This is a genomic window from Silvimonas sp. JCM 19000 (assembly GCF_054652575.1).
This window is the reverse complement of record NZ_BAAIHC010000007.1, coordinates 57500-172842: the sequence shown is the minus strand read 5'-3', so window position 1 is coordinate 172842 and position 115343 is coordinate 57500. Positions and strand designations below refer to the sequence as shown.

At 57.4% G+C, this 115343-nt stretch carries 104 protein-coding genes, 1 tRNA gene, 1 other RNA gene and 1 pseudogene (2 of these 107 running past the window's edge); 55 read left to right on the top strand and 52 right to left on the bottom strand.

Annotation, left to right across the window (positions count from 1 at the left end):
• From ACYQ1A_RS09065 to ACYQ1A_RS09005, 13 genes are all read right to left on the bottom strand, one after another.
• Window positions 1–65: the beginning of a hypothetical protein gene (locus tag ACYQ1A_RS09065; RefSeq protein WP_062225967.1), read on the bottom strand. It extends 289 nt beyond the left edge of the window; only the first 65 of its 354 coding nucleotides appear in the window; it begins with the start codon at window positions 63–65; its stop codon lies beyond the left edge, outside the window.
• Entirely contained in the window at window positions 62–1069 is a 1008-nt protein-coding gene (locus ACYQ1A_RS09060; protein ID WP_499361765.1) for a hypothetical protein, read from the bottom strand. The genes ACYQ1A_RS09065 and ACYQ1A_RS09060 overlap by 4 nt, the downstream gene beginning before the upstream one ends.
• Window positions 1066–1638, bottom strand: coding sequence for a c-type cytochrome (locus tag ACYQ1A_RS09055; RefSeq protein ID WP_499361764.1), 573 nt, complete (start codon window positions 1636–1638; stop codon window positions 1066–1068). The genes ACYQ1A_RS09060 and ACYQ1A_RS09055 overlap by 4 nt, the downstream gene beginning before the upstream one ends.
• Window positions 1635–2150 (bottom strand): DUF3341 domain-containing protein, encoded by a 516-nt coding sequence (locus ACYQ1A_RS09050; RefSeq protein ID WP_499361763.1) that lies wholly within the window; start codon window positions 2148–2150, stop codon window positions 1635–1637. The genes ACYQ1A_RS09055 and ACYQ1A_RS09050 overlap by 4 nt, the downstream gene beginning before the upstream one ends.
• Window positions 2147–3514 carry an NrfD/PsrC family molybdoenzyme membrane anchor subunit gene (gene nrfD, locus ACYQ1A_RS09045; RefSeq protein ID WP_499361762.1) on the bottom strand — a complete coding sequence of 456 codons (1368 nt, stop codon included), beginning with the start codon at window positions 3512–3514 and terminating at the stop codon, window positions 2147–2149. Before nrfD ends, ACYQ1A_RS09050 begins: the two co-directional genes overlap by 4 nt.
• Window positions 3501–6365 (bottom strand): 4Fe-4S dicluster domain-containing protein, encoded by a 2865-nt coding sequence (locus ACYQ1A_RS09040; RefSeq protein WP_499361761.1) that lies wholly within the window; start codon window positions 6363–6365, stop codon window positions 3501–3503. The genes nrfD and ACYQ1A_RS09040 overlap by 14 nt, the downstream gene beginning before the upstream one ends.
• A 4-nt stretch (window positions 6366–6369) precedes the next feature.
• Window positions 6370–7020 (bottom strand): cytochrome c3 family protein, encoded by a 651-nt coding sequence (locus ACYQ1A_RS09035; protein WP_499361760.1) that lies wholly within the window; start codon window positions 7018–7020, stop codon window positions 6370–6372.
• Between the two features lie 240 nt (window positions 7021–7260).
• Entirely contained in the window at window positions 7261–7701 is a 441-nt protein-coding gene (gene cyoD / locus ACYQ1A_RS09030; RefSeq protein WP_083459341.1) for a cytochrome o ubiquinol oxidase subunit IV, read from the bottom strand.
• Window positions 7701–8327 carry a cytochrome o ubiquinol oxidase subunit III gene (cyoC, locus tag ACYQ1A_RS09025; RefSeq protein WP_053939240.1) on the bottom strand — a complete coding sequence of 209 codons (627 nt, stop codon included), beginning with the start codon at window positions 8325–8327 and terminating at the stop codon, window positions 7701–7703. The genes cyoD and cyoC overlap by 1 nt, the downstream gene beginning before the upstream one ends.
• Window positions 8324–10312, bottom strand: coding sequence for a cytochrome o ubiquinol oxidase subunit I (gene cyoB, locus ACYQ1A_RS09020; protein ID WP_499361759.1), 1989 nt, complete (start codon window positions 10310–10312; stop codon window positions 8324–8326). Before cyoB ends, cyoC begins: the two co-directional genes overlap by 4 nt.
• A 3-nt stretch (window positions 10313–10315) precedes the next feature.
• Window positions 10316–11188, bottom strand: a complete 873-nt coding sequence (gene cyoA / locus ACYQ1A_RS09015) for a ubiquinol oxidase subunit II (RefSeq protein WP_499361758.1) — start codon at window positions 11186–11188, stop codon at window positions 10316–10318.
• A gap of 210 nt (window positions 11189–11398) precedes the next feature.
• Window positions 11399–11956 carry a GNAT family N-acetyltransferase gene (locus ACYQ1A_RS09010; RefSeq protein ID WP_499361757.1) on the bottom strand — a complete coding sequence of 186 codons (558 nt, stop codon included), beginning with the start codon at window positions 11954–11956 and terminating at the stop codon, window positions 11399–11401.
• Between the two features lie 5 nt (window positions 11957–11961).
• On the bottom strand, window positions 11962–12534 hold the full coding sequence (locus ACYQ1A_RS09005) for a helix-turn-helix domain-containing protein (protein WP_499361756.1): 573 nt from the start codon (window positions 12532–12534) through the stop codon (window positions 11962–11964).
• Window positions 12535–12745: 211 nt separating this feature from the next.
• Here ACYQ1A_RS09005 and ACYQ1A_RS09000 point away from each other — a divergent pair, with 211 nt between their 5' ends.
• On the top strand, window positions 12746–13780 hold the full coding sequence (locus tag ACYQ1A_RS09000; RefSeq protein WP_499361755.1) for a hypothetical protein: 1035 nt from the start codon (window positions 12746–12748) through the stop codon (window positions 13778–13780).
• Between the two features lie 163 nt (window positions 13781–13943).
• Window positions 13944–14972 carry a DUF4034 domain-containing protein gene (locus tag ACYQ1A_RS08995; RefSeq protein WP_499361754.1) on the top strand — a complete coding sequence of 343 codons (1029 nt, stop codon included), beginning with the start codon at window positions 13944–13946 and terminating at the stop codon, window positions 14970–14972.
• A 43-nt stretch (window positions 14973–15015) separates the two neighbouring features.
• Here ACYQ1A_RS08995 and ACYQ1A_RS08990 read toward each other — a convergent pair whose 3' ends face one another.
• The gene (locus ACYQ1A_RS08990) at window positions 15016–15366 is read right to left on the bottom strand and encodes a hypothetical protein (RefSeq protein WP_062221754.1); all 351 of its coding nucleotides are present in this window, start codon (window positions 15364–15366) and stop codon (window positions 15016–15018) included.
• Between the two features lie 211 nt (window positions 15367–15577).
• Here ACYQ1A_RS08990 and ACYQ1A_RS08985 point away from each other — a divergent pair, with 211 nt between their 5' ends.
• A complete protein-coding gene (locus tag ACYQ1A_RS08985) occupies window positions 15578–17788 on the top strand; it encodes an OsmC domain/YcaO domain-containing protein (protein WP_499361753.1) in 2211 nt (736 codons plus the stop codon).
• A 59-nt stretch (window positions 17789–17847) separates the two neighbouring features.
• On the opposite strand, the gene ACYQ1A_RS08980 is transcribed toward ACYQ1A_RS08985, so the two are convergent.
• The 3 genes from ACYQ1A_RS08980 to ACYQ1A_RS08970 form a co-directional block, all read right to left on the bottom strand.
• Complete coding sequence (locus tag ACYQ1A_RS08980; protein WP_499361752.1) at window positions 17848–18726, bottom strand: DUF1444 family protein; 879 nt, start codon at window positions 18724–18726, stop codon at window positions 17848–17850.
• Between the two features lie 515 nt (window positions 18727–19241).
• Window positions 19242–20603, bottom strand: coding sequence for a GPI anchored serine-threonine rich family protein (locus tag ACYQ1A_RS08975; RefSeq protein ID WP_062221760.1), 1362 nt, complete (start codon window positions 20601–20603; stop codon window positions 19242–19244).
• Window positions 20604–21873: 1270 nt separating this feature from the next.
• A complete protein-coding gene (locus ACYQ1A_RS08970; RefSeq protein WP_062221764.1) occupies window positions 21874–22116 on the bottom strand; it encodes a hypothetical protein in 243 nt (80 codons plus the stop codon).
• A gap of 1162 nt (window positions 22117–23278) precedes the next feature.
• Here ACYQ1A_RS08970 and ACYQ1A_RS08965 point away from each other — a divergent pair.
• Entirely contained in the window at window positions 23279–24241 is a 963-nt protein-coding gene (locus ACYQ1A_RS08965; protein WP_499361751.1) for a hypothetical protein, read from the top strand.
• Window positions 24238–24813 (top strand): hypothetical protein, encoded by a 576-nt coding sequence (locus tag ACYQ1A_RS08960; RefSeq protein WP_499361750.1) that lies wholly within the window; start codon window positions 24238–24240, stop codon window positions 24811–24813. The genes ACYQ1A_RS08965 and ACYQ1A_RS08960 overlap by 4 nt, the downstream gene beginning before the upstream one ends.
• Before the next feature lie 130 nt (window positions 24814–24943).
• On the opposite strand, the gene ACYQ1A_RS08955 is transcribed toward ACYQ1A_RS08960, so the two are convergent.
• The 5 genes from ACYQ1A_RS08955 to dnaA form a co-directional block, all read right to left on the bottom strand.
• Window positions 24944–25210: a DUF6953 family protein gene (locus ACYQ1A_RS08955; RefSeq protein ID WP_062221769.1), complete on the bottom strand. Its 267-nt coding sequence runs from the start codon at window positions 25208–25210 to the stop codon at window positions 24944–24946.
• Window positions 25207–25422 carry a YodC family protein gene (locus ACYQ1A_RS08950; RefSeq protein ID WP_499361749.1) on the bottom strand — a complete coding sequence of 72 codons (216 nt, stop codon included), beginning with the start codon at window positions 25420–25422 and terminating at the stop codon, window positions 25207–25209. Before ACYQ1A_RS08950 ends, ACYQ1A_RS08955 begins: the two co-directional genes overlap by 4 nt.
• 172 nt (window positions 25423–25594) lie before the next feature.
• Entirely contained in the window at window positions 25595–28021 is a 2427-nt protein-coding gene (gene gyrB, locus ACYQ1A_RS08945; RefSeq protein WP_053939261.1) for a DNA topoisomerase (ATP-hydrolyzing) subunit B, read from the bottom strand.
• An 87-nt stretch (window positions 28022–28108) separates the two neighbouring features.
• Complete coding sequence (gene dnaN / locus ACYQ1A_RS08940) at window positions 28109–29215, bottom strand: DNA polymerase III subunit beta (RefSeq protein WP_053939262.1); 1107 nt, start codon at window positions 29213–29215, stop codon at window positions 28109–28111.
• Between the two features lie 111 nt (window positions 29216–29326).
• Window positions 29327–30787: a chromosomal replication initiator protein DnaA gene (dnaA, locus tag ACYQ1A_RS08935; protein WP_499361748.1), complete on the bottom strand. Its 1461-nt coding sequence runs from the start codon at window positions 30785–30787 to the stop codon at window positions 29327–29329.
• Between the two features lie 307 nt (window positions 30788–31094).
• Here dnaA and rpmH point away from each other — a divergent pair, with 307 nt between their 5' ends.
• The 6 genes from rpmH to ACYQ1A_RS08905 all read left to right on the top strand — a co-directional run bounded on the left by rpmH (window position 31095) and on the right by ACYQ1A_RS08905 (window position 35029).
• Entirely contained in the window at window positions 31095–31229 is a 135-nt protein-coding gene (gene rpmH / locus ACYQ1A_RS08930) for a 50S ribosomal protein L34 (protein WP_053939282.1), read from the top strand.
• 20 nt (window positions 31230–31249) lie between these two features.
• Window positions 31250–31615, top strand: a complete 366-nt coding sequence (gene rnpA, locus ACYQ1A_RS08925) for a ribonuclease P protein component (RefSeq protein ID WP_053939283.1) — start codon at window positions 31250–31252, stop codon at window positions 31613–31615.
• Window positions 31603–31812: a membrane protein insertion efficiency factor YidD gene (gene yidD / locus ACYQ1A_RS08920; protein WP_053939264.1), complete on the top strand. Its 210-nt coding sequence runs from the start codon at window positions 31603–31605 to the stop codon at window positions 31810–31812. The genes rnpA and yidD overlap by 13 nt, the downstream gene beginning before the upstream one ends.
• Before the next feature lie 30 nt (window positions 31813–31842).
• On the top strand, window positions 31843–33504 hold the full coding sequence (gene yidC, locus ACYQ1A_RS08915) for a membrane protein insertase YidC (RefSeq protein ID WP_499361747.1): 1662 nt from the start codon (window positions 31843–31845) through the stop codon (window positions 33502–33504).
• 123 nt (window positions 33505–33627) lie between these two features.
• On the top strand, window positions 33628–33975 hold the full coding sequence (locus ACYQ1A_RS08910; protein ID WP_499361746.1) for a RidA family protein: 348 nt from the start codon (window positions 33628–33630) through the stop codon (window positions 33973–33975).
• Between the two features lie 289 nt (window positions 33976–34264).
• Window positions 34265–35029 (top strand): sulfite exporter TauE/SafE family protein, encoded by a 765-nt coding sequence (locus ACYQ1A_RS08905; protein ID WP_499361745.1) that lies wholly within the window; start codon window positions 34265–34267, stop codon window positions 35027–35029.
• Window positions 35030–35191: 162 nt separating this feature from the next.
• Here the strand turns inward: ACYQ1A_RS08905 and ACYQ1A_RS08900 are convergent, their stop codons facing one another.
• Complete coding sequence (locus ACYQ1A_RS08900) at window positions 35192–35662, bottom strand: EVE domain-containing protein (RefSeq protein WP_062220741.1); 471 nt, start codon at window positions 35660–35662, stop codon at window positions 35192–35194.
• A 688-nt stretch (window positions 35663–36350) separates the two neighbouring features.
• On the opposite strand from ACYQ1A_RS08900, the gene ACYQ1A_RS08895 reads away from it, so the two are divergent.
• The 13 genes from ACYQ1A_RS08895 to ACYQ1A_RS08835 are packed head-to-tail and all read left to right on the top strand — an operon-like array spanning window position 36351 to window position 50832.
• Window positions 36351–36668 (top strand): acyl carrier protein, encoded by a 318-nt coding sequence (locus ACYQ1A_RS08895; protein WP_499361744.1) that lies wholly within the window; start codon window positions 36351–36353, stop codon window positions 36666–36668.
• Entirely contained in the window at window positions 36665–37132 is a 468-nt protein-coding gene (locus ACYQ1A_RS08890; protein WP_499361743.1) for an MOSC domain-containing protein, read from the top strand. Before ACYQ1A_RS08895 ends, ACYQ1A_RS08890 begins: the two co-directional genes overlap by 4 nt.
• Window positions 37133–37156: 24 nt before the next feature.
• Window positions 37157–38587, top strand: coding sequence for a radical SAM protein (locus ACYQ1A_RS08885; protein ID WP_499361742.1), 1431 nt, complete (start codon window positions 37157–37159; stop codon window positions 38585–38587).
• Window positions 38584–40062 carry a class I adenylate-forming enzyme family protein gene (locus tag ACYQ1A_RS08880; RefSeq protein WP_499361741.1) on the top strand — a complete coding sequence of 493 codons (1479 nt, stop codon included), beginning with the start codon at window positions 38584–38586 and terminating at the stop codon, window positions 40060–40062. The genes ACYQ1A_RS08885 and ACYQ1A_RS08880 overlap by 4 nt, the downstream gene beginning before the upstream one ends.
• Before the next feature lie 16 nt (window positions 40063–40078).
• Window positions 40079–41245, top strand: coding sequence for a RidA family protein (locus tag ACYQ1A_RS08875; RefSeq protein ID WP_499361740.1), 1167 nt, complete (start codon window positions 40079–40081; stop codon window positions 41243–41245).
• Window positions 41242–42597 (top strand): hypothetical protein, encoded by a 1356-nt coding sequence (locus tag ACYQ1A_RS08870; RefSeq protein WP_499361739.1) that lies wholly within the window; start codon window positions 41242–41244, stop codon window positions 42595–42597. The genes ACYQ1A_RS08875 and ACYQ1A_RS08870 overlap by 4 nt, the downstream gene beginning before the upstream one ends.
• On the top strand, window positions 42594–43802 hold the full coding sequence (locus tag ACYQ1A_RS08865) for a pyridoxal phosphate-dependent aminotransferase (RefSeq protein WP_499361738.1): 1209 nt from the start codon (window positions 42594–42596) through the stop codon (window positions 43800–43802). The genes ACYQ1A_RS08870 and ACYQ1A_RS08865 overlap by 4 nt, the downstream gene beginning before the upstream one ends.
• Window positions 43803–43824: 22 nt before the next feature.
• On the top strand, window positions 43825–44682 hold the full coding sequence (dapF, locus tag ACYQ1A_RS08860) for a diaminopimelate epimerase (RefSeq protein WP_499361737.1): 858 nt from the start codon (window positions 43825–43827) through the stop codon (window positions 44680–44682).
• Window positions 44672–45652 (top strand): alpha/beta fold hydrolase, encoded by a 981-nt coding sequence (locus tag ACYQ1A_RS08855; protein ID WP_499361736.1) that lies wholly within the window; start codon window positions 44672–44674, stop codon window positions 45650–45652. The genes dapF and ACYQ1A_RS08855 overlap by 11 nt, the downstream gene beginning before the upstream one ends.
• A gap of 1 nt (window position 45653) precedes the next feature.
• The gene (locus tag ACYQ1A_RS08850) at window positions 45654–46907 is read left to right on the top strand and encodes an ATP-binding protein (protein WP_499361735.1); all 1254 of its coding nucleotides are present in this window, start codon (window positions 45654–45656) and stop codon (window positions 46905–46907) included.
• Window positions 46846–48279, top strand: a complete 1434-nt coding sequence (locus tag ACYQ1A_RS08845) for a hypothetical protein (protein WP_499361734.1) — start codon at window positions 46846–46848, stop codon at window positions 48277–48279. Before ACYQ1A_RS08850 ends, ACYQ1A_RS08845 begins: the two co-directional genes overlap by 62 nt.
• Before the next feature lie 44 nt (window positions 48280–48323).
• Window positions 48324–49571, top strand: coding sequence for an MFS transporter (locus ACYQ1A_RS08840; protein ID WP_499361733.1), 1248 nt, complete (start codon window positions 48324–48326; stop codon window positions 49569–49571).
• Window positions 49572–49578: 7 nt separating this feature from the next.
• A complete protein-coding gene (locus ACYQ1A_RS08835; RefSeq protein ID WP_499361732.1) occupies window positions 49579–50832 on the top strand; it encodes an ATP-grasp domain-containing protein in 1254 nt (417 codons plus the stop codon).
• Window positions 50833–50984: 152 nt separating this feature from the next.
• Here the strand turns inward: ACYQ1A_RS08835 and trhA are convergent, their stop codons facing one another.
• Entirely contained in the window at window positions 50985–51602 is a 618-nt protein-coding gene (gene trhA / locus ACYQ1A_RS08830) for a PAQR family membrane homeostasis protein TrhA (RefSeq protein ID WP_053939268.1), read from the bottom strand.
• 260 nt (window positions 51603–51862) lie between these two features.
• Here trhA and ACYQ1A_RS08825 point away from each other — a divergent pair, with 260 nt between their 5' ends.
• Window positions 51863–53443, top strand: coding sequence for an ABC transporter substrate-binding protein (locus tag ACYQ1A_RS08825; protein ID WP_499361731.1), 1581 nt, complete (start codon window positions 51863–51865; stop codon window positions 53441–53443).
• Window positions 53444–53558: 115 nt separating this feature from the next.
• The gene (locus tag ACYQ1A_RS08820; protein ID WP_499361730.1) at window positions 53559–53858 is read left to right on the top strand and encodes an STAS domain-containing protein; all 300 of its coding nucleotides are present in this window, start codon (window positions 53559–53561) and stop codon (window positions 53856–53858) included.
• 131 nt (window positions 53859–53989) lie between these two features.
• Here the strand turns inward: ACYQ1A_RS08820 and ugpQ are convergent, their stop codons facing one another.
• The gene (gene ugpQ, locus ACYQ1A_RS08815) at window positions 53990–54745 is read right to left on the bottom strand and encodes a glycerophosphodiester phosphodiesterase (RefSeq protein ID WP_062220807.1); all 756 of its coding nucleotides are present in this window, start codon (window positions 54743–54745) and stop codon (window positions 53990–53992) included.
• 220 nt (window positions 54746–54965) lie between these two features.
• Between ugpQ and ACYQ1A_RS08810 the strand changes: the two genes are divergently transcribed.
• The 3 genes from ACYQ1A_RS08810 (at window position 54966) to ACYQ1A_RS08800 (ending at window position 57899) form a co-directional block, all read left to right on the top strand.
• Window positions 54966–55238, top strand: coding sequence for an oxidative damage protection protein (locus ACYQ1A_RS08810; protein ID WP_053939272.1), 273 nt, complete (start codon window positions 54966–54968; stop codon window positions 55236–55238).
• A 97-nt stretch (window positions 55239–55335) separates the two neighbouring features.
• A complete protein-coding gene (gene ppk1 / locus ACYQ1A_RS08805) occupies window positions 55336–57414 on the top strand; it encodes a polyphosphate kinase 1 (protein WP_499361729.1) in 2079 nt (692 codons plus the stop codon).
• A complete protein-coding gene (locus tag ACYQ1A_RS08800) occupies window positions 57411–57899 on the top strand; it encodes a SixA phosphatase family protein (protein ID WP_499361728.1) in 489 nt (162 codons plus the stop codon). The genes ppk1 and ACYQ1A_RS08800 overlap by 4 nt, the downstream gene beginning before the upstream one ends.
• A gap of 14 nt (window positions 57900–57913) precedes the next feature.
• On the opposite strand, the gene ACYQ1A_RS08795 is transcribed toward ACYQ1A_RS08800, so the two are convergent.
• A complete protein-coding gene (locus ACYQ1A_RS08795) occupies window positions 57914–59989 on the bottom strand; it encodes a TonB-dependent siderophore receptor (protein WP_062220810.1) in 2076 nt (691 codons plus the stop codon).
• 289 nt (window positions 59990–60278) lie between these two features.
• Here ACYQ1A_RS08795 and ACYQ1A_RS08790 point away from each other — a divergent pair, with 289 nt between their 5' ends.
• Window positions 60279–62060: a Kelch repeat-containing protein gene (locus ACYQ1A_RS08790; protein ID WP_499361727.1), complete on the top strand. Its 1782-nt coding sequence runs from the start codon at window positions 60279–60281 to the stop codon at window positions 62058–62060.
• Window positions 62061–62727: 667 nt separating this feature from the next.
• Here the strand turns inward: ACYQ1A_RS08790 and malG are convergent.
• From malG to ACYQ1A_RS08760, 6 genes are all read right to left on the bottom strand, one after another.
• Window positions 62728–63618, bottom strand: coding sequence for a maltose ABC transporter permease MalG (gene malG / locus ACYQ1A_RS08785; RefSeq protein WP_053938561.1), 891 nt, complete (start codon window positions 63616–63618; stop codon window positions 62728–62730).
• A 2-nt stretch (window positions 63619–63620) separates the two neighbouring features.
• Window positions 63621–65165: a maltose ABC transporter permease MalF gene (malF, locus tag ACYQ1A_RS08780; RefSeq protein ID WP_499361726.1), complete on the bottom strand. Its 1545-nt coding sequence runs from the start codon at window positions 65163–65165 to the stop codon at window positions 63621–63623.
• A gap of 249 nt (window positions 65166–65414) precedes the next feature.
• A complete protein-coding gene (gene malE / locus ACYQ1A_RS08775) occupies window positions 65415–66620 on the bottom strand; it encodes a maltose/maltodextrin ABC transporter substrate-binding protein MalE (protein ID WP_499361725.1) in 1206 nt (401 codons plus the stop codon).
• A gap of 193 nt (window positions 66621–66813) precedes the next feature.
• A complete protein-coding gene (locus tag ACYQ1A_RS08770; protein WP_499361724.1) occupies window positions 66814–67917 on the bottom strand; it encodes an ABC transporter ATP-binding protein in 1104 nt (367 codons plus the stop codon).
• 83 nt (window positions 67918–68000) lie between these two features.
• Complete coding sequence (locus ACYQ1A_RS08765; protein ID WP_499361723.1) at window positions 68001–69626, bottom strand: alpha-glucosidase family protein; 1626 nt, start codon at window positions 69624–69626, stop codon at window positions 68001–68003.
• A gap of 392 nt (window positions 69627–70018) precedes the next feature.
• Entirely contained in the window at window positions 70019–70651 is a 633-nt protein-coding gene (locus ACYQ1A_RS08760; RefSeq protein ID WP_499361722.1) for a CNP1-like family protein, read from the bottom strand.
• Between the two features lie 159 nt (window positions 70652–70810).
• Here ACYQ1A_RS08760 and ACYQ1A_RS08755 point away from each other — a divergent pair, with 159 nt between their 5' ends.
• From ACYQ1A_RS08755 to rnpB, 4 genes are all read left to right on the top strand, one after another.
• Complete coding sequence (locus ACYQ1A_RS08755; RefSeq protein ID WP_499361721.1) at window positions 70811–71038, top strand: sulfurtransferase TusA family protein; 228 nt, start codon at window positions 70811–70813, stop codon at window positions 71036–71038.
• 49 nt (window positions 71039–71087) lie between these two features.
• Window positions 71088–72122, top strand: a complete 1035-nt coding sequence (gene pyrC / locus ACYQ1A_RS08750; RefSeq protein ID WP_499361720.1) for a dihydroorotase — start codon at window positions 71088–71090, stop codon at window positions 72120–72122.
• A complete protein-coding gene (locus ACYQ1A_RS08745; protein ID WP_062220820.1) occupies window positions 72119–72592 on the top strand; it encodes a hypothetical protein in 474 nt (157 codons plus the stop codon). Before pyrC ends, ACYQ1A_RS08745 begins: the two co-directional genes overlap by 4 nt.
• A 9-nt stretch (window positions 72593–72601) precedes the next feature.
• Window positions 72602–72977: RNase P RNA component class A (rnpB, locus tag ACYQ1A_RS08740), an RNA gene on the top strand.
• 296 nt (window positions 72978–73273) lie between these two features.
• On the opposite strand, the gene ACYQ1A_RS08735 is transcribed toward rnpB, so the two are convergent.
• A complete protein-coding gene (locus tag ACYQ1A_RS08735) occupies window positions 73274–73999 on the bottom strand; it encodes a pseudouridine synthase (protein WP_499361719.1) in 726 nt (241 codons plus the stop codon).
• A gap of 81 nt (window positions 74000–74080) precedes the next feature.
• On the opposite strand from ACYQ1A_RS08735, the gene rlmH reads away from it, so the two are divergent.
• A complete protein-coding gene (gene rlmH, locus ACYQ1A_RS08730; protein ID WP_053938552.1) occupies window positions 74081–74551 on the top strand; it encodes a 23S rRNA (pseudouridine(1915)-N(3))-methyltransferase RlmH in 471 nt (156 codons plus the stop codon).
• A gap of 6 nt (window positions 74552–74557) precedes the next feature.
• A complete protein-coding gene (locus ACYQ1A_RS08725) occupies window positions 74558–75157 on the top strand; it encodes a Maf family protein (protein WP_499361718.1) in 600 nt (199 codons plus the stop codon).
• 132 nt (window positions 75158–75289) lie between these two features.
• Here ACYQ1A_RS08725 and ACYQ1A_RS08720 read toward each other — a convergent pair whose 3' ends face one another.
• Window positions 75290–77221 (bottom strand): methyl-accepting chemotaxis protein, encoded by a 1932-nt coding sequence (locus ACYQ1A_RS08720; RefSeq protein WP_499361717.1) that lies wholly within the window; start codon window positions 77219–77221, stop codon window positions 75290–75292.
• A 329-nt stretch (window positions 77222–77550) separates the two neighbouring features.
• Window positions 77551–78324, bottom strand: coding sequence for a pseudouridine synthase (locus ACYQ1A_RS08715; protein WP_499361716.1), 774 nt, complete (start codon window positions 78322–78324; stop codon window positions 77551–77553).
• 224 nt (window positions 78325–78548) lie between these two features.
• Here ACYQ1A_RS08715 and nudC point away from each other — a divergent pair, with 224 nt between their 5' ends.
• From nudC to ACYQ1A_RS08700, 3 genes are all read left to right on the top strand, one after another.
• Complete coding sequence (nudC, locus tag ACYQ1A_RS08710; RefSeq protein ID WP_499361715.1) at window positions 78549–79415, top strand: NAD(+) diphosphatase; 867 nt, start codon at window positions 78549–78551, stop codon at window positions 79413–79415.
• A 33-nt stretch (window positions 79416–79448) separates the two neighbouring features.
• Window positions 79449–80588, top strand: coding sequence for a MalY/PatB family protein (locus ACYQ1A_RS08705; protein WP_499361714.1), 1140 nt, complete (start codon window positions 79449–79451; stop codon window positions 80586–80588).
• Between the two features lie 109 nt (window positions 80589–80697).
• On the top strand, window positions 80698–81288 hold the full coding sequence (locus ACYQ1A_RS08700) for a DapH/DapD/GlmU-related protein (protein ID WP_499361713.1): 591 nt from the start codon (window positions 80698–80700) through the stop codon (window positions 81286–81288).
• A gap of 102 nt (window positions 81289–81390) precedes the next feature.
• Here ACYQ1A_RS08700 and ACYQ1A_RS08695 read toward each other — a convergent pair whose 3' ends face one another.
• The gene (locus tag ACYQ1A_RS08695) at window positions 81391–81819 is read right to left on the bottom strand and encodes a hypothetical protein (protein WP_499361712.1); all 429 of its coding nucleotides are present in this window, start codon (window positions 81817–81819) and stop codon (window positions 81391–81393) included.
• A 615-nt stretch (window positions 81820–82434) separates the two neighbouring features.
• On the opposite strand from ACYQ1A_RS08695, the gene ACYQ1A_RS08690 reads away from it, so the two are divergent.
• Window positions 82435–82932, top strand: a complete 498-nt coding sequence (locus tag ACYQ1A_RS08690; protein WP_499361711.1) for a GNAT family N-acetyltransferase — start codon at window positions 82435–82437, stop codon at window positions 82930–82932.
• 449 nt (window positions 82933–83381) lie between these two features.
• Here the strand turns inward: ACYQ1A_RS08690 and ACYQ1A_RS08685 are convergent, their stop codons facing one another.
• On the bottom strand, window positions 83382–84638 hold the full coding sequence (locus ACYQ1A_RS08685) for an NHL repeat-containing protein (RefSeq protein ID WP_499361710.1): 1257 nt from the start codon (window positions 84636–84638) through the stop codon (window positions 83382–83384).
• Between the two features lie 37 nt (window positions 84639–84675).
• Window positions 84676–84795: pseudogene (locus ACYQ1A_RS08680) on the bottom strand (hemolysin secretion D, plasmid domain protein); the annotation flags it as partial.
• Between the two features lie 606 nt (window positions 84796–85401).
• Here ACYQ1A_RS08680 and ACYQ1A_RS08675 point away from each other — a divergent pair.
• The 4 genes from ACYQ1A_RS08675 to ACYQ1A_RS08660 all read left to right on the top strand — a co-directional run bounded on the left by ACYQ1A_RS08675 (window position 85402) and on the right by ACYQ1A_RS08660 (window position 89351).
• A complete protein-coding gene (locus ACYQ1A_RS08675) occupies window positions 85402–87150 on the top strand; it encodes a ribonucleoside triphosphate reductase (RefSeq protein ID WP_499361709.1) in 1749 nt (582 codons plus the stop codon).
• Between the two features lie 28 nt (window positions 87151–87178).
• Window positions 87179–87352, top strand: coding sequence for an anaerobic ribonucleoside-triphosphate reductase (gene nrdD, locus ACYQ1A_RS08670; protein WP_499361708.1), 174 nt, complete (start codon window positions 87179–87181; stop codon window positions 87350–87352).
• An 11-nt stretch (window positions 87353–87363) separates the two neighbouring features.
• Window positions 87364–88071, top strand: coding sequence for an anaerobic ribonucleoside-triphosphate reductase activating protein (locus tag ACYQ1A_RS08665; RefSeq protein WP_499361707.1), 708 nt, complete (start codon window positions 87364–87366; stop codon window positions 88069–88071).
• Window positions 88072–88187: 116 nt separating this feature from the next.
• Entirely contained in the window at window positions 88188–89351 is a 1164-nt protein-coding gene (locus ACYQ1A_RS08660) for an NAD(P)H-dependent flavin oxidoreductase (RefSeq protein WP_499361706.1), read from the top strand.
• A gap of 273 nt (window positions 89352–89624) precedes the next feature.
• Here the strand turns inward: ACYQ1A_RS08660 and ACYQ1A_RS08655 are convergent.
• Window positions 89625–89700, bottom strand: a tRNA-Thr gene (locus ACYQ1A_RS08655).
• A gap of 144 nt (window positions 89701–89844) precedes the next feature.
• Here ACYQ1A_RS08655 and ACYQ1A_RS08650 point away from each other — a divergent pair.
• The 10 genes from ACYQ1A_RS08650 (at window position 89845) to ACYQ1A_RS08605 (ending at window position 100440) form a co-directional block, all read left to right on the top strand.
• Window positions 89845–90327 carry a pilin gene (locus ACYQ1A_RS08650; protein WP_499361705.1) on the top strand — a complete coding sequence of 161 codons (483 nt, stop codon included), beginning with the start codon at window positions 89845–89847 and terminating at the stop codon, window positions 90325–90327.
• 150 nt (window positions 90328–90477) lie between these two features.
• Window positions 90478–92427: a hypothetical protein gene (locus tag ACYQ1A_RS08645; RefSeq protein WP_499361704.1), complete on the top strand. Its 1950-nt coding sequence runs from the start codon at window positions 90478–90480 to the stop codon at window positions 92425–92427.
• Complete coding sequence (locus ACYQ1A_RS08640; protein WP_499361703.1) at window positions 92424–92885, top strand: GtrA family protein; 462 nt, start codon at window positions 92424–92426, stop codon at window positions 92883–92885. The genes ACYQ1A_RS08645 and ACYQ1A_RS08640 overlap by 4 nt, the downstream gene beginning before the upstream one ends.
• Window positions 92882–94462: an NAD(P)/FAD-dependent oxidoreductase gene (locus tag ACYQ1A_RS08635; protein WP_499361702.1), complete on the top strand. Its 1581-nt coding sequence runs from the start codon at window positions 92882–92884 to the stop codon at window positions 94460–94462. The genes ACYQ1A_RS08640 and ACYQ1A_RS08635 overlap by 4 nt, the downstream gene beginning before the upstream one ends.
• Window positions 94459–95952, top strand: coding sequence for a hypothetical protein (locus ACYQ1A_RS08630; protein ID WP_499361701.1), 1494 nt, complete (start codon window positions 94459–94461; stop codon window positions 95950–95952). Before ACYQ1A_RS08635 ends, ACYQ1A_RS08630 begins: the two co-directional genes overlap by 4 nt.
• The gene (rfbF, locus tag ACYQ1A_RS08625; protein WP_499361700.1) at window positions 95949–96716 is read left to right on the top strand and encodes a glucose-1-phosphate cytidylyltransferase; all 768 of its coding nucleotides are present in this window, start codon (window positions 95949–95951) and stop codon (window positions 96714–96716) included. Before ACYQ1A_RS08630 ends, rfbF begins: the two co-directional genes overlap by 4 nt.
• A 44-nt stretch (window positions 96717–96760) precedes the next feature.
• Entirely contained in the window at window positions 96761–98104 is a 1344-nt protein-coding gene (gene rfbH, locus ACYQ1A_RS08620; protein WP_499361699.1) for a lipopolysaccharide biosynthesis protein RfbH, read from the top strand.
• Between the two features lie 2 nt (window positions 98105–98106).
• Complete coding sequence (locus ACYQ1A_RS08615; protein ID WP_062221530.1) at window positions 98107–99084, top strand: NAD-dependent epimerase/dehydratase family protein; 978 nt, start codon at window positions 98107–98109, stop codon at window positions 99082–99084.
• A complete protein-coding gene (locus ACYQ1A_RS08610) occupies window positions 99077–99481 on the top strand; it encodes a GtrA family protein (protein WP_499361698.1) in 405 nt (134 codons plus the stop codon). The genes ACYQ1A_RS08615 and ACYQ1A_RS08610 overlap by 8 nt, the downstream gene beginning before the upstream one ends.
• A gap of 14 nt (window positions 99482–99495) precedes the next feature.
• Window positions 99496–100440 (top strand): glycosyltransferase family 2 protein, encoded by a 945-nt coding sequence (locus ACYQ1A_RS08605; protein WP_499361697.1) that lies wholly within the window; start codon window positions 99496–99498, stop codon window positions 100438–100440.
• Window positions 100441–100461: 21 nt separating this feature from the next.
• On the opposite strand, the gene ACYQ1A_RS08600 is transcribed toward ACYQ1A_RS08605, so the two are convergent.
• From ACYQ1A_RS08600 to ACYQ1A_RS08540, 13 genes are all read right to left on the bottom strand, one after another.
• The gene (locus tag ACYQ1A_RS08600) at window positions 100462–101592 is read right to left on the bottom strand and encodes an FkbM family methyltransferase (RefSeq protein ID WP_499361696.1); all 1131 of its coding nucleotides are present in this window, start codon (window positions 101590–101592) and stop codon (window positions 100462–100464) included.
• A 12-nt stretch (window positions 101593–101604) separates the two neighbouring features.
• Window positions 101605–103413 (bottom strand): thiamine pyrophosphate-binding protein, encoded by a 1809-nt coding sequence (locus tag ACYQ1A_RS08595; RefSeq protein WP_499361695.1) that lies wholly within the window; start codon window positions 103411–103413, stop codon window positions 101605–101607.
• Entirely contained in the window at window positions 103413–104522 is a 1110-nt protein-coding gene (locus tag ACYQ1A_RS08590) for an N-acetylneuraminate synthase family protein (RefSeq protein ID WP_499361694.1), read from the bottom strand. Before ACYQ1A_RS08590 ends, ACYQ1A_RS08595 begins: the two co-directional genes overlap by 1 nt.
• 237 nt (window positions 104523–104759) lie before the next feature.
• Window positions 104760–106208: a sulfate adenylyltransferase subunit CysN gene (cysN, locus tag ACYQ1A_RS08585; protein ID WP_499361693.1), complete on the bottom strand. Its 1449-nt coding sequence runs from the start codon at window positions 106206–106208 to the stop codon at window positions 104760–104762.
• 69 nt (window positions 106209–106277) lie between these two features.
• On the bottom strand, window positions 106278–107204 hold the full coding sequence (gene cysD / locus ACYQ1A_RS08580; protein WP_499361692.1) for a sulfate adenylyltransferase subunit CysD: 927 nt from the start codon (window positions 107202–107204) through the stop codon (window positions 106278–106280).
• Window positions 107205–107410: 206 nt separating this feature from the next.
• A complete protein-coding gene (gene rsfS, locus ACYQ1A_RS08575; RefSeq protein WP_053938498.1) occupies window positions 107411–107782 on the bottom strand; it encodes a ribosome silencing factor in 372 nt (123 codons plus the stop codon).
• Window positions 107783–107855: 73 nt separating this feature from the next.
• Window positions 107856–108500 carry a nicotinate-nucleotide adenylyltransferase gene (gene nadD / locus ACYQ1A_RS08570; protein WP_499361691.1) on the bottom strand — a complete coding sequence of 215 codons (645 nt, stop codon included), beginning with the start codon at window positions 108498–108500 and terminating at the stop codon, window positions 107856–107858.
• Entirely contained in the window at window positions 108497–109753 is a 1257-nt protein-coding gene (locus ACYQ1A_RS08565; RefSeq protein WP_499361690.1) for a glutamate-5-semialdehyde dehydrogenase, read from the bottom strand. Before ACYQ1A_RS08565 ends, nadD begins: the two co-directional genes overlap by 4 nt.
• 63 nt (window positions 109754–109816) lie before the next feature.
• Window positions 109817–110611, bottom strand: a complete 795-nt coding sequence (locus ACYQ1A_RS08560; protein ID WP_499361689.1) for a trypsin-like serine peptidase — start codon at window positions 110609–110611, stop codon at window positions 109817–109819.
• Window positions 110612–110755: 144 nt separating this feature from the next.
• Window positions 110756–111739, bottom strand: coding sequence for a hypothetical protein (locus ACYQ1A_RS08555; RefSeq protein WP_499361688.1), 984 nt, complete (start codon window positions 111737–111739; stop codon window positions 110756–110758).
• 227 nt (window positions 111740–111966) lie between these two features.
• Entirely contained in the window at window positions 111967–113268 is a 1302-nt protein-coding gene (locus ACYQ1A_RS08550; RefSeq protein WP_499361687.1) for an ATP-binding protein, read from the bottom strand.
• A gap of 112 nt (window positions 113269–113380) precedes the next feature.
• The gene (gene rstA, locus ACYQ1A_RS08545) at window positions 113381–114103 is read right to left on the bottom strand and encodes a two-component system response regulator RstA (RefSeq protein ID WP_053938492.1); all 723 of its coding nucleotides are present in this window, start codon (window positions 114101–114103) and stop codon (window positions 113381–113383) included.
• 60 nt (window positions 114104–114163) lie between these two features.
• The gene (locus tag ACYQ1A_RS08540) at window positions 114164–114817 is read right to left on the bottom strand and encodes a HugZ family pyridoxamine 5'-phosphate oxidase (protein ID WP_499361686.1); all 654 of its coding nucleotides are present in this window, start codon (window positions 114815–114817) and stop codon (window positions 114164–114166) included.
• 182 nt (window positions 114818–114999) lie between these two features.
• On the opposite strand from ACYQ1A_RS08540, the gene def reads away from it, so the two are divergent.
• Window positions 115000–115343 carry the 5' portion of a peptide deformylase gene (gene def, locus ACYQ1A_RS08535; protein ID WP_499361685.1) on the top strand. 190 nt of this gene lie beyond the right edge of the window, so the window shows 344 of its 534 coding nt (coding positions 1–344); the start codon lies at window positions 115000–115002; its stop codon lies off the right edge, out of view.

The window sequence follows — 115343 nt, the reverse complement described above, 5'->3', positions numbered from 1 at the left end:
GTCAGGCCCACCAGATAGATCGGTTTGGCGTTGATCTGGTCGGGTTGGGTGCGCGGTTCGCTCATACGGTCACCTCGCGCGTGGGCCAGCGTCGCAGCGCCAGCGTGAGCCATAAGGTCAGCATCGGCAGCAGCAAAACCAGCGGCATCCACAGCCGTTGCCCCTGTGGTTGCGCTGACGGCCAGATCAGCCACAGCACGTCCAGCGCATGCATCAGCAACAAGCAGCCCGCCAGCGCGCGCAGCGCGGCGATGCGTTGTTTGAATGCGCGGCTTAGCAACAAGGCAAACGGCAGCGCAAAATGCCCCAGCAACAGCAGCCACGCCAGGCCCTGCCACGGCCATTGCAGGCGCGGCACATACCAGGAAATCTCGTCCGGCAGGTTTTCCGCCCAGATAATCAAGAACTGGGTGAACGCCAGATAAGCCCAGCTCATCGTGTACATCAGCAGCAAATTGCCGTGATCGCGCCCCAGCCGCGCGCTGCCGCCGCCCGCCATGGTCACCGCCCACGCCATGCCCGTCAGCATCTGGCCGATGGCCACCAGCAAGCCCAGCCCGGTGGAATACCACTGGATTTGCAGCGAGGCGATCCAGTCAAAGCTGGCGGCCGTGATGCTCAGCCCGTACAAGATCAGGATCAGCCCGGCGCGCGCGCGGCCGGTGGTGCGCCGTTGCCACTGCCCCAGCAAGCACCACAGCAGCAGATCAAACAGCAAGCGCCCGCGAAAAAACCCGACGTTAAGCCACCAATGCGCGCGCGCCAGTTCGGGCGAGCTGCCTGGGCTGGCCCACGCAAAAATATCGGGCACGGCCCACCACAGCGGCAGCCCGGCCAGTGCAATCCAGCCCAGTTGCGCCACCCCGGCCTGCCACAGCGGCCGCAGCGGCCAGCCCCAGTCGCCGCCGGTTAAATCATGCAGGCACAGATTGGCCAGGCAACCCAGCGATACGCCCAGCGCCAGCCACCACGCCACCAGCCACGCCAGCCAGAAGCCATGCGCATCCAGCGCAAACAGCAACACGGCCAGCGCCAGCAACACCGCCAAAGACCATAACGGTGACTTCATCGCGCGGCCTCCACGGTCTGGCGCAGCGCGGGCGGCAATTGCGCGACCGATGCGTGCTGGCTGAGCTGCAGCGCGCGGATATACGCCACCGTCGCCCAACGTTCTTGCGGATTCAAGCGGCTGGCAAATGGCAGCATCACGCCATACCCATCGCTGATGATGCGATACAGGCTGGCGTCGTCCAGCTGGCGCAAGCGCTCGCTATGCAGACTCTGCGGCCGGGGAAAACCGCGCCGCACCACGTAGCCGTCGCCATCCCCCACCACGCTGTGGCACGGCGCGCAGAAGATGTCGTAGCGTTGCTGGCCCTGACGTAACAAGGCTGGCGTTAGCGCGGGCTGTGCCGTATCCAGCACTGCGCTTTGCCGCCCGGATGAGCTGCCCGCGCTATCCCCAGCCGCCGCCACCACGGTATGCGCCGGGGCGGTGCGTGCCGAAGTGCCATCGGCCCACAGCGGCGACGAGGCATACGCCTTGTAGCGCGCCTGGTCGTACATATCCTGTTTGGCTTTTTCGCAGCCGCACAGCAAGGCCGCCAGGACGAGACAGAGCCACAGCAGGCGCGTCATTGTTTGACCTCGTACACCGGCTGGCCCAGCGTTTGCAGCCATGCCTCGGCTTGATCGGCGTTGGGGTCTTGCGCGCGGATGCAGATAAAAAAGCGGCGGCTGCTGGCCAGCGCAAACGCGTCAATATCAAACAACGGATGATGCAAGCGCGGCAGCCCGCTGCCCCACAAAAACGCCGCCACCGCCGCCAGCGCCGCACCCAGCACCGTGGTCTCAAACGTAATCGGAATAAACGACGGCCAGCTGTGCAGCGGCCGCCCGCCTACATTGATGGCGTAGGCCTGGGTGGCCGAATACCACTGCATCAGATAACCCGCCGCGCCGCCGACGATGCCACCGAGCAAAGTCAGCAACGGCACCCGGTTGGGCGAGGGCAACAGTTGTTCCAGTTCTTCGATGGCTTGCGGCGTAAAGGTATCGATGCGCACAAAGCCCGCCGCCTTGGCCGCCTTGACCGCCTCCACCAGGGCGTCGGCGCTGTGCAGGCCCACCAGATAGCCAAAGCCGCTCATGGCTGTTTCTCCTCTTGCACCAGCTCGCGCATTTCAGCCATCGAAATCAGTGGCAAGAAGCGGATAAACAGCATGAACAAAAACACAAACAGCGCAATCGAGCCGACATACAACATCACGTCCCAGCGTGTGGGCGTGTAACTGCCCCAACTGGAGGGCAAAAAATCGCGATGCAGGCTTTGCGTAACGATGATGAAACGCTCCAGCCACATGCCCACGTTGACCAGAATGCTGATGGTCAACAGCGCCGGAATGTGATGCCGCACGCGGCGCAGCCACAGCAATTGCGGCACGGCCACATTGCATAACAGCATCAGCCAGAACAGCGGCGCGTAAGTGCCGATGGCGCGGTCCAGCGTCATCGCGCGTTCGTATTCATTGCCGCTGTAAAACGCGGTAAAGGTTTCGGTGATGTAGCCGTAACCGACGATGCAGCCAGTGGCCAGCACCACCTTGGCGGCGTTGGCCAGATGCGTGGGCGTGATAAACGCCTGCAGTTTGAAGGCGGCGCGCAGCGGAATCGCCAGCGTAATCACCATGGCAAAGCCTGAGAACAGCGCCCCGGCCACAAAGTACGGTGGGAACAAAGTCGAGTGATAGCCGGGCGTGTTGCCGATGGCAAAATCCATCGCCACGATGGTGTGCACCGACACCACCAGCGGCGTCGCCAGCCCGGCCAGCAGCCAGTACGTACGGTTAAAGCTGACCCACTGCCGCGTTTCGCCGCGCCAGCCCAGCGCAAACAAGCCGTACCAGAATTGCTTGCGTCGGTTGTGGGTCTTGTCGCGCAAGGCCGCCAGATCCGGAATCAACCCGACGTACCAGAACAGCAAAGACACGGTCAGATAGGTGGAGATGGCAAAGAAATCCCAGATCAGCGGGCTGCGCCATTGCGGCCACAGCGTCATCTTGTTGGGGTACGGCACCAGCCAGTAAAAGAACCACGGCCGCCCCAGATGCAGGATGGGAAACAGCCCGGCAATCGAGGCGGCAAACAACGTCATGGCTTCGGCAAAGCGGTTGATTGAGGTGCGCCATTTTTGCCGCAGCAACAGCAGCACGGCCGAGATAAACGTGCCGGCATGACCAATGCCGATCCACCAGACAAAGTTGGTGAGCGCAAAGCCCCACGCCACCGGCATATCGACGCCCCAGATGCCCACGCCCACGGCAAACAAATAGGCCGTGGCTACCACAAACATCAACACGCCCAGGCTGGCTACGCCAAACACCGCAGTCCAGCGCCAGCCCAGCGGATCGTGCAGCACGATGTGCGCGATGCGGTCGGTGATCGAGCCTGCGCTATAGCCAGGCGCCAGTTCGGGCGTGCCGCGCGACACGGCGGGCTGATCAGGCAGCGCCATGGCTCGCCTCCGGCCACGCGGGGTTGGGGTTGGTCAGCCGCGCCAGATAGGTGGTGCGCGGTTGAGTGTTGAGTTCTTCCAGCAGCGTGTAATGCAAGGGCGACGCTTTGATATGGCGAATATCGCTGCCCGCATCGTTCAGATCGCCAAAGTGGATGGCTTGCGCCGGGCAGGCGGCCTGGCAGGCGGTGACCATTTCGCCGTCCCGAATGCGGCGCTGGTCTTTCTCGGCATTCAGCCGTGCGCGCGTAATGCGCTGCAAACAATATGAACACTTTTCCATCACGCCGCGGCGGCGCACGGTGACTTCCGGATTGCGCTGCGCCTTTAGCGGTTCTTGCGCCACATTGGCGTATTGCAGCCAGTTAAAGCGCCGCACTTTGTACGGGCAATTGTTGGAGCAATACCGCGTGCCGATGCAACGGTTGTACACCTGCACATTCAGGCCCTCGCTATCGTGCACGGTGGCGCCGACAGGGCAGACTTCTTCGCACGGCGCATTCTCACAATGCATACAGGTCACCGGCTGAAACCGCGTCGGCAGCGGATACGGCCCGCCTTCATACACATCCACGCGTATCCAGTGCATGGCGCGGCCTTTGGCCACTTCGCCGGGGCCGACGACGGGGATATTGTTTTCGGCCTGGCAAGCGATGGTGCAGACGCCACAGCCGATACACGCGTTCAGATCCAGCGTCATGCCCCATTTGTAGCTGTCGTAGCTGAACGGCGGATACAGGCTGGCTTGCCGCGCATGCGGGTCGGGCGGCAAGGCCGGATGCGCCTGGCCTGCGCCCACCGCCAGCATGCGCACTGGCGCGCGGCCTTCGTCATCAAAATGCGTTTGCGTAGCGGCCAGTTCGGCTTTCTCGCCCGTGGCCCAGACCCGCTCGGCCGCCAGCGTCCATCCCGGTTGCGCGCCGCGTAGCGGATAAACATTGTGGCCAACGTCCTGGCCCACGCTGCCGGTCTGGCGGCCGCCGCCGAAATACAGCACCAGCACGCCATCCGGCACGCCCGACATGCGCCGGATGGGTGCCTCGATCTGCTGGTTTTGCGCTTTGATTTGCAGCAGATCGCCATCGTCCAGCTTGAGCTGGTCCGCAGTGTGGGCGCTCAGGCCGATGGCGTTGCCCCACGTCAGCTTGCTGAGCGGTTTGGGCAGTTCCTGCAGCCAGCCATTGTTGGCATAACGGCCATCGCGCACACGCGGATCGGGGGCGAAGGCCAGGATGTACGGGCTGGACGATGCCGACGGTTTGAAGCCGGTGCTGATCGTAATGTGGCCTGGCGTTAACGGGCGCGCGGCTGGCCAGCCCGCTACCACACCGTGCTGCAGCGCCTGTTGCCAGCCGTGTTCAAAATCGGCCGCGCCCCACTGCTGCTGCCAATACGCACGCACCGTGGCGTAATCATCGGTGGCATCCGCCTGCAGCAATTGCGCCAGCAGCCAGTGCGGCGACACCCCGTCATACAGTGGCGTAATCACCGGCTGCTGTATGCACACGCTGCCATCGGCGGCATAAGCATCGCTCCAGCTCTCAAACGCATGCGCCATCGGCAGATGCCAATGCGCGCGCAAGGCGGTCTCGTCGCGATACAGCCCTAGATGAATCAGCTGCCCGGCGCGGCCCAGCGCAGCGGCTAGTTGCGGCTGATCGTAAGCCGGGTTGGCATCCAGGATGAGCAAGGTCTGCACCCGGCCTGCATTTAAATCATCAATCAGGGCCGACACGCTTTGCGGCGCGTGGCTGGCGATATCCCGCGCCGGCAGTGGCAAAACGGTGTGGCCCAGATTGCCCAGATGCTGGTTCAGCGCAATTACCAAAGCGTGTGCCTGGCTGGATAAACGCGGCCCGGCGATGATGACGCTGGCGCCCCGCGCCTTGCGCAAATCTGCGGCCAAAGCGCTGATTTGCGGCATGATGGGCGCATCGGCCGGCGCGCCCGGCAATTGCAGCGCGGCGGCCAGTTGCCACAACGCGGCCTCGACCTGCGCGGGCGTGGCCAACACGCGATGATCCGCCATCGCCCCCACCAGGCCCGGCACACATTGCCAGGCATACAAACGGCTAAGGCCGCCCGCGCGCTCAGGCTTGCGACTGTTTGCCCATTGCCGCGCATAGGCGGTGGCACCGGGCAGATCGCTGAGGAAATCACAATCAAAACTGGCAATCACCCGCGCCTGATCAAAACGATAATCCCAACTGACGGCCTGGCCGAAGGCGTCGCGGCTGGCGTTATCGAGTGCCGTATTACGCAAGGGGTGATGCACGGCCCAGCGCATGGCCGGGTAACGCCGCTGCAGCGCCTGCAATTGCGCCAGCAAGGTCGGCGAGCTGGACGGCCCCAGCAAGAGCCGTAAGCCCGCGCCGCCATTGCGTTGCCAAAGGGGCGCCTGTTGGTTGAGCTGCGCCAGCACGCTATCCAGACTGGCAGGCACCGCGCCGCGCAGTGGCGTACGTGACCGATCGGGGTCCCACAATTCGAGGATGGCCGCCTGGCTATAGATATCGCTGCCGCCCTGACTAAACCCATGGCGCGGATTGCCTTCCACCTTGCCCGGCCGCCCCATATTGGTTTGCACCAACACCGGCTGCGCCACGCCGTCGACTGGATACATCGTGGCGTAAAACTGCGGCTGCCCCGGCACCATGCCTTCGGGCATATGCACATACGGCATTATTTTTTCTTCGGGCGGACCGCTGCAGGCGGCGGTCGCCAGCGCGGCCGACGCCGCCATCCACTTCATGAAGGTGCGCCGGTCCAGCCCAGGCGCGGCCGCTACCGGGTGCAGCTTGATCACGGTATTGGTGGGGCGAAATGGCGAGTTGGACTGATCAGAAGACATGGCGTCAGCGATGGCAGGTGGAGCAATCGGTTAGCCGACGCCGGTCGGCAATCTGATATTGCTGCAGCAAATCGTCGATCTCGGACTGCGTGAGCACCGCCTGCGCGGGCATGTGATAAACCTGCTCGGGCCGGTGCAAATGCGGGCCCGGATTACGATGGCAGTCCAGACACCATTGCATTTCGAGACTGGCGTTGCGCCACGTCAGCGGCATCTGGTCCACGCGCCCATGGCATTCCATACAGGTCACGCCCTTGTTGACGTGAATACTGTGATCAAAATAGGCGAAATCGGGCAGATCATGCACCCGCGCCCACGCCATCGGCCGCCCGCTGGCCCAGCTGTCACGCACCGGCTGCAACAAGGGCGCGTCTTTAAACAGTTGCGAATGACAGGTCATGCACACTTCCGTCGCGGGCAGCCCGGCCACCCGGCCCTTGTCCACCGAGGTATGACAAAAGCGGCAATCGATCCCGTCATCGGCCACATGGTGCTTGTGGCTGAACGGCACCGGCTGCAACACCGCCGCCCCGCCGACATCTTGCGGCTGCATGCTCCACGTCACCACCCCGACCCCAGCCGCAGCCAGCGCCAGCAAAGCCAACAGAAACAGCTTGAGCCAGAGCACGTCGTGCCGGCTGAACACCTGCGCCATGAGCGGGGGCCGTTAGGGTTTACGTCGGGTTGGAAACTGGATGCTTACAAATTTGGTAACGATACTAGCGGAAAAGATTGGGGGGCCGGTGTAGGACGCGCGCTGATTCGGGGTGTGGATGGCGCGGGGAACCCGATGCCGGACTTGCACAAAGACGACCAGTAAAAGTTAAAGAAATCACAAATGATTCCGTAAACACCCAAATCGGCGTTTATGAAATCTTTTGTGATTCCTTAACATCTATCGCTGCATCTGCAGCAACTTATCCATCGGCAGCATATGGCTATTGAGATTGGCCATGATGATCATCGAGCCGAACACCACCAGCGCCACCACAAACACGCCAAATGCCAGTGCCAGGATGTTGTTGGTGTTTTCCGGGCCGCTGGAAATATGCAGAAAGAACACCAGGTGCACGCCCATTTGCGCGATGGCCAGCGCGGCCAGCAGCACGGGGATGCCGGGGCCCCATACCTGATCGGTGCCGGCCGCCCAGAACGAGGCCAGCGTCAGGATGATGGAGCCGCCCAGGCCCGCCAGATATTTGAGCACGCCCGCGCGTAGATCGGGCGTCTCGCCAGGCGGTTTGCCTTGGGCATCGTGCCCTTGGCCCTCGGCGTGGCCGTGCTGTTCCGGCGTGTTGTCCGGGATGTTGGACGAGCGATCATTTGCGTTGGCCATCAGTGCGCTCCCAGATAAACGATGGTGAATACGCCGATCCACACCACATCGAGCGCGTGCCAGAACAGACTAAAACAGCGTAAGCGGCCCACCACGCGTGGGGTAAAACCCAACGTGGCCACTTGCGCCAGCATGCCCAACAACCAGGCCAGCCCCAGCGTAACGTGCGTGCCGTGCATGCCCACCAGCGCAAAGAAAGCCGACAAGAAGGCACTGCGTTGCGGGCCATTGCCATGGGCGATCATTTCGGTGAATTCGCTCAATTCCAGCCCGATAAAGCCCAACCCGAGCGCAAACGTGATCGCGCCAAACACATAGGTATAGCGCGCACTGCGCTGGTCGATGGCCAGCGAGAACATGCCGCAAGTAAAGCTGGAGAGCAGCAAACACGCGGTCTCGATCAGCACATGGCCGCGATCAAACAGTTGGTGGCCCGAGGGCCCGCCCGCGGTCTGCCCCGACAACACCGCATACGCCGCAAACAGCGCGGCAAACAAGATGATGTCGCTGAGGATAAATAGCCAGAATCCATAACTGACCACCACGCGCGTGGGCGCGGGGCCGCGTTCGGAGATTGGAATCTCACTGCCTTCCGGCGTCATTTGCGAAATCTGGGCGTCGGTCATGGTGGCGAGGGTCCAATCAAGCGGGCGAGGTCGGTGTCTTCGGGGATGACTTCGATGTCGTGCACGGTGCGCCAGGCGTGGACCAGGCCGGTGGCGACGATGCCGACCAAGCCAATGATGGCCAGCCACCAGATATGCCAGACCAGCGCAAACCCCATCGCCACCGAGAAGAACGCGGCGACAAAACCGGTGGCGCTGCCGCGCGGCACATGTAGTTTTTCGGCGGGATCATACGGCGCCGCTTCGAGCGTTTTACGGCCCTCTTCGCGCGCCTGATGCCAGGCATCGAGGCCTTTGATTTGCGGCAGACGGGCAAAGTTATATTCCGGCGGCGGCGAGCGGGTAGACCATTCCAGCGTGCGGCCTTGCCAAGGGTCGCCACTGTGATCACGCCGCTGATCGCGCGTACGGATGCTGACCACCAATTGCGCAATCGTCAGCAAAATCCCGGCAAAGATGACCAAGGCGCCGACCAGAGCCACGATCATCATCGGTTGCCAACCGGTTTCGGGATAATGCTGCATACGTCGCGTCGCACCCATTAATCCCAATAGATAAAGCGGCATAAAGGCGAGATAAAAACCAATTAACCAGCACCAGAAACTGGCTTTGCCCAAGCGTTCATCTAGGGTAAAGCCGAAGGCTTTAGGAAACCAATAGGTGTAGCCAGCAAACGCGCCAAACACCACGCCGCCTATCACCACATTGTGGAAATGCGCCACCAGAAACAGGCTGTTATGCAAAACAAAATCGGCCGGTGGCACCGCCATTAAAACGCCCGTCATGCCGCCAATCACAAATGTGATCATAAAACCGATGGCCCACAATAAGGGCGTATTAAAACGCACCGTGCCGCCGTATAAAGTGAACAACCAGTTAAACACCTTAACGCCGGTGGGGATGGCGATAATCATGGTCATGATGCCGAAAAAGCCATTAACGTCGGCCCCCGCCCCCATCGTAAAGAAGTGATGCAGCCAGACCATAAACGACAGAATACAAATGCCCATGGTGGCAATCACCATCGAGCGATAGCCAAATAACGCTTTGCCGGAGAATGTGGCAATCACTTCGGAGAACACACCAAATGCCGGCAGGATCAGGATATAAACTTCGGGATGGCCCCAAGCCCAGATCAGATTGATATACATCATGGCGTTGCCGCCGCCGTCATTGGTAAAGAAATGAAAACCCAGATAACGGTCGAGCAATAACATGCCCAAAGTGGCGGTTAAAATCGGGAATGCGGCAATGATCAATAAATTGGATGCCAATGCCGTCCAGGTAAAGATCGGCATGCGGCTATAACCCATGCCCGGCGCGCGCAGTTTAAGTATGGTGGTGGTGAGATTGACGCCCGACAATAGCGTGCCCACGCCCGATATCTGCAACGACCACAAGTAATAATCGACGCCCACGCCGGGCGAATACGCCAGCTCCGACAAGGGCGGATAAACCAGCCAACCGGTGCGCGCGAATTCGCCGATCACCAAGGACATATTCAATAACAAGGCGCCCGACGCGGTCAGCCAGAAACTGACTGAATTCAGCACCGGAAAAGCCACATCGCGCGCGCCAATCTGCAACGGCACCACAAAATTCATCAGGCCCACCATAAAGGTCATGGCCACAAAGAAAATCATGATGGTGCCGTGCGCAGAAAAGATCTGGTTGTAATGATCGGGCGGCAAATAACCGTGCGCCGTACCCGCCGCCATGGCCAATTGCGAACGCATCATTAATGCATCGGCAAAACCACGCAGCAACATCACCAAGGCGAGCACCACATACATCACGCCAACGCGTTTATGGTCGACGCTGGTAATCCATTCCTTCCAGAAATACGGCCAGGCGCGCTTGTAGGTGACCAGACCCAGAATCGCCGCAATCACCGCGACCACCACCGCCGCTGAAATCAACGGTAATGGCTCGTTTAAAGGAATGGCGCTCCAATCCAGCTTGCCCAGGAATACGCTTGAACTCATGGATTACATCGCCATTGCGGAATGATCGGAAGCAGAGGCATCGTCTGCGGGGGAAGCGGCACTTTCGGTGGCGCTGGCGCTAACCGGTAAGGGCCGCGCATCGACGATGGCATCGAATACGCCCTGGCCGATGGCGCCAAATTCCAGCGGCGCGGCTTGCAGGCCCGGTTTAGCCAATTGCGCATAAGTGGCAGCGGTTAATTGCGCCGGATTGCGTTTGGCTGCCGCCAACCATTGGTTGAACTGGCCTTCCGGCAGTGCCTGCACGTTAAAACGCATATCGGAGAAACCTTGCCCGCTAAATTGCGCTGACAATCCAGGATAAACACCGGGCTTATCGGCCAATAAATTAAGCCGCGTGGACATGCCCGCCATCGTATAAATCTGGCTGCCTAATTGCGGCACAAAAAAACTGTTCATGACCGTCGCGGACGTCAATTGCAAACGCAGCGGCGCGCCAGCGGGCACCACCAGTTTGTTGACCGACGCCACGCCCAGCGCGGGATAGATAAACAGCCATTTCCAGTCCAGCGACACCACTTGCACGTCGATGGGCGAATGCTTGGCCAGGATGCGTTTGGGCGGATCGAGATCGTGCGAGCCGATCCACGCGATGCCGCCAAGAAACAGCACGATCAGCATCGGAATCGCCCACACCACCACCTCAACCGGCCCGGAATAGGCAAAGTCAGGCGAGCGTTTGGCCTTGGCGTTGCCCGCACGAAACCACCACGCAAACGCCAGCGTCAGCAGGATCACCGGGATGATCACCGCCAGCATGATGACTGTGGCATTGAGCAAAATCGTGCGCTCGGCGGCCGCTACCGGGCCCTGAGGGTCCAGCACGCCAACCTGCAGGGATGAGATGACCGACACCGCTGTTCCTGTGCTTACATCGTTTGTTAGCGATGGTAACGGATGCGAAGCGGTGGGCTTGTCGGGCGATGGCTGATATTGCGCTGCCGCATGGGAGGCATTTCGAGGCGATATTTGTTGAAGCCATACGGAGCCATGAGCCGATTACGGCACGCTATTCGGCTCATTCTGTGAGCCGATTAGATCAATTAATCGGCTCACGCTATTGGGTTAGAGCTGCTTGTACATGATGGTGGTGGCGTGCAAGCCGCGGCCCGCCTCGCTTTCCGGCGCATCCAGCGCGTAATCAGGGATCTGGCCGACCACCTGATAGCCGAGCCCGATATACAGCGGTTCGGCCTCGCTGCCACTGCGGGTGTCGAGCGTCAGTAGGGTGCGGTTCAATTCGCCGGCGAGGGTTTCCAGTTGCCGCATCAAGGCCTTGGCGATGCCCAAGCGGCGGAATTGCGGATGGACCATCAGCTTGCGCACTTCGGCGCGGTGCGGCTGGTTGGGCGGCGTGTCGTAATCCAGCTGCACCGATCCGGCGAGCTGGCCGTCCTGCAGGGCCACCAGCAAGCTGCGCGTGCCGGATTGCAGCGCGGGCAGCACGTTGCCGCGCCAGAATGCTTCGGCCTGCTCAGCCGGGAATGGCATCAAAAAACTGATGCTGGCACCCGCGGCGACGCAATCCTGCAGCATGCGCGTCAGGGCGGGCAGATGGCTTTCGAGGTCGGAGGCGGTAAAGACGGTGATGGTTGAAGCTTGGGTCGGGGTCGGGTTGGACATGGGCATCACACAATAAACAGGTAGTAGCGGGCGCCGGAATCGGCAGGCGTATCGAAGGCGCTGGCACCGTGCAGTTGGTAGCGCAGGCAGTCGCCCGGTTGCAGATCGTAAGTGTGGCCGTCGACCGTAATGCGCAGCTGGCCTTCTTGTAATAGCAGATGGTGTTCGAGGCCCGGACGCGGCGAGGCCTCGTAGCGGATGTGGGTGTCGGGCTCGAGTTCGCACAGCAAGGCTTCGCCAGCCAGCGTGGCGGCGGGCGGCGAAACCGAGCGGCGGCGAAAGCCATGTTGCGGATCGGACCAGAGCGCTTGCGCTTCGGGGCGGATAAGCGGCTGGAATTGCGCTTCGACCATGCGCATCAGCCGTGACACCGTCAGACCATAGGCGGCGCAGAGTTTGCCCAGCACGCTGGCGGTGGGACTGACTTCGGCGTTTTCGAGGCGGGACAGCGTGGCGCGACTGATGCCGCTGCGGCGCGAGAGCTCGTCTAACGACCACGCATGCTCGCCGCGCAACGCTTTGAGGCGCTGGGCGAGGTGCTGGTCGAGGGAGTCGATGGGGTCGGGCTGATTTTCCATATGAGGGAATATATTCCTTATATGAAAATTTGGTCAAGGCTGTAGCGCGTTAGCCGCAGCCACCGCTCGGCGCTTACTAGCGGGCCACCTGACGGGCCTCGTCAATGGCACACTCGCACCATTAAAGATCCTGACATGCCGGTAAGGCAGTGGCGCAATGCCATGCTGTGCCGTTCGGGACATATCAAATATCAACCGCCCGCGCATAACCATGACCCTGACTCGCTTGCTCGTCCGTTGGCTGCTCCCTGCCCTCATTCTGGCGGCCCAACCCGTGTATGCCGATGCACTGCTCGACCAGACCGATGTGCATAACCGGCTAACCGCATTACTCGACGCGCGCAATTTTGCCGAGCTGGACGCGCAAATGGATGCTGCGCGCCAAAACCGCTCCACCACCCCTGACGGTACGCCGCTGATACAGCTGTACTACAGCGCCTTTACCGCCGATTGCAGCTGCACCGAGCACAGCATTACAGAGCCCGACGCGTTGCAATGGGTGCGTTGGCGGCAGGCGCTGGAACAGTGGCACAAGCTGGCGCCGCAATCGATCAACGCGCAAATCCTTTACGCCACTTATCATATTTCGTATGGCGAATATGCCCGCGGCACCGATTACGCGAAAGATGTGCGGCCTGAGCAGTGGAAATTGATGCAGATCTACCTGGACCGCGCCGCGACGCTGTTGCAAAGCATGAGCGGCCCTGCCCGCCAAGACCGCGGTTGGTATGCCGCAAAGCTGCGTTTAATGCGATTGCAAGGCGGCGATAATCGCCATGAATACGTTTTGCTGTGGCAAGAAGCCACCCAAAAATATCCGGACTATTTGCCGCTTTATACTTTGGCCGCGGGCTATTTTGAGCCGCGCTGGATGGGTTCGGAGCAAGAAGAAAAAGCGCTGATCGAGCACTCGGTGGCGTTAACACAAAGCTTTTGGGGCGAGACTTTATATGCGCGGCTTTACGCTCGAGAGATGCGCTATGAGCAAACGCTGGACCCCGCTGTCGAATGGCCGCGCATGCGTAAAGGCTTTGAGCGAGTGGTGCATGACTTTCCGGCAGCGGTCAATTACAGCCAGTACGCCCGCTTTGCTTGCCAATATGGCGATCTGAAGGCGCTGCGCTCTGCCGTCAAACACATTGATACGGCGCAACCGCTGATCCATACGTGGGGCTATTCGCGCGATTTATTCAATCGTTGCATGGCCTATGCAAAATCTGGTGCGGCCAATAAAAAGTCGGTCTGATCATTGCATTTACGCCGCTCGTTAATTGCACGCTCCCGCTATCGGTATATCCATGTACTTACCCAGACTGTTTTATCGCCTGTTATTACCACTGCTTGCACTGTGCGTTTGCTCCAGCACGGTGGCTTATGCTGACGCGGATTCCACCCCGCCCACCGAATCAATGGTTATACGCAATCAGTTCATCAAATTGCTGGAGGCCCGCAATTTTGTGGAACTGGATCGGCGCATTGATCAGGCCCGGCAAAATCATCTAACGCTGGGTTCGGGTTATCCCAGGCTGCAGATCTATTACAACGCATTCAGCCTGGGCTGCGGCTGCCTGCCGCAGGATACCGATACCGATGCACTGGACTGGATTACCTGGCGCAAGAATCTGACCGACTGGCGCACGCAATATCCGCGCTCGGTGTCGGCGCAGATACTGGATGCGACCTATGACATCTCTTATGGGCAATATGTGCGAGGCACCGGTTGGTCCAGCAGCGTAACGCAGGAACAATGGGACGAGCTCCGGGCGAATATAGAGAAGGCATATCAGAAACTACAAAAGATGTCCGGGCCCGCGCGCCAGGATCCGGGCTGGTATGCCGCCATGCTGAAATTAAGCCGCTATCGTGAAGGCGACCATCAGGACGAGTATCTGGCGGTACTGAAAGAAGCCACCACCAAAGTCCCCTATTACCTGCCGATCTATACCAGCGGGAGCTTTCTGCTGGAGCCCAAATGGGGCGGGTCGAATCAAGCGCTAAACGATTTTATTGATCAATCCACGCGTAGCACGTTTCCGCGCTGGGGCGATTCGCTGTATGCCCGCTTATATGCCAGTGAGCTCAGTAATGGGCCCGAGCCGGAATTGACGCGCATGGTGGATTGGTCGCGCATGCGCGCCGGTTTTGAACGCCTGATCCATGACTATCCAGACAAAGAGAATTACGACGCCTATGCGCGTTTCGCCTGCCAATACACCGATATCAAGGCGTTGAAAACGGTGATTTCACATATTGATGCGGCTCATCTTGATCCGGTCTGGTGGGGCCGGAATTCGCAGTTCTACCAATATTGCGTTGAATTGAGCCAGCGCGATCTGGTCGACCCCAAACCGGTAGATGCAGCCAATGCGCGCAATTCGGTGATCTGGCAGCCCAAGCCCACCGGACTGCCCAGCGTACCTCCAGGATCAGCACATTGAGGGTAACCCGCAGCATGCCCCACTGCGGCCGACCAAAGCCGGATCAAGTCTCATCCGGCCCATCAATATAAGCCTGGAAATCAATCGCATCCGCGCTTAGCGCGATGGTTTCCGAGGCCGATTCCACGCCAAAGCGCAAATCGCCGGTGACGAAGCCTTCTTTTTGCAGCCCGTCTTTATCGGTGTAGCTAATCTTGAGTTTAACGTCGCGCGTGCGCAGCGCGGTGTCGGGATGGTCGTCGTCGGCTTCGGTATCGCCCACGGATAAAACCTGCTGCACCGTGGCGCGCTGGGTGCCATAGCCTTCTTCTGGCACTGGCACGGTTTTGCCTAGCAAGACCACGGACAATTGGCCGAGCGCTTTGTTGTTGGCGTTCCAGTCTGCCGCTTGCATGATGCTTCTCCGGTGAGTCGATGCATCCATTCTGCGGAAATGCGCCCAGCGTTAAAGTCGGCGGATTGAGCAAGACCCTGTGGGATGCGCGAGGCGCAAGGCCAGGCGCACGCGCGCTGTCCGGTCAGCAGCCCGGATGGAGAAGCACGAGATAAGCACGCAAAAACCCGGATAATGGCGGCTGTATCGTTTTGAGTGCTTTGGAATTCTCATGGAAATTAAGGTCAACTTTCTCGACAAGCTGCGTCTGGAAGCCCGGTTCGACGATTTTACGGTGATCGCCGATCAGCCCATCCGCTATAAAGGCGATGGCTCGGCCCCCGGCCCGTTCGATTATTTTCTGGCTTCGTCGGCGTTGTGCGCGGCTTACTTCGTCAAGCTGTATTGCGAGACCCGGAATATCTCGACCGAAAATATCCGCCTGTCGCAGAACAATATTGTTGACCCGGAAAACCGTTACCAGCAGATCTTCAAGATTCAGGTCGAATTGCCGGCCGATATTTCGGACAAAGATCGCCAGGGCATATTGCGATCAATCGACCGCTGCACCGTCAAGAAAGTGGTGCAGACCGGCCCGGAATTTGTGATTGAAGAAGTCGAGAATCTGGATGCCGATGCACAAGCTTTGCTGACGCTGAATCCGGCTGCCGATGCCGCCACCTATATCCCCGGCAAAGACCTGCCTCTGGAACAGACCATCGCCAATATGTCCGGCGTGCTGGCGCGCCTGGGCATGAAGATCGAGATCGCGTCGTGGCGCAATATCGTGCCGAATGTGTGGTCTTTGCATATCCGCGATGCGCATTCGCCCATGTGTTTTACTAATGGCAAAGGCTCGACCAAAGAAAGCGCACTGGCTTCGGCTTTGGGTGAATTTATCGAGCGTTTGAATTGCAACCATTTTTACGGCGGCAGTTATTGGGGCGAAGAAATTGCCAATGCGCCATTTGTGCATTACCCGAATGAGCGCTGGTTCAAGCCCGGCCCGCATGACGCGTTGCCCGCGGAAATTCTTGACCAGTACTGCCGCGAATTCTATGACCCCGACGGCGAATTGCGCGGCGAACATCTGATCGACACCAACTCCGGCAACGTGGCGCGCGGCATCTGTTCCTTGCCGTTTGTGCGGCAATCGGATGGCACGGTGGTTTATTTCCCCTCCAACCTGATTGAGAACCTCTACGTCAGCAACGGCATGAGCGCGGGCAATACGCTGGCGGAAGCGCAAGTGCAATGTCTGTCCGAAATCTTTGAGCGCGCGGTTAAACGCGAAATTCTGGAAGGCGAAATTGCCTTGCCCGACGTGCCGCAAGACGTATTGGCCAAATATCCGCGCATCGTCGCCGGCATCAAAGGGCTGGAAGAACAGGGCTTTCCCGTCTTTGTTAAAGATGCGTCCCTCGGCGGCAAATATCCCTTGATGTGCGTCACGCTGATGAACCCGCGCACCGGCGGCGTCTTTGCATCTTTTGGCGCGCACCCCAATTTTGAAGTGGCATTGGAACGCAGCCTGACCGAACTGCTGCAAGGCCGCAGCTTTGAAGGCCTTAACGATTTGCCCCCGCCCACCTTTGAAAGCAATGCGGTGACTGAGCCGAATAACTTCGTCGAGCACTTTATTGATTCGAGCGGCGTGGTGTCCTGGCGCTTCTTTAGCGCTAAATCCAACTATCAGTTTGTGGAATGGGATTTCACGAACGACGGCCAGAACTCCAATGCTGAGGAAGCGGACGCGCTGTTCGGCATCCTTAAAGCCATGGGCAAAGAAGCCTATGTGGCGGTCTACGATGATTTAGGCGCCACCGCCTGCCGCATTCTGGTCCCCGGTTATTCCGAGGTTTATCCGGTGGAAGATCTGATCTGGGATAACACCAATAAAGCGCTGATGTTCCGCGAAGATATCCTGAACCTGCACAGGCTGAATGAAGCCGGGCTAAAGATTTTGCTGCGCCGCCTGGAAAACAGCGAACTGGACGATTACAGCGACATCATTACCCTGATCGGCATTGAATTTGACGAGAACACCGTCTGGGGTCAACTGACCATCCTCGAATTAAAACTGCTGATTAATCTGGCGCTCAAGCGCTTTGAAGACGCGCACGATCTGGTCGGCGCCTTCCTGCAATACAACGACAATACGCTGGAACGCGGCCTGTTCTACCAGGCGCTTAACGCTGCACTGGAAGTAACGCTGGATGCTGAGATGGATATCGCCGATTACGAAACGAGCTTCCGGCGCATGTTCGGCAACGAACGTATGGACGCGGTATTGGGCTCTATCGACGGCAGCGTGCGCTTTTATGGCCTGACGCCGACCAGCATGAAACTGGAAGGGCTGGACCGGCATCAGCGCTTGATTGATAGCTACCAGAAACTGCACGCGGCCCGGGCCAGCGCGGCGGGGATTTCTTTGGCTAATTAAAAGGCTGGGGCGGGTGCAACACCCGCCCCCAGCGCTGGATTAATCGCAGCGGCGACGGATTAATTTGGCGCAAGCAATTGCCAGGCGCTGCCGGACCACGTCATCAGTTCATCTGAAACGGGGTAAGGCTCGCGCGCCGCTGCGACTTTCACCGTCGCTCGCAATGCCGCCACGCGCTCTGGCTTATCTGCTCGGGTCAACAGCACCCAATCTCGCGTTGGCACCGCCATGGCCAATGGCCCGCCTAGCCGTTTTTCAATCTGGGCCAACAGCGCGGAATCAAACAGATAGGCGCTATTCAGCGCAATTTCCGCCCCAATAAGCACGGTATCGGGCAAACCATCCACCGCGATGATTTCGGGCGCGGGTAACTGAGCGCAATTGCGCCGTGCCAATGCAAACAAAGTCGATTCAGTAAGATTCGCAGCCGCCATCTCGCCACGAGTTACAAACCGGATCGCGTTAGCGGAATCCTGCGCAAACAAAACCTCAATGTTTCTGGTTAACGGCAACACCACTAACTGCGAATCCGGCTTTGGCTTGCCATCGTCCTTGAACGCCGCAACGGCGTTTACCCCGTAGCCCGCCTTGCGTAAAACCGGATAGATTTTTTCAGGCAAAAATGCGTGCTCGCCAGATTGGCTCTTCAATACCGCGATGCCATTCTTGACGAACTCGGTGATCTCCGCACTGCAATCAGTTTTGTGGGCACTGCAATAAGCGCGGATATTGTCGAGAAATACTTTTGAAGTATCAGGCATGCTGATTTCGAGATCATTATCAGCCAGTACCTTCACCTTCCATTCCGGCATCTGAGTATGAAATTCGTCGACCACCCTTAGGGTGAATGCGTCGGCATGGGCAGCGCTTGCTCCGACCATGCAGGCGAGAAAGAGAATGCTGCTATGGATTAATTGGATTGCTGAGCACGACTTCAATCTGGTTTTCCTTGGTTTTTATGGGGGAATTGGAGCGCGATTGAGATCAGATTATTACGCTTGCCTACGCATCGCCAGTAGCAGGCATGGCCTGAGGCAGGGCCCGATCACTGCAATGGCAAAGGTGGTCTATGTTTCAGAAGCGGCTGCGATTTTATCGGCGGCTGCAGGATATTAGCAGCGCCGCAGCTTACGCTGATCTATGTAACCTGATCGAGGAGAAAGATATGAGCGGAAAACAACAAACACCGGCCCCAAACTGGCCTAGCAAAAACCCCGGCAAGCCTTCCGGAGGCGGCCGCACTAATGCGCCGCCCAAGTCTGGGCGCTAGCTACTTCTGCCCGCATCCCGATTGCCAGATCTGCTGCAGGCCAGTAACAGCGAATAGTGCCGCGAGAGCGGCACTATCGAATCATCCAAATGATCGGGCGAACAGCGCATTCACCGTGTCACATAGGGTCATAGCCCTGCTCCGGGCCAGATCGCTCCAGCCCGGAGCCAGCCCAGCGCCGCCTTACTGCCCGGCAACCCGCCGCGCATAGCCCGCAGCCCGGTTCTGCAACTGCTGTGCCCGTTGGCTGCTGCTAACAAACTGCGTCTCCGGCGGCAGATACGCCGCCAGGTTGGCCAGTTTGACCACTTGCGTAGTGATGGCCGGGCCACCGGTCGCGGGCGTAGTGGCGGGGATGTTCTGCCAACGCGCCATGATCGTGCCCTCTTTCAGGCCCACCGGATCAATCCAGTTGTAAACGCCCGGATCTTGCAGCGACAGCACAAAAGTAAACGTGCCATCCGCGTTGGGCACGGCTTGCTTGTTGTTAAGGCTGCTCTGGTGGTTGATCGGGTCCACCGTCACGCTCCACGGGTCGGTAACGGGAAACACAAAATAACCCGCGCCGCCGGTATTGACCGTGGCGATCAGCGCCTCGTCGTTGGCCAGCTTGAAGTGGCCGAAGGAGCTGGCCTGCGTGGTCAGCGTGCCCAGGGTGCTGGAGGACGACGGCTGCGCCAGCGTATTCACCGGATTGATATACGTTTTGATGCCCAACGCGCCCACGCCGTAATCCAGCGCGGATTCGTTGAGATTGGTGCGCACGTCATCCGCGATATCCGCATCGCTACGCGGCGCGCGGCTGGGCGTGCCGACGCGGGTTACGCTCAGCTGATCGGGCGCTTCGGTATTCCAGTTGCCCAGGTTGTTGCGCACAAACAGCTGCACCGCCTGATCGGTGGACTGGATATGGTTAACGCGGCCATTGGCCGGCTGGCTATCGATGGTGACGACGTAACTGCCATCGGCATTCACCACCAGATCATTGCCCGTCAGCACGGCAATGGTCTGCTGCGAATTCGGGTTATTGATCAGCGAAAACGTCACGTCGGTGGGCCCGCTGCCGCTGCGCTGGCCGTGGATGACGTAGCTGGACGCGCCGTCAATCGGGATGGTGCGATAGATATTGTCCGGATTATCAAACGAATAACGCCCACCCGGCACCTGCTGCCCAAAACCACTGTGCGGCGGCGCATTCAGCCAGTACACCTTGGGGTAAAGCGGATCGTTGTTAACCGCCTTCTGGACCGCGCTGAACACCAGTTCATTGAGCGCCGGATTCAAGCGCAACGCGGCCTGCGGGCTAAGGATAAGGCCATAGGCCGTCACATACGCAGTGCCAACGCCAGCGCGCTGCGCGGAGAAGTTGTTGCTGGCGTTGATGGCGATGGCTTTGGCGTCCAGCGTTTGCTGGTCGCTGGTGTCGAGCACCGAAGCGGCGAGCGCCTGGCCGCTGAGCAATGCGGTGGCCAGCACCAGGCTGGACGCCAGAAAACCGCCGCGAATCTGGCGTGCGAAGGTGGTGAGGGTTTGGGGTGATTTCATGTTCCATCCGGGGGTTTGTGTAAGAACCCACGGAGATTAGGAATTTATTTTTATAACTACAAAGAATTTTGGATTTGTTTTATATACACGTTTGTATGTTTTGGTTGGTGAGAGGGTGCGGGCCTTTGACCAATGTGCTTGGGATTTTCTTGCCGCTTGGGGATGGCACGGGGGCGCAGCGGGCATCCAACTCGGTGGTTGGCTTGAAATGGAATGTTTAAGCCTGCGGTGTACCGGCCGGGTCGGTTGGGCGGCGTGGGGCTGCGGCCCACACCACTTGATTTCAGGCGGGAAGGAATCAGTATCGCGTGATGCGCATGCAATCGCCGGAAATCCCGGTTTTGCGATGCTTGCGATGGTCTGCTAAAAGGCGGACGCCCTGCCTGCGCGTCCGCCAACGCATGCTTAGAGCGGTCGGCCCGTGGCGGCGTCGAAATCGGCTGTGTCATAGGGGTATGGCGACAGGACGATATTGCCGTTGAGCAAGCTGGCGAGGATTGGAATATCCGGCAATAAACCTGCGCGGATTAAATCCGCTTTATCGAAAACAAGTTTGATGATTTCGGGATTATCTTCGTTTTGGTCAATTCCCAACGCGGAGAAACACAGACATCTCTAAATCAAAAAATTCGAATATCGCTGGGCAAGCGAGTCTCATGAGATTAGAGATAAATTGGCATAGATTTCGCAAGCTGCCGCTCAATCTTCTTTTCCCGTGTTCCCAAAAGGTGGAATACGGGCTGGGGGCAGTTCAAGGTTCCACGCCTTTGCCTGTAAAAGCATCTTCCACCCAAACCCGCTCGCCGGGATGATGCTCTGCGATTGTGCTAAGGGCCGATTCGAGAGAGTTCCATTCACCATCTGCGAGCGAGTAGTCGAAGCGAGTAACGTTGCTGATCGTTAGTGCCTCGAAGTCCTCTTCAGAGATAGCGTCGGCGCCACACCATACGGGCCCTGGGGAGACGGCCACGAGTCGGAGTACGTCTTGCAGGCCTTCTGGTGTAATTGCGAGAAAAACCATGTGCTCACCTAAATTTGTTGGGTATTCAATAATCCACTGGCCTGTCCTGGCTAAATAAACAGGGTGCCAGCCTCTGGAATTTTCTCCAGCATACCTTCTCAACAGAAAGCGGGTACAGTTGAAAAACCGTGTTACTCAGGCGGGAAGGAAATCGGCATCGCGTGATCTGCATGCGATAGCGGGAAACAAACGATTTGCGATGATTTGCCAAAAGGCGGACGCCCTGCCTGCGCGTCCGCCAACGCATGCTTAGAGCGGTCGGCCCGTGGCGGCGTCGAAATCGGCTGTGTCATAGGGGTATGGCGACAGGACGATATTGCCGTTAAGCAAGCTGGCGAGGATAGGAATATCCGGCAATAAACCTGCGCGGATTAAATCGGCTTTATCGAAAACGAGTTTGATGATTTCGGGATTATCTTCGTTTTGTTCAATTCCCAGAATGCGGGAATTTGAAGACGAGTGCGGTACTGACTTATACTCTGCGGTAGCCATAGTTACTTCCCTAACAAGTGATTGTGGTTAGCGGGTCATCGGTGTTAGTCGCATCGGTGGCTCGCGTCTTTTCTGATCTATACTTCCTGCGTCGCTTTTTCCTTTATGGGTCATTTAGGGATTTGTTCTTGCGCATTAAAAATTCCTGGATGCGCAACAACAAAGCTATCCAAGCACTTCGGAATCATCCGAGATAAACAATTCTTCAAAGATTTGATGGGGATCAATTATCTGATTTCCAATTTAATTCTGCAAATAAGAACATAAAATCTTGACAAGCAAGTTGCGAACATAGCGCAATTAGCTGATATCATAATCCCTGATATTTTAATTCGCTTTCGTCCAGCATTAACAATGCTACACACAGACGCGATAAGCCCACTAAAAAACTGCGTCAGAACCGGTCCATCGATTGGTCTGCGCCTGAGAGGTTCGCGCCGAGTACAACCGATGTCAAACCTGTTCCCGCGCAGATCTATTTCACCGCTAGGTCATAGGATAGGGTTGGAGGGGCTAGGGCGAGCAATGGCGTTGGCGTTAGCTTGGGCATTAAATGTAATCGGGCGACCGCAGCCCGTACTTAGGAAGCAAAATGAGTAATCCTAATAGCAACAAGCGCGCTCTGGACGAATTGCTCTCGAATGTCAGTCTCGGCAAAATCCGGCTGCCTGCTTTTCATTCGGTCGGGTTCGGGATGCGGGCTGCATACCTCACTTAATAGGCGGTCGCCTTATTTGCCCTGTCACGCTCCTAGCGCCCAGGGGTGGGACCTGCGTTCTAATACGTCCAGTCAGGTGCGTTGAATAGCCGGATAAGATGTCAACTGCGAGTTGCTGCTTCTAGTTAGGCGGTAGCTCCTGATTACTATGAATTGCGCGTTGTAGATAAACAACTCCGCAGCGACGCATATTGACAGGCGCCGTTGCATTGAGCGTAATCCCCAAGATTTTCAGAAATCGGTAGGGGTGCGTCGGGAAGCGTGTAGCACGCTGTTGTTGTGAACCCCGATAGATACAAGGATTTCAGGCGCGATGTCGAGCTAAATCATTCCAAATCGAGAGAAGATATCTGCGGCCTATGCTTTCCTTGCGGTCTAATATTTAATTCCTATACTTCGAAATAAGTTGTAATACGTCGGAAAAATTCTTAACGGATAAGACAAGTGAAAAAAACTGAACGCTTGGTATTGTTTTACGATCTTGCCATCGGCGCTGACTCCAGAACCTTCGAAGCTCCAAAACCGATTTCTGTCAGAAAGGCGTTTCAATTGATGGAGTTTGTTCCTCAGGATCAGCGAATCAAAGAAATGTCCAAAGGACGCGAGCGACTTTATGTTTCTAACTGGGCTTCAGATGGCGACATTATCAGCATCCTAGTGAATATGTCCGATAAGGGCATGTCTGATCCGGTTTTTACTATTCCGGAAGAAAAGAAACGTCGCACCGCTGAAAAGCAGGAAAAAGAAGGGCAGGATTTTTCTGTTCACATGGTAATTCAACTGCCACATGACGACCTCGATCCTGCTTTAGTGCTGGTTGAATATTGTGCCGGACTTAGCATATTTGTTGTTCAGCGGTTACTCAATAGTATTCTTCATGATGCAAAAACATTTGCCCCAAATGAATTTGAGCAGAACCATCCTGATGGCGCTTTGGACGGTTCGGGTAAGCTGAAGAAATATAAAGTAAATTTTAAGTGCATATTTGAAGGGCATATTTCTGATGACCTAAAATACGACTTAGATCATGGGAAAATACAATCTATTGAGCTAATCACTGAAAAAACAAAGTATTTCAATATTGATCAGGATGGATATATTCGCGAAAAGTGTCAAACTCTTGTATTGACATTGAAAGATGAGGATAGGCCTATTAGAGATAAATTCAACAGGATAAGGAATGTACTCAGCCAAAATAGAGATGACTATAGTCGAGCTCGAATAAAATTTAAGACGCCTACTGGCATCGATAGAACAATTGAAATGGATGCCGATGATGCAGCTGTGCAAGGCTATGTAAAGAAAGAAAAATTGGATGATTTCGAATTTGATTTAAAATCATCCTACGACACGTTTTGCAGTCCGATTTTGGAGAAAATGAAAGATCTTTTAAAACCGGAGGAATGATGTTTAGACATTTACTCAGGCCATTTTCCTATTTGTCTATTGAGCATAAGCAAAAGTGGCAAGTCGATTGGGTTTACCCCTTGGTACTGGCCTTGCTATCAACAGGAATTTTGTTTGGGTTGAAAAGATACGGCACCATTGCCCTTTATGCCGACGGCGCCGTTATCGCCAAAATTCTCGGGTTTGTGCAAGGCTTACCTGGTTTTTACATTGCGGCTCTCGCTGCTATCGCTACGTTCAATAAAACGGATATTGATAAAACTATGCCAAGCCCAGCCCCTAGGCTGGATATCTTGGTTCAAGGTAAAGTTGTACCCATTGAGCTAACAAGAAGGCGATTTTTGTGCTCAATGTTTGCCTTTTTGACTGCAGAGAGCTTAGTCCTTATTATCCTTGCCATATTTGGCCAAGCAATCTACGTACCTGTAAAAACTTTACTTCCAGCGATTTATCATTCATGGACGTCTAGCATTTATATGCTAATTTTCTCATTTTTATTTTGGCAAATGCTAATAACTAGTTTTTGGGGGCTTTTCTATCTTGGCGATAGGTTGCATCAGTCTGACCAATAATCATTGGATACTTATTATTTCACTCGTGCTTCAACCGCAGTCATTTGCATTATTCGTTTGCTTTGCGTGGCGAAGGCATTTAAATACCAAAAAGGGGATAGTCCAAGACTTACCCCCTTTTCTTTTACCATCAACCACGACTCTCCCTGCCAGGCTCATCCTCTGTAACTCGCCAGCGCCAATACCTGTCCGATTTTACCCATACCACGGTGGTTTCTGTTAGCTTGAGAAATGCAGAGAGAACTGTTCTTCCGACAACTAAATTACCATCCGCATTTTCCGCCAGTAGCTCTTCTTGCTTGCCTTTGACCAGATAATCGACAACATCGTCTTGGTAAAGGCAGCCTTCCTGCTCAATTCGGGTAACCATCCAAGCCGCAACTTCGGCCGGCTTCATGTCGCACTCTTAAGAGAAACCTCAACGAGCACGACTGACGTTAATGGAAACGTCCCTTGCTCCAATTTTTTCCCTGCAAACCACTGACATATTATCGTGCCTGTTGGTTTCCCAGATTTCGCATCCGTACCTATACTTCTTATCGTCATGTCAGGTCCACCAGATCTTAGCTTAACGACAGTTCCCACAGCGAACTCCGAATCTTGAGCCATTTTATCCTCTGCACGATTTAGTGGTTAAAATCTGCAGATGCATGATTGGTACGGTGCTGGCTCATGCATCCCCAGTATTGACGTAAAAAGAGCTACCGCAGTCCTAGTAGGTTTTCAATTGTGTTAACGGCACTAACTCGACTCAAATTTCAATTTTTTTGGCAAAAACAACTCAAACATCAATATTCCGAGCCACCAGCGCATTCTGCTCAATAAAGTGCCTACGCGGCTCCACCTGGTCACCCATCAGCGTCGTAAACACCTCATCCGCTGCAATCGCGTCCTCGATGTTCACCTTCAGCAAGCGGCGCACCGTCACGTCCATCGTGGTTTCCCACAGCTGTTCCGGGTTCATCTCGCCCAGGCCTTTGTAGCGCTGGATGGTGACGTTGCGGCGCACTTCGTTCAGCAGCCAGTCCAGGCCTTGTTTAAACGATTTGATGGCGATGGTGTTTTCGCCGCGGCGCATTTTGGCGTCTTCGGCCAGCAGGCCGGCCAGTAGTTCGCCGGTTTTCTTGATCTGGTTGTAGTCGCCGCTCAGTACAAAGTCTTCGTCGATGTACTGGATGGTCACCACGCCGTGTAGTTTGCGTTCAATCTTCAGCAGGCTGCCGGTGTCGTCGTGCGTGACTGGCAGGATGGTAAAGGCTGGGTGGTTCAGCGCGGCGGTCAGGCGGGCGGCGCTGTCTTCGGTGGCGGCCTGGTTGCTCAGGTCCATCGGGCCGCTGTTCAGCAGGGCCAGCAGCACTTGCGGGTCGATAAAGCGCGCGCAGCGGTCGATGACGGCGTCGGTCACCAGATATTGGCGTGCCAGCGTTTCGAGTTGTTCGCCGGCGATTTCCGGGCGGTTGTCACCCGGTTGCAGTGCGGCGTTGTTGACGGCCAGTTTCAGCAGGTACTGGTTCAGTTCCTGGTCGTCTTTCAGGTAGGCCTCGCTCTTGCCGCGCGCGGCGCGGTACAGCGGCGGTTGCGCGATGTACACGTAGCCGCGTTCCACCAGTTCGGGCAGTTGGCGGTAGAAGAACGTCAGCAGCAGTGTGCGGATGTGGCTACCGTCCACGTCGGCATCGGTCATGATGATGATGCGGTGGTAGCGCAGCTTGTCGATATTGAAATCGTCTTTGCCGATGCCGCAGCCCAGTGCGGTGATCAGCGTGCCCACTTCCTGGCTGGAGATCATCTTGTCGAAGCGTGCGCGTTCCACGTTCAGGATCTTGCCTTTCAGCGGCAGGATGGCCTGGAACTTGCGGTCGCGGCCTTGTTTGGCCGAGCCGCCGGCGGAATCACCCTCGACCAGGTAGATTTCGGACAGCGCCGGGTCTTTTTCCTGGCAGTCGGCCAGTTTGCCGGGCAGGCCCAGGCCGTCCAGCACGCCTTTGCGGCGGGTAAATTCGCGCGCTTTGCGGGCGGCTTCGCGCGCGCGGGCGGCTTCGACCACCTTGGCGCTGATCATCTTGGCGTCGGTGGGGTTTTCCAGCAGATAGTCGTTCAGCGCCTGGCCCAGTACTTCCTGCACCACGGGGCTGATCTCGCTGGAAACCAGTTTGTCTTTGGTCTGGCTGCTGAACTTGGGGTCGGGCAGTTTTACGCTCAGCACGCAGGTCAGGCCTTCGCGCATGTCGTCGCCGGTGGTTTCCACCTTGGCTTTCTTGGCCACTTCGTGCTGTTCGATGTACTGGTTCAACGTACGGGTCAGCGCCATGCGCAGCGCGGTCAGGTGGGTGCCACCGTCGCGTTGCGGGATGTTATTGGTAAAGCACTGCACCGATTCTTGATAAGAGTCGTTCCATTGCATCGCCACTTCCACCGTCATGCCATCGCGTTCGCCGATGGAATGAAAGATGTGCGGGTGCATGACGGTCTTGGTGCGGTTCATGTATTCCACAAAGCCGCTGACGCCGCCGACGTAGGCAAAGTTCTCTTCTTTGCCAGTGCGGCGGTCGATCAGCGTAATGCCCACGCCGTTATTCAGGAAAGACAGTTCGCGGATCCGCTTGGCCAGAATTTCATAATGGAATTCGATCAGGCCAAAGGTTTCCACCGAGGCAAAAAAGTGCACTTCGGTACCGCGTTTGTCGGTGTCGCCGACAATTTCCAGCGGTTTAACGCGTTCACCCTGGCGGAATTCCATGGTGTGCACTTTGCCGTCGCGGCGTACGGTCAGCTTCAGCCAGTCAGACAGTGCATTCACCACCGAAACGCCCACGCCGTGCAGGCCGCCAGATACCTTGTAGCTGTTCTGGTCAAACTTGCCGCCGGCGTGCAGTTCGGTCATGACGATTTCGGCGGCCGAGCGTTTGAATTCGTCGTCTTCTTTGATTGCAGTCGGAATACCACGGCCGTTGTCTTCCACGCTGATCGAGTTATCGGCATGGATGATGACGCGGATGGTGTCGCAATGGCCGGCCAGCGCTTCGTCGATGGCGTTATCGAGCACCTCAAACACCATATGGTGCAAGCCGGTGCCGTCGCCGGTGTCGCCGATATACATGCCGGGGCGTTTGCGCACGGCTTCAAGCCCTTTCAGGATCTTGATGCTGTCGGCGCCGTAGTCCGCGCTGCTGTTATCGGGGGTTTGCGGATCGATGTTTTCGCTCATAGCGCTACTTGCTCACAATACGTACGACTGCAAAAAAAGACGAAAGGCCGGGTTGCCCCAGCCTGACAGTGATTTCAGACGCGGCGGTTAGATCCGCATCGGCATCACGATGTACTTGAAGTTCTCGTTGTCGGGGATGTTAACCAGCACGCTGGAGGTCACGTCGCCGAACACAAAGTCGAGGGTTTCGACTTGCAGATTGGTCAGCACGTCCAGCAGATACTGGATGTTGAAGCCGATATCGAGCGGTGCGCCGGTGTAGGCCACTTCGACTTCTTCTTGCGCTTCTTCCTGCTCATTGTTGTTGCACAGGATCTTGATCACGCCATCGGTCAGCACCAGACGCACGCCGCGGAATTTTTCGTTCGACAGAATGGCGGCGCGCTGCAGGGCGGACAACAGCACCTGGCGCTCGATCTTGAGGAACTTGTCGTTGTTCTGCGGAATAACGCGCTGGTAATCCGGGAACTTGCCGTCCACCACCTTGCTGTGGATCACAATGCTGCCAAACGCAAACTTGACCTGGTTGCCGGCGATTTCAATCACGACTTCGTCGTCGACTTCGGCCAGCAGTTTGTACAGTTCCAGGATGGTCTTGCGCGGCAGAATCACTTCGTTCTTGTCGAAGTTGCCTTCCAGTTCGGCCGAGGCAAACGCCAGGCGGTGGCCGTCGGTGGACACCAGCTTCAGGTGGCTGCCTTCAGTCACAAAGAACAAACCGTTGAGGTAGTAACGGATGTCTTGATGCGCCATCGCATATTGCACGCGGCCCAGCAGCGCTTTCAGCTGGCCTTGCGGCATGCGCAGCGTGGCACGCAGATTGGTGTCGACGGCCAGCGTGGGGAAATCACCGGCCGGCAGCGTTTGCAGCTGAAAACGGCTCTTGCCGGCCTTTACCGTCAGGCGGCCTTCGTTGTCTTCAAACGTCACTACGGCGCGATCGGGGATGGCGCGCAGGATGTCAGACAGCTTTTTGGCCGAAACGGTAATGGCAAAGTCTTCGCCCGAGAACCCTTCGGATTGTTGGCTAGCGATCTGGATTTCGAGATCGGTGCCCGTGAAAGTGAGCGTTTCGCCTTCTTTACGGATCAGAACATTGGAAAGGATCGGCAGCGTGTGGCGGCGTTCGACGATACCGGTAACGGTAGCGAGCGGCTTCAGCAGGGCATCACGTTCAGCTTGCAACAAGGGCATGGCAACGGGTCCGCAAAAGTGAGTCAAATAGAACGCGATTTTACCGGATTCCGGGCTTTAAAGCACCTCCCCGGACTGCGGCCTGTAGGCGGCCCAGGACTCACTACGCGCTTAGCTGCGCAGCATCTGCAACAGCACGCCGTATTGATGCGACAACTCGCCGTCGCTGCTGCGCAATGATTCGATGGTGCGACAGGCGTGCAGCACGGTGGTGTGGTCGCGCCCGCCAAATGCTTCGCCAATCGCGGGCAAAGACATCGGCGTCAGCTCTTTGGTCAGCGCCATCGCCACCTGGCGGGGACGAGCGATATCACGCGTGCGCTTTTTGCTGTGCATATCGGCGACTTTGATCTTGTAAAAGTCGGCGACGGTTTTCTGGATGTTTTCCACCGTAATCTGGCGATTGCCCGCCGCCAGAATATCGCGCAGCGCTTCTTTGGCCGCTTCCAGCGTCAGCGGCTGGTTGGTAAAGCGCGCATACGCCAGCACGCGTTTAAGCGCGCCTTCCAGCTCGCGTACATTGCTGCGGATATGTTTGGCGATAAAAAACGCCACGGTGCTATCCAGCTTGAAGTTTTCACGCTCGGCTTTCAGCAACAGAATCGCGACGCGCATTTCCAGCTCGGGCGGCTCGATCGCCACCGTCAAACCCCAAGAGAAACGCGATACCAGCCGGTCTTGCAGGCCGTCGATTTCTTTGGGATAGCGATCCGACGTGATGATGATTTGCTTGTGGCCTTCTACCAAGGCGTTGAAGGCATAGAAGAATTCTTCTTGCGTCTTGTCTTTGCCGACAAAGAACTGGATATCGTCGATCAGCAATAAATCGAGCGAATGGTAATAGCGTTTGAACTCATCAAACGCCTTGTGTTGGTAAGCCTTGACCACGTCGGCCACGTATTTCTCGGCGTGGATATAGCGGATTTTGGCGGACGGATTGCGTTGATGCACCGCGTTGCCAATGGCCTGAATCAAGTGAGTCTTACCCAGGCCGACGCCGCCATACACAAACAGCGGGTTGTAGCTGACGCCGGGGTTCTCCGACACCTGTTGTGCCGCCGCGCGCGCCAACTGGTTGGCCTTACCGGTAACCAGCGTCTCGAAAGTAAAGCTGGGGTTCAGCCGCGTGGTCTCGTGGTGCGATGACGTCACATGGATGGCTGGTGCGGGCGGCGCTGCATGTTGGCGCGGGCTGGGCGCCGGGGCTGCCGCAGCGTTATTGCCATTGCTGTTGCCCGCATTGGCGCCATACGCATTGGACGGGCCAGCGGCCGCGGCCAGCGTGCCATTGGGGCGTGCGGCCACGGGCGACGGCTTGCGCACGTTGCTGCCTACTTTGAGCGAAATCTGCGCCACGCCATCAGCAAAAAACGGGCTGGCCGATTCTTCGATCACACCCAGATAACGGTCACGGATGAACTGCAGAAAAATCTGATTGGGGACGATCAGGTTCAGGCTGTCACCGGCGACTTCTGCCACCAGCGGCTTGATCCAGATGCGGAACTGGTCTGCGCCGAGGCGTGCTTCCAGTTCTGCCAGACAATGGGGCCAACAGTTTTCCAGTGCGGACATGACGCTTCTTGTAGGTGTGCCCTTAACAACTTACCGCAACGGGGGCGACGACGACGCCGCAACGCGCCGGAAAACGGTCGTTTGTAGACGGCTTTCCGGGCACAGACCCGCACTGGCAACAGGGGTATGTGCCAACTTCGGTAACGCTCAGGGATCGGACTTGATAGGGACGAAGGGCGGATTCTACGCCCAAAGTGCCAGGTTATCCACAGACCAGACAGGCGCAATCTGCTTGATGGTGTTGACAATTCAGTGGCTTAGCTATGTAATCGCCGGTTTACTCCTGTTTTTTTCGGCAGACACCAACATGAAACGTACTTTCCAGCCTTCCGTTATCCGTCGCAAGCGCAACCACGGCTTTCGCGCTCGCATGAAGACCCGCGGTGGCCGCGCTGTGCTGAACGCACGCCGCTCCAAGGGCCGCTCGACCCTGTCCGCTTGATTATGGCGGATGCGTCCGGCATGTCGGGCGCCACAGGTTTCCGCTTTACGCGGATGCAGCGAATTCTGAAAACGGATGAGTTCTCATCCGTTTTTAGTTTGCGCAACACCGTCTCCAATCTGCATTTCCAGGTTTTGGTTCGTCCAAACACCGGGGTTTCTGCACGTCTGGGGTTGGTGGTCGGTAAAAAAACCGACAAACGGGCCGTCGCACGCAATTACATGAAGCGCACGATCCGCGAAACGTTCCGGCTACACGCCCACACCTTGCATGGCCTTGATCTGGTCGTGCGTACGCGGCAGGGTTTCAATCGCCGCGAAGGCGCTGCGGCGCGTGCAGAATTATTAGAACTTTTTGCGCGTATCCGCCGTCGATGTCCCGCCTGATCATCGTTCTGCTCCAGCTCTACCGTTACACGCTCAGCCCGCTGCTGGGTGCGCGATGTCGTTATGCGCCCAGTTGCTCGCAATATGCCATTGAAGCCGTGGGCAAATATGGCGCGTTGAAAGGCGGCTGGCTTACAATGCGCCGTCTTGCCCGCTGCCACCCCTGGGGCGGCCATGGCCACGACCCGGTTCCCTGATCCGGCTCCCTGATCTAATACGAGTACACGATGGATACCCGCAGACTTATTCTGTTCATCGCGATTTCGTTCGGCATCCTCTTCTTCTGGCAGAAGTGGATGGAAAAACGTTATCCGCAAACCGCCCAGTCTGTCAGCGCCAGCGCGCCGGCCGCAAACCAGGTCGCCGCTAACGGCGCCGCACCCGATGCCGCAGCACTGGCCAAGGGCCAGCGCATCAAGTTTGTCACCGATGTATTCAGTGGCGAAATCGACACCAATGGTGCCGATCTGCGTACGCTGCAACTGATCAAACACGGCGCCCTGGCCGATCCGAAGCAAGCGTTTACGCTGCTGCAAGACAGCGGTGCGCATATCTATGTGGCGCAAACGGGTCTGCTGGGTAATGGCCTGCCGACGCACAAGTCGGTGTTCACCTCCGCGCAACCGGCCTATGCGCTGGCGGATGGCCAGAACACGCTGGCAGTGCGCCTCGAAGCGCCGGCCAATGCCGACGGCGTCAAGGTTGCCAAAATCTACACGTTTACCCGTGGCAGCTACGAAATCAACGTCAGCTACGAAATCGTCAACGGCGGCAGCAAGCCGCTGACTACGTCGGCGTATTTCCGTCTGTTGCGTGATGGCAAACCGGCCGAAGCCGCCACCAACACCCCGAGCATGTTCGGCGGTGCGCATACCTTCACCGGCCCGGCCGTTTACACCGAGCAAGGCAAGTTCCAGAAAGTGGAATTTACCAAGCTGGACAAAAACGAAGCCAACTACGTGCAAAGCGCCAAGGATGGCTGGGTGGCGATGGTGCAGCATTACTTTGCCAGCGCCTGGATCATGTCGCCGGACAACGGCCCGTCGGTTTGCGGCGCCGCGCCTTGCCGCTATGACCTCAAGCGTCTGAGCAACGGTCTGTATTCGGCCGATGCCATCGTTGACGTGCCGGCCATTGCGCCGGGCGCCAAGAAAGACCTCAGCGTTAATCTGTTCGCCGGCCCGCAGCAAACTTCGATCATCGACAAAGTCGCACCTGGCTTTGATCTGATCAAGGATTACGGCATCTTCACGGTCTTCTCCAAGCCCATCTTCTGGGTGCTGGACCAGATCCATAAGGTGGTCGGCAACTGGGGCTTCTCGATCATCCTGCTGACCATGCTGATCAAGGCGCTGTTCTACCCGCTGGCCGCAACCAGCTATCGCTCGATGGCCAAGATGCGCAAGCTGGCCCCGCGCATGGAACAGCTGAAGCAACGCCACGGCGAAGACAAGGTCAAGTTCCAGCAAGCCACGATGGAGCTGTATCGCACCGAGAAGGTCAACCCGCTGGGTGGCTGCCTGCCGATGCTGGTGCAGATTCCGGTATTCATGGGCTTGTACTGGGCGCTGCTGGCGGCGGTTGAATTGCGCCAGGCACCGTTTATTTTCTGGATTCATGATCTGTCGGTGCGCGATCCGTACTACGTGCTGCCGGTGCTGATGACGATCTCGATGTACGTGCAAACGCTGCTGAGCCCGCCGCCGCCGGATCCGATGCAAGCCAAGATGATGAAGATCATGCCGCTGGCCTTCTCGGTGTTCTTCTTCTTCTTTCCGGCTGGTCTGGTGGTGTACTGGGTGGTCAACAACGTGTTGTCGATTACGCAGCAGTACTACATCACGCGTCAGATCGACAAGCAGGACAAGACCGCGCTGGCCAAGGCCTGATGGTCTGGCTGGAGTGATTTAAAAGAGCCGCCTTCGGGCGGCTTTTTTGCGTCCGTGGCATGATGGCGACCCGATCTGCACAAAATTCCGGCCCTCTTCTCTCACTTATCCACAGGCTGCTATATGTCCGACATCATTCGCCACAATCCCACCGCGCTCTGGTCCGACGCCGTGAGCTTCAATCGTATTGCGTGTTTTGTTGAAGTGCCGGAACGCGGCTCGGATATCGAAACGCAAACGCGCGGGCTGCTGCAGCAAGCCGAACGCACGCTGGCCGCCATCGGCTCAGACAAATCGCGCTTGATGATGGTGACGATTTATCTGACCAATCTGGCCGATCGCGTCGGCTTTAACGACGTGTGGGCGGCATGGCTGCCCGAGGGCTGCGCCCCGGCGCGCGCCTGCGTGCGCGCCGATCTGGCCTCGCCCGAACTGCTGGTCGAAATTGCGTTTACCGCGGCAACCCGCTAACGCATAGGGTGGGTCAAGACCCACCATCCAAAGCCGCGGGTGCGAACGCCAAGCTTTGCTTCCCACTGCGTTCAGGCTTATCTCTGCAGGTGGTGTAAACCTCCACGCGCGATGAGCTTGGCATACCACTTTGAATGGTGGGTCCAGACCCACCCTATGGGTGTTTCTTTAGCGCGACCCATCGCACGGTAATCGGCGAGCCCTGCGTGCGGGAATGGCCCGATGCGCAGCGCACTGGCTTGCTGGCAAAGTAGCGCGCTGCCGCCCCTACCCCGTCCAGACCCTCGCCATGATCACTTCCACGCTGCTGCTATTGCTGCCCATTTCGTTTATTGCCGGATTGATTGATGCTGCGGTCGGCGGCGGAGGCCTGATCCTCGTGCCTGGCCTGTTTGCCATCATGCCCAACACCGCGCCCGCCACGCTGATGGGCACCAACAAATTCGCCGCCATCATGGGCACCGCTTCGGCCACGTGGCGTTACGCGCGGCAGGTCAAACTGGACTGGCACATTCTGCTGCCCTGTGCCGCCGCAGCGTTTGTCGGCTCGTATGGCGGCGCCAGCGTCATCCACTATCTGGATAAAAGCATCGTGCGGCCGATGGTGATTGTGCTGCTGGCGGTGATGCTGATCTACACCTGGTTCAAGCCCGCCTTCGGCACGCAAGACGCCGGCCGGCCGCTCACCCGGCGCGATCTGTATGTCGGCCTGGCCATTGGCATGGTGATCGGCTTTTACGATGGCTTTTTTGGCCCGGGCACCGGCTCATTTCTGATCTTTTTGTTTGTGCGCTTTTTCCACTTTGATTTTGTGCGCGCCTCGGCGTCGTCTAAAGTGGTGAACCTGGCCACCAACCTGGCCGCGCTGGCGTTCTTTATTCCGGCCGGTGCGGTCATTTACGGCTACGCCATTCCAATGGCGGTTGCCAATGTGGCGGGCGCGCAAGTCGGCAGTCGCATGGCGCTAAAGGGTGGCAATTTGTGGGTGCGGCGTTTGTTTTTAACGCTGGCGCTGGTACTGCTGTCCAAACTGATCTGGGATGCCGTCAAATAATGAGCACGCCGCAATACTGGTTGATGAAATCCGAGCCGGATGAAGCCGGCATCGATCATCTGCAAGCTGCGGGTCCCCGCCACTTCCACCCCAGCGCCTGAACATCCGACGGATGTGCTTTTTGATACACCGCCAAGTCCGCAACTGAAGAGCATCTCCGCCTCAGGAAGCAGCTTCACGCATCAAGCGACTGATATGGTCCCATTCAGACTTGCTAACAGGCGTGATCGATAGCCGGCTTCCTCGTTGTAATACCTCCATGTCTGCCAGGGCGGGATCAGCCTTCAGCTCCTTTAGCGAGACAAGACGGGTCTTCTCGACAAACTGCACGTCTACACAGACCCAACGCGGGTTGTCGCTGGACGATTTGGGATCGAAATAGTGACTCTTTGCGTCGAACTGAGTTAGATCTGGATGGGAAGTGGTGGCCACCCGCGCGATGCCGGCAATACCCGGTTCAGGGCAGCTGGAATGATAAAAAAACACCAAGTCCCCCACACTCATTTGGTCCCTCATGAAGTTTCGTGCCTGGTAGTTCCTTACCCCGAACCAGTCAACCGTCTGGTCTGGTGCTTTTGCCAGGTCATCAATACTGACCTCGTCAGGCTCTGACTTCATTAACCAGTACTTCATTGATTTACTCCTTCCTCAAGCTCGATGAGCCTGGGCATGCTAGTCCGACTGCTCCGTTTCGACCGTTGCCTTGGTTTCCTCAGTCTTTTTTTGCCTGATAAGGCCCGTGCTACGCCTGGCATAGCGGTCAATCAAACTCTGATTCAGGTCAGCCTCAAGCTTGCTTAACTCCCCCCGGACCTTGGAAAGATTTTGCTTTAGACGAGCAAATAGTCGTCGCTTCCTTGTCTGCTCGTGCAGAAAATCCACCATGAGACGCTCTTGAGGTCATTGTGGCGTCAAAGCATATTGATGAAAAAGTAAGCAATCAACACGTGTGACGAATGAAAATTAATGAGTGTTGTAATTTTGAGATGGGTATTTGACAGGTTCGGCTTCAGATTTATATAGTCGCCGGCGGTTGATTTAGCAGAGAAATGCTATTTCCCCTCCCAGGTCTGGCTTACTCCGCCGACCGGCGTGTTAATCCGTTTTCAGACAGAACGGCATTACACAATCTCTGGTGCAAAACCCCTCTGCGCCTTTGCTAGTCTCGCTTCCCCCTTCACAGAACGTATGCACCATTGAGCGTGGCTCCTTATCAGGAGCTCCTTGCGCAGTGAGTTGTCCTGCGGCGTCCAGTGTCAAATGTCGTTATCGGGGAAACCATGTTAAAGCCTTACGAATTGCACGCTGAGCGCCACTTGTCGTGCAACGTTTTCTTATGACCTTAGGTATAGCCATGACAGAAGACACACTGATCGTAAGTATCACCAACATACTTGCACAGCAAAAAATGGGCTTAGTCGCAGCGACAGAGATTGATCTCGAGGAAGACCTGTTTGATGGACGCATCGCACTCGATTCGCTGGACTGTCTGAATGTACTGATGGAACTGGAGCAGACTTTTGCGCTTGAACTGGGCGTAGTCGACATTACTCGCGATGACTTTCGGACGGTAAAACAACTGGCCGCTTTGGTCCGCTCCTGCCAAACCTCTTCGATCGCTCAGGAGGCTTCGGTATGAGTGGCGGGCAAACGGGAGCCATCATCGGGATTGCCCTGAAGTCCCGGCGCCGCGGACCGATGGTGCTCAAAGAGCAAGTCTTGCTGCACAAGAATATTGGTCTGGACGGGGTCGTTACTGGCAAAGGTTTCCGCCAGGTTACCTTGATTGAGTCGGAAAAATGGGCACAGGTCCAGGCGGAACTCGGGGTGGAGCTACCCTGGTACGAACGTCGCGCCAATTTTCTGACTCAAGGTATTGATTTGCGCAGTCTGGTGGGAAAGCAGGTTCGTTTGGGTGATGCCCTGGTTGAAATCCTGGAAGAACTGGAACCCTGTGCGCGGATGCTCGATATCCATGAACGACTTTATGAAGTGCTGGAGCCCGATTTTCGGGGCGGCGTGTTCGGCCGGATTCTCGAAAACGGCTACGTCAAATTGCACTCCCCGATCAAACTGCACTCCGCCGACGCATTAAGCATTTAATGCAAAGCCTTCAGGAACACGCTCATGACCCGCGATTCAATGTTGTCTCTGGATTCACTGGAAGCGCATGCAACGGAAGAAATGGCAAAGCAGTATGCGCAGCTCGATCAAGACTGGTGGAACGGCCGCAACGCCTTCAGTTTCCGTTTTGACAATCTGCGCTTGATGGCCAGCCGCTTGTTGAAAGCCCAACCGGCACAGCAACACGCGGTTCGGTCCGCAATCGCAGACGGGCTTGAGGCCGATCAAGCAATTGCCGTTTATGCCGGGGTTCCCTGGTGCGTACAAACCTGTTCGTTCTGTGATCTTGCCTACGCTCGCAACCCTTCGGTGGATACGAAGCGCGAGTATGCGCGGCTGGTACACAAGGAAGTAGAGAACTATCAAAACACGGGTCTGTTCGCGCATACCGTAAATAGCGCCTATTTTGGTGGTGGCACACCTACGGTTCTTGATACCGATTCCTTGTGTGCATACCTCGACGGTGTGCTTAAACACCTGAAATTAGCCAGTAGCGCCGTGGTGACCTGCGAAGCAAGCCCTGCCACGCTTAATCCACGCAAGCTTGATGCGTTGCGTTCACGGGCAAACCGGATCAGTTTGGGTATCCAGACCACGGATACTGATTTGCGTAAACGTGAAGGTCGAATTCTGGACCGTGAACGAATGCTGGAAAAGCTGGGCCACACGCTGGAACGATTTGATCTGGTTAATGCGGACATCATGTATGGCATGCGTGGCCAGACCTTGGCTCATCTGCATGGCACGCTCTCTGACCTTATCTCGATGGAAGTTCCTTCCATCACGTATTACCGAACCGAGTTGTTTGCTGGCACGCTCAGCCATGAGCAAGGCTCGACCGAACCTTGGGCGGCAATTGATGAGCGTACTGCTCGCCATCAGTACTTTTTTGGAAAGGCCATGCTTGAGGCCGCCGGCTATACCGAGAACCCCTTGGGATGGTTCGTCAAAGCTAACGCGCAGCAACAAGTTGCGCCCTGGTCAAACATGGTTCGCCAATGGGGCAAAGTCGTACCGTATTTCGGTTTTGGGCAAGGGGCTTTCAGCACCTCGTCGCGCTACTGGATGCAAAATGATGAGTCGCTGGAGGGGTGGGCGCAGCGGGTTGAGCGCGGCGACCTGCCGGTAGCCAGGCAAGTCGACTTTGATCACTACGGCCAGTTCATGGTCCGTTTCATGCGGCATTTGCGCGCTTTCCGCGGATTGTCAGCGGAGCATTTGCAGCAGGAATACCCGGGGAATCCTGAGGTGGTGCTCGATTTCTTCCGGGACGCTGCAAGGCAAGGTCTGGTTCAACATGTCGATGACCGGATTGAGCTCACTCGCGGCGGCGAGTCTCTTGTTCATTGGTTGATTGACGACTTTGCCCGCGCTGCGATGCCGCGTCCGCAACTGGCCGGCACATCGATGCCTTTGGCGCTGGTGGGACAATGACTCAGCTGGTGAAAGCGCTGTTGCGGCATGCCACGCTCAATCCATCGCGCGTGGCCATTGAGACCGCAACAATTCAATTTACCTACGCCCAGCTCGCTACTGCTGTCGCAGATCAGGCGGCCTGGCTGCTCGAACAGGGCGTGGCTGCCGGTAGTCGTGTCATCTTGGCTCAGGGTAACGATGCCTGGCATTTGGTCAACGTGCTGGCGGTAATGTCCATAGGCGCAATAGACATCTCCGTTTCACCTGACGAATCCCATGATGTGATTGCAGGAATCATGGCACAGACCCTGCCATGTCTCGTCATCCATGAGGGCGGCGCAGGGGTGTGTGCAGCATTAACACTCGCAGAAGCACAGGTTTTACGCGAAGGCACCGAAGCACGTTTCGCTGCCAGATTTGCCAATGTACAACCTGATCCTCTCGCCGAACTGCACCGGCTGGGTGTCTTCACGATTCAGTTCACCTCAGGTTCCACAGGACGCCCCAAGGGGGTCCTGCTCACCGCGGAGGGGTTCTCTGCAACGGTGCTGTCCAGCCCCCATCTTGCTGAGCATGAAGGGCGCCGCATTTTTCTCGGCCTGCCGTTGTGCAACAGCTACGGAAGAACTCAAGCTTTTGAGTTTTTGTATATGGGCGGGACGCTCATATTGGACAAGGGGTTCGGCCTCCCCGACGAACTCTTTGAGAAATTGGCAAAGCACCGTATTCAGGTCCTTGAAGCCCCCCCGGCTGTCTATGAAGTACTGGTACGTAGTGGCCGCTTGGCAAGCCGGGGCCTGCCCTTGCTCGAGCGTTGCGGCATGGCGGGAGGGCGCATAACGCCAACTTTGCTGGAACGGCTCTGGAAGCATTGCCCGCACCTGGTTTTGACGAACCGGTTTGGTGTTACGGAAATATCCGGTGGCTTGTGTCGTATCCATCTGAGTCCGGAACACATAAAAAGCACGGATATCCCCTGTGGCAAAGCGTTCCCTTACGTGCAGATCCGGGTACGCAACGAAAGTGGTCATCCGCAAGTAACGGGGGAAAGTGGGGCCGTAGAAGTGCTTAGTCCTGGCCGGATGCTCGGTTACCTCGGAGACGCCCCTACTCAGGGTTGGTATGCAACTGGCGATACCGGGTACATCAACGCCGATGGCGAGCTAACCCTGCTGGGTCGGACCAACGACATGATCAAGCGGGCAGGTGTTCGGATTTTCCCTCAAGAACTGGAACGGGTTCTGGCTGCGTGTAGCCAGGTGGACGATGTCGCTGTGCTGCCGTGGGTTGATACGCAAGGAATGACAGAGCGGGTCATTGCATTTGTGGTCGGAGATGTGGCCACGCCCGAGTTGGTTGCATGGTGCCAAGGCCGATTGCCGCGAGAGCGTTTGCCCGATCGCATCGTCAATGTTCAGCAAATTCCCCTGTCACCTACCGGCAAAATTGATCGGCAACGCTTGCTCGCTAGCCTGGCTATTACGGACCGCTAATTCGGGATACCAAAACATGATTTCGACTCAGGACTCGCAGCTTGTACTCAAGTCAACAAATGACTCGACGTGGCGTGTTGTACATGAACATCGCGTACCGTTTGGCAGTGTCCATCATCGATTTGTCCTGGCCGAACTGGACACCCGCATTGCAGCCCAGCATCCCGAATTGCCCGTGCCGCAACAAAGTTCAATTTTAAAAATCTCGCTTTATTGCGCGGAGATGGCATGTTTACAAGCAACTCGAGCCCGCCTGGCTGGAGTCTATGACCTCCCCCTTGCTGCGATCGAATGCGTTGCGCAACCGTATCACGGGTCTGGAGAGCTCGCCGCGCTGATCTGGGTCATTGAAGGTGAGCAAGTGGGCCGATTGCGTCAGGGCGCGTGCCATATATTGCGCCAGCCGGAACTGGAGTGGGCGATTGCAGGCTGGCAGAGTGAATCGCACGCAGAATATGCGCTGGAAGCGCTGACCGAATCTGCATTCCAGTCCGTGGAGGCAGATCTACGCGCCGCAGGTTTCGGATTTGCCCAGTGGGTTCGTACCTGGATCTACATTGGTCAAATTGAGGGCGGAGAGCCGGCATTCGGGCACTATCAAGATGTCAATCGAGGTCGTAAAAACGCATTCAACCATTGGTCCGCCCATCGCTATCCAGCAAGCACGGGTATCGGGAGCCTGAGTGGCCTTGGCTTGACTTCGTTGGCTGTTGCCAGCGCTTGCGCCACGGTGATCCCGGTGGAAAATCGATATCAGACGAGTGCGTGGTCTTATCCCTCAGCGATCTCGACATCAGCGCCACTTTTTTCACGCGGGATGGCGGTCCAGATCGAGGATCAGGCGCTAGTGCTGATATCAGGGACAGCCAGCATTATTGATTCAGAAAGTGTTCATCCAGGAGATATCAAAGGCCAGGTCCAGCAAACCTTTTCTAACGTTGCGGCTGTAATTCGCGGCGCAAATCAAGCACTCAACGACGACGCCGCTGCGTTGCAGCTTTTGTGTAGCTGTGTGGTGTATGTGAAAACCGAAGGGTTACTGCCAGCAGTGAAAGCACTGTGCAGCGAACACTTGCCCAGAGGTATTCCCGTTGTCTACAGCGTGGCGCATGTGTGTCGTGACGAACTACTTGTTGAGATAGAAGGTGTTGCAATCGTGCGTGCGGCTCAGGTGCCCTCATGAGTCAAAGCCATTTTGTGGTCAGGCCATTCCCTGATAACTGGCCTATCCCGACAGGCTGTACCGGACGCATTTTGGTAGCGGGGCTCGCCCAAGGGCACGAAGCCTACTATTTGATCGATTTCGGTGCCCGTTTGACGCGTTTGTGTCTTGTGCTGGATTCGGGCTACTCGCAGCAGATGCAAGCATGGCTGGAGCAGCATTTACCGCTGGACGCATTGCCTTATGGTGTTCTGACACACGAAGCGCTACTCCCCAATTTCATCCAGCCACACGAAGCGTTAAGCGTTGCAGATGGGCGGGTGGTCGTTGCTATGCACAACACCAGTTACATGCGTGTGATTGATTTTGAACAACAGCAAATTGGTGCCTATCCGGATGCAACATTCCGGCCGGTAATGCTTTCCGCTACCAATTCACTGAATAGCGCAGCTGACACTCTGTATTTTGCCAGCACCAGTTTGCATGACCGCGCGCTGCGATACGCTGACGGCGTCCAGGAACTGGATACCCGAATTCTGGCTTGTGACGTTGATTTGACCTCTCCACCGGAGGAGGTGTTTGCGCTAAAAACCAACGAGGCCATCCATGAAGTTCGTACTTGTGGCGATTCTGACTATTTGATTCTGACTGAGTTTCCTTTGGTCGCCCCCGGCGCGGCGCCGCCAAATCAAGGTAATCCCTTTTCAAACCAGTCGGATTGGCAAGCCTATCGCGAGGCCGGATTACACCAGGCACAGCTATACCGGCTGAATTTAAATGACCAGACCGGTGAAGTTACCCGCCCCCCTTGGGCTACTCCAGGGCACATAGAATTTTCACTGACCAACCCTGATCAGTTCTATCTGTCCTGTCACAACTTATCAAAGACCCATGGCCGTTTGTTGTTGCATGGCGCAGGTGCATTGATCAAGGGGCATGTGGAAGGTGACAAGGTTTACTACGACGAGGTTCGGACTACCTCCGAGTTCTTGCGCGTTACGTCCCATAAGGTCTTTCGTTATGGTGACGAAGCACGGGTAGCTGTCACGGTCTACCCCGACAAATTCTATTTGTTCAGAGACAGTGATTTCAGTCTGATCAAAGCAATTACGCTATTTGAACATCCTCCAATCGATGTCTCAGGCCAATTGCACTTTTGCGTTCTTCAGCCGCATATGCCCTTGTGGATTGAGACCTCGGATGATGGGCGTTTCGTGATTCTGGTCTCGAATACGCATATCTATATCTATGACCAAACGAGTGACACGCTGGAAACTTGCGTTGGATACAGTGCCGACGACGGCTTTATGGGGACAGCGCACATAACTAACCTTAACGACTTTGTTCCACCGTCCAGAGCTGCATTGGAATGAGTTTATCAACGCTTCTTACGCGAACGCTGGAACGTCGCCCACCTTCGCATGGCTACCTTGAGCGTTTTGCCTGGGTTAGTGCCGCACGCAAGGCGTGGGTGGGGGGGCCATTGCTGGACTTCGGGGTGGCAGATGCCTATACCAGCCCCCCCGCCGCGCTGCTGGATTATGTGCGTAGCGTGGAGGACAGCCCGACGCTGCATGGCTACACATTTTATGATCAGCCGGAGTTCGAGGCGGCGACCCTGCAATACCTGAGCACATTGGCACCCGGGGTACGTGCGGAAGAACTGGATGTTGTGGCCACCGATGGCGCGAAAGGGGCACTGGCCTTGTTGGCGCGTGGCCTGGTCGAACCAGGGGACCATGTGCTGGTGACCGATCCGGGCTATGAAGCATTTGCCACCCAAGCGGAGCAAGCGGGGGCATTCGTTCAACGTATCCCGTTTGCCGAGGGGGCCGACTTGTTAGCGCAGTTGGAGTCCTTGACACCAGAGGCGTTGGATCAGGTTCATTTATTGCTGGTGAACTTCCCGAATAATCCAACGGGCTCGTTGTTGAATCGTTCGCAATGGCAGCGCCTGGTTACGCTATGCAGCCGTCACCAGATCCTTCTCATCAACGATGCTGCCTATGCCCCCTTCGTGTTCAACGAAGCAGACAGAACATCGCCATTCGATATTGAAGGCGCTCATGAGATCGCCCTTGAAGTGCATACCTTCTCCAAGGCATTCCAGATACCCGGCTGGCGCCTCGGATTTGTGGTCGGTGCTCATACAGTTGTGAAGCGGCTGCGGCAACTTGCGAGTGTGTACGGTTCAGGATCTCCGCGCTTGTTACAAGGGGCGGTACTGACTGCATTGCGGGATATGGACTATGCCCAGCGGCTCCGTGCGGAAACCGAGGCCCGACTGCAAGGTCTGGTGGCTGTTTTACGCAAACATGGATTTGCTGCCGAGCTCCCCAAAGCGACTTTTTTTGTTTTCTGCCGCGCACCTCAGCGCTGGACCAGCAACGGGCCGGTGCTACTGGATGCATTAGTCGCTGCGCAGACGCTGGCCAGGCAAGCTGGCGTTATCGCGATCCCCTGGCAGGTGCGCAATAAACCGATGCTGCGTTTCTCTGTAGCGTTCCGGGGCGAGCCTGACATTGTGCTTGCCGAGCTGGATGGACGCCTGAGTCAGCTAACTCCTCAATTCGATTAAACATATTTAACTGACGAAAATCATGTTTGAGAAATTTGAAAAGTATCACGCACTTGGCAACGATTATTTAGTCACGCACGCCACGGAGGTTCCGGATGTCGCGAGCATTCAACAACTCTGTAATCGTCATACAGGCCTTGGTAGCGACGGCATCCTCCTGAACGGGAAACGCCACGGGGATGTTTTTGACCTGCGGATTTTGAACCCGGACGGCTCCGAGGCAGAGAAAAGCGGCAACGGGCTACGCATTTTTGCGCGGTTTTTGTTTGATGAGGGGCTGGTTGGGCATGAACCTTTCAAGGTCAGCACCCGTGGTGGGGTCGTTATATGCCGTGTGTGGAACCCACCTGAAACTGTAACCGTTGAGATGGGGCAGGCCCAATTTGCCACGGCGCAGATTCCGGTCAACTTGCCTCATCCAGAAGTACTTGATTACCCACTGGAGCTGGACGGCATTACCCTGCGCATAAATTGCGTATCTATGGGTAATCCTCATTGCGTGATTCTGATCGCGGCCGATGTGGACGGTGAGGCAATGGCTAAAAAGTGGGGGGCAACCCTGGAACATCACCCCTTGTTTCCTGGCCGGACCAACGTTCAGTTTGTTCAGGTGGCCGATCGCAACACCCTGAAGCTATGGATATGGGAACGAGGTGCAGGCTATACGCTGGCCTCTGGCAGTAGCAGTTGCGCCGCCGCCAGCGTAGCGTTCCGGCTGGGACTTTGTGACCGGACTATCACATTGAACATGCCGGGTGGACAGCTTGCAGTAGTCATCCGGGATGATATGCAGGTTGAAATGACTGGCCCGGTGACCCCGGTTGCAAGCATGCAGTCCAGACTCGCTTTGGGCGTAATGGATGCCCACCGTGTTCTCTGAGCTTGCCGCTTCGATGCCTGCCTCACGAAGAGCATGGCAGGTCCAGTTCTCCGAGGGAGTCGGTTCCGCACTCTATTCCCAAGGGGAATCTGGCTGGCCCACTATTTTGGCGCTCAATGCACCGGCCATGCCGGCTGCGTTTTTTGTTCCGATCAGCAACGCACTGGATCACCGTTATAGCTGGTTAATCCCGAGCTATTGCGGGCTCGGCAACAGCACAGCGGCACCGGCGACCTTTGCTACCCTGGTTGAACAAATGCAAGCGCAGTTACACGCATTGCCAGGACCAACAATGCTTTTGGGCTATAGCGCCGGAGCCAAGTTGGCAAGTGCATTGCTTGCCCAGCACACCAGGCGTACCGATCTGGCGGCTTGCATGCTGAATGGCGCGTTTTTCGATGGAGCGCAGCGCACCCGGCAACGCTTTGCGCCAGTCCTGGCCCGGCTCGGCAAGCACAAACCGGTAGACCCTGGGCTGTTACGTCAGATATTGCGACTGATCGAAGACCGGGCCGAACGCCCCACATCCGCCCTGATTGAAGATTTGCAGCTCAACTGGGGTCGCGAGCTTGCCGAGATTTTATTTCGCCCGGCGCAAAACCCCACTGGCCAGGTACTGCGTCTGGACCGACTGAACGGACAAACGCAGCTGCATAACTACCTGACGCTGATATCCGATTTCGCACTGAAAGATGTGCGCCCACTACTGCAAAACGTCACCACCCCGCTCCTGTTCATTGCGGGAGCAGATGATACTTTGGTCGACCCAGCGCAATCGGTTGCAGTGAGTCGCCATGCAGCACGATCGGAGTGTCATCTTTTAACTGGCGCTACTCATTACGCGCCACTGGAACAGCCGCTTTGTATTGCGCGCCATATTGATACCTTCATACGGACATGGCGCGCGTCGGCGGCGAGCTTGCCCATAGATCCAGCAACGCAAGATCTGTTTGTGTCTCAGGAACCCTAACATGCCAGGCTCGAATCTCATTCTCTTTGAAGCAACCTTCGTTCCGGAGGCCATACAGATGACGCTACCAGCCATTCTGGATGCGCTAGAGGGCTTCGAATCAATGGACCTGTTTACCAGTACTGCCTGTGCAGCACTGTTGCCCATTGCGGCTCAACGCACAGATATCCGTGTGCATGCGTTTGATCATTATTTTTCTAACCCGGAAGTAGAACTTCAGGCGTTGACCGTAGCGCAAAGCAAGCGGATCTCGCATGTACTGGCACTTCGCGAGTTTGATTTGTTGCGAGCAGCCAGAGTCCGTGAGCAGGCAGGCCTATCCGGCATGTCCGCGCATACTGCTGAGGGTTTCCGGGACAAACTGTTCATGAAAGAACGTGCGCGTGCGGCAAAGGTACGCACGCCGAACTTCATGTCCGCAGACAACGCCACAGAGCTTGCGATGGCAGCCAGCCAGTTTGGCTATCCTCTGATCGTAAAACCCCGGCGCAAGGCCGGCGGCGTGGGTTTCAAGGTGCTGCACGCCCCCGTGGATCTGGTCAACCTATGCCAGGCTGCAGCGTCGGAACTCGATTGGGATCAGGGCCTCGACTTGATCGCTGAAGAATTCATGACCGGGCGCATGTTTCATGCAGACGGCATCTGGAATGGAAGCGATTTCCAGTTTTTTTTCGCCAACGAGTACGTCGGATTAAAACAACATCACGCCTTCAACCCCGAGGTTGACCAATACCCGTTGTCAGGCAGTCTCAATCTGCCTCCGTATGATCCTGTCTGGGCACCACTAAGAGATTTTGCTCGTCAGACTCTGACGGTCCTGGGGGAAGGCGCGATATTCGCATTCCATATTGAAATCTGGGAAACGCCGGCAGGATTCAGCCTGAATGAGGCGGCCAGTCGTACCGGGGGCGGCCAGGTCTTTGAGCTGCTGTGGCGCCTTTTTGGTAGCAGCCCGGATGCCTGTCATTTGCGCGCGCTGCTGGGCAACTTGCCGAGTCAGAGCCAGATTGAGCCCGTTGAATATACATTGGTCGCGCGTATTCCCCGTCGTGCAGGTGTTTTCCATGGGCTACCTGACTCAGAGATAGCGGAGCTCCAGTGGAAACTCTTCACCCAACCTGGTAGTGAAGTACCGGCACCTGCGACCTGGGTCGATACCATTGGTTATATTTTCTGCCGGGGTCAGACCCGAGATGCCGTTACAACGCTTTACTGGCAAGCTCGCGAGCAAATCCACGCAGCGATTGTTGCTTGAGCGGATGGACGCCCCAGTCATGCAAATACTGAGCCCTTTTCAATCCGATCTCTGGAATTCCTGGTTGGCCGCGCAGGCAGACACGGGTGCAGCGTTACGTGCAGAATTCCAACGGCCTTTTCTGCAATCCCATGAACGCTATCCAGGGATTGCCTATTTGCCTCCTTTGTTTGACCAGGTGTTCCTGGATGAACTAGGTGCTGACATCGCCGCGCTTTTACGAGTGGTGCGTAGCCTGCCAGAACGTCTGTTTGATGGCGACGTCGCACGCATGCTCGATTTTCAAGGAGTCAGCGACAGCGAAAGGGATCTGGTGTTGGCATGGTCCGACAACACTGCACTGGATCAGGCCATGTTGTTTGCACGCCCCGACGTGTTACTGGCCCAAACTGGCGCGTACGTTGTTGAAATGAATGTCGGGACTGCATTGGGTGGACTAGGGTCATGCGATCGGATCGCGCGTTCGGTCCAGGAAAGTTCGTTTGCCAGGCATATGACGGCACAGGGTGTTTCGTTGGTTTATACGCCCATGATGCAGATATGGCATCGGGTGATCCGCGCCTTATTGCCCGAGACCTGCGAGAAACAACCTTTTATTTATGTTGCACTGGTCAACCCGCGCGAATTGGCGTCGCCACTTCCATATCATCAAGATTTTATTGATGCAGTCATATTGGGCGGAGCAAAGGCCCAGACTGGATTACTTCAGGATTTACAAGTTACAGACGCTGGGGTGTTTGCAGGGGACCAGCGCATTGACCTGATTTATCCCATGTTCACTTACGCTGAATTGCGTAAAAACGAAGTCCCTGCCAGTGTTTTCAAAGGTTTACGTTCGGCATGGCTGCAGCATCAGGTTGTGTTCCCTGGTCACCCCGCGACCATCCTGTTTGATAACAAAACCAACCTGGAACTCCTGTCGGCCCAGAAATATGCCCATTTCTATACGGCGCAGGAACTTGCGTTGATAAAGAAAATGGTACCCGTCACTTATAAACTCACCGCCGAAGCGATAGACGATGCTTTGCTACAGCGGGAACACCTTATCCTGAAGCCTGCTTCGTCATTTGGTGGAGATAGGGTAGTGGTGGGCAGCGATGTCTCCAGGCAGGAGTGGGAAGCACTTCTACGGGCTGCAGCCGAAGAGGCCGCTGTATATATCGTGCAGCAAAAAGTAGACCTGCCGTTAGCCTACCCAAATATCGCGGAAGCGACTTTGCATTCGACTGCTAGCCTGGGTGCAATGACTCTCGGGTACCAACCCGCGGGCTATTTTCTACGCGAGATGGATTTACATGAAGGGACCCCCGTTATCAATCTTGGGCGCGGGGCCCGAATGGGCACCGCCCTCAGCGTTGAGGGTCAGCTATGAGTGATCAGTCCCAGACCACACTCCGGTCAGTCAAGCGCATGGTAATGGCACGCTCGATCAGCGCAATTGGATCTCGCCTTACCACCTTTGCTCTTGATATATGGGTTTACCAGACAACCGGGTCATATCGTAGCTTTGTTTTGCTGGCTTTCCTGGCCGCGTTGACGACGCTATTGATCGGTCCCTGGGCCGGAGCGCGGGTAGATGCCAGCCATAAAGGCAAGACCCTGCTCATCACCGAGTACGCGGCGTTGACGGTTATATTGGCCAGTTTCCTGGCGTTGCTTTGCGGTCGTCTTTCAGTCCCATTGATCGGTGCCACTATCGTTTTAATGACTGCAGCCGATGCGTTCCGCTGGCCCGCAATCCAGTCCTCAATCACGGCGTTAACCCCCAAAGAGGACCTGGGACAAATCAACGGTTTACTTGAATCCTGGCGTTCTGCCACAGTTGTGGCAGGGCCGTTGCTTGGGGCAGCGGCTGTCGCCAGCATTGGCATGCAAGGCATCTTTGCCATTGATATCGCCACTTTTCTGGTGTCGATCGCGTTGATTCGCTCGCTTGTGCACAACCCTGCACTGGAAGGATTAACCGCTGTTCAGCGCAAGGTGTCAGGTGGCGTGCGCTTTGCCTTCAAATGGCTGTTAACCAAACCACCTTTGCTTGGGTTGCTGGGGTTTTTCGCCGCGATTAATTGCGGCTTTGCGATCATAACGACCATGCAAGTGCCCTACATTCTTTCGCTGACCAATCCAACAGGTTTGTCGATCTGTATCGCAACAATGGGATTGGGCACCTTGACCGGCGGACGATTGTTTGGGCATTTCTCTCGTTCATTGTGCGCAGAAACGACTTTACTGGTCGGGGTCGGCATCGAAAGTATTGCAGTGGCTTGTTTGGGCGCTTCATCCAGTGTGCTGGTGATGAGTGTCTGTACGCTGACGATGGGAGCGACCGCTTCATTCGCTGCGGCAGCCAACCAAACCATTTGGCAACGCAACGTGCCCTATGAACTTCAGGGACGGGTGATTTCGGCTCGCTCGATCCTCGCATTCAGCACGCCCCCACTTGCGTTGCTTACTGCAATTCCGTTGCAAAAAGGCATATTTGAGCCGTGGCTTGGTGCCAGTACACCTGGTCAGTGGGTTCACCGTATATGGGCGGGTGAACCCGTTGGGCTTATGTTGTCGACTCTGGCAGCCGGCATTTTTATCATTACTGTCAGTCTGCTACTGCTTGGTGGATTTGGGCTTTCGGAACGCAAGTCCCGGCTCTCCCCAAGTCAGATCTAAGGGTCTTATGCCTATCATTACTGCACTATTCGTGACATTGCGCTATGCCGATTATTATTCAATTGAGCTGTTGCAATCGCTGCGTCAGAAATGTGATCTTCGTGTAGTCGTTGCTGTGCCAACACCCGGCACTGGTTTGCCCCGCGCACTGGAAGGGCTGGTTGACGAGCTGCATGTGTTGCCTGCGAACGATGGCTATGGATTGTCGGGCGTACTCGAACCCAGTGCGCTGGCCGAGCTGATAGAGCGAGAACGGTCAACCTATCCGGAACGCGAGTTGCGTTTGATTTGCTGCGATGAGTTAAATCTCCTGACTGTTGGTCAACTACGCCGTAGATACCACCTCAACGGTCCCGATGACGGCGAATTGTTCCGCTTCCGTGACAAGGTGGCGATGAAGAGCGTCTTGCAACAAGCCGGTTTAGCAGTCCCGAAGCACGCTGAGATTGAGCTGGCTAGCTTGAATGAACAGGGGCGTTCATATTCGGAACTCGCCGCCAGATTTGGTCCCGGTTTTGTGATCAAGCCCGTTGATGCTGCTGCGAGTGTCGGGGTAATGAAAATTCGGGGCCCAGAGGACTTGGCAACCTGGCAGCGACAGTGGGGAGGTCGTTTGGGCCGGGTTCAAGCCGAAACCTTCCTGTCTGGCGAGCTTTTCCACGTTGATACGATTTTGCAGAAGGGCGAAATCAAATTTCAGGCGGTGTGCGCGTATTCGTGCCCCAACGCGGAATATCTGGATGGCAAAGTTCTTGGAAGCGTGACGATACCCGACCAAGACCCTCGATCCGAGATGCTCCGCGATTTTGCTTGTCGCGCTTTGCAAGCGTTGGGCGCAACAGATATCTCGACCCATATGGAAATATTTATGGTCGATGGACAGCCTGTATTTCTCGAGGTTGCGGGCCGCCCTCCGGGTGCCGCAGTCACGCATGCATATCGTGCGGCTTACGGACTCGGTTTTCTTGATCTGGATTTGCAGCTTCAGTTGGGATTAGAGATACCAAAGCTGGAACTCAACCAACACCATGCTTTCTGGGCATATTTTCCGCGCTTGAACGGGATCATTAAATCCCTGGTTCCTCCCGCCATAAAAAGCATTCATGAGCTGCAGTGGCGGGTACAGGTCGGTGAGAAAACAGAGGCATCAGGCAGTGTGATTGAGGCTGCAGGGCTTTTAGTCGCCAGTGGACCCGATTTTGAAAGAGTCCACTCCGACTTCATCGCTGTGTCATGCCATTCTGCGCTGGTCATGCAATGAAGCCACGAGGCGTTCCAACCCGGATGCGTTGAGCTGGGCCCTGACTGTTTGATTAGCCCGGTCTGGCGGTCCACTTTCGAGCAAAAGTGGACGGGCTGCACGGCAATGACAAGCGTCCTTGATTGGTGTCTATGCTGATCGGCGCAGGCGGCTTATTTAACGTAGCCAAAGATGCTGACGAATTGGCAGGCGCTGCCGGCCAGCACAAACAAATGCCAGATGCCGTGAAAGTGTTTGACCTTTTCGTCGAACAAAAAGAACACGATCCCCACCGTATACACCACGCCACCAGCGGCTAACCAATACAAGCCTGCGGGCGGCAAGGCGGCCATCAGCGGTTTAAACGCAAACACCACCAGCCAGCCCATCAGCACGTAGATCAGCATGGAAAACAGCCGCGTGCGTTTGCCTATCCACAACTCCTGCACGATACCGATGACGGCCAAAGCCCAGTTAACGCCAAATAGCGTCCAGCCCCAGGGCCCGCGCAAAGTGACCAGCGCAAACGGCGTGTAGCTGCCGGCAATCAATAAATAAATAGCGCAATGATCCAGCCGTTGGAACACCGCTTTGGCCGGACCACGCAGGCTGTGGTACAGCGTCGAAATCGTATAAAGCAACACCAACGTCGCGCCATAAATGGCGGTGCTGACGATTTTCCAGGCGTCGCTATAAATGCTGGAATACACCACTAACACCACCAGGCCGATGACCGAAAGAATGGCGCCGACCAGGTGGCTATATCCGTTAAAACGTTCCCCGCGATACATACGTATCCTCAAAATCAAAACTCATAAACCGGCCACAACCTTACCTGTTTTGCCCGCCGCGCTGGTGGTATTTATGCCTGCGGCATAGCAGTACCAACGGCAGCTGACAAGGCCTGGAGCGGCCAGATGCGCCATACGCCTACGCCCGCGCCATCATGTTCGTGGCATATTCTTGTTCACAACCATTCTTTAGCGCTGCCGCAGTGCCAGGTTAGGCTACGCGGCTGAAAAATCAGAACTTGCCCCGGAGAGCTTCTCGCATGCGCACAACAACAATGATCGCGGCGCTGGCCGCCATGCTGCCCCTGACCGTGCTGGCCAAACCGCTGGCAGTATGCACCGACGCCAATCCCGAAGGCTTTGACGTGGTTCAATATTATTCGTTGGTTACCACCAATGCCTCGGCCGATGTCTTGTTCAACCGTCTGGTCGACTATGACGCCAGCGCCAGCAAGGTCGTTCCCAGCCTGGCCGAAAAATGGTCGGTTAGCGAAGACGGTCTTACCTACACCTTCAACCTGCGCCATAACGTGCAATTTGGCGCTACCGAATGGTTTAAACCCACGCGCGCGCTGAATGCCGATGACGTGGTGTTTACCTTTGAGCGCGTGCTCAACCCGCAGCATGCCTGGTTTAAAACCTCCGCCAATGGCTACCCCACCGTGCAATCCATGCAATTGCCCAAGCTGGTTAAAGGCGTGAAGAAGGTCGACGATTACACGATTCAGTTTCAATTGAATTACCCCGATGCAACGTTTTTGCAAACGCTGACCATGGGTTTTGCTTCCATCTATTCGGCGGAATATGCGGACAAACTCACGCCGGCCAAGGCCGCCGATTTCAATAGCAAACCCGTCGGCACCGGCCCGTTTGTATTGCGCTCGTTCCAGAAAGACGCGGTCATCCGCTATGACGCCAATCCCAATTACTTTGGCGGCAAAGCCAAAGCAGACAAGCTGATCTACGCGATTACGCCAGACGCCAATGTGCGGCTGCAGCGCATCAAAGCCAATGAATGCCAGGTGGCGTTGTCGCCCAAGCCGCTGGATGTGCAAGCAGCGCGCAGCGACAAGAATCTGAAAGTGGTAGAAAACCACGCCTTTATGACCGCCTTCGTGGCGATCAATACCCAGCACAAGCCGCTGGATAATCCGCTGGTGCGCCAGGCCATTAATGCGGCGTTTGATAGCAATACCTATCTGAAGACCGTGTTTGAAGGGACGGCGCAAAACGCCAGCCGCCCGTATCCGCCCAATACCTGGAGCTTTGCCAAAGACCTGGGCGATTACAAATACGATCCGGAAAAAGCCAAAGAACTGCTCAAGAAAGCCGGCCTGCCCAATGGCTTTGAAACTACCATCTGGACGCGCCCCACCGGCAGCACGCTTAATCCCAACCCGAAAGCAGGCGCTGAATTGCTGCAGACCGATCTGGCCAAAGTGGGCATTAAAGCCACCATCAAGACCATTGAATGGGGCGAGCTGATCAAACGCGGCAAAGCGGGCGAGCACGATTTGCTGTTTATGGGCTGGTCGGGCGATAACGGCGATCCGGATAACTTTCTCACGCCGCAATTCAGCTGCGCCGCGGTGCAATCCGGCACCAACTTTGGCCGCTTCTGCGATGCGCAACTGGACAAGCTGATTACCGACGGCAAGCGCACCAGCGATGTGGCGCAACGCACGAAGATGTACCACGACGCGCAAAAGATCATCTTTGAAGCCGCGCCGTGGGTGCCGCTGGCTTACCCGACGGCATATGCGATTACGCGCGCCAATGTGTCGGGCTATAAGGTCAGCCCCTTTGGCCGCGTGGATTTCTTTGCGGTGAGCGCCGACTAAGCGTCAATCCCGCCATACCCCCGGAGCGGTCCTGGCTGTTGTAGTCAGGGCCGCGCGCCTACGCTTTGTTTGACGGCAACAAACAAAACCTACAGCGGCGGCAAGGGGGCTTGCGATGCAGATCGATTGGCATTTGGTGTCCAACACGGTGGTGATCCGGCTGATGGGCAATTTCACCGCCGCCGACCACCGCGACTTTAAACAGATGATGACGGCGGTGCTGGCTTTGCACGGCGTCAGCGATTTCTGCGTGGATCTGGCCGATGTGGATTATCTCGACTCGTCGGCGCTGGGCTTGCTGTCGCAATTTCATGACCGGGCCGGGCGCCGGCCCATCAAGCTGACGCATTGCCACGGGCCGGTGAAAATGGTGTTGGTGATCGCCAATTATGAGAAGTTGTTTCAGATGGCTTAAGCCAACTCGGCGTTGTTGTACCTGTACCCAACCCTTAATGTGGAAGGCCAGGATTTCTGCGACTGCAACCGGCTTGGGGTGGTGGGTCATGACCCACCGTATACGTTCAGCCCGACCATCCGCGGTGTGGGTTATATATCGCTGGCCATCGCCAGGGCTGCGGGCAAGCTTTCCAGCTCATCGGTAAACAATCCATCCACGCCCCAATCAATCAGCTGCTGCGCGCGGCGTTTGTCGTTGACGGTATACGCCAGCACGCGATAGCCCGCCGCATGGATGTCCGCCACCCGTTGCGCCGTCAGTATCTCGTGATTGCAATGCAGCGACACCGCATCCAGCGCACGCAAGCGTGTGCCCCAATCTTCCACCCACTCATGAATCAGCAAACCGCGCGGCAGATCGGGCGCGGCTTTGCGCGCGGCCAGCAAGGCCACTTCGCTGAATGACGACAGCAGCGGCGGGGTGCGTTCGCGCTGCCAATAGCGCGCCGCCTCTTGCGCCACCTGCTTGCCGGTTTCCTGTTCGCGCCCTGGGCAGGGCTTGATTTCGACGTTGGCGAACATCAATTCGGTGATGCAGAAGCTGGCGATATCGCTAAAGCGCGGCACCGGCGTGCCGGCAAATTCCGCGCCTTTCCAGCTGCCGGCGTCGATGCCGTCCAGTTGCTCATAATCAAGCTCGGCCAACGCGCCTTCGCCGTTGCTGGTGCGTTCCAGCGTGTCGTCGTGGATCACAATGCTGACGTTGTCGGCGGTCAGCTTCACATCGAATTCGACGGCGGAAAAGCGCAGCGCCAGCGCCTTCTGCATCCCCGGCAAGGTGTTTTCGGGGGCCAGATTGCCGCCGCCGCGGTGGGCGAATAATTTGGGATAAGGCCAGTGTTGCATGCATCTTTCTCCGGATAGATCGGTCGTACTTTGCCGCAACGCGGCCCGTGCCACAGCCCCGTTAGCAAGCCCGTGTATACTTGCAGGCTTACCCGAAACTGCATAGCGGCTGCATAAGTCAGCCCGACACGCAGATTTTGAGCATATTGCCTGATGGCATACAGCTGTCATGCTGCGGCAATATGGATGTCATTCAATCCCCGTTATTGTGAGAACACCAATGAGTCGAACCGTACACTGCGTCAAACTGGGCCGCGATGCCGAAGGCATGGATTTTCCGCCGCTGCCGGGCGAACTGGGTAAGCGTCTGTACGACAACGTGTCGAAAGAAGCATGGGCCGCCTGGATCAAGCATCAAACCATGCTGATCAACGAAAACCGCCTCAGCCTGGCCGATCCGCGCGCGCGGCAGTACCTGCAACAACAGCTTGAGAACTACTTCTTTGGTTCGGGCGCTGATGCCGTGCAAGGCTTCGTGCCGCCGCAACACTGATCCACGCCGCACACGCAACCGCGGGCCGCTTCCACACGGCCCGTTCGTATCGCGGGCTTGCCCGTGATGTGTCTTAACCCGCCATGCCGTGAAAACCATGATCTACAAACCCGCTGATAATCAATTAATGCTCAACCGCGAGCTGGGTCTACTGGAGTTCAACCGCCGCGTGCTGGCGCAGGCTGAAGACCAAAGCAACCCGCTGCTCGAACGTCTTAAATTTCTTTGTATTGTGTCGTCCAACCTCGATGAGTTCTTTGAGGTGCGCATGGCATGGCTCAAAGAAAACATGCACCACAACGCCACGCGTTTGCTGCCCGAAGGCATTACGCCGCAGCAAGCGTTCGAGTGGATTACGCGCGAAGCGCATGATCTGGTCGAGCGTCAGTACCACCTGTTTGGCCAGATGATCCTGCCGGCGTTGGCCGCCGAAGGCATCCACTTTTTCCGCCGTACCGTCTGGACCGACGCGCAACGCGAGTGGATCCGCGATTACTTCTTCCGCGAACTGATGCCGGTGCTGACGCCGATCGGGCTCGACCCGTCGCATCCATTTCCGCGTGTGCTGAACAAATCGCTCAACTTTATCGTCGAGCTGGAAGGCCGCGATGCGTTCGGGCGCAATTCCGGCATCGCCATTGTGCAAGCGCCGCGGATTCTGCCGCGCTTTGTCAAAATCCCGTCGGACGTCAGCGGCGTGGAACACGGCTTTGTATTCCTGTCGTCGATTCTGCACGCGCACGTCGACGAGCTGTTTGCCGGCATGCAGGCCAAAGGCTGCTATCAATTCCGCGTGACGCGCGATTCGGATGTGTCGGTGGACGATGACGACATCAAGGATTTGCGTGCGGCGCTGGAAGGCGAATTGTCGCAACGCCCGTTCGGCAATGCGGTGCGGCTGGAAGTGGCCGACAACTGCCCGATGCATCTGCAGGATTTTCTCAAAAGCCAGTTCCGCCTGGACGACGTCGATGTCTATCGCGTCAACGGCCCGGTAAACCTGGTGCGCCTGATGCAGGTGCCGGATCAGGTAGAACGCCCCGATCTGAAGTTCGAGCCGTTTATGCCCGGCATGCCGACCGAACTGCGCAAAAACCCCGATGTCTTTGCCGCCATCCGCCATGGCGACATCCTGCTGCACCACCCGTACCAGAGCTTTACCCCCGTCATCGACCTGCTGGCGCAAGCCGCGCTCGACCCGAGCGTGGTGGCCATCAAGATGACCGTGTACCGCACTGGCTCGGATTCGGCCTTGATGGATGCGCTGGTCGAAGCGGCGCGGCGCGGCAAAGAAGTGACCGCCGTGGTCGAGCTGATGGCGCGCTTTGACGAAGAAGCCAACATCAACTGGGCCGCCAAGCTGGAACGCGCTGGCGCGCACGTGGTGTACGGCGTGTACGGCTATAAGACTCACGCCAAGATGCTGCTGATTGTGCGGCGCGAGGAAGGCAAACTGCGCCGCTACGCCCACGTCGGCACCGGCAACTACCATCCGCGCACCGCCAAGCTGTATACCGACTTCGGTCTGATGACCACCAACGACGAAATCACCAGCGATGTGAACGACGTGTTCATGCAGCTGACCGGTCTGGGTCTGGCGGGCGATCATTATCAATTGTGGCAATCGCCGTTTACGCTGCAGCCCAATGTGCTGAAAGCGCTGGACCGCGAAATCAGCCATGCGCGCGCCGGCAAAAAAGCCGTGGTCATCGCCAAGATGAACGCGCTGCTGGAGCCCACCGTCATTGAAAAGCTGTACGAAGCCTCGCAAGCCGGCGTCACCATTCACCTGATCGTGCGCGGCGTGTGCGCGTTGCGGCCGGGCATACCGGGCGTGTCGGACAATATCCGCGTGCGCTCCATCATCGGCCGCTTTCTGGAACACCATCGCGTGTTCTATTTCTATAACGATGGCGCCGAAGATCTGTACTTGTCCTCGGCCGACTGGATGGGCCGCAATCTGTTCCGGCGTATCGAAATCGCCTTCCCCATCCTCGACCCGAAGATCAAGAAACGCGTCATCCGCGAAGGCCTGCGCCCCTTCCTGGTCGATAACGCGCAAGCGTGGGAAATGCAGTCCGACGGCCGTTATCGGCGCAAGAACGTGCGCAGCGGCAAGCGTCGTTCAGCGCAGGGCATGTTGCTGGCTGACTTGCAGGCGGGCCCGCGCACATGACCCCAGGCGCTACGCTCGACCTGATTCTGTGGCGGCACGCCGAAGCCGATGATCATCACGATGATCTCAAGCGCGAGCTGACCCGCCATGGTCGACAACAGGCCGAGCGCACTGCCGCGTGGCTGGCCAGACAACTGGCTGGCCACAAACTGGCGGTGGTTACCAGCGAAGCACGCCGGGCGCAGCAAACTGCCAGCGCGCTAACGGCGGACTTCCGCATCGATGCCGCCATCAATCCGGACGTCAGCAGCGTCAATGATTATCTAAAGGCCGCAGGATGGCCCGAGCCCAAATCTGAAGTGACTTTACTGGTCGGCCACCAGCCCACCATCGGCAGGCTGGTCAGCGTGTTGCTGCATGGGGTGGAGCAGGATTTACCGGTAAAAAAATCCTCGATCTGGTGGCTGCAGCGCCGCATGCGTGACGGCAATGTGCAGTACGTGCTGAAGGCCAGTATCTCGCCCGATTTGCTGCCCGACGCGTAGCGGCAGCGCCTGCCTTATAGATCAACCTTCAGCGCCAGCATTGCCGTACGCGGCATGCCCACGCCCAGCCGATTACCCCCGGTAGCGGACCAGAAGCGCTTGTTGGTCAGATTCTCGATATTGAGTTGCAGGCTGGTGGGCTGGCCGAACAGCTTGTCCGCATAGCGCACGCCCAGGCTGCCCAGGGTATAGCCGCCTATCCACGCCTGATCCAGGTCATTCACCGGCCGCGGCCCGGTATAAAACGCGCCCGCATTCAGCGACAGCCCCGCTAGCGCCTGGAATTGATATTGCCCGAACAGGCTGGCGGTATAGCGCGGCGTGTTTTCCGGCACCTTGCCATTGAGCGCTGCCGACGCACCACGGAATGCCGATTTCAGGATCTGGCCGGATGCCTGCAGCGCAAACCGGGGCCAGAGCTGGCCTTGCGCAGAAACCTCGATGCCCTGGTTACGCTCATGCCCGTCCTGCACAAAGGTATTGCTGCTGTTCAGATAACTCGCCACGCGATCAATATCAAACAAGGACGCCGAATACTGCATCCCGCTGGCGGGCATATAGCGCACCCCTAGCTCGGCCTGTTTGGCGATTTCCGGTGCCAGTGCCACAGTGGCATTGGTGGCGGTCTCGGGCGCACGGTCACCCTGTTCCAGCCCTTCGCTATACGAAACATAGGTGGAGAAGACAGGGGTGAACTTGTAGATCAACGCCGCTGAAGGCGTAAAGCGGCGCGGGTTGTAGCGATAATTGCCCTGTTCGCTGTCAAAGCGGGTGTAGCGCACACCTGCAATCGCCTGCCACTGACTGTTGAGAATCAGGCGATCCATCGCATAAAGACCGAGGTCGGTGGAATGCAAGGCGTCGGTGGTACTGCTTCCCGTCGTAGGCAACCACGGCAGCGCAATCGGGTTATACAGATTCTGGCGCGCGCTAAAGCGATCCATCTTCGACGCACCCTGATGCAGGCTGATTTCTTCCGCGCCCAACGTCACCTCGTGGCGCACGCTGCCCCAATCCTGGCTACCGAACACCTCGGCGCGATACATCGTGTTGCTGAACACGGCATTGCGACGATTGCCCGCCAACGTGCCCGCGCCGCTGACCAGGTTGTAGTTCTTCATATCCGTAAAGATCCGGTCGCGCTCCAGCCGGGCCGCGCCGGTTTCCAGCGTCAGTACCCAATCCGCATTCAAGGAATAATCGGCCCGCAGCAAACCGGAACGCTGCTCACCATCAAACCAGGCCCAATCCGGCGCGATCAGGCGTTTGGGGTCAGGCAGATGCGGCAGGCTGATGCGTCCGTTTCTGGCGGGCAACAAATTGATGCTGGCCTGTTCGATGATCTGCTTGCGGGCGTATTCCAGATCGGCCTTAAGCGTCAGGCGCTCGGTGGGTTTCCAGTCCAGCGCGGCGCTGATCATCCTTTTCTTGCCATGCACGCCCTCGGTGGCCGACTGCAAACTGCCCCCCGCCGCCACGATACGCAGCCCCGCTGGCTGTTGTTCACCCCAACGCCGCCCCACATCCACGCTGGCCAACGCGCCACCGTTGTCGTTAACGCTAAACCCGAGCGTGGTCACGGGCTGCGCGCCGGCTCGCCGCGTCACCAGATTGATCACCCCGGCCGGACTGGTATGACCGTAATACAGCGCCGAGACCCCCTTCAGCACTTCAAGCCGCTCCATATTGTCGAGCGGAATTTCCATCAGGTTGAACAGCGGCAAGGCGCCGTTCAGACGAAAGTTGGTACTGTTATTCACGCGCACGCCGCGGATGGCCAGGTTATCAAACACCTCCCCCGGCAGCTGTTGCCGCGTCACCCCGGCCGTATTGCGCAAAACATCGTAGAACGTGGCATCCGCCTGCGCCTCCAGCACCGCCCGATTGATCACGTTAACGGTGGCAGGCACATCCACCACCGCCTGATCCCGAAAAGTGCCGACGCCGACGGTAGAGGCATTGAACGTGGTATCAGGGCCCGCCTTGACCAGCACCTCCGCCAATGTGCCAGCCGCAGGAGAGGGTTCCGCGGCCATGGCGTTAAAAGGGAAGCAAGAGGACAAGGCGACAGCAAGCAGACGGTACTTCATGGCAGCGAATCTTCCTTAATTGCAAATGAGAATCGCTGCTAATACTGTGCGACGGATTGATTGTCGTCAGCAAGTAAATCCGGGTAATAGTTGCCGAAGGCAATTTAAATAATGAGAACTGCGCGCTCGGTTTCGGCCCTGCACGCGGTGCGCGAATTCGGTATCAACGCCACACAACGTTACGTTGGCCTTACGTACCATCCCTTGCATTCGTATGATGTGTGGCCGCCAAAAGTGGCCAACGGCCCGGTATTCACGAGGCCGATCATAACGAACAGGGATTTTTGATATGGGCTTGATGCGATTTGCGCTGGGCGCTGCGTTAGTCAGCGCGTTAGCGGCGTGTGGGGGCGGTGGGGGCGGAGATTCCGGCGCGGCCAATGGGTCCAGCGGTGCAGGTGCGGCCAGCTATCGCCTGGGCGGCACGGCCACCGGATTATCGGGCGGTGCGGTCAGCGTAAGTAGCAATGGGCAGACCATTACAGTGCCCGATGGCGCGGACCAGTTTGCGTTTCCGCAAAATGTAGCCAATGGCGCGGTTTATAACCTGGTCATTCAGAGCCAGACGCCGGGATTGCTATGCAGCATCAGCCATGCCAGCGGCACGATCAACAACGCGGATGCCTACGGCGCGATCATCAGTTGCGATCATGCCGTTGGGGGCTCGGTGACCGGCCTGACCAGCAGCGGCTTGCAACTGGCTGATGGCGACAACACTGTGGACGTTGCCGCCAATGCCAGCAGCTTTTTCTTTGGCAATGCCAAGGCAGCCGGCAGTGCCTATTCGATTTACGTTAAAACCCAGCCCGCAGCGCAAACCTGCGTAGTCGCGCAAGGCGACGGCACCATGGGTAGCCGGCCCATTTCCGATGTCGCGGTCACGTGTACCGATACCCTGCATGACAGCTGGGCGTTGATGAGCGATCCGCATGACATTGGCGGTATCTACACGCAGCGCTACGGGGCCAACGTCGCAGTCGACGCCCAAGGCAATGCATGGGTGTTTGGCGGCAACGCCGACGTTTCGATTTTTTCATACGATACGTACAACGACGTGTGGCGCTTTGACGGCAAGACCTGGACCCAGGTCATGATTAATTTTGCGGAGCCTATCGGCAACTATGCGTGGCCAGCTACCCGTACCGAGGCGGTGACCTGGATCGACAAACAGAACCACCTGTGGGTGTTTAGCGGCATGGAAAGCCAGGGCACCAATAATGCTAGCTATGCGGTCGACAACGATATGTGGCGACTGGACGGCACAACCTGGACGCGCATTGTGCAGCCCACCACCGTATCGATGGGCACCAAAGGCGTCGCCGCCGCCACCAACCTGCCGCCCGCGCGTACCCGTGCACAACATTGGCAAGACAAGGCCGGCAATATCTGGATTTATGGCGGCTCCAACGAGCGCGGTCAGCCGCTGGAAGACCTGTGGAAATTCGACGGCACCAACTGGACCTGGATGGGTGGCTCGCAAGACATCAATGCCGCCCCGGTGTACGGTCAGCAAGGCGTAGCCGACGCCAGCAACTGGCCGGGCGGGCGCTACCACGCCAGCACCTGGATCGACCGCGCCGGCAACCTTTGCCTGTATGGTGGCGTGCAATATGGCGGCTATACGGCCGCAATGTGGTGCTTCAATGGCACGGCCTGGACGTGGAGCGGCAACAGCACCTATAACACCGCACCGGTGTATGGCCAGCAAGGCATCGCCGCCGCTAGCAACAACCCCGGTGGCCGCGCCGGCGCCGCCACCTGGCGCGACCGCGATGGCAATATCTGGCTGTACGGCGGCGCCCGCGACATCAATGGCGAAATTCAATACCAAAACGATATGTGGCGTTTCGACGGCAAACTGTGGACGTGGGTCAGCGGCGCACAAACCCCGCTACAACCCAGTATCCAAGGCGCACTGGGCCAGTTCAGCACCGGCTATACGATGGGTCAGCGCGGTGCGCCGACCACTTGGGTAGACACGTCCGGCCGCTTCTGGGCACTGGGCGGCATCGCGTTGTACAACCAAAGTTTTACGGTAGTCGAAACCGACCTCTGGGCGTACCAGCCTTGATACCGGCTGCCCCAGCTGCGGCTGGGGCAGTCATGGCCAAAGCCGCGTTGGGCAGAAAGGATTGCTGGTGCCGCCCGGCGACTGTGAATTACAGCGCCGCGGCGCAGGCAAGCAGTAAAACCCGGTTCGTCAGAAAAAACGCAACCCCGCACGCCCCACCGCAACAGCGAAGCGCATTGCGCGCCTTCATCCAGGAACAGCGGTCCCAGGCAAACAGACGGTTTACCCGCAATGCTAAGGAGCGATTATGGCGCGGACAGTTTGCGGGCCGCCGGAGCGGAGCAACCGGAGCGTACGTTTTGTACGTGAGGATTGCGAGCACCGCCGGAACGCAACAGCGAAGCGCATTGCGCGCCCTCATCCAGGAACAGCAGCACCAGGCAAACAGACGGTGTACCCGCAATGCCTCGGAGCGATTATGGCGCGGGCAGTTTGCGGGCCGCCGGAGCGGAGCAACCGGAGCGTACGTTTTGTACGTGAGGATTGCGAGCACCGCCGGAACGCAAAATGCCCCGCCAGAATCGCTCGTACCACAATAAAAAAAGCCGACTCTCTGGGAGAGTCGGCATAAGTCGCGTGCAAAGACAACCGTTTCTATTCCGTCCCCTTGTGAGACACCACCGCACGCCTGCCGTGAACGAGTCGTCAGGCGCGCACTGCGGTGCTCTTATCCCTTCACCCCGCCCGATGTCAGCCCGTTGACCATAAAGCGCTGCGATAACAAAAACAGCAGCGTAATAGGCAAACCGGACAGAATCGCCGCGGCGGCGAAGTCTCCCCACAGATAGTTCTGTGTGTATAAGTAAAGCTTTGAACCGACGGCCAACGTCAGATTCTGCTCTTGATGCAGCAATACGCTGGCCACGGGGTACTCAATGATCGCACCAATAAATGCCAACAGGAATACCACGATCAAAATTGGTACAGCCATCGGCAACAACACATAGCGGAATGTCTGGAAATGACTGGCGCCATCCACCAATGCCGCCTCTTCAATCTCGACCGGAATGGTTTCCATATAGCCTTTGATGGTCCAGATATGCAGCGCCACCCCGCCCGCATAAGCCAGTACCAGGCTACCGTGACTATCAATGCCCAGCCACGGAATGTAATTACCGATCTGGTCGAAGATGGCGTAAATGGCGATCAACGACAATACCGACGGAAACATCTGCATCAAAAACAGCGCATTCAAACCCATGGCGCGGCCACGGAATTTGAGACGGGCAAAGGCATAAGCGCAGGTGGTGGACAACGCCAGAATGACCACCGCGCTCATCATGGCCACTTTGATCGAATTCCATAACCAGCGCAGGACCGGAAACGGCGGATCAATCTGGTGACCAAATTGATCGATATAGCTAAAGCCCAGCGCCAGTTTCCAGTGTTCCAGGCTGATATGGTCGGGCAATAAACTGCCCGCCGCAAAATTGCCCGGTCGCAAGGAAATCGACACGATCATCAAAAAGGGAAACAGGCACAGCGCAATAAATGCGATCAACGCCAGATGGGTGGCCACCACGCGGCCGGTATGACTTTTATCGAGCACCATGGCCATGATTATTTGCGCTCCGTGGATTGGTTAACGCGGGTCAGCTTCAGGTTAATCAGCGACAACACGCCCACCAGAATAAAGATAACGGTAGAGATGGCCGCCGCCAGGCCAAAGTTCTGGCCCGAATCCTGGAAGGCGATGCGATAGGTGTAGCTCACCAGAATATCGGTGGAACCGGCCGGGGTAAGACTGTCGGGGAAATCCGGGCCGCCTGCGGTCAACAACGAGATCAAGACAAAGTTGTTGAAGTTAAAGGCAAAACTGGCCAGCAGCAGCGGCATGATGGGCTTGGCAATCAGCGGCAGCGTAATGCGGCGCAGATTGGTCCAGGCGCCGCCGCCATGAATCGCCGAGGCTTCATACAATTCGCTGGGAATCGATTTGATCAGGCCCATGCACAGCAACATCATGTACGGATAACCGAGCCAGGTATTCACGATCAGCAACATGCCGCGCGCCAGCCACGGATTGGAAAACCAGTCGGGTTTGATACCAAACAGGCTATGCAAGACCAGATTGATTTCGCCAAAGTTTTCGTTAAACAAACCACGGAAAATCAGGATCGAAATAAAGCCCGGCACGGCATACGGCAGAAATAACAGCACGCGATACAAACCGCGCATGGCCAGCGATTCCCACGACAAGGCCACCGCCAGCAAAAAGCCCACGGCAAAAGTCAGAATCACGGTGGCCAAGGCAAAGCCTACGGTCCAGGTAAAGATGGCCAATAGCGGGCCGCGGAATTGTTTGCTGGTAAACAATTGCGCAAAGTTGGCGCCACCCACCCCTACGGTGAAGCCGGGCGAGACTTTATCGCCGCTGGCGGTTTCGTAATAGCCGGTACGGAAATTGGCCTTCAGGATTTCGCCGGTTTGCAGATTCTTGAGCGTGCCTTTATCCACTTGCTGGAATAACGGTGCGGCCGGCGCGGCGCGCGAAAAGCCCGCCATCTGGTATTGGCCAGCATGCTCGGGCACTTTCATATGCAGTTCTTTCAGCGCGCCTTGCATCGCGATCAAATCGCGGATTTGCGCTTTGCTGCCCGTTGGCGCCTGCGCTGCGGCTTTCAGTTCCACCTCGCGCACTTTGCCGGTGGGCTTGTCGATATCGAGCGCGTCGGATTGCCAGCCGTGGCCCGCGTCATCGCTTAAATAAACGCGTTTTTTGCCGCCGTCGGGATACACGCCCATGGCCAGCGAATCGCCGCCGCTATCGCCCGCGCCAGAATAAGTCTGGTCGAGAAAATATCTGGTTGCCCGCTCATACGTCAGCAGGTTGGTGGAGCTGTAATTGGTAAAACCAATGCTCACCGTATACGCCGCCGGAAACACCACAAATAACAAGGCGGCAAAGACGCCCGGATATAAATAGCGCCACGGGTACAGTTTGGGATGGCTTAACAGCCAGGTGGATGCGCCCAGTATCACCAGGAACAACACCGCGATCAGCGGATGGCCGGCGGTATAGACGGCGAAGATCAGCCAGAGTGCGGCCAGTATCAGCAGCAGGCCAAGTGCGGGGCCAGCCCAGCGAGCCAGTTTGCGTTGCATGCCAGGTTTTCCTTAGCCGGATACGCGTCAACTGCGCCCGGAACATCCAATCTATATGTTTTAAGTGAGATGCCACAACCCGAGCGGACGGCGGCGGTGTTGCCAATCAGAGTAACCACATCACGCCAGATGCCGAACATCTGGACTGGATACCGGCAAGTGGCAGCTTGCCGATATCCACAAGACCATCCAGCGCTCACGTCATCGCGCGGACAACGCGAGCGCCTTGCAACTTCAGACCATCAAGGCTTATTTGGCCTTGATCTTGGCCGCAGCTGCATCCAGACCTTCCTTCACGCTTTGACGACCTTGCGTGATGTTCTGCAGGGCCGGTTGCATGGTCGACCAGAACTTGCCCATTTCGGGGTTGTTCGGCATCGGGTGACCGGCTTGCGCGCTCTTCATGGTGGCGGCGATGTTCGGGTCAGACTTCAGCTGGTTGTAGAACGCCTTGTTGGCAGGCACGCCCAGCGGCACGTCGTCGTTCATCGACTTCAGGCCTTCTTCTTTCAGCAGATAGTTCTCAAGGAACTCCACCGCCAGATCCTTGTTGGGGCTGGCTTGCGTCACCATGGCGCCCAGCACGCCCACGAACGGCGCGGACGGTTTGCCGTCCACGGTCGGGATCGGCGCGACGCCAAAGTTGATCTTGCTCTTGCGCAGGTTTTCCCAGGCCCACGGGCCGGTAATCATCATGGCAACCTTGCCCTGGTTAACCCCGGCTTCCATTTCGGCGTACGACGACGACTTCGGCATCGCGCCCGAGCTGATCAGCTTCATCAGGGTTTCAGCGCCCTTCACCGCGCCCGCGTTGTTTACGCCCACGTCGTTGGCATCATAGGTGCCATCGGCCTTGGCCTTGAACGGGTAACCACCATTGGCGGCCAGCAGCGGCCAGGTAAAGTAGGTGTTGGTGTAATCCCACAGAATGGCTTTCTTGCCTTGGCCAGACAGTTTTTTGTCCAGTGCGATTACGTCATCAAACGACTTGGGCGGCGTCGGCACCAGGTCTTTGTTGTAGACCAGGCCTACTGCTTCGATGGCGATCGGGTAGCCCCAGACCTTGCCACCGGCCGTCCAGGCTTTCCAGCCCAGCGGATCGATTTCGTTCTTGACCTTGGCGCTCGGGTTAACCGGCGACAGCAGGCCGGCGGTGGCCCATTCGCCCATGCGGTCATGCGGCCAGATCCAGATGTCCGGGCCCTTGCCTGCGGCAGCGGCTTGCTGGAACTTGTTGGCGGCGTCTTCCGGACGCTCCACCACCACTTGCACGCCGGTGGCCTTGGTGAAGGCTTCACCGACCTTGATCAGGCCTTTGTACGATTTGTCGCCGTTGATCCAGATCAACAGCTTGCCCGGTTCGGCCGCGTACGAAGACGCAGCACCCAAGCCCATGACGGCCACTGTGACCGACGACAGCACGAGACGACCCAAACGACTACGCGAGATATCCATTCTGACTCTCCATCTAGTGTTTTCATGTTTTGAAACGTGCCTGTAAAAGGCCGCTTCTGTATGTTCCCTAACCGGTTTGACCGCAGGAAAAACCTAAGCACCATATGCCTGGCGGCACACTCGGGGTATACGGTCCAATACGTACTTTACGGGCCATTCCGCCGAGCGGTAGTGCGCAGATTTTGACTACAGATTATTCAGCGAGGGGGTCCAGCCGGCGGAAGGCTTTGCCGTCCGCGTTAAACAGATAACCGTGCGCGGGCTTGAAGCCCAGCGGTACGCGTTGGCCGATATCCACATGGCGCAGCGCCGGCATGCGTACCGACATCGGCACCTTGGCGGCGGCGTTGTCGAGGTACAGCACCGACGAATCACCCAGGCGTTCCAGCACCACCGCGTTGCCGGTGAGGATATTGCTGGTCAGATCAACATGCAGATGTTCGGGGCGCACGCCCACGGTGACGGCATCGCCCACCTTGGCGCCCGCCGCATCCACCAGCACGGTCACATTCTGGTTGCCGGTTAGCGCTACTTGCACGCCGTCCGCGCCGATGCTGCTGATGGTGCCGCTGAGGAAGTTCATGCCCGGCGAACCCAGAAAGCCCGCCACAAACAGGTTGATCGGCTCGTGGTACAGCTCGGTCGGCGTACCGACCTGCTCCAGCTGGCCCGCACGGAACACCACGATGCGGTCGGCCAGCGTCATGGCCTCGACCTGATCGTGCGTCACATAAATCATGGTCGCGCCCAGCTCGCGGTGCAGGCGCGCAATTTCGATGCGCATCTGCACGCGCAACGACGCATCCAGGTTGGAGAGGGGCTCATCAAACAAGAACACTTCAGGCTTCTGCACGATGGCGCGGCCGATGGCCACACGCTGACGCTGGCCCCCCGACAATTCTTTGGGCTTGCGCTCCAGCAGATGGTCCAGCTGCAGCACCTTGGCCACTTGCTGCACGATCGGCGTGTAATCCTTTTTGCTCATCCCCGCCAGGCGCAAACCAAACGCCATGTTTTCAAACACGCTCATATGCGGATACAAGGCGTAGCTCTGGAACACCATGGCGATGCCGCGTTTGACCGGCGGCAGTTCGTTCATGCGTACGCCGCCAATCTGCAGCTCGCCTTCGCTGATGTCTTCCAGGCCCGAGATCGTGCGCAGCAGCGTGGTCTTGCCGCAGCCCGAGGGGCCGACAAACACGACAAACTCGCCGTCGTTGATCTCCAGATCGATGCCGTGCAGCGTGGTGACATCGCCAAAGCGTTTCTTGATGTTCTTGAGGCTAACCGTGGCCATTGCGTCTCTGAGTCCTGAGCGGTGACCGCCCGCTGCGTAGCGGGCGGCGAATGTCGGTGGTCCGACCTGTTTTGCAAAACTGCTTATTGCGCGGTGCCGTACCAGCCCGCCCAGGCATCCAGGTGCAGCGTGGTACCGCTGCGGCTAGCGCCTTCCAGGCCGTGGCCCGCCAGATCTGCCACATCAAACGGCAGTTCGTAAGTCTGTGGCTGTTCGCTCAGGTTGAACACAGCCACCAGCGTCTGGCCCGCGTGTTTACGCGTAAAGGCCAGCACCGGCTCTTCCGCTTTAAGGAAAGAGATATCGCCCAACAGCAGGGCCGGTTGTGTTTTGCGCCAGTGCAGAATGCGACGGTAAGCGGCCAGCGTCGTATCGTCTTTGCCTTCTTGCGCATCCACTGCCAGCGGCACATGCGTGCTGGCCACCGGCAACCACGGTTCAGTCGGGCTGAAACCGGCATTCAGCTGGTCTTTGTGCCACGGCATCGGCGTGCGGCAACCGTCGCGGCCTTTAAACTCCGGCCACATCGCAATGCCGTACGGATCTTGCAGTTGTTCAAAGGTCAATTGCGCTTCGGGCAGGCCCAGTTCTTCGCCTTGATACAGGCAGCTGGAACCGCGCAGCGACACCAGCATCGCCAGGATGGTGGGCGCAAAACGCGGATGTTGCGTGTCTTTGCCCCAGCGGCTGACCACGCGCACCGAATCATGGTTGCCGGTGGTCCAGCAGCCCCAGCCGTCGTTGAGCTGGCTTTCCAGATCTTCAACTTGCTTGCGGATATGCGCGGCGGAGAAATCTGCGGTCAGCAGGTTAAAGCTGTACGCCATATTCAGCTTGTCGTTGCCGCCGGTGTATTGCGCCATCAGGCTGATGCTTTCGTCATCGCCCACTTCGCCCACGCTCATCGCCGCGCCGTACTGGTCGAGCAATTTGCGGATGCGCTGCAGAAACGCCAGGTTTTCCGGCTGCGATTTATCGTATTTGTGTTGTTGATAACCGTAGGGGTTTTCCGCGCTCACCGAGGCCGTATCCCGTTTGGTGGCCGGCGGGTTGTTACGCAGCTGGCGATCATGGAAATGGTAGTTGCAGGCGTCAAAGCGGAAGCCATCCACGCCGCGTTGCAGCCAGAATTCGATTTCGCCCAGCACCGCGTCTTGCACTTCCGGATTGTGGAAGTTGACGTCGGGCTGGCTGTGCAGAAAGTTGTGCAGATAGTACTGGCAGCGGCGGGTATCCCAGCGCCAGGACGGGCCGCCAAACACGCTCAGCCAGTTGTTGGGCGCCGAGCCATCAGCCTGCGGATCGGCCCAGACATACCAGTCGGCTTTGGGATTGGTTTTACTTTGACGGCTTTCCTTGAACCAGGCGTGTTCGTCGGAGGTATGCGACAGCACCTGGTCAATGATGACCTTGAGGCCCAGCGCATGCGCTTTGGCCAGCATGCGATCAAAGTCTTCCAGATTGCCAAACAGCGGATCGACATCGCGGTAATCCGACACGTCGTAGCCAAAGTCTTTCATCGGCGATTTAAAGAACGGGCTCACCCAGATGGCGTCCACGCCCAGGCTGGCGACGTAATCGAGATGGGCCGAGATACCGTTCAGATCACCCACCCCATCGCCATTGCTGTCGGCAAAGCTGCGCGGGTAAATCTGATAAATGACGGCGCCACGCCACCATTGCACATTCGGGTTTGCTGCCTGTTCCATGCTGTCTTCTTCTGGTTTCGTTGATCACGGGCCGGTGCGGCCGAACCTATCCGTTATAGGCGATGTCGGCTCGCCCTAAATCGAGTCAAACCGGTTTGAATTGCGTTTGAATGCATCATAACGCCGGTAGTCGGCGATATGAAACTACGGTGTTTTACTTACGAAACAACAGAAAGCCGCGTGAACACACGGCCCGAAGAACATCCAAAGGCGACGAACGGCATAGGGTGGGTCCAGACCCACCACTCAAAGCCATAGCCAGGCACCCGCGCGCCACGCATTACCACCCCGGGTCGCTCAGTTGCCCAGCCATACCCAAAGCCATGGCCAGGCATTGCTATCTTGCCCTGCCACTTGGGTGGGTGGGTCTAGACCCACCCTATGCGTGTTGATTATTGACCGCCGCCGCCATTGCTATGGCAGCCGGGGCAGGCCGGGAAGGCGATTTTGGTGCCCAGTTCTTCTTTCATTTCCTTGATCGAAACCGGGTCACGCGCGCTGCAGAACATCTCGTACAAGGGCGCTTGCAAGGCGTTGTAGCCTTCTACCTTGATCTTGTCCCACGGGCGGTTCATCTCGGACCATTTGCCATCGGCACCGGCAAAGGCATAAGTGCGGAACTGCCCGGTATCGCAATCTATGCCTTCATACACATGGTTAAAGGTCTTGCCGTCGCGCAGCGGGATGGCGGCGGCATAACGCACGATGGCGTCTTTGCCCACACTCAGGCTGTCTTCCGAGACCAGAAACTTCTCGTTGCCCCAGGCCTTGTTGTTGCGGAATTCAATCCAGTTGCCCAGCGTGGACAGTTCGGGCTTGGTAAACGGCTTTTCTTCCGGCGTGGGCAAGGTGCTTTTCAGCAGATTGCTAAAGCTGAAATCGCGATCTTTGTCGCCATCCGAACTGGCGCCACGGTTGTTGCCATTGCGCGGATTGTCAGGGCTCTGGCCGACGTTATCGGCATATACGAAGACGCTGCTCAGCAGGCACAGGGCGGCCAGCGTCAGCGGGATCAGGCGTTTCAAGGTCTCTACTCCAGTGTTGCGGCGGCGAAAAACCCGCTGATGATACGCCTGGCACATGCCTTGCGTCTTGCCGCGACGGTAACCTGGCGTAGCAGCGCGGGCACGACCGGCGCGGCCGCGTTAAAATGCGCTTCTTTTGCCCGATACCGAGCCTGCTGCATGAATGCCGACCTCGCCATAGACCTGAGCGGGCTGAACTGCCCCCTGCCCATCCTGCGCACCAAAAAAGCGTTGGCCGGATTGCAAAGCGGTCAGTCCGTGCATGTCACCTGCACTGATCCCGCCACCGTTAAAGACTTTGCCGATTTTTGCAAACTCACGCAGAACCCCTTGCTGGCCAGCGATACGGTCGACGGCAAGTTTGTATTCGTGATCCAGAAGCGCTAAGCGGCGCGCCCTTCCCCCTTTTCTCATCCCGACAAGCGATACCCGCGCCATGACCCAAACCCTGACCATTACCCGCCCTGATGATTGGCATCTGCATCTGCGCGACAACGAGCTGATGGCGGCCGTGCTGCCCCACACCGCGCGTGAATTCGCCCGCGCAATTGTCATGCCCAACCTTAAGCCGCCGGTCACCACCGTGGCGCTGGCCGATGCCTATCGCCAACGCATTCTGGCGGCGCTGCCTGCGGGCATGACGTTTGAACCGCTGATGACGCTGTACCTCACCGACCGCACCTCGCCCGACGACATCGTCGCGGCGCGCGCCAGCGGCTTTGTGCATGGCGTCAAACTGTACCCGGCCGGGGCCACCACCAATTCGGATAGCGGCGTGACGTCGCTGGATAAGGTGATGCCGGCGCTGGAAAAAATGGCTGAAGTCGGTTTGCCGCTGCTGGTGCATGGCGAAGTGACTGACCACAGCGTGGATGTGTTTGATCGCGAAGCGGTGTTTATCGATACCTTGCTGGCCCCGCTGATGCAAAAGCTGCCGACGCTGCGCGTGGTGCTGGAACACATCACCACCAGCCACGCCGCCGATTTCGTCACGACCGGCCCGGCCAACCTGGCCGCCACGGTCACCGCGCACCACTTGCTGATGAACCGCAACGCCATGTTCACCGGCGGCATCCGCCCGCATCACTATTGCCTGCCGGTACTGAAGCGCGAAACCCATCGCCAGGCGTTGGTGCGTGCGGTAACCGGCTCATCCAATCGTTTCTTCCTCGGCACCGACAGCGCGCCGCATGCGCGCCATACCAAAGAAACCTCGTGCGGCTGTGCCGGCATGTACACCGCGCACGCGGCCTTGCCGCTGTATGCCGAAGTGTTTGAGCAAGCCAATGCGCTGGACAAGCTCGAAGCATTTGCCAGCTTTAACGGCCCCGACTTTTACCAGCTGCCGCGCAATAGCGGCACCGTCACGCTGACTAAACAAGCATGGCAAGTGCCGGATGAATATCCGTTTGGCGCGAATACCGTGGTGCCGCTGCGCGCCGGTGAAAGCATCGCCTGGACGCTGGCGTGATCGTCCACCGCAATGCCGGGCGCGTGGTGTGGTGGCTGGTGGGCGTGGTGCTGATCGTGGCGGCGGTGTGGGGTTGGCCGCTGATTACCACGCCGACGCTGGAACATCATTTCTACGGCCTGTTCTGGTACACCATGCTGGGCCTGGGCGCGGCGTTCTGGATGTTTCCGGCCGAGCAAACGCTGGTGGGCCGCCAGTTGCGCCGTCGCACCATGCTGCTGGGTTTGCTGCCGGTGTATACGCGCGAAATCGATCTGGCCGCGTTTGACCGGGTGACGCTGGAGCAGGATCGCAACACCATCGGCGCCGATAGCCTGTGGGTGCTGTTTGCCGGCCCCGACGACCAGCGTTTTGTGTTTGCGCATTACCGCGCCACGCGTCGTGGCCAGGCCGCCGCCACCGCGCTGGCGGGCCGGTTGGCGCAGCAATCGGGATTAGCGTTTGCCCAATTGGCCCCGGACAACGGATAATGGCGCCGCGAAGCGGGTCGGGTAACCGCCGCTCACCGTAAGGTGGGGGGAGGAAAGTCCGGGCTCCACAGGGCAGGATGCTGGCTAACGGCCAGGCGCCGTGAGGCGACGGAAAGTGCAACAGAGAGTAGACCGCCGATGGCCGCAGGGTGTGCAAACGCCCTGCGGATCAGGTAAGGGTGAAACGGTGCGGTAAGAGCGCACCAGCGTTCCGGGCAACCGGGCGGCTCGGTAAACCCCATCCGGAGCAAGACCAAGCAGCAGGCGTTGAGACGGCCCGTCGAGCCTGCGGGTAGGTTGCTTGAGCGTGTCAGTAATGGCTCGCCTAGAGGAATGGTTACCGCCAGAAATGGAACAGAACCCGGCTTAAAGACCCACTTCGCACTTACACTGGTGGCTACTGCGCGGACGCATCTTGCGTCCCGGCGGTGCTCGGAATGCTCATGGCCCAACTGGCCACTCCGCTTCCTCCGCTCCGGCGGTACGCAACCTGCGACCGCTCGCGACGCCCGACACATTGCGGCTGACACCGCGAGGCGCTTCGCTGTCGCGGGGCCACACCCACTGCGGTGGCCAATGCCGCGATGCTTCATAGGGTGGGTCTAGACCCACCAGCCAAAGCCGCCACCACGAGCCACTCCAGTAGGGTGCGTTACCCCATCGGGGCAACGCACATTTCGGTTATGCCCCCGCCGCAGTTCCGGGCCACTTGATATCCCACGGCGCCAGCAAATCCGCCCGCATCAGCTCGGGCCACTCTGCCGGCCAAAGCTCGCCCGCTTGCGGCAAACAGATATACCGATGTGTCTGGCCATCCCACTCAAACTCCAACGCATACGCATGCAAATAGCCACGATCAGCCGGTGCGCCGCCGTATCGTTCATCGCCCAGAATCGGCACGCCCAAACTCTTAAGCGCCACGCGCAACTGGTGGGTGCGGCCGGTGCGGGGTCTGAGCAAATACGCGCGCAAGCCGCTGCCCAAGCCGTAGCTAAAGAACTGCGTGACGGCGTGGTTTTGCGTATCGCGTGTCAGCTTCCAGTTGCCGCCCCGGCCCGCCTGCATGCCGCCTGCGATCGTGCCTTGTTTCTTGCCCGGTTTGCCGTGGGCCAGCGCCAGGTAGAATTTATTCATGTCGCGGCCGCTAAACAGCTCGCCAAAGCGGCGCGCGGCGCTGCTGGAGCGCGCAAACAGAATCAGCCCGCTGGTGATGCGATCCAGCCGGTGCACGGCGTGCAGATCGCCTGCGATCTGTTGGCGCAAGGCGCTGATCACGCCGCTTTCCTCGCCCTCGGCATGAAAGTTCATGCCCGGTGGTTTGTACACCAGGACGAAATCGGCTTCAGTAGCCAGCACCGTCAGCGCGGTAGGGTCGGCGACGGTCAGCGGCTGGATGGGGTGGTCCAATTCGGGTACTCGGATAACAGTGTTAAAGTGCGGTGCGGCCCGGACCGGGCTGCGTTTCGATGTCTTATACCTGATCACTCCATGAAACTCATCATCATTGCGCTGGGCCACAAGATGCCGGCGTGGATCGAGCAAGGCTTTACCGAATACGTAAAGCGCATGCCGCGCGAATTTGCGATTCAGCTGGTGGAATTAAAGCCGGACAAGCGTTCAGGCGGGCGTACGCCGCAGCAAGTGATGGCGGAAGAAGCCGAGCGCATCATGGCCGCCATTCCCAATGGCGCACGCGTGTTGGCGCTGGACGAGCGTGGCGCCAACTGGACCACCATGAAACTGGCCGAGCAAATGAAAAGCTGGCATGTCGACGGCCGCGATGTGGTGTTTATCATCGGCGGCACCGACGGGCTGGACCCCAGCGTCAAGCAGCGCGCCGATCAGCTGTTACAACTGTCCGCCCTGACCATGCCGCATGGCATGGTGCGCGTGCTGCTGGCTGAGCAGCTGTATCGCGCCTGGTCGATTCTGCATAACCATCCGTACCACCGCGAATAAGCTCACATGAATTCTGATATCGATCTCTACCTGGCCTCGGGCAGCCCGCGCCGGCGCGAACTACTGGGGCAAATTGGCGTGCGCTTTATGCGCATCGATGCGCCCGTTGACGAAACCCCGTTGCCCAACGAGCCGGCGCGCGATTATGTGCTACGCCTGGCGCACGCCAAGGCCGTCAGCGGTTGGGCCGCGATGCAGGCGCAGGGTCTGCCAACCCGGCCGGTGCTGGCGGCCGATACTACCGTGGCGCTGGATGGGCTGATTCTGGGCAAGCCGGAGGACGCCGCTGACGCCGCGCGCATGCTGCGGACGCTGTCGGGCTCCACCCACCAGGTGTTGACCAGCCTGGGGCTGCACACCACGAGCGGGATTGAAGTCGTGCTATCGACCAGCAATGTGCGCTTTGCCGAGCTGAGCGATGCGCAAATCGCCGCTTATGTGGCTAGCGGCGAACCGATGGATAAAGCGGGCGCGTATGGCATCCAGGGCTTGGGTGGATTGTTTGTGGCGCATCTGGAAGGCAGCTACACCGGCGTGATGGGCCTGCCGCTGCATGACACCGCCGCACTGCTGGCCCGCCACGGCCTCGGGGCACTGGCGAAATGATATAGGGTGGGACTCGGAGTCCCCATCGAGACCCACCATTCAAAGCCGTCGAAGTGAAACGCATACGCTTGCGTTCTCGCTGACGCCTTTGAGTGGCGGGTCAGACGGGGACGCCGAGTCCCACCCTATGCCTCACAACTTGAACCGCCCCAGGATGCTGTTCAGATGCCCCGCCACCGCGTTCATCTCGTCGGCCTGGTGGGCGGTCTGGCGTGACGCCGCTTCATTCTGCGCGATGGCGCTGGCCACGCGGTTTACGCTATCGGAAATCTTGGCGCTGGCCGTATCTTGCTGATGCAGCAACGTATTGATCTCAGCCGTGGTCTGCAGCACCTGATTGGCCATATCTTCGATGCGACCAATCGCCGTGCCGGCCTTTTCGGCCAACTGCACGCCGGTGGTGACCTTCTGCTGGGTCAGCGCCATCGCCTCATTCGAATCGCGCGCGCCGTTCTGGATGGCGGCGACGATATCGTTGATTTCCTGGGTCGATTGCTTGGTGCGCTCGGCCAGCTTGCGCACTTCGTCGGCCACCACCGCAAAGCCACGGCCATGTTCACCGGCACGCGCGGCCTCAATCGCGGCATTCAGCGCCAGCAGATTGGTCTGCTCGGCCAGCTCCTTGATCACGCCCATCACCGCCGACACATCGCGGCTCTTGTCGGTCAACGTAGCGACATCGGTGGATGAGCGCGCCACATGATCGGCTACGGTGCGGATTTCATTGGCCGCACTGGCGATCACCGCCTCGCCTTCGCGCGACGCGGTAGCGCTGTCTTGCGTGAGCGTCACCGCGCTATCGGCGTGCAAAGACACCTGGCGGATCCCGCCTATCAAGCCATCCAGCGCATTGACCATGCTGGTGGTGGCTTCACCCTGATGCGCCGCGCTCTGATGCAATTGCTGTGCCGTGCTGCCAAACTGGCGCGCGACTTCCTGCACATGGCTCGCCTCATTGCGGATTTCGCCCAGCATATCGCGCAGCGCTTGCTGCATGGCCGCCATGGCCACCATCAAACTGTCCGGCGCCGCACCGCGCGTATTGATGGGATGCGACAGATCGCCACTGGCCACCGCCCGCGCCACCGCCACCGCCGCGGCCGGTTCGCCGCCAAGCGGACGCAATACCTGGCTGCCGATCAGTACATAAATCAGCCCGAGCAGCACCACAATCAGCGCCGCCGCGATGCTGACGATAGTAATGACATCGCTGCGCACCATATCGCCAACATCGCTGACCGGGTATGCCGCAATCACCAGGAACGACCACGCTGGCCATTGTTTTTCCACTTTCACCCACTGACTATCCGGGCTGGCCAGCGCCTGGCTGATGGCATCATCGCTGTAATTACTGGAATGAAAGCGCACCTTGCCTTTGGCATCGACAATCGCGACAAAGCCGTGGTCCAGCACGCGGGCGCGACTGACTGAATCCTGCAGCGCTTGCAGATTGACCTTGTAGCCGACATACCAGACCCCAACCGCCTGATGCGCGCTATCAAAAATCGGCTCGTAGCCCGTGACGTACGGCGCGCCAAGAATATCGACTTCACCGTAGAACGACTGGCCTTGTTTGAGCGCGGCATAGGCTTTGCCCTTGGGGTCCAGCGGCGTGCCGATGGCGCGGGCGCCGTCTTTCATTACATTGGTCGAGACCCGCACAAACGCATCGCCAGCCCGGGTAAACAATGTGGCCGTGCCACCGAGCGTATCGGTTACGCCATCGACCAGCCCGAATTGATTGGCCTGCGCCGTACCGCCCAGCAGCAGATCGGGCACCGATTGATCCTTGACCGTCAGCACCGGCCCGGCACTGGCTACGCCGAGGGCTTCGCCGCGCTGGCGCAGCAACTTCATCGCACCCTGGACGCGTTCGGTCAGCACGCTGTCGGCCACGCTGAGCGTATCGACCACGCCGCCAAGTAGCGCATCGATTTGTTGATTGACTTGTTGTTGCGTGCGGCTGGCTTGCGCGCTGGCAAACAGCCACACACCCAGCACCACGGTCACCACCAGCACAGCGGCGACAGCGCCCAGCAGGCGCGCTTTGAGCGTTGTAAACATGAGCTTCCCTGCCCCGTCTTTGCGTACGGGTTTTCTTCGAGTGGATTGATTGTTTTTAGTATTGAACTGCGCTTTATGCCGGTGGAATATACGCGGGAAAGCTTACAAGCTGAATTGTGGTTATCCCTTGCCCGGTGCGCGGCAACATAATGATTTGGCGGGACAATTCAGGCAGACGGCGGTGGCGTCCGGGTGGGCGGCCAGCGGGGAGGGCCAGGCGACAGACAAGAAAAAAGGCACCTGTTTACACAGGTGCCCGGAAGGCTCGTGCCATAAGGCAACGGAGCGTTGTCAACCGCACACGGGTCACTCGCGCAACCCGCACTGGCTTAACGCCTGGTTTTTTGCCCCGGTTGACACACCGTTGCAGAAATTTTTTCGACTTCTTGCGCGGTCAGATGGCGCCACTGCCCTTTGCCCAGCTCGCCCAGCTGCAAACTGCCCATCGCAACCCGCAACAAACGCAGTGTATCGATGCCATGCGCGGCCAGCAGGCGGCGGATATGCCGGTTGCGGCCTTCGTCCAGCGTGATTTCCAGCCAGCTGTTTTTTTCACCATGCCGCAGCAACGAGACGGCTTTGGCGCGCAGCGGCTCACCCTCATCCACCACCCCCGCGCGCAAACGCGCCAGCAATGCGTCATCGGCCACCGCATCAATCTGCACGTGATAACACTTGTCGATATGCGAGGCGGGGTCGGTCAGGCGCGCGGCCCAGGTCGTATCGTTGGTCAACAACAGCAGGCCTTCACTGGCTTTATCCAGACGGCCCACCGGCCCTAGCCACGGCAGACCGGCATCGGCGATGCAATCGTAAATGGTGGCGCGACCTTTTTCGTCATCGGCAGTAGTGACCAGGCCACGTGGCTTGTTCAGCATCAGATAAACCCTGGCCACCGCCTCGACGGCAACGCCAGCGACGGCCAACTGATCAGTATTCAGCGCAACACGCCGGCCCAGTTCACGCACGATACGGCCGTTGACACTGACTTTGCCCGCCAGCACCAAGGCTTCGGCCTGGCTGCGCGAGCAATAACCCAGCCGCGACAGTGCCCGCGCGATGCTGAGGATGTCCGCGCCGCCAGCCGACGCGCCAGCGGCCATGGCCTTGCCCGTTGCGCCCGTACGCTTTGGGCCCGCTGTCGGCCGGGCCGGGCGGCCGCCAGCGCCAGCCGTGGCAGGACGGGATGCGCCGCCAGCCTTGGCGGCAGGGCGACGGGCAGAAGCGGGTGGGCGCGGCATGGGTGGGTGATGGCCGAAACAAGAGGAATAAAGCGCGCCAGTTTACCGTGTCCGCTGCCGCCACGCAGCGGCCGTCCCGCGCTATCATGTCCGCCATGCTGCCGACCGACTTCTCGCCCCGCTTTGCCGCCACCTGCACCGACGCCGCCGCCCGCTGTTATGCGTGGTTAGGCGAAAACATCCTGCTGCCGCTGCCGCCGGATCCGCACACGTCCGTGCAGCCCGCCACCGCCGCGCAGGCCTTGCCGCATGCCGATGATCTGATTGCCGCGCTCGGCACGCCCGAAGCCGATTATCTGATTGGCGAGCGCGCGGGCCAGGCCTGCCGTTTGCTGTTCTGGCCCGCGGCCGACGCGGCGCCTGAAGGCTATGCCCAGCACAATCTGCGCGCCGTACACGGCCAGCTGGAAGACGGCGATTTCTGGATTGCCGCGCGCGGCCGCCAGTTGATGAGCTGGGATCGCGAACACCGCTTTTGCGGTTATTGCGGTACCGCCACCTTCGCTGCCGATCAAGAAGTCGCCCGCGTCTGCCCGCATTGTCACCAACGCCAGTACGCCCGCGTTTCGCCCGCCATCATGGTGTTGATCAAACGCGGCCGCCAGTTGCTGCTGGCACGTTCGCCGCATTTCAAGGCGGGCGTGTATAGCGCGCTGGCCGGTTTTGTAGAACCCGGCGAAGCCTGCGAAGGCACGGTGCACCGCGAGGTGATGGAAGAGGTCAATCTGCGCGTTAAAAACCTGCGCTGGTTTGATAGTCAGAGCTGGCCATTTCCGCATTCGCTGATGCTGGCGTTTATTGCCGATTACGACGGCGGCGACATCGTCTGCCAACCCGAAGAAATCGAAGACGCGCAATGGTTTGATATCGACGCGCTACCCGACCTGCCTTCGCACGCCAGCATTGCCCGGCGTCTGATCGAGCATGTGGTGGCAGAGATGCAACGCGCCTGATCACGCCCCCTATTCCACTTTCCGGTAAGCCCCATGTTTGATTTTGATACCCCGATCGACCGCAGCCAGTCCGACAGCAGCAAATGGCAGCTTTATGCTGGCAAAGACATCCTGCCGATGTGGGTGGCCGATATGGACTTTGCTGCACCGCCCGCCGTCACTGCCGCGGTGATGGAGCGTGCCGCACATGGCGTCTATGGCTACGGCGACGCCACGCCCGATGCCATCAATGCCGTGGTTGACGCGCTGCAACGCGATTACGGCTGGCAGATTGCGCCGGAATGGCTGGTCTGGCTGCCCGGCCTGGTGGTCGGGCTGAATGTGGCATGTCGCGCCACCGGCGGCGAGCAGGATCATGTGCTGACCGCCACGCCGATCTACCCGCCATTCATGAGCGCGCCGCAGCTATCAAAGCGGCCGCTCAACAAAATTCCGCTGCGGCACGATCATGGCGAATGGCATTGGGACTTTGATGCGCTCAAGGCCCTGCCTGACGCCGGCCGTACCACGCTCATGCTGTGCAACCCGCACAATCCGGTCGGCCGCGTCTGGCGCCGCGATGAACTGGAGCGGCTGGCGCATTTTGTCGAAGCGCATGACCTGACCGTCATCAGCGACGAAATCCATTGCGATCTGGTCCTAGACGCCGACGCCCCTTTTATCCCCTTCGCCAGCTTGCCGGGCATGGCGGCGCGCACCATCACGCTGATGGCGCCCTCCAAAACCTATAACGTACCGGGCCTGGGCGCCGCCTTTGCCGTGATTGCCGATCCAGGCTTGCGCCAACGGTTTAATGCGGCCAAGGCGGGCATCGTGCCGCATATCAATCTGTTTGGTTATGTGGCCTGCGCCGCCGCATACCGCGATGGCGCGCCCTGGCGCGATGAATTGCTGACGGTGCTGCGCCGCAACCGCGATCTGGTCATCAAAGCACTCGACGGCGTTGATGGTGTGCGCGTCAGCCATCCCCAGGCCACTTATCTGGCGTGGATCGATTGCCGCGCCACCGGCATTGCCGACCCGAAAGCATTTTTTGAAGCGGCGGGCGTGGGTTTGTCCGATGGCAGCGCCTTTGATGCGCCCGGCTTTGTGCGGCTGAACTTTGGCTGCCCGCTGCCGACGTTGCAAGAAGCGTTGCGCCGCATGCGCGAGGCACTGGCCGCCCGCGCCTGAGCCGCTGCGACGCCCTCCACCCGGGGTTAGCCCGGCTTGCCGCATTGCGCAGCGGCTGCCGGGCGCTGCGGTATGCTGGCCCATCGCCAGCTCCCCGAGTGTTTAGACCATGTCGGATGACCTGATCCGCTATCGCTTTGAAGACATCAAGCCCAGCCCGGAACGCGCGCGTGCCTGGGCCGCAGTCAAACGTTTCAACGACGACGCTACCCCGCCGGAAGAACGCCGCGCGTTAATCCAGCAACTGTTTGTCTGCGCCGACGACACAGCCAACGTCACCGCGCCGCTCAACTATGGCGGCGGCCATCCGGTCAAGCTGGGGCGCAAAGTGTTTATCAACGCCGGCCTCACCCTCGGTGCCGCCGCTCCGGTGGAAATTGGCGACTACACCTTGATCGGGCCCCACGTGCAAATCCATACCGCCACCCACCCGGTCGATCCGATGGAGCGCCAGCGCTGGGCCTTCTGGGGTCAGCCGGTGTCTATCGGGCAAAACGTGTGGATCGGCGCCGGCGCCATCATCTGCCCGGGCGTCAGCATTGGTGACCACAGCGTGGTGGCGGCGGGCAGTGTGGTGGTGGCTGACGTGCCCGCCTGCACCCTGGTGGGCGGCAATCCGGCGCGGACAATCCGGCAACTGGATGCGCCGGATATGAATACGTTGTACGCGTTGCGGGAAGATCCGCCGCCCGCCGTATAAAGCAGCGCACGTATGACCGCGGTCAAATGCGCCCGTTATGTGAGGGCCGCATGGCATTAAAGCGGCGAGGCGGACGGCAAGTCGGCATGACCGCCGCGCCGATCATGAGGTCACAAAAAAGCTCACGATAAAGCCCACCCCGGCGCTCCCCCAGATCAATGCAGCCAGGATCTCGAAGGTATTTCTTAATTCTGGATGTCGGATGGCCAGAATGGGTAGGAGTGCGGCACGCACAACACATATGGCCGACATCAACAGCAAGCCGGTGCGTTGTAACGGCGGGCGCCGCACAACGTCAAGCGCTGACGCAGCGTAGTACGCACAGGTGCCCATTAATCCGGCAATCACGAGACAGCTTACTGGCGCCAGCCAGGTCCCTGCTTCGTAGGATGACAGCACGCTTTGCGGCGCATTGAAAAACCTTAGCCACGACAATCCCACGAAAATCGCACCGATATGGATGACCACGCCACATAACGAAATTAAAACGGCGAGGACGATAAGGTGTCTGCCCGCTTTTCTAGTATCCATATGAACTCCATAAGTAAGCACAATTTTGCATGGACGCTAGCGCAGGACGTTTCAGCCGATTGCGGCGCGTCACCGACGTCGCAATCGATATGCATTGGCACTGGATGCCCGCAACATCAATGACTGCAGTCATCCTGGCCTGGCGAAGACGTAAAGCGCTGTCCATACCCCAAGCACAATGGCTTTTAATTTCATATTTGCTATTTTCTCATCACCCAATATATCGATATTGGAATGGGGCTATGCAGCGCAAGAACGCGGCCCATACAGGAATATGCTGAGTCCCGCGGCGGGGCTCATACGGGCAGGCCGGCCCGACCAGCAAAATCGCACATAATCCAAAATTGTTTAACAGAAAACGGCAAGGTTCGTCATTTATGCATACATATGGCTGCCATTTCGTTGCCAGCCGGAGGACCAAAAGCAAGAATGGGCGCTGCCGGATGGTTGTTGCCGCTGCGCAGGACGATGCCTCGAAAAGGCGCCTTACCTGTCGCTAGAGCTACGCTTTACGGGCCGCCCGCCGGTACTAAAGTCTAAATCGATTTAAGGTTGTATAAAACGTTGACGACTAACAGCGATGGATACTCCGCGCTATATGCCACGGTGAATAATGTGCAACAACCCGATATAGAATTTTTTAAAGCAGATCGATCAGTTCATCAAGTTCTATACAAAATGTTAGAGCTTTATCAATATGAAATGACAGATATCTGGGATCAAGACCTGAATGCGCAAGGTGAATACGGATACCCTCTTGAGAAATTTTGGGACAATGAGGATCATTTTGTGTTCATGGCTAAAGTGAACGGGCAGTATGCGGGATTCTGTCTCGTCGACAAATCGGTGAAAATCGGGCCTGACGGATTCTGGATAGACCAGTTTTTTGTAATGAAAAAATTCAGGCGCACCGGAATAGGCAAATCCCTTGCAGAACACGCCTTTAATTCTCTTGGCGGTAACTGGGAAGTGGGCCAGATGGTATTGAATCATTCAGCACGCGAATTCTGGCGTATAACAATCGGCAAATACACGACAGAAAATTATGTTGAAACAGAGCTGATTGGCGGGTGGTGGGAAGGCACAGTACAGAGGTTTCGCACACCAGCCTGATGCAATTGGCGATGTGCACGTCTGCGGCACTGCAGCCGCAGCACGGTAGCGCAACGCCGGGAGACATCATGAGAAAGCATCCCTGACGGGGTGCCGCCGCAACGGTGCTGACCGCGCCGCTAGAAGTATTGAATCCAACTGTGGCACTTGCAATGCCATCTCGAAATGTAACACTACCGGTGCCGCTCGAACCTGATGAGAATGAAATCCCGCCCAGATTAATAGTCCCGGTGATTTTGGTGACGTCCTGAACAACCGTTAATCCACCTTTAGATACAGTGATGGTCCCATTCAAAGTTTTTATGGATACCGTTCCGCCAGACACCGGAACTTTGATATTACCGCTAGCATCTATATAGCCAGCCATATTTTTCTCCTGATTCGTAATTTAAATTAATAAAATTACCGATTATTGCTACTGGCAGTGCAAGAAACAACAAACCTCTATTTCAGCCTGGTCCATTATCTAATTTAGTCAGCTTGCACGAACCAGGTTGAGTTTTCGATTCCACCCATTTTTTACCCTTAAATATCTCGGCCAAATCAGCGCCGGCTATCAGGCCAACAGTTCCATCTTCATTTAATCGATAAATCGAATTTCTCATCGTATCCGATAAATTAATGGTTCCGTCACGACCGATATTAATGGCATAAAGACTGATGTATTGTCGGTAATCTAAAAAATCTGCATCGTCGGGTTCGCTAAATCGCACGACAGTCTTTACTTCCCCAGAATACGAGACCTTTCTTACCGATTTATCGTCGTCCACCACATAGAAATTCTGCTTTCCATCCCACGCAATTGAACGGGGAATTCTAAATCTAGCCTCTGCTCCGGCCGCATCTACGCTGCCGTGCTGACCATTTTTTCCAGCCAGGGTGGTGACCACTCCATCTGGTGTAATACGCCGGATAGTGCCGGAACCCTCAGCAATGAAAATGGTGTCGTTATCGTCAATGGTCATACCCATAATGACGCCAAATCGCGCGACATTGGCCGCACCGTCGACATCGAAGCCAGCCGCTTCACCTACGCTTTCGCCAACCCATGTCGTTACATTCCCTGATGGCGAAACTTTCTGGATTCGCGTACCCGCATCAGCAACAAATAGATTACCGCGGTGATCAATCACCAATGCGCCGGGAAGATAAAAATTCATCTCCCGATGACTCTGCTCCTGAATCGCGCTATTTTTTGCGATTACACTGATATGCCCATGTGCATCAATCTTCTTAACTGAATTATCTTTAACGTCACTAACAAAGACATTTCCCGCAGAATCTGTCGTGATGCTATTCGGCCATTCAATACGCATTGAATTTGTATAGGCGCTGGCGGGCTGGCCGCGCCGCCGTTCTGCCAGCAGATCGCTGACATCTCCGCTTTGCGTCACCCTGCGTATATTTCCGCTGTCAAAGTCAGCCACATAAAGATCCCCAAGCGAACCCGATGTGATTGAACGCGGGCCGGAAAAGCGGGCCTGCAGTCCATGGCCATTAACGAGCCCCGCGGTCAAGGAGACAATATTTGCGATCCGGGAAATTTCCGTGCACTGCAGATTCGTGGCATCAATATGGCCAATAATCTTATCGCCCACCGATGTGGATGGCGTCGGCCCCTGCGTAGTTTGTGACGCAGCTAATGCGCACATGGACATGACGCCGAAAGCCAGCGCGCCCAGCGTACGAAATTTGATTATGTTCATTTAATACTTCCCTATTCTCAGGCCGCGATCAGGATAACTAGCGTTCCCGCAAACTCTCACTTCCATAATCAATCAACGGACTTAAAAAATACTCCGCAACTATTCTCTTCCCGGTTTTAACCTCCACCGTCACATTCATCCCCGGCGTCAGATTCACAGGAGTGGAGGACAGCGCGCCTGCAACTTGCTGCCAGTATCGGAAAGCCAGGGTCATGGGCCATCCGATAGGCGACCTCTGGGTATTGCGTTTCAAAAATAACCGTTCATCCAGAATGAACGGTTTGGCAGTCCTTCTCGAACATATCCATTGCACCACGGCGGGGTTACCAATATATGCCCTCTCAGCTCAGTGGAATCCATGAAGGAACAACCCCACCCTTGTTTTAACTTGGCTAACACCACGCTATAGGCTGTCGCTTGATATCCATTTAGCTTAAGAAGTGAACGCCCCTGATTTTCTATTGAGGCGTTCATTGATCTGTTGAATTAACCCACCTGCCGTTGCGCCCCTTGGCGGATTCCGTTTGCAACGTGCGCCGCACAGCGCCGCCGAAGGTCGCCGAGCTGGCCGCAAGCAAACGTCTAGCTCCTTAAATACTCGGCCTCTACAGATGCCGTATTCGTTGATTTCACTCTTGGGTTGCAGGATTTCAAGCCTTAATTTGACGAACATCAAATATGCGCGGCTTGTGTGTTTCGCTCGCCGCAAACACAAGATATGGTGTCGTTTATTCCAACGAACACCATATCTTGAGGCCCGCCGATGTCTGCCCCTGTTAGCCGCAACCCGCTGCCCACCTTGCGCAGCGCGGCCGCCACGCTGGTCGATCCCATTGCTACGCTCAATGAATATCTGGACAAATCGGACTGGCGCGTCAATGCCAATGCCAACCAGGGCTGGAGTCTGGGCGGGCTGATTCTGAACACCAGCGGCAAGGTCATCGCCAATTACTGGCTCGACGCGGTTTACCCGGCCGAAGTAAGCGCCGCCCATCGTAGCGGCGCCATGCATATCCATGATCTGGACATGTTGTGCGGCTACTGCGCCGGTTGGTCCTTGCGTCGTTTATTGCACGAAGGTTTTAACGGCGTACCTGGCAAGATCGATGCGCGGCCCCCCAGGCATTTATCCAGCGCCATCGGCCAGATTGTTAACTTCCTCGGCACTTTGCAAAATGAATGGGCTGGCGCGCAGGCGTTTTCTTCGTTCGATACCTATCTGGCGCCGCTGGTCCGCGTGGACAAGCTCAGTTATGCCGCCGTCAAACAATGCATACAAGAACTGATTTTTAATCTGAATGTGCCCAGCCGCTGGGGCACACAAACACCGTTTACCAATCTGACTTTTGATTGGGTTTGCCCGGCCGATTTGCGCGAACAAATCCCTTATGTGGGCGGCGAAGAAATGCCGTTTACCTACGGCGAATTGCAAGCCGAAATGGATATGCTTAATCGCGCCTATATCGAAGTCATGACCGAAGGCGACGCGCGCGGCCGTGTGTTTACCTTTCCAATTCCCACTTACAACATCACCCGCGATTTTCCGTGGGAACACCCCAATACCCGCCCGCTGTTTGAAATGACCGCGCGTTACGGTCTGCCTTACTTCCAGAATTTTTTGAATAGCGATCTGGAGCCGCATATGGTGCGGTCGATGTGCTGCCGGCTGCAGCTGGATTTGCGTGAATTGCTCAAGCGCGGCAATGGGCTGTTTGGCTCGGCCGAACAAACCGGCAGCCTGGGCGTGGTCACGTTGAATTGCGCACGCCTCGGTTTTGAATATCAAGGCGATGAAACCGCATTGCTGGCGCGCGTGGATGAACTGCTCGACCTGGCGCGCGACAGTCTGGAAATCAAACGTGAACTGATACAACGCTTTATGGATGGCGGCCTGTATCCCTATACCCAGCGCTATCTGGGCACCCTGCGCAATCATTTCAGCACCGTGGGCGTGAATGGCGTTAATGAAATGATCCGCAATTTCAGCGCCAACACAGACGACATCACCAGCGTCAGCGGCAAAAGCCTGGCTTTGCGTTTGATGGCGCATATCCGCGAACGTATTGCGCAATTCCAGGAACAAACCGGCCATCTATACAACCTGGAAGCCACGCCGGCCGAAGGCACGACGTACCGGTTTGCCAAAGCCGATCAACGCTGCTGCCCCGGCATTCTGCAAGCGGGTACGCCGGACCAGCCGTATTACACCAATTCAACGCAATTGCCGGTGGGTTATACCGATGACCCGTTCCACGCGCTGGAACAGCAAGAAGCGCTGCAGCGGCAATATACCGGCGGCACCGTGTTGCACTTGTATATGAACGAAGCGATGGTTTCGGCCGATGCCTGCCGTACTCTGGTGCAACGCGCGCTGACGCAATTCCGCCTGCCCTATATCACCATTTCCCCCACGTTTTCGATCTGTCCCAAGCATGGCTATTTAAGTGGCCAACACGAGTTCTGCCCGCGCTGCGATGCCGAATTGCTGGGCATGCCTGATCTCGTGGCCTGAAACCAATTCACTCAAAAGGAAAGCACTCATGAACGCGCCGATTCGCCCTGAAGTACTGCAACAAAGCGCCGCGCAACTCGACGCGGCACTCCGCACACGCTGCGAAGTATGGACCCGCGTAATGGGCTATCACCGGCCGGTTTCGGCCTTCAATATCGGCAAGCAAGGCGAATTTGCCGAGCGCAAGTTCTTTAAACAATAAAGCAGAGCGCCATGACTATGACTGCGCAAACCAGGCAACCCGTAATCGGCGGACTGATCCCGTTTTCCAGCGTGGATTACCCCGGCAAGCTGGCGTGCGTGGTCTTTCTGGCTGGCTGCCCATGGCGCTGCAGTTATTGCCACAATCCGCATCTGCTCAGCCGTAAACGCCATGCGGGCGCGCCAGGTTGGGCCGATACCCTGCTCTGGCTGCGAACACGGCTGCATTTGCTGGATGCGGTCGTGTTTTCCGGCGGCGAACCCTTGAGCGAGCCTACCCTGCCGCGCCTGCTGGCCGACGTTAAAGCGCTGGGCATGAAAACTGCGCTGCACACCGGCGGCGCGTGGCCGGACAGGCTGACGCAGTGCCTGCCCTTGCTGGACTGGGTGGGCTTTGATGTCAAAGCGCCGTTCGCCGATTACAAACAGATCACGCACAAACTGGATAGCGGCGCGCAAGCACGCGTGTCGCTAACGCGTTTGATCGAAAGCGGTGTGGATTACGAATGCCGCACCACCTTTCATCCCGACCTGCTCAGCACCGAACAATTGCGGCGTCTGGCTACCACGCTGGCGGTGCAGGGCGTGCAGCATTTTGCGCTGCAACCCTACCGTGCCAACGGTTGTGGCCAGTCTTTGCCGCTGACCAAGGCCTGGCCCGAGGCCCGCTTTATGGCTGAAATGGGCAGCTTGTTTCCGCACTTCAGCGTGCGCGGATAACGTGAATATTTTTGACAGCATCATCTTCGCTAAGCCGTTTTGATCTTTATCAAGAATTGCGCGGAGCGAAACCGGCAGACTCGCGGCTCTTAATCTTCTCGCCAAAGGCCGCTTCCATGCTCAACCATCGCTTTAATCCCCTGCTGATCAAGGGCAAATCTTTGCTCCCGGTCGTTCAGGGCGGCATGGGCGTGGGCGTCTCCGCGCACAAGCTGGCGGGCGCCGTCGCAGCATTGGGCGCCGTCGGAACACTGGCTTCGGTGGATTTGCGCCACCATCACCCGGATTTGCTGGCACAAAGCAAAGACATCAAAGACCAGGCCGGGCTGGATGCCATCAACTTTGTCGCCCTCGATCGCGAAATCAAACTGGCGCAGCAAACCGCAGCCGGCAACGGCATGTTGGCAGTGAACGTGATGAAGGCCGTGACTTCGAACGAAGGCTATGTACGCCAGGCCTGCGAATCTGGCGCCGACGCCATCGTCATGGGCGCGGGCCTGCCGCTGGACCTGCCCGAGATTACCTCTGCTTTTCCGCACATCGCGCTGATTCCTATCCTGTCCGATAGCCGCGGCATCGCCGTCATCCTGAAGAAGTGGATCAAAAAGAACCGCCTGCCTGACGCCATCGTGATCGAGCATCCGGCCCACGCGGGCGGCCACCTCGGCGCGACGCGCATCGACGATATCAACAATCCCAAATTTGAATTTGATCGGGTACTGGCTGAAACCCATCAGGTATTCCGCGATCTGCAACTGGCAGAACGCCAGGTACCGCTGATTGTGGCTGGCGGCATCAATCAACACGCGCAGGTGGCGCATTACCTCGAGAATGGCGCCAGCGCGGTCCAGCTCGGCACCGCTTTTGCCGTAACGCAGGAAGGCGATGCGCACGAGAACTTCAAACAAGTACTGGCCAATGCCGGGCCCGACGATATCGTCGAGTTTATGAGCGTGGCTGGCTTGCCCGCCCGCGCCGTGCTCACGCCCTGGCTAAAGAACTACATCAACCGCGAGGCACGCCTGCAATCCAACGCCAAAGCTGACCCCGGCCGCTGCACGCAAGGCATGAATTGTTTGTCGGTATGCGGGTTGCGCGACGGCCTGGCCAAGGTCGGGCAGTTCTGCATCGACCTCAAGCTGGCGGCGGCCATGCGCGGCGAAGTGGCGCGTGGCTTGTTCTTCCGTGGCGCTGATCCATTGCCCTTCGGCGCCGCGATCCGGCCGGTACGCGAGCTGATCGACTATCTTTTGACGGGCAAACAGCCCGCCATCGCTTGAGCGCCCACGTTTTCTGACAATTTTTGAAGTCGACGGGTGACGAAATTCGTCACTTGAGACGCAAAAAGGCCAGCTTGCGCATGCAGCTGGCCTTTTTGCTGGAAAGCTTACGCCGCCTTTAGTCAGCGACAGGCGTGCGGCATTATCGACAAACGCAATATTCGCATATTGAACGAACGGCCAGGATGACCGGTCGCCAGGTCGGCCGCCATCGCCGCGACGCCAAAACAAAAGGGGCCAGACCGCAGTCTGACCCCTTTTGTTTACTAGCTTTGGTGCCGTTGAAGTGAATCGAACACTCGACCTACTGATTACGAATCAGTTGCTCTACCAACTGAGCTACAACGGCAAGAGCCGCGATTATACGTAATCTCGGGCAAAGCGCAAACCTGCGTCTGGCTGCGCCAGGCGTACGCCAGACGATGGCACAGCTTTTGCTAATATTTGTCGGCGCGGTGCTACCGCACACCACCAATATTTGGAGAGTTCAAAAATGAAACGCATGCAAAAGGGTTTTACCCTGATTGAATTGATGATCGTGGTTGCGATCATCGGTATCCTGGCTGCCGTGGCTATCCCGGCTTACCAGAACTACATCATCCGCGCCAAGGTTACTGAAGGTCTGGGTCTGGGCGATGCAGCCAAGACTGTGGTTGCTGACAATGCTGCTAACGGTTCCAGCGCATTCGATCTGGGCTATCAAATTCCTGGCTCTACCGCTAACGTGACCTCGGTGACCGTTTCGAGCAGCACCGGCGAAGTTGGCATCGTCTACACGGCGACTGCAGGCAGCGGTAACCTGTATCTGGTGCCTTACTACAAAAATAGCAGCGCAGCCAATACTGCTCTGGCTACCGGCACTATCCCGACTGATGCTGTTCAGTGGGATTGCAGCGCGGTTGGTCACACCAACAAGATTAGCGGTTCGTCGCAAGGTACCTTGCCGGCCAAGTACGCCCCGGCCGTCTGCCGCTAATATCCCGAAGCGGATAATGCTTTGCATGATCCGCCCGCAGAAAGCCCTCACCCTTGGGTGGGGGCTTTTTTAGTTAGTGCGTACGTACACGTAATTCTCATTTCGATATCATCGAGCGCTCATCTCGGTATTGCCGCCGGAGCTGTACTGTTGAAAACCGACTTTCCCTCGCCTGATGCTCCCCTCTCCGCGCGTATCCTGGCTTTCTGCAAGAACAATCCGGCCGTATTACTCAGTTTTCTGTTCCTGGTCTGGATAACATCCAATCCGTGGCTGGGCTATTGGCACGATGGCATGTTGTATCTTGGCCAGGCGCTGCACCGGCTTTATCCGCAGAACTACGCAACCGATGCGTTCTTCATGTTCGGCTCACAAGACGACTACACACTTTTCACGCCGATTTTTGCATTTGCAATCAAAAAGCTGGGGCTGGGCGCAGCAGGCCAGGTATTGATATTCCTCGCCCATACGCTGTGGTTTGTAGTTATTGTGATGTTCTTCAAGCGCATTGTCGGACCACTGTGGGCCGCCGCCGTTGCGGTTTGCGCGATACTTGTTCTGCCACCGTATTACAGCGGACAGAATTCGTTCTGGTATAGCGAGCCATTCCTTACGGCACGTAGTTTTGCTGAGCCGTTGGTTTTGTTCGCGCTTTATTCGTTATTCCAGCGCCGGATGTGGGCCGCCGCGGGCGGTCTGATACTCGCGTTCTGCTGCCATCCATTGATGGCGCTGTCTGGTCTCATAGTTTGTTATATCTATTTTCTGATTGATCCGCCTTTCGTACGGGCAAGAGCTGCTGGACTGCTGCTCGCGCTTCTGGGGGTGCTGGCGGCAGCGGCCCTTTCTGCGTTCCACGTGGGGCCCTTTGCTGATCTTTTCCGCACCTACGATCCTGGCTGGTTCAGCATCCTCAAAGTTTTTAACAACAATCTGTTTTTGACGAGCTGGCAGGACCACGACTGGTTGCCAAAGCTAGGTGTATTGGCTTTGTCCGTTTTGTTCTGGCGCTATGCAACAGATGAACGCTCGCGTCGACTTGTGCTTGCCTTGGTCATAGCAGCCGTTGCAGGCCCTCTGGCGGGCTTCGTGCTGGGTGAACGGCTCCATAGTGTCCTCGCAATGTCGCTGCAACTCTGGCGCACCTTATGGTTATTCCAGCTTTTGATCCCCGGCTTCGTACTGGGATGGATTGCATGTCAAGGCAGGCAGTTGCCGCCTACCGCACGCTGGTCCGCCGGTCTGTGCATTCTGACAATCGAAATGCAAAGCTCCCTCGCTGCATTTCCGGTGGTCGCCCTTGCCGTAGCACTCGCGTTCTTGAGAGAGACATCAGTTCGGCCAGGCATGGTCCGGCTGATCAATATCCTGCTATTGGTTATCGTAGGCACGGCCATCGCCAATCGCTCCATCCTTGATTCGCTGTTTTTGGCACAGCAATTTGCGCATACGCAATATCAGTTGTTGTACCTGCGACCTTTAGTCGTTCTTTTGGGTCTTTGCGTTTTTGTTGTCGCTGCATGGATTAACCGATGGCAGTTCAGCATTGCAATCATTGCGGTGTGCATGCTTGGTTGCGCCACAACATGGGACCGCCGCTCAGAAGATGACCGCTTATTCGAAAGTAACGTTTTCAATAACCCGATCAGCGAACAGATTCCCGCGGGTGATGTGGTATTCATGAACACGTTTAAGCCCATGCCTTGGGAAATTTTGAACCGCGCCACTTACACAAATCCAATGTTGGGTGCGGCCGTTCTGTTCAGGAAAGACTACGCAAACGAATACGCAATGCGCTTTACCCGCTCTGAGCAGTATCACCTGAGGCAAGGCTGCGAATTCAGCCATTGGGTGCGAGGCCTTTGTGCAGATTCAGTGCATACCATTAATCAGGAAACCTGCCGGATGGACCCCCGCATCGACTGGATCGTCACTGGAGTTAAAAGTGATTTGCCAGCGGCAGCGCATTGGTCATTTAATTCACCGGTGTATCCCGATGGCCTCTACCTTTACAGCTGCAAGGTCTGGTCGAAACTGCCATACCAGCACGTCGCCCCTTTCCTTAGTAAAGGGCCAGCCCAGCGGCAGGTAGAACCATGAAGTCGTCGAAGTCTGCGCTGCACTCGCTTCTGCGCCAGTTCCTCGGCTACATCGGCATCGGCGGCATCGCCTTTGTCTGCGACTTCGCCATGCTCACGCTGGTGGTCAAAGCATTGCACGGCAGCGTGTTGCTGGGTGCCACTGCAGGCTTTGTCGTGGGCGCCATCGTCAATTACGCCCTGTGTGTGCGCCTGATATTCAGCAACCACACCCTGCAATCGCGCTGGCTGGAATTTGCCATCTTTGTCGCGATCGGCCTGGTGGGCCTGGTCATCAATGATGTGGTGATGCTGATCTGTGCCCAACAGCTGGGCCTGCAGTTCCAGCTGGCCAAACTGCTCGCTGCGGCGGTGGTGCTGGTGTTTAATTTTGCCGGGCGGCGCGCCGTGTTATTCAGCAAAGTCCGCTCTCATCCTGGCCTTAGCGCCACCACGCGTTTGCACCAAGAATCTGTATGAGCTCCAAACCTCAAAATATCGTCATCATCGGCGCAGGCCCGGCGGGTCTGACTGCCGCGCTGGAACTGCTGCGCGCGGCACCCGGCCTCAATGTCACCGTACTGGAATCCTCCAGCGATATCGGCGGCATTTCAAAAACCATCAATTACCAGGGCAATCGCATGGATATTGGTGGGCATCGCTTTTTTTCCAAATCTGATTGGGTCATGAACTGGTGGCAGCAAATCCTGCCCGCCAAAGGCGATGGCGATCAGGCGCTTATTTCTTATCAAAACAAGACGCGCAGCATACCCACGCAAGGCGGGGCCGATGCCGAGCGCCATATGCTGCTGCGGCCGCGGCTGTCGCGGATTTATTTCTTGCGCAGCTTTTTTGACTACCCGGTCAAAATGAATCTGAATACCGTGCGCAATCTGGGCCCGGTCCGGATTGCCCGTATTCTGGCCAGCTATGCCAAAGCGCGCCTGGCGCCCATCCGCAATGAAAAGAGCCTGGAAGATTTCATTATCAATCGCTTCGGCCGCGAGCTTTATCTGACTTTTTTCAAGGATTACACCGAAAAAGTCTGGGGCGTGCCCTGCCAGGAAATCAGCTCGGAATGGGGCGCGCAGCGGATCAAGGGTTTGTCGATTACCGAGGCCATAAAACATGCCGCTAATCAGATCCGTAAAAACCTGTTTGGCGGTGGCCAGCAACAAGCCGTCAAAACCAGTCTGATTGAGCAATTTCTTTATCCGCGCCTGGGCCCCGGCCAGATGTGGGAAGTGGTGGCGGAGCAAGTGCGCAAGCTGGGTGGCACCATCCATTTTCAGCACAAAGTCTGGGGTTTGCTGCGCGAAGGCGAGCAAGTAACCGGCGTGCAGGCACACGCTGCGGCCACAAACCAGAACGTCACCTTTGCCGCGGACCATGTGATTTCCACCATGCCGATGCGCGAACTGGTGGCTGGCATACAGCCGCCGTTAAATGCTGAAGCACAGCGCATTGCCGCTGGCCTGCAATATCGCGATTTCATTACCGTGGGCGTGTTGGTGCGCAAATTGCGCCATAGCAAACATAGCCTGCCCGGCACCGCCAACAATCTGCTGCCGGATAACTGGATTTATATTCAGGAGCGCGACGTCAAACTGGGCCGATTGCAGATCTTTAATAACTGGAGCCCGTATCTGGTGGCTGATGAAGCCAATACGGTCTGGTTGGGTCTGGAATATTTCTGTTCGGAAGGCGACGCGCTGTGGCAAATGCCAAGCGCGCAGTTCTTTGCCTTTGCTCAGGATGAACTGGTCAAGATAGGCCTGATTGAAAAAGCCGATGTGCTGGATGGCACCGTGGTCAAGGTCGAAAAAGCCTATCCGGCTTATTTTGGCAGCTACAACGAATTCGATACGCTGCGCGAGCAGGTCGATCAATTGCGCAATCTGTATCTGGTGGGGCGTAATGGTATGCACCGCTATAACAATCAGGATCATTCGATGCTGACGGCCAAACTGGCGGTGGAAAACATCCTGCGCGGCAATAGCGATAAAGCCGCTATCTGGGCGATCAATATCGACGACGAGTACCACGAAGAAAAATGACCCCGTCCACCGCTCCAGAACGCATTTGCCCCTGGCTGACCCGTGCTGCTGCGCTGTATCTGGCCGCACCGGTGTTTATCTTTTTGCTGACGTGGTTCAAGCCCGGCTACGGCGTTCCGTTGGCATTGCTGCTGGCGCTCGGTTGCGTGCTGGCGCTGCGCACGGGTGCTGCACCGCTCGAGGCACGCAGCCATTGGCGCGGGCCTACGCCCTTGCAGTGGCTGGCCCTGTTGGCGGTGGCGTTGCTCTGGACCGCCCTTGGTGGCGCGGGCCATCTGTTTTACGCCAATCACTTTGACTGGCACGTGCGCGATGCGCTGCTGCTGGATTTGTCCCGGGTTACCGGTCCGCTGGCGGTGCAGGCGCTGCCTAGCCATGAATCATGGATATTGCGCTGCCCGCTTGGCTACTACCTGGTACCCGCCTTGCTGGGGCGGCTGGTCGGCCTGCAATGGGCGCAGCTGGGCTTGCTGCTGTGGACTTATCTCGGCGTGGTGCTGGTCATGGCGCAACTGGCGCTGGTGCGCCAAGGCTGGAAATTTATAGGCTTGATGCTGCTGGTGCTGCCCTTGTTCAGCGGCATGGACTGGCTGGGCGGCCTGCTGCTGTTTAATCCACAACCGTTGTTCTCCACCGCACATATCCAGTGGTGGGCGATGCTGTTTCAGTATTCGTCCAACTCCACGCTGCTGTTCTGGGTGCCCAACCACACGCTACCGGGCTGGCTGTTTGCCGCTTTTATCTATACCCGCTGGCATGATCCGCGCGGCCTGCGCTTGCTGCCGTTGTGGATTGCCGTGCTGCCGTTATGGTCACCGCTGACCACCATCGGCTGCCTGCCCTTTATGCTGGTTTATGCCGTCAAGCATCTGCGCGAGCGCACCGATGTGCTGGCCACGCTCAAGCTGGCGCCCCTGTTTGTGCTGCCTGCCGCCTTGTGCGCGTTTTATCTGATTCTGGATTCAGCCGCGGTGGCCGGGATGGATAACCATCCGGTGCCCCTGCTCGCCCACACCATCGCCTACGTCGCGTTTGTAATTTGCGAATTTGCCGTCCTGTGGGCGCTGTTGCTGCGCCAGCGCCGTGACGGCTTGCTGCTCACCACCGGCGCCATCCTGTTTATCCTGCCGCTGTTTCACCTCGGGCCGAATAACGATCTGGTTATGCGCGCCTCGATTGCCCCGCTTATGGTGCTGTGCCTGGCCGCCATCGATTATCTGCATCAGGTGCGCTGGCAAGTGCAGCGCCAGCAAGCGGCCGCGATCGCGGTTTGCGTGATGCTGGGCATAGGCAGCATCACGGCGCTGCACGAAATCGCCCGCGCGCTGTTGATGCCGCGCTGGGATGCATCCATGAACGCGCATGTTTATCTCGAAACCAATGGCGCGCCGCACTACTTTGCGCATATCCGCGAGCCCTGGTTTGCCGCCATGCTGGCCCCGATCAATCTGCAATATGTGCATGAGCGTGTTCCTGGAGCAAACCCATGAAAGCAGTGATTCTGGCAGGCGGTCTTGGCACGCGCATTTCGGAAGAAAGCGCCTTACGCCCCAAGCCCATGATCGAAATCGGCGGCAAACCGATTTTGTGGCACATCCTTAAAATGTATTCGGCGCATGGTATTAACGACTTTGTCATCTGCTGCGGCTATCGCGGCTACATGATCAAGGAATACTTTGCCAATTACAGTCTGCATATGTCCGATCTGACCATTGATATGCAGGGTGATCAGGTCAAGGTGCATCAAAAGAAAGCCGAGCCCTGGCGCATTACCCTGGTGGATACCGGCGAATTAACCCGCACCGGCGGCCGTATCAAGCGGATTGCCGATCATCTGGATGGCACGTTCTGCATGACCTATGGCGACGGCGTGGGCTCGGTGGATATCAGCGCTTCGCTGCAATTCCATCGGCAGCATGGCAAATGGGCGACCATGACGGCAGTGCGCCCGCCGGCACGCTTTGGCGCATTGCAACTGGATGGCACCAGCGTCACTTCTTTTCTGGAAAAGCCGGTAGGCGATGGCAGCTGGATTAATGGCGGTTTTTTTGTGCTGGAACCGCAAGTGCTTGATCTGATCGGACCAGAAGATGTGATGTGGGAAGATGGCCCCTTGCAAACCCTGGCACAGCAAGATCAATTGCAGGCGTATTTTCATGCTGGATTCTGGCAACCGATGGATACCCTGCGCGATAAAACGCATCTGGAAGAACTCTGGGCCAGCCAGCAGGCGCCCTGGAAAGTCTGGGCCTGACCGGAACCATTAAACCGGCCGCCCGCGTACCAAGAGATTACGAAATGACCACAAGCAAAATCGATGCGGCCTTTGCCGCCAAAGACAAATTGCGCAAACAGATTGCCGCATTGGTCGACGAATATGCCGCGCTGGAATACGCCGAGCGCGGCTTTGTGCCCGGCAGTTCTGCCGTGCCGCCATCCGGCAAGGTCATCGGCGCGCCCGAACTGAAAAATATGGTCGATGCCTCGCTCGATGGCTGGTTGACCACCGGCCGCTTTAACGACGCCTTTGAAAAACGCCTGGCCGATTATCTGGGCGTTAAATATCTGATGACCGTTAATTCGGGCTCTTCCGCCAATCTGCTGGCATTTTCTGCGCTGACTTCGCCCCGCCTGGGTGAACGCGCCATTGTGCCGGGTGACGAAGTGATCGGCGTAGCGGCGGGCTTTCCCACCACCGTTAATCCCATCCTGCAATTTGGCGCGGTACCGGTGTTTGTTGATGTCGATCTGGGCACCTACAACATCGACGTTAGCCAGCTCGAAGCCGCGGTATCGCCACGCACCAAGGCCGTCATGCTGGCGCATACGCTGGGCAATCCCTTCAATCTGGCAGCCATACGCGCATTTTGTGATCGCCACAATTTGTGGCTGATCGAAGATTGCTGCGATGCATTGGGTTCTACCTATAACGGCCAGTTAGTCGGCACATTCGGCGATATCGGCACGCTCAGTTTTTATCCCGCGCATCACATCACCATGGGCGAAGGCGGCGCGGTATTTACCAATAACCGCGAGCTGAAGCTGATTGCAGAATCGTTCCGTGATTGGGGCCGTGATTGTTATTGCGCACCGGGCAAAGACAACACCTGTGGCAAGCGCTTTGATTGGCAACTGGGCGATTTGCCGCAAGGCTACGACCACAAATACACGTATTCGCATCTGGGCTACAACCTGAAGATCAGCGATATGCAAGCCGCCTGCGCCCTGGCGCAACTGGATAGGCTGGACGGGTTTATTGCCGCGCGCAAACGCAATTTCGCTTATCTGAGCGAGCGACTGCAAAGCTGCGCCGAATTCCTGATCCTGCCGCAAGCCACGCCCGATTCTGATCCGTCGTGGTTTGGTTTTCCGATGACGCTGAAAGCCGAAGCGGGCACCACGCGGGTTGATCTGATCAATTATCTGGATCAAAACAAGATCGGCACGCGCTTGTTGTTTGCCGGCAATCTAACGCGCCAACCTTATATGCAAGGCCGCAATTTCCGCGTGGTAGGTCAATTGACCCGCACCGACGAAATCATGAACAACACGTTCTGGATCGGGCTGTATCCGGGTTTAACTGAGCAACATCTCGATTTTGTGATCGAAAAGATCGAGACTTTCCTCGGCGTTAATTTCTGATCATGGCGACTGCCGCGCCTGCCATTGCCGCGCGCACTTTGCTGGTCATCGGCGGCACTGGCTTTTTTGGCAAATCAATCCTGGATGCCTTTATTGCCGGTGCGTTAACGCCGTGGCAAATCGGCCGCGTTATCGTGCTGGCGCGCCACGCCAGCGCATTGCCCACCCGTTTTGCCGAATTCGCGGCCCCAGGCATTGAATATATCGACGCCGATATCGCCTGCTGCGATACCTTGCCCGCCGCCGATATCGTCATCCACGCGGCGGCGTCCACCGACGCGCGGGATTATCTGGCGCGGCCGGCCACTGAGCGTCAGAACATCCTGGCGGGCACGCTGAACTATTGCCGCCTGGCGCCTTTATTCCATGCGCACAGCCAGATTGTTTACGCCAGTTCCGGCGCGGTGTACGGACCACTGGAAGCGCTGATTCCGGTTAGCGAAGACGCGCCATTGCGCGATATCGACGCCATGCCGGAAGGCAAACAGCCTTATGCCGCAGCAAAGCGCGATGCCGAGCAGGCCATCAAAGCGCTTGGCCAGGCCGGCTTGCGGGTCAGCATTGCCCGTTGCTTTGCCTTTATCGGGCGCTGGCTGCCGCGCGATCAGCACTTTGCCATCGGCAACTTTATTCAGAACGGCCTTGATGGCGTACCTATCGTAGTAAAAGCCACGCACCCGGTTTATCGCAGCTATATGCACGCCGATGATCTGGTCACCTGGCTGATGCACATTGCGGCCGCCAGCGCGGCCGACTGCCCCGCGTTTAATGTCGGCTCCGATCAAGCGCTGACCATGGCACACATTGCCGGACAAGTAGCGCAGCATTTTAATGTGCCCTTGCAAATGGCCGAGTCGACCGGGGCAGCCATCGACTGGTACGTGCCTTCAATTGATAAAGCGCGGCAGCAATTGGGCCTGACGTTGCGGTTTGATCTCGCGCAGGCTATCGCCGCCACAGCGGGGCCGCGCCGTGCTTGAATGGTTACGCCAAAAAAACGCCACGCAAATCCGCTTTTTGATTGCCGGTGTGTTTAACACTGCATTTGGCTACGGCTGTGGTGTGGCGTTGTATTATTTGCTAACCGGGCATTTAAACGTGATCGGTATCGCCATCATTGCCAATATCGTGGCAATCAGCATGGCATTTCTGGTGTACAAGCTGTACGTATTCCGTTCTAAAGGCAATTGGCTGCACGAATATTTGCGCTGCTATCTGGTTTACGGTGTTGGCGCATTATGCTCGATTGCACTGTTCTGGTTCACTATTGATCGAATGCAGCTGCCAGTCTGGTTAGCGCAGGGCGTTACCATTGTCATCGTTGCTTTAATATCGTATATCGGCAATGCCCGATTCACATTCCGCCATCGACATTAAAGGCGCTTTTAATCATGACTGATAAAAAAACCATCAGCATTATCTCGCCGTGCTACAACGAGCAAGACAATGTGCACGAACTGTACACGCGCGTGTGCTGGGTCATGGAACAATACCCCAACTATGATTTTGAATATGTCTTTATCGACAATGCCTCCACCGACAATACAGTGGCATTGCTTAAAGAAATTGCCGCGCATGACCGGCGGGTAAAGATCATCGTTAATACCCGCAATTTTGGACATATCCGTTCGCCGTATTGGGGGTTTATTCAGACGACGGGCGATGCCACGGTTTATCTGGCTTCGGATCTGCAAGATCCTCCCGAGGTCATACCCGAATTTATCAAGGGCTGGGAAGAAGGCTACAAAGTGGTTATGGCTACCAAACCGGTCAGCCAGAGCAACCCGGTAGTACATACGCTGCGCAAAACGTATTATCGCCTGCTGGACCGTATGTCCGACGTGCGCATGGTGCCAGACGCGACTGGCTTCGGTTTGTACGACAAAGCGGTGCTGGATCAAGTGCGCGCGGTAAATGACCCGTATCCGTATTTGCGCGGTATGATTTGCGAGCTCGGTTTTGAAATCAAGACGATTCCGTTTAATCAGCCACGCCGTTTACGCGGCATTTCAAAAAACAATTTTTATACGCTCTACGATATTGCCATGCTGGGCATTATCAGCCATTCATTGATCCCGATCCGGCTGGCGTCGCTATTCGGCTTTTTGCTCGGCGGTGGCAGCATACTGGTGGCATTGCTGTTCTTGATTCTAAAGCTGATGTTCTGGCAAACCTTCCCGATCGGCATCGCTCCGATTGTTATCGGGATGTTTTTTATGTTTGGTATCTTGCTTTTATTTATAGGAATACTGGGCGAATATATTGGTTCAATTCACGTCTACGTACAAAAGCGACCGATTGTAGTAGAAAAAGAGCGCATCAACTTTAGCGAATAGGCACGCGGGCCCGCCAGTCCCTTACCGCTTTGCCGGAATTGCGTATAACACGCAATCGAACGAATTGAAAAAATGCTGGCGAATATAAAAATCATATCCGTCGCACAATTCAAACAGCAATTCCGGCAACTCCCAGATATCCTGGGGGTTGTGATACAGCGAGAGCGCCAGCACCGGGCGACTGCGGGCAATCAGATTGCGGGCGCCACGCAAGACCTGCGCCTCGGCGCCTTCCACATCCAGTTTGATCAGATCAACGTGGCCTTGCGGCAGCAATTGGTCCAGCGCGGTTGCAGCGATATGTTGGTCGCCGGTGGCGCTGATTGAGCCGCCTTCACCCTGCCCCGAATTAAACGACAAAATCGTGTATTGCTCTGCGGCGGCCAAAGGCAAACACACGGCCTCCGGATACTGGCCGGCCATATTGCGCGCCAGCGCGGCGTAATTGGCGGGATCGGGTTCCAGCAATAGCGCCTGCTGGCAGCGAATACCGTCCTGGCGCGCCAGGTCGATATAGGTATCGCCGTTGTAGGCGCCGCAATCCACATAAGTGATGGCGCGGCCGCGCAATGCGGGCAAGGTCAGTTCATTAAAATATTGCGGCTCGGCCGATTGGACGCTGGCGAAATCCAGATCAACGCCCAGACGAAACGCCATTAAACGCAGCAATACATTGCGGCTCGTGTCGTCGCCCAAGCGCGCCAATACATCGCGCATGCGCGGCAGATGGGCCTGCAAAAACGCGCGCGTGCTTAACCAGAAACGCCAGCCTAGATCGGCGCCAAACTGGTCGTAGCTATCCCACGGCATCACCACCGCGTCAAAACCGGCGGCCGTGGCCAACTCAATCAATTGGTCAAAAGCAGCCGCGCGATTAAGAATGCCCAGCGCCAATTGCGCCTGGCGATCTTGCGCAGTTAATTCGCTCCAGCTTTTGATCGGCAAATTCAGCGCTGTTTTGGCACGCGGCGTGGTTTCGATAAAGCCCGCCACCGACACGCCATTTTTTTGCATGGCGCGGCACAAATCCTGGCCGAAATTGCCCGCGCCAAAAATCCAGACCGGTTGATCGGCGCGCACCTGCCGCGCCGGTTGCGCTGCGGCAAGCATCAGTTGATCGAGGTTAAGCGGCATCGGGGTGAGGGCGGTCAATGCAACGCTCCGTTATCGCGCAATGGATTTGATTGCAGCCGCTTCGGCGCGCACTGCCTCCACCACCGATTGCTCAAGGAACGGATGCATATCGTCGAGTTCGGGGGTAAAGAATTTGCCGTTTTCATCCACTCGCGATTTGATGCGCGGGGCGAATTCCTGGCGCGGATCAACGTGCAGATCAATCAATAGCGGGCCATCTTGCAACAGCAATTGGTCCAGCTGGGACAGGTCTTCTTCGCTCCAGATCGACGCGGCTTTCAAGCCGTACGCACGCGCGACGGCGCAGAAATCCGGAAATTCAACGCCGGTAGCGGGCGTTGCGCCGATAACCCGACCAAAGAAGTTTTCATGCGTTTGCCAGATCGACAGATAGCCCGCGTTGTTCAGCACCACGATCACCACATTGGCGCCCAGGGTCTTTAGCGTCTGCAGCTCCTGGATATTCATCTGGATGCTGCCGTCGCCGGCAAAGCAGATCACGCGGCGCGGCTGGTCAAAGGTGGCGGTCGACGCGCCCAGCGCCGCAGGCAAATCATGGCCCATCGAGGCCGAGCCCGAGTTGCTGAACAAGCGCTGGCCCTGCTGCAGCGTGCCCACCTGAAACGGCAAAATGCACGCCGATGCATTGCCGGACACCACGATATCGTCGGGCCGCATCGCCTTGAAAATGCGATCAACCATTACGTAGGGATTGAGCGGTGCGCCGGGTTTTTGCACGTGTTCTTTGGCCGCGTTATAGGTCTGGCCAATCTTGTGGCACCAATCGGCCCACGGTTGGTAACTGGGCAGTTGTACGCTGGCCAGTTCTTGTTCGAGCACGTCGAGAAAAACCCCAAGGTCCGCTGCCACGCCCAGATCAACCTGGACCGTGGGCTTGCGTAATTCGGCCGCATCGATATCGACCTGCGCCACCCATGCGTTGCGGGCAAAGGTGCCCCAGTTATAACTGGTCTGGCGAATATTCAGACGCGAACCCAGCACCAGCACAAAGTCGGCGTTTTGCAGGCAGAAATTGCCCGCGCGCGTGCCGATGGTGCCGGGGCGTCCGGCAAACAACGGGTGATCGGAGGCGATCAGGTCATGCGTCCACGCGGTGGCCAGCGGAATGCCCAGCTTTTCGATCAACGCCAGCACGCGCGCTTCGGTTTTCGACAGGCGCACGCCGGTGCCACCGAGTACCAGCGGCCGCTGCGCTGCACGCAGCTGCTGGATGATGGTCTGGCAGTCGGCACGTAGCGCGTCATTGACGGGCTGCGCGGGCCACACGGGCGCCGGAATATTGATTTGCTGCGTTGATTGCTGAATATCGAGCGGGATATCCAGCCACACCGGGCCAGGCCGGCCGGACACCGCTTGCACAAACGCCGCCGGCAGCATGGTTTCCAGATCTTGTTCCGAGCGCACCAGTTGTGCGTATTTGCACACCGGGCTGGCCATCGCAATCGTCGGGCCTTCCTGGTCGCCCAGCTGGCGCAGCTCGGGCAAGTCATAAAACGAAAGGCAGGTTTCGCGCTTGGCTTGCCCCGAAATCACGATCATCGGAATCGAATCGGTATACGCGCCATACACGCCGTTCAGGGCATTGATGGAGCCCGGGCCGGTGGTCAGCATCACCACGGCGGGCTTGCCGCTGATGCGTGCATAGCCTTCGGCCGCCATGGCGCATGCTTGTTCGTGATGCATAAACACGGTGCGCAGTTGGCTATGGCCGCCGATGGCCTGGTTCAGAAACATGGCGCCACCACCGGTGACGGTAAAAACCTGTTCCACGCCGTGCTCAACCAGCCAATCGGCGATTTGTTCAGAGATACGTTTCATTAGAGTCCGCGATTCATGATCAGGCTTTGCAGCGCCGGGTTTTCGCTATATGGGCCGTCGATGATATCGATGGTCAGGCGGTCATTGGCTTTAATGGGTTGCAGCAGCTTTTCGCCATTCATGACTTCGCGGCAGGACAATTGCCCCTTATGCAGCGGAATCGCCAGATAAAAGTCTTTTTCAAAAGCTTCTTTGCTGAATACATAACCGGCTTCCAGGTCGCGCTTGGCATAGGCGCCACGCACCAGCGCATCCAGATATTCTTTTTCGCGCTTCGAAATCACGCGCCGGCTTTGGCCCACACCACCGCACATTTCCTTGGCTTTGTGGAAGGCCTTGAACCAGGTGTCGCAATTCTCCGGCAACGAGCAATACGGCGACACGGCCACATCTTCGTAATTGATATCGATATGGCGTTCCCAGCTGCGCGCGCCTTTGCCATAAGAAATCAGCATCGACGAGAACCAGTCATGATATTCGTGCGTGGAATAGCCAATGACATGGTTGGGATAACGGCGTTTCAGATAATCAATCTGGTCCAGGCCCAATTCGCTGTCTTCGCTGGGGTATAGCGATACGCAATGGTTGATGGCCAGCGGGATATCGCGCTTTTCATAAAAGCTGACCAGATCATCCAGATCTTTTTCCGAGGCGCCCCCGGTGGATACGATGGTCGGTCGGCGCGTAGAGGCGATTTTTTCAATCAAGACCCAGTCATTCATGTCGGAGCTGGCAATCTTGATAATCGGCATATCAAAATCTATGCACAAATCCACCGACGGTTCGTCAAACGGCGTGGCCATCGGAATGCAGCCCACATTCTTGATTTCTTCAACCATCCGGGTGAAATCGGCGCGGCTGAGCTTGGTGTCTTCCGTTTTTTTAACGTAGCGCAGCTCTTGATTGCCTTTGAATTCAGGATGGATGAATTCGTCCATATCGCGGAATTGCAGCTTGATCGCCGCTTTAACGTTGTTAAAGCGCACGATGGTACCGTGGTCACGGATGATCTTGATCCCGCGATCCAGACTGCCCCAATGGTTGTTGGCCAGTTCCAGAACAAACAGGTTTTCAAAGATATCTCTATCACGTTGGCTGACCGAACTCATTGCCTCTCCAGGTATTGCGGAATTGATGCGGCGCCGGTTGCGGCAGGCAAGCGGCGCGCCAGATTCAAGAGCACGATAATAGCATTGCCGCGCTTTGCCACCGTTCAATCCCGACTTTCGCCAGGCCAGGTGTTGGATACGGAGGCGCAGCAATCGGCACGCTGTGCACCGCCTTGAAAGGACAAAAAAATGCCCGCGAGCAGAGCGCGGGCATTTGATCAGGCAATCTGGCGGCAATCAATCGCGGCCCGAAATATCCTTGGCGCCCCAATGCGGAAAATACTTGCGCACCAGCCCGTTCATTTCCACTTCAAACGCGCGCAGGCGTTCCAGTTCGCTCATCGCGGCAATATCAGCAGCAGTGCCCTGCGCCGAGGCCGCCGCAGGCGCCAACACCATGCCGGCACCCGCCGTGGCATTGGTCAGGCGGTCGATGATGATGAAGTTACCCGTGCCACGGCACTGGCTATAGGCGTCAAACACCACCGGCGCGGTCACATCGACGGTGACGCGAGCGATTTCGTTCAGCGCCAGTTGCTCGGCCGGGACGTGTTCGAGCGTATTCACATCAATACGGTGCTCGATGGCGCGCACGCGGCCATAAATGGCTTTGCCGCCCAGCTTGAACTGATACTCCTTGCCCGGCTGCAACGGTGCTTCGTTCATCCACACCACATGCGCCTCAAACGCTTGCGCCACGTGCGGCGGCACGTCGCTGGCGCGCACAATCAGATCGCCGCGGCTGATGTCGATTTCGTCTTCCAGCGTCAGGGTGACGGCCTGGCCGGTGAAGGCCGTGGGCTGGTCGCCTTCGAAAGTGACAATGGCTTTGACCTTGCTGCGTTTGCCCGAAGGCAGCGCCACAATCTCATCGCCCGGATGCACGCGACCCGCCGCAACGGTGCCGCAGAAACCGCGGAAGTCGAGGTTGGGGCGGTTAACGTATTGCACCGGAAACCGGAAGGCTTCCAGGCGCGCATCGCGGGATACTTCCACCGATTCCAGCAAGCTCATCAGCGTGCCGCCGTCGTACCACGGCGTGCGTTCGCTGGCGGTCACCACGTTATCGCCGCGCAGTGCCGAGATTGGCACAAAGCGGATATCTTCGATGCTCAGTTGTTTGGCAAATTCGAGGTATTGCGCTTTGATTTCGTCAAAGCGTGCCTGGCCAAATTCGACCAGATCCATTTTATTGACCGCCACCACCACGTGTTTAATGCCGAGCAACGACACGATATAGCTATGGCGGCGCGTTTGCGTCTGCACGCCATAACGCGCATCGATCAGGATAATGGCCAGGTCACAGGTGGACGCGCCGGTGGCCATATTGCGCGTGTATTGCTCGTGGCCCGGGCAATCGGCAATGATGAATTTGCGTTTATCGGTGCTGAAATAGCGATATGCGACATCGATGGTAATGCCTTGCTCGCGTTCGGCTTGCAGGCCATCAACCAGCAGAGCCAGGTCGATTTCTTCATCGGTGGTGTTGTACTTTTTGCTGTCTTTGGCGATCGCGGCCAATTGATCTTCAAAGATCAGTTTGGAATCGTGCAGCAAGCGGCCAATCAGCGTGGATTTGCCGTCATCCACGTTGCCACAGGTAATAAAGCGCAGCAGATCCTTGTTCTCGTGTTGTTTGAGATAAGCAAGGATATCGCTGGCGATCAGATCAGACTGGTGAGACATATAGGGTTTTCCGTATCGATACCGGGCGGCCGGGTGTGGATTAAAAAATGGGCGCGGTTTACGCGGGCTTTAGAAATAGCCTTCCATTTTTTTCTTTTCCATTGAGCCACTGGAATCATGGTCAATCACGCGGCCCTGGCGTTCGCTGGTTTTGGTCAGCAACATTTCCTGGATGACGTCAGCCAGCGTGGCGGCTTTGGATTCAACCGCGCCGGTCAGCGGATAACAGCCCAGCGTGCGGAAGCGCACCCATTTGGTTTCGATGCTGGCTTTCTGCTCGGGCGTCAGATATTGCAGGATGCGATCGTCGTCGATCATCACCAGCGTGCCATTCAGATCCACCACCGGGCGTTCTGCGGCAAAGTACAACGGCACAATCTCGATGTTTTCCAGAAAGATGTATTGCCAGATATCGAGTTCGGTCCAGTTGGACAGCGGAAATACGCGGATCGATTCGCCTTTGTCGATGCGCGAGTTATACAGATTCCACAATTCCGGGCGTTGGTTTTTCGGGTCCCAACGATGGTTTTTATCGCGGAACGAATACACGCGTTCTTTAGCGCGTGATTTTTCTTCATCGCGCCGCGCGCCACCAAAGGCGGCATCAAAACCGTATTTATCCAGCGCTTGTTTCAGGCCCTGGGTTTTCATAACGTCGGTATGTTTGGCGCTGCCGGCGGTAAACGGATTGATACCGGCTTTAACGCCCTCTTCATTGACGTAGGTAATCAGGTTCCAGCCTTCAGCCCGCTGTTTTTCACGCAGCTTGTACATTTCCTGGAATTTCCAGGTGGTGTCGACGTGCATGAGCGGGAACGGCGGCTTGCCGGGATAAAACGCCTTGCGCGCCAGGTGCAGCATGACGGCGGAGTCTTTACCGATCGAATACAGCATGACCGGATTTTCAAATTCGGCCGCGACTTCACGGATGATGTGGATGGACTCGGCTTCCAGTTGCTTGAGGTGAGTCAGCCTCGCTTCGCTAATGCCTGTCATTGCTGCTTCAGTACCTGATTGCGCGGCGCAGTGGGGCGCCGGGGTGACACTTTGCGGGCGCAAAGCGGAAACAAACGAATCTACCTCAACGGGTTAGCCGTTTAAAGATTCAATCGTTATATCGTTATGGTGTCGATTGACGATGCGCGGCCGCGGCGGCGCGCAAAAATAAAAACCGGCCTCGCAAGACCGGTTTTCAGCAACGCTCAGACTGCGGTCCAGGACCGGCCCAGCGGTGCAAAGGTCGGCTTCTGCCCGCCCCACAGCTGTTCCAGATCGTAGTAATCGCGTACTGGCGGCAGCATCACATGCACCACCAGCGAACCTGCATCGACCAGAACCCATTCACCGGATTCTTCGCCTTCGGTACTAACGATCTCAAAGCCTTTGGCTTTGAGTTCTACCGCGACGTTGTTAGCCAGGGCGCGCACCTGGCGGTTGGAATCGCCGCTGGCGACAATCATGCAATCAAACAGGTCGGTCAACTGGGTGGTATCCAGCACCAGAATGTCTTTGCCTTTGATATCTTCCAGCGCCAGCACGGCGGTATCGCGCATCTGTTGGGTGTGTTCGTCCATTCATCCATATCCTGCGGGGCCAGCGCCCGGTCGGCGGTTGCCGTATTGCTTGCCGGGTCGCGGCGGGGCCGCGTCAAGTTTCATAAAGCCCGGATTGCTGCACTTCGGCGGCAACCGGAGTCAGGCCACTGACATCAGCACCATGCGCGAGTTTGTCGCGTAGTTCGGTGGATGAAAATGGCATGAGCGGGGTGGGCAGAAGGCTGATTCCGCCCTTATGCAACGCATCGGGGTGCGCTGCTACTTTGCGGGTGTCCAGCACCTGCATCAGTTCTTTTGGCAGTTTAGACCAATCGTAGCCGGGTCGAGCCGCGACCACCATGTGGCCCAGCTCCAGCAGATCAGTCCAGCGATGCCATTGCTGTAAATGATGAAACGAGTCGCCGCCAATCAACCACACCAACAGCGTATCGGGCTGTTCAGCTTGCAACTCTTCGAGCGTGTCTACCGTATAACAGAAGCCCTGACGGCGCACTTCCCGGTCGTCGGCTTGCAAACCCGCTTCGCCCGCCACGGCGTGTTGCACCCACACCAGACGTTGCTGCGGACTGGCGACCGGCGCATTGCGGTGTTGCGGCAGGCCGGTCGGGATCAGGCTGACCGACGGCAAGGCAAAGGTATCGCGCAAGGCCCGGGCCAGCATCAGATGGCCCTCGTGGATCGGGTCAAAGGTGCCGCCAAATATGCCCAGGGCTTTGGGCGGCGCAAGCTGACTCAAACGCGGATTTCTCCGTTGCCCAACACCACCCATTTCTCGCTGGTCAGGCCTTCCAGGCCGACCGGACCACGTGCGTGGATCTTGTCGGTGGAAATGCCGATCTCGGCGCCCAGGCCGTACTCGAACCCATCGGCAAAACGCGTGCTGGCGTTCACCATCACCGAGGCCGAATCCACCTCGCGCAAAAAGCGGCGCGCTTTGCTGTAGTTCTCGGTGATGATGGCATCGGTGTGGTGCGAGCCATAGGTATTGATATGGTCGATGGCTGCGTCCAGATCGTCCACCAGCTTGATCGACAAAATCGGCGCCAGGTATTCGGTGCGCCAGTCTTCTTCGGTGGCGGGAATCGCTTCGGGCAGGATGTCGCGTGTGGCGGCACAACCGCGCAGCTCAACACCCTTTTGTTCGTAAATGGCGGCTAACGGTGGCAGGATCAGATCGGCCACGTTGCTGTGCACCAGCAGCGTTTCCATGGTGTTGCACGGTGCGTAACGCTGGGTTTTGGCGTTGTCGGCGATGCGGATGGCTTTTTCGGGATCAGCTTCTTCGTCGATATAGACGTGGCAGATACCATCCAGATGCTTGATCACCGGCACGCGTGCATCTTGCGCGATGCGGGCGATCAGGCTTTTGCCCCCGCGCGGCACGATGACATCGACAAATTCGGTCATGGTGATCAGCTCGCCCACGGCGGCGCGATCGGGTGTTTCGATAATCTGGACCGCGGTGGCAGGCAGGCCTGCGCTGGCCAGGCCTTCTTTCACCAGCGCGGCAATCGCCTGATTGCAGTGAAACGCTTCGCGGCCGCCACGCAGGATGGTGGCATTGCCGGATTTGATGCACAGGCCGGCGGCATCGGCGGTGACGTTGGGGCGGGCTTCATAAATGATGCCGATCACGCCCAAGGGCACGCGCATCTTGCCCACCTGAATGCCGGAAGGGCGGAATTTGAAATCACCCATCTCCCCCACCGGATCCGGCAGCGCAGCAATCTGGCGCAGGCCTTCGGCCATGGTGGCGATGGTTTTGTCGGTCAGTTGCAGACGATCGAGCAGGGCAGGTTCCAGGCCGTCGGCGCGTGCTTGCTCCATATCGCGCGCGTTGGCGGCGATCAGCGTGGCGGCATCGCGCACGATGGCGTCGGCGATGGCCAGCAAGGCGGCGTTTTTGGTGCCGGCATCGGCACGGGCCATGGCGCGGCTGGCCAGTCTTGCCTGGCGGCCGACCTGCTGCATATAGGCCTGAATGTCCATTATCTGCTCAAAGAATCAAGGTGATAGCGCGCTATTGTAGCCAAATGGCCGCACGCTGTCCCGCTAGCGTTGGCGGCTGGGCGCTTCGGGGCGCTGCAATACGGTGACGGCGATGTTATCCACCTGCTTGCGCATCTGGTACGGCGGGGCCGAACTTTGCACCGCAATCAGCAGCGGGCCGGTGGCGGTATCAATCCAGACGGGCGCGCCGCTGTCGCCTTCCAGCGTGTCGCACTGATGGAACACCGTGTTGTCGGGGCTGAGCGCGGTGATCTTGCAGCCGCGATGCGCGGCGAGCACATCTTCCAGATCCTCGGGATAACCGGCCTGGCTGACCTTGTATCCCGCGGTTTTTAGCAGTTGCTGCAATTGCTGGCGATTGCCTTCAAATGCGGGCATCGGCGTGGGCGGGGTGCCATCGACCAGTTCAACTTTGAGCACAGCGATATCGTAAGGGCGCGCGCCGCTATCGATATAAACGCCGTCTTTGCGCCGATCCAGCCCTTGCTGAAAGCGCTGGTTAAACGTCTGAGTCAGCACGCGGTAGTGCGCGGTATAACGGCCGTTGTCATACGCGGTTTTAAACCACTTGGCGTGGTCGCGATTTTTGCCCGCCATCCAGAAGCAATGCGCCGCGGTCAGTGCGGTATCGGGCGCGATCAAGGTGGCGGTGCAGTCATAACCGTTTTGCGTACGCATCACGCCGATTGCGGCATACGGGCCGGTAAAAGGCGTGTGGATGATCACGCGGTCATCATGGCCATAGAACATGATCTTGTTTTGCTGCGCGACGCTGGGGTTGCGGGCGTAGGCAAAGCTGGCGCACAGGGCCAGGCACAATAGAAACAAGCGCTGCATGGTGGGCAATACCGGTGAGTCAGAACTGAAGATAAAACGTGGACGCCTGGCGCGGGCAGGTGTTCCGTGCCGTGCAAACAAAAACGGGGACCGAAGTCCCCGTTCTTGTTGATGCTTGAGTCTGTTTGCCCGAAGGCGCAAGACTTAGGCAGCGGAAGCAGCAGAAGCTTTAGCAGCGGAAGCCTTGTGATGCTTCTTGGCTTGAGCCTTTTGTGCAGCAGAAGCAGCGGAAGCCTTCACTTTCTTGGCTTCAGCCTTTTGAGCGGCGGAAGCAGCGGAAGCCTTGTGCTTTTTAGCTTGGGCTTTTTGAGCAGCGGAAGCAGCAGAAGCCTTCACTTTTTTAGCTTCAGCTTTTTGAGCGGCGGAAGCAGCGGAAGCCTTGTGCTTTTTAGCTTGGGCTTTTTGAGCAGCGGAAGCAGCAGAAGCCTTCACTTTTTTGGCTTCAGCTTTTTGAGCGGCGGAAGCAGCGGAAGCCTTGTGCTTTTTAGCTTGGGCTTTTTGAGCAGCGGAAGCAGCAGAAGCCTTCACTTTCTTGGCTTGTGCTTTTTGAGCGGCGGAAGCAGCGGAAGCCTTGTGCTTTTTAGCTTGGGCTTTTTGAGCAGCGGAAGCAGCGGAAGCCTTCACTTTCTTGGCTTGTGCTTTTTGAGCAGCGGATGCAGCGGAAGCCTTAGCCTTCTTGGCTTGAGCCTTTTGTGCAGCCGAAGCAGCGGAAGCCTTCACTTTCTTGGCTTGTGCTTTTTGCGCAGCGGAAGCAGCGGAAGCCTTAGCCTTCTTGGCTTGAGCCTTTTGTGCAGCCGAAGCAGCGGAAGCCTTCACTTTCTTGGCTTGGGCTTTTTGAGCGGCGGATGCAGCGGAAGCCTTGTGCTTTTTAGCAGTGGCTTTTTGTGCAGCGGAAGCAGCAGAAGCCTTTTCTTTCTTGGCTTGTGCTTTTTGAGCGGCGGAAGCAGTCGAAGCAACTACTTTCTTGGCTTGTGCTTTTTGAGCAGCGGAAGCAGCCGAAGCTTTCTTGTGAGCGTGCTTTTCAACCTTCACCGATTTAACGGTGGAAGCCGGAGCGTCAGCTGCAACGCTGAATGCAGCGGAACCAGCAAACAGGGCAGCAACGAGCGTAGCGACCAACTTGTTCATGAGAATTCTCCAAAAAGACAAATGTGCGGAAGACACGTTTATGTCGTGTTGGAGCGGATTATTGAGAAAACTCTCAGGCCGGTCAGTGCGGGGATGGTTGCGCGTTGTAACCGAATGTACGTGACCCTTGTAACAATCGATGCGATTGATCTGCGTCAACGAGCAAATCGCCCCGTCGGCGCAATAGCGCAGCCACCCGCAAGTGCTGTTGCCAGCCGATGCGCGCCTCAAATGCGGTTGGCATCCTTCAAGCTGGTGGGCCAGTACAGCGCAATGCGGGCGCCGCCGAGTGGCGCATCCTCGATGCGGATATCGCCACCATGCCCGCGCATCACCATCGCCACAATCGCCAGGCCCAGACCGTAACCGCCGGTGCTGCGATTGCGACTGCCTTCCAGTCGCTCAAACGGTTGCAGCAAACGCTCGCGTTCAGATTCCGGGATGCCGGGGCCGTTGTCATCGACGTTAAGCGTGGCCACGCCGTCCTGCCAACCAAGACTGACTTCAATGCGGCCGCCGCCATAGCGTTTGGCGTTGCTGATGGTGTTGGAGAGCACGCGCGACAAGTAATAGCTGTCCGCCTCCATCAAGGGCGCGCGCAGGCCGGTGTTATTAGTTAGCGGAATAGCCACGCCGCCCACGGCCAGTTCGTCCAGTTGGCGTTCCAGCCACGGCTGCATTTCCATTGGCTGTAGCTCAAGTTTGAATTGCGAGCGTTCCAGCTTGCGCAGGGTCAGCCATTCTTCTACCAGCTGGTCGATGGCTTCCAGATCGCGTTCCATGCCCGCAGTTTGCGCCTCAGCCGGCGCGCCGGCTTTCAGCGCTTCCAGCCGATAGCGCATGCGGGCCAGCGGCGTGCGTAAATCGTGCGAGATGGCGTCGATCATTTGCTGGCGGCTGGCCGTCAGTTCTTCCACATCGTGCGCCATGCGGTTAAAGGTGGAGCCCAACGGCGACAGCGCCGAGTTTTCCGAGAGCACGGCGCGCACGGCAAAGTCACCGTTACCCATCTTGCGGCTTTGCCGGATCAGCGCCAGCAGATCGCGCCAGAACGGCCGCATCCACAACCACGTGGGGATACCCAGCGCCGCGCACATCAACACCAGGCCGACAATATCGGGCCACGAAATATTATCCAGCCGGTTGAGATAAGGCACCGGGCCTAACACCACCATCAGATTGGTTTCAGGGATGCGGTGCAGATAGATGTCTTCGTCTTCGACCAGAATGATGTCGCCATCGGCCAGCGCAGTGCGGTTGCCGGGGCTGAGCGTATAAGCGTCCAGTTGCTCGATCTCAACCGGCACCGGCAACTTGCCACGCAGCCGACTGATTTCGCTATGCCAGATCGATTGCGGCAGATCGCCCAGTTCTTCTTCAACAATGCTGATGGTGGTCTGAAAAATATCGGTCAGGTAATGCTGGTTGATGCGCTCGATCATGTGCTTGTACAAGCCGCCAATAATCAAGGCCGACGCCAGAAAACACACCACCACCGTCAGATAGAACCGCAAGAAAAGCTGGCGCATGAGCAACCCGGAAAATTAAGCCCTTGGGGCGACAGCGTAGCGCATAGCGCGCCCAACAAAAAACACCGCCCGGATTATCAGACGGTGTCAGCGGCAAGGTTGGCGTGGCGCTTTACTCTTGCCACCAGATATCTGTGGCAAACAGATAACCCTTGTGGCGGATGGTCTTGATCTTGCGCGGCTCGTTCGGATCATCCTGCAGCTTTTTGCGCAGGCGCGAAATGGCGACATCCACGCTGCGATCCAGTCCGTCGTACTCAATCCCGCGCAAGCGCTTGAGCAGATGATCGCGCGACAGAATCTCGCCGGCATGGCTGGCCAGTTCCCACAGCAAGTCAAAGTCACCGGTGGACAAATGCAGTGGCTCGTTGCGGTAAGTGGCGGTGCGGTTGCGCGAATCAATGACCAGGTGGCCAAAGTTAGTGGTGGTGCGCTGATCTTTGGCGGCGCTGGCCGTGGGCGTTACCGTGCCGCTGGACTGGCGCAGATGTGCCTTGATCCGTGCCATCAACACCGCGGGCGGCGTGGTCTTGACCACGTAATCGGTAGCGCCGATTTCCAGTGCCATGATCTGGTTCATGTCGCTATTGAGCGAAGTCAGAATGATGATGGGCCCGGTGTAGAACTCACGCAGCTCGCGGCATAGCGTCATGCCGTCTTTGCCCGGCAGCATCACATCCAGCAACACCAGTGTGGGCGGGTTGTTGCGCACATGTTCGACCACATGGTGGCCATCCGGCAGATGGTCCACTTCAAATTCAAAACTCTTCAGAAAACCGCCGATCAGATCGGCCAGTTCCAGGTCGTCCTCAACGAAAAGAATACGTTGGGCCATAAGAGACTCCAGAAAGCACAGCTGTTGGTATCAGTGCCCGGATGAACCGGGTCTGCGGGACTACGCCGCCCCTGCTTTGCGCGCGGCGGCAGCCAGCGCGGCAAGGTCTTGCGGCCTTTCGATAAACTCATAACGGTGCAACCGCCCCTGGCGGCGGACATCGCAGCCATAAAAATCCAGACCCACCCACTCGGCATCGGGCAGATCCGGCAGGCTGTGCAGCAACTGCGCCTCATCGTCCAGACTGAGTTGCGCAGCGGCCTGCCATTGCTCGGGGGCGCTCACGCCCATGCGGCCAAAGCCGGCGATATAACGCACGGCCGTCAACTGGAGGCGCCACCAGGCAAAGTCGCCCAGTTGCAGGTATTGGCGGGTTTCTGGCTGATAACGCATCAACCGCGCTTGCAACAGGGGGGAAGGCGTAGCCGGTTGTGCTGTGCCGACCAGCGTAACGCGCGCGGGCGCGGCGCTGGTATTGGCATCTTCCACGATCAGCAAACTGGCTTGCGGCTGCGCGCGCAGATTACGCGTGTGCTCGGCCAGCCCGCTGATGCAGAACCACGGCGCGCCGGTCTCGTCGGTGCTGAAGGTTAGCCACGAGGCATAAGGCGTGCCCGGCCAGGCCAGTGATTGCGTGGCCAGCGCGCCACTGCGGGCCTGGCGTAGCAGTTGCAGCGCGGGCGTGACCCATTCAGACGAAGGCGTGTTTTGCATAAGGCACTTACATGACAAGCAGAGCTTGATTTGGGAAGATGGGCCGCAATACCTCACCCGAGAGCGATTGATCTAAGCGGCCCGCCGGTTATGCCATCTGACTGCAGTGATTGTAGTGGCATACGCTATCAGCCGCCTGATTGTTCAATCGACTGAACTAAAGATCGACAGGAGCCCGCCTTATGGCCGTACGTACAGTCATCAAAATGGGAACGCCCAGCTTGCTGGAACGTTCGGAGCCGGTAGACAGGTTTAATACGCCTGAGTTGCATGCGCTGATCGGCGATCTGTTCGACACCATGCACGCCTATAACGGCGTGGGCATTGCGGCGCCTCAGATCGGCGTCAATCTGCAGGTGGTGATTTTTGGTTTTGACGCCAGCGACCGCTACCCAGACGCCGCGCCGGTGCCGCGCACGATATTGATCAACCCGGTGATTACACCGCTGGACGAGGTGCAGGAAGACGGCTGGGAAGGCTGCTTGTCAGTGCCCGGTCTGCGCGGCGAAGTCCCGCGTTATACCCG

Excerpts from the sequence above, each read along its gene's own strand:
- ACYQ1A_RS09060 (WP_499361765.1), bottom strand. The coding sequence starts at position 1,069 with ATGAAGTCACCGTTATGGTCTTTGGCGGTGTTGCTGGCGCTGGCCGTG.
- ACYQ1A_RS09055 (WP_499361764.1), bottom strand. The coding sequence starts at position 1,638 with ATGACGCGCCTGCTGTGGCTCTGTCTCGTCCTGGCGGCCTTGCTGTGC.
- ACYQ1A_RS09050 (WP_499361763.1), bottom strand. The coding sequence starts at position 2,150 with ATGAGCGGCTTTGGCTATCTGGTGGGCCTGCACAGCGCCGACGCCCTG.
- nrfD (WP_499361762.1), bottom strand. The coding sequence starts at position 3,514 with ATGGCGCTGCCTGATCAGCCCGCCGTGTCGCGCGGCACGCCCGAACTG.
- ACYQ1A_RS09040 (WP_499361761.1), bottom strand. The coding sequence starts at position 6,365 with ATGTCTTCTGATCAGTCCAACTCGCCATTTCGCCCCACCAATACCGTG.
- ACYQ1A_RS09035 (WP_499361760.1), bottom strand. The coding sequence starts at position 7,020 with ATGGCGCAGGTGTTCAGCCGGCACGACGTGCTCTGGCTCAAGCTGTTT.
- cyoD (WP_083459341.1), bottom strand. The coding sequence starts at position 7,701 with ATGGCCAACGCAAATGATCGCTCGTCCAACATCCCGGACAACACGCCG.
- cyoC (WP_053939240.1), bottom strand. The coding sequence starts at position 8,327 with ATGACCGACGCCCAGATTTCGCAAATGACGCCGGAAGGCAGTGAGATT.
- cyoB (WP_499361759.1), bottom strand. The coding sequence starts at position 10,312 with ATGAGTTCAAGCGTATTCCTGGGCAAGCTGGATTGGAGCGCCATTCCT.
- ACYQ1A_RS09010 (WP_499361757.1), bottom strand. The coding sequence starts at position 11,956 with ATGTCCAACCCGACCCCGACCCAAGCTTCAACCATCACCGTCTTTACC.
- ACYQ1A_RS09005 (WP_499361756.1), bottom strand. The coding sequence starts at position 12,534 with ATGGAAAATCAGCCCGACCCCATCGACTCCCTCGACCAGCACCTCGCC.
- ACYQ1A_RS09000 (WP_499361755.1), top strand. The coding sequence starts at position 12,746 with ATGACCCTGACTCGCTTGCTCGTCCGTTGGCTGCTCCCTGCCCTCATT.
- ACYQ1A_RS08995 (WP_499361754.1), top strand. The coding sequence starts at position 13,944 with ATGGTTATACGCAATCAGTTCATCAAATTGCTGGAGGCCCGCAATTTT.
- ACYQ1A_RS08990 (WP_062221754.1), bottom strand. The coding sequence starts at position 15,366 with ATGCAAGCGGCAGACTGGAACGCCAACAACAAAGCGCTCGGCCAATTG.
- ACYQ1A_RS08985 (WP_499361753.1), top strand. The coding sequence starts at position 15,578 with ATGGAAATTAAGGTCAACTTTCTCGACAAGCTGCGTCTGGAAGCCCGG.
- ACYQ1A_RS08975 (WP_062221760.1), bottom strand. The coding sequence starts at position 20,603 with ATGAAATCACCCCAAACCCTCACCACCTTCGCACGCCAGATTCGCGGC.
- ACYQ1A_RS08970 (WP_062221764.1), bottom strand. The coding sequence starts at position 22,116 with ATGGCTACCGCAGAGTATAAGTCAGTACCGCACTCGTCTTCAAATTCC.
- ACYQ1A_RS08960 (WP_499361750.1), top strand. The coding sequence starts at position 24,238 with ATGATGTTTAGACATTTACTCAGGCCATTTTCCTATTTGTCTATTGAG.
- ACYQ1A_RS08955 (WP_062221769.1), bottom strand. The coding sequence starts at position 25,210 with ATGAAGCCGGCCGAAGTTGCGGCTTGGATGGTTACCCGAATTGAGCAG.
- ACYQ1A_RS08950 (WP_499361749.1), bottom strand. The coding sequence starts at position 25,422 with ATGGCTCAAGATTCGGAGTTCGCTGTGGGAACTGTCGTTAAGCTAAGA.
- gyrB (WP_053939261.1), bottom strand. The coding sequence starts at position 28,021 with ATGAGCGAAAACATCGATCCGCAAACCCCCGATAACAGCAGCGCGGAC.
- dnaN (WP_053939262.1), bottom strand. The coding sequence starts at position 29,215 with ATGCCCTTGTTGCAAGCTGAACGTGATGCCCTGCTGAAGCCGCTCGCT.
- dnaA (WP_499361748.1), bottom strand. The coding sequence starts at position 30,787 with ATGTCCGCACTGGAAAACTGTTGGCCCCATTGTCTGGCAGAACTGGAA.
- rpmH (WP_053939282.1), top strand. The coding sequence starts at position 31,095 with ATGAAACGTACTTTCCAGCCTTCCGTTATCCGTCGCAAGCGCAACCAC.
- rnpA (WP_053939283.1), top strand. The coding sequence starts at position 31,250 with ATGTCGGGCGCCACAGGTTTCCGCTTTACGCGGATGCAGCGAATTCTG.
- yidD (WP_053939264.1), top strand. The coding sequence starts at position 31,603 with ATGTCCCGCCTGATCATCGTTCTGCTCCAGCTCTACCGTTACACGCTC.
- yidC (WP_499361747.1), top strand. The coding sequence starts at position 31,843 with ATGGATACCCGCAGACTTATTCTGTTCATCGCGATTTCGTTCGGCATC.
- ACYQ1A_RS08910 (WP_499361746.1), top strand. The coding sequence starts at position 33,628 with ATGTCCGACATCATTCGCCACAATCCCACCGCGCTCTGGTCCGACGCC.
- ACYQ1A_RS08905 (WP_499361745.1), top strand. The coding sequence starts at position 34,265 with ATGATCACTTCCACGCTGCTGCTATTGCTGCCCATTTCGTTTATTGCC.
- ACYQ1A_RS08900 (WP_062220741.1), bottom strand. The coding sequence starts at position 35,662 with ATGAAGTACTGGTTAATGAAGTCAGAGCCTGACGAGGTCAGTATTGAT.
- ACYQ1A_RS08890 (WP_499361743.1), top strand. The coding sequence starts at position 36,665 with ATGAGTGGCGGGCAAACGGGAGCCATCATCGGGATTGCCCTGAAGTCC.
- ACYQ1A_RS08885 (WP_499361742.1), top strand. The coding sequence starts at position 37,157 with ATGACCCGCGATTCAATGTTGTCTCTGGATTCACTGGAAGCGCATGCA.
- ACYQ1A_RS08880 (WP_499361741.1), top strand. The coding sequence starts at position 38,584 with ATGACTCAGCTGGTGAAAGCGCTGTTGCGGCATGCCACGCTCAATCCA.
- ACYQ1A_RS08875 (WP_499361740.1), top strand. The coding sequence starts at position 40,079 with ATGATTTCGACTCAGGACTCGCAGCTTGTACTCAAGTCAACAAATGAC.
- ACYQ1A_RS08870 (WP_499361739.1), top strand. The coding sequence starts at position 41,242 with ATGAGTCAAAGCCATTTTGTGGTCAGGCCATTCCCTGATAACTGGCCT.
- ACYQ1A_RS08865 (WP_499361738.1), top strand. The coding sequence starts at position 42,594 with ATGAGTTTATCAACGCTTCTTACGCGAACGCTGGAACGTCGCCCACCT.
- dapF (WP_499361737.1), top strand. The coding sequence starts at position 43,825 with ATGTTTGAGAAATTTGAAAAGTATCACGCACTTGGCAACGATTATTTA.
- ACYQ1A_RS08850 (WP_499361735.1), top strand. The coding sequence starts at position 45,654 with ATGCCAGGCTCGAATCTCATTCTCTTTGAAGCAACCTTCGTTCCGGAG.
- ACYQ1A_RS08845 (WP_499361734.1), top strand. The coding sequence starts at position 46,846 with ATGCCGTTACAACGCTTTACTGGCAAGCTCGCGAGCAAATCCACGCAG.
- ACYQ1A_RS08840 (WP_499361733.1), top strand. The coding sequence starts at position 48,324 with ATGGCACGCTCGATCAGCGCAATTGGATCTCGCCTTACCACCTTTGCT.
- ACYQ1A_RS08835 (WP_499361732.1), top strand. The coding sequence starts at position 49,579 with ATGCCTATCATTACTGCACTATTCGTGACATTGCGCTATGCCGATTAT.
- trhA (WP_053939268.1), bottom strand. The coding sequence starts at position 51,602 with ATGTATCGCGGGGAACGTTTTAACGGATATAGCCACCTGGTCGGCGCC.
- ACYQ1A_RS08825 (WP_499361731.1), top strand. The coding sequence starts at position 51,863 with ATGCGCACAACAACAATGATCGCGGCGCTGGCCGCCATGCTGCCCCTG.
- ACYQ1A_RS08820 (WP_499361730.1), top strand. The coding sequence starts at position 53,559 with ATGCAGATCGATTGGCATTTGGTGTCCAACACGGTGGTGATCCGGCTG.
- ugpQ (WP_062220807.1), bottom strand. The coding sequence starts at position 54,745 with ATGCAACACTGGCCTTATCCCAAATTATTCGCCCACCGCGGCGGCGGC.
- ACYQ1A_RS08810 (WP_053939272.1), top strand. The coding sequence starts at position 54,966 with ATGAGTCGAACCGTACACTGCGTCAAACTGGGCCGCGATGCCGAAGGC.
- ppk1 (WP_499361729.1), top strand. The coding sequence starts at position 55,336 with ATGATCTACAAACCCGCTGATAATCAATTAATGCTCAACCGCGAGCTG.
- ACYQ1A_RS08800 (WP_499361728.1), top strand. The coding sequence starts at position 57,411 with ATGACCCCAGGCGCTACGCTCGACCTGATTCTGTGGCGGCACGCCGAA.
- ACYQ1A_RS08795 (WP_062220810.1), bottom strand. The coding sequence starts at position 59,989 with ATGAAGTACCGTCTGCTTGCTGTCGCCTTGTCCTCTTGCTTCCCTTTT.
- ACYQ1A_RS08790 (WP_499361727.1), top strand. The coding sequence starts at position 60,279 with ATGGGCTTGATGCGATTTGCGCTGGGCGCTGCGTTAGTCAGCGCGTTA.
- malG (WP_053938561.1), bottom strand. The coding sequence starts at position 63,618 with ATGGCCATGGTGCTCGATAAAAGTCATACCGGCCGCGTGGTGGCCACC.
- malF (WP_499361726.1), bottom strand. The coding sequence starts at position 65,165 with ATGCAACGCAAACTGGCTCGCTGGGCTGGCCCCGCACTTGGCCTGCTG.
- malE (WP_499361725.1), bottom strand. The coding sequence starts at position 66,620 with ATGGATATCTCGCGTAGTCGTTTGGGTCGTCTCGTGCTGTCGTCGGTC.
- ACYQ1A_RS08770 (WP_499361724.1), bottom strand. The coding sequence starts at position 67,917 with ATGGCCACGGTTAGCCTCAAGAACATCAAGAAACGCTTTGGCGATGTC.
- ACYQ1A_RS08765 (WP_499361723.1), bottom strand. The coding sequence starts at position 69,626 with ATGGAACAGGCAGCAAACCCGAATGTGCAATGGTGGCGTGGCGCCGTC.
- ACYQ1A_RS08755 (WP_499361721.1), top strand. The coding sequence starts at position 70,811 with ATGAATGCCGACCTCGCCATAGACCTGAGCGGGCTGAACTGCCCCCTG.
- pyrC (WP_499361720.1), top strand. The coding sequence starts at position 71,088 with ATGACCCAAACCCTGACCATTACCCGCCCTGATGATTGGCATCTGCAT.
- rlmH (WP_053938552.1), top strand. The coding sequence starts at position 74,081 with ATGAAACTCATCATCATTGCGCTGGGCCACAAGATGCCGGCGTGGATC.
- ACYQ1A_RS08725 (WP_499361718.1), top strand. The coding sequence starts at position 74,558 with ATGAATTCTGATATCGATCTCTACCTGGCCTCGGGCAGCCCGCGCCGG.
- ACYQ1A_RS08720 (WP_499361717.1), bottom strand. The coding sequence starts at position 77,221 with ATGTTTACAACGCTCAAAGCGCGCCTGCTGGGCGCTGTCGCCGCTGTG.
- ACYQ1A_RS08715 (WP_499361716.1), bottom strand. The coding sequence starts at position 78,324 with ATGGCCGCTGGCGCGTCGGCTGGCGGCGCGGACATCCTCAGCATCGCG.
- nudC (WP_499361715.1), top strand. The coding sequence starts at position 78,549 with ATGTCCGCCATGCTGCCGACCGACTTCTCGCCCCGCTTTGCCGCCACC.
- ACYQ1A_RS08705 (WP_499361714.1), top strand. The coding sequence starts at position 79,449 with ATGTTTGATTTTGATACCCCGATCGACCGCAGCCAGTCCGACAGCAGC.
- ACYQ1A_RS08700 (WP_499361713.1), top strand. The coding sequence starts at position 80,698 with ATGTCGGATGACCTGATCCGCTATCGCTTTGAAGACATCAAGCCCAGC.
- ACYQ1A_RS08695 (WP_499361712.1), bottom strand. The coding sequence starts at position 81,819 with ATGGATACTAGAAAAGCGGGCAGACACCTTATCGTCCTCGCCGTTTTA.
- ACYQ1A_RS08685 (WP_499361710.1), bottom strand. The coding sequence starts at position 84,638 with ATGAACATAATCAAATTTCGTACGCTGGGCGCGCTGGCTTTCGGCGTC.
- ACYQ1A_RS08675 (WP_499361709.1), top strand. The coding sequence starts at position 85,402 with ATGTCTGCCCCTGTTAGCCGCAACCCGCTGCCCACCTTGCGCAGCGCG.
- nrdD (WP_499361708.1), top strand. The coding sequence starts at position 87,179 with ATGAACGCGCCGATTCGCCCTGAAGTACTGCAACAAAGCGCCGCGCAA.
- ACYQ1A_RS08665 (WP_499361707.1), top strand. The coding sequence starts at position 87,364 with ATGACTATGACTGCGCAAACCAGGCAACCCGTAATCGGCGGACTGATC.
- ACYQ1A_RS08660 (WP_499361706.1), top strand. The coding sequence starts at position 88,188 with ATGCTCAACCATCGCTTTAATCCCCTGCTGATCAAGGGCAAATCTTTG.
- ACYQ1A_RS08650 (WP_499361705.1), top strand. The coding sequence starts at position 89,845 with ATGAAACGCATGCAAAAGGGTTTTACCCTGATTGAATTGATGATCGTG.
- ACYQ1A_RS08640 (WP_499361703.1), top strand. The coding sequence starts at position 92,424 with ATGAAGTCGTCGAAGTCTGCGCTGCACTCGCTTCTGCGCCAGTTCCTC.
- ACYQ1A_RS08635 (WP_499361702.1), top strand. The coding sequence starts at position 92,882 with ATGAGCTCCAAACCTCAAAATATCGTCATCATCGGCGCAGGCCCGGCG.
- ACYQ1A_RS08630 (WP_499361701.1), top strand. The coding sequence starts at position 94,459 with ATGACCCCGTCCACCGCTCCAGAACGCATTTGCCCCTGGCTGACCCGT.
- rfbF (WP_499361700.1), top strand. The coding sequence starts at position 95,949 with ATGAAAGCAGTGATTCTGGCAGGCGGTCTTGGCACGCGCATTTCGGAA.
- rfbH (WP_499361699.1), top strand. The coding sequence starts at position 96,761 with ATGACCACAAGCAAAATCGATGCGGCCTTTGCCGCCAAAGACAAATTG.
- ACYQ1A_RS08615 (WP_062221530.1), top strand. The coding sequence starts at position 98,107 with ATGGCGACTGCCGCGCCTGCCATTGCCGCGCGCACTTTGCTGGTCATC.
- ACYQ1A_RS08605 (WP_499361697.1), top strand. The coding sequence starts at position 99,496 with ATGACTGATAAAAAAACCATCAGCATTATCTCGCCGTGCTACAACGAG.
- ACYQ1A_RS08595 (WP_499361695.1), bottom strand. The coding sequence starts at position 103,413 with ATGAAACGTATCTCTGAACAAATCGCCGATTGGCTGGTTGAGCACGGC.
- ACYQ1A_RS08590 (WP_499361694.1), bottom strand. The coding sequence starts at position 104,522 with ATGAGTTCGGTCAGCCAACGTGATAGAGATATCTTTGAAAACCTGTTT.
- cysN (WP_499361693.1), bottom strand. The coding sequence starts at position 106,208 with ATGTCTCACCAGTCTGATCTGATCGCCAGCGATATCCTTGCTTATCTC.
- cysD (WP_499361692.1), bottom strand. The coding sequence starts at position 107,204 with ATGACAGGCATTAGCGAAGCGAGGCTGACTCACCTCAAGCAACTGGAA.
- rsfS (WP_053938498.1), bottom strand. The coding sequence starts at position 107,782 with ATGGACGAACACACCCAACAGATGCGCGATACCGCCGTGCTGGCGCTG.
- ACYQ1A_RS08565 (WP_499361690.1), bottom strand. The coding sequence starts at position 109,753 with ATGGACATTCAGGCCTATATGCAGCAGGTCGGCCGCCAGGCAAGACTG.
- ACYQ1A_RS08560 (WP_499361689.1), bottom strand. The coding sequence starts at position 110,611 with ATGCAGCGCTTGTTTCTATTGTGCCTGGCCCTGTGCGCCAGCTTTGCC.
- ACYQ1A_RS08555 (WP_499361688.1), bottom strand. The coding sequence starts at position 111,739 with ATGAACAAGTTGGTCGCTACGCTCGTTGCTGCCCTGTTTGCTGGTTCC.
- ACYQ1A_RS08550 (WP_499361687.1), bottom strand. The coding sequence starts at position 113,268 with ATGCGCCAGCTTTTCTTGCGGTTCTATCTGACGGTGGTGGTGTGTTTT.
- rstA (WP_053938492.1), bottom strand. The coding sequence starts at position 114,103 with ATGGCCCAACGTATTCTTTTCGTTGAGGACGACCTGGAACTGGCCGAT.
- ACYQ1A_RS08540 (WP_499361686.1), bottom strand. The coding sequence starts at position 114,817 with ATGCAAAACACGCCTTCGTCTGAATGGGTCACGCCCGCGCTGCAACTG.